The organism is Flindersiella endophytica (assembly GCF_054779015.1).
Window position 1 is genome coordinate 57,672 of the sequence record NZ_BAAGYY010000028.1, and the last position, 113,520, is coordinate 171,191.

107 protein-coding genes, 1 tRNA gene, 1 pseudogene and 1 riboswitch (1 of these 110 cut by a window edge) are annotated in these 113,520 nt (G+C 69.5%); of the genes and pseudogenes, 46 read left to right on the plus strand and 63 right to left on the minus strand.

Annotated elements, in window-relative coordinates; translation table 11 throughout:
* Positions 1–39 precede the first annotated feature (39 nt).
* Positions 40–543, plus strand: coding sequence for a pyridoxamine 5'-phosphate oxidase family protein (locus ACYVF6_RS34045; RefSeq protein ID WP_460527318.1), 504 nt, complete (start codon positions 40–42; stop codon positions 541–543).
* Between the two features lie 34 nt (positions 544–577).
* Positions 578–1,324, plus strand: coding sequence for a DUF554 domain-containing protein (locus ACYVF6_RS34050; protein WP_460527320.1), 747 nt, complete (start codon positions 578–580; stop codon positions 1,322–1,324).
* Here the strand turns inward: ACYVF6_RS34050 and ACYVF6_RS34055 are convergent.
* From ACYVF6_RS34055 to ACYVF6_RS34085, 7 genes are all read right to left on the minus strand, one after another.
* Entirely contained in the window at positions 1,205–1,717 is a 513-nt protein-coding gene (locus ACYVF6_RS34055; RefSeq protein ID WP_460527322.1) for a hypothetical protein, read from the minus strand. The genes ACYVF6_RS34050 and ACYVF6_RS34055 overlap by 120 nt on opposite strands.
* Before the next feature lie 81 nt (positions 1,718–1,798).
* Complete coding sequence (locus ACYVF6_RS34060; RefSeq protein ID WP_460527324.1) at positions 1,799–2,512, minus strand: ABC transporter ATP-binding protein; 714 nt, start codon at positions 2,510–2,512, stop codon at positions 1,799–1,801.
* A 3-nt stretch (positions 2,513–2,515) separates the two neighbouring features.
* On the minus strand, positions 2,516–3,460 hold the full coding sequence (locus tag ACYVF6_RS34065) for an ABC transporter ATP-binding protein (protein WP_460527326.1): 945 nt from the start codon (positions 3,458–3,460) through the stop codon (positions 2,516–2,518).
* A complete protein-coding gene (locus ACYVF6_RS34070; RefSeq protein ID WP_460527328.1) occupies positions 3,457–4,602 on the minus strand; it encodes a branched-chain amino acid ABC transporter permease in 1,146 nt (381 codons plus the stop codon). The genes ACYVF6_RS34065 and ACYVF6_RS34070 overlap by 4 nt, the downstream gene beginning before the upstream one ends.
* Complete coding sequence (locus tag ACYVF6_RS34075) at positions 4,599–5,606, minus strand: branched-chain amino acid ABC transporter permease (RefSeq protein ID WP_460527330.1); 1,008 nt, start codon at positions 5,604–5,606, stop codon at positions 4,599–4,601. The genes ACYVF6_RS34070 and ACYVF6_RS34075 overlap by 4 nt, the downstream gene beginning before the upstream one ends.
* Positions 5,607–5,716: 110 nt before the next feature.
* A complete protein-coding gene (locus ACYVF6_RS34080; RefSeq protein ID WP_460527332.1) occupies positions 5,717–6,967 on the minus strand; it encodes a branched-chain amino acid ABC transporter substrate-binding protein in 1,251 nt (416 codons plus the stop codon).
* A gap of 293 nt (positions 6,968–7,260) precedes the next feature.
* Positions 7,261–7,911, minus strand: coding sequence for an ANTAR domain-containing response regulator (locus ACYVF6_RS34085; protein WP_460527334.1), 651 nt, complete (start codon positions 7,909–7,911; stop codon positions 7,261–7,263).
* A 136-nt stretch (positions 7,912–8,047) separates the two neighbouring features.
* On the opposite strand from ACYVF6_RS34085, the gene ACYVF6_RS34090 reads away from it, so the two are divergent.
* A tRNA-Leu gene (locus ACYVF6_RS34090) sits at positions 8,048–8,130 on the plus strand.
* Between the two features lie 76 nt (positions 8,131–8,206).
* On the opposite strand, the gene pyk is transcribed toward ACYVF6_RS34090, so the two are convergent.
* The 3 genes from pyk to ACYVF6_RS34105 are packed head-to-tail and all read right to left on the minus strand — an operon-like array spanning position 8,207 to position 11,039.
* Positions 8,207–9,649, minus strand: a complete 1,443-nt coding sequence (gene pyk / locus ACYVF6_RS34095) for a pyruvate kinase (RefSeq protein ID WP_460527336.1) — start codon at positions 9,647–9,649, stop codon at positions 8,207–8,209.
* A 23-nt stretch (positions 9,650–9,672) separates the two neighbouring features.
* A complete protein-coding gene (locus tag ACYVF6_RS34100) occupies positions 9,673–10,350 on the minus strand; it encodes a hypothetical protein (RefSeq protein ID WP_460527338.1) in 678 nt (225 codons plus the stop codon).
* Positions 10,347–11,039: an ABC transporter ATP-binding protein gene (locus tag ACYVF6_RS34105; protein ID WP_460527340.1), complete on the minus strand. Its 693-nt coding sequence runs from the start codon at positions 11,037–11,039 to the stop codon at positions 10,347–10,349. Before ACYVF6_RS34105 ends, ACYVF6_RS34100 begins: the two co-directional genes overlap by 4 nt.
* A 163-nt stretch (positions 11,040–11,202) precedes the next feature.
* Here ACYVF6_RS34105 and ACYVF6_RS34110 point away from each other — a divergent pair, with 163 nt between their 5' ends.
* Both ACYVF6_RS34110 and ACYVF6_RS34115 read left to right on the plus strand, forming a co-directional pair.
* Positions 11,203–12,567, plus strand: coding sequence for a type I glutamate--ammonia ligase (locus ACYVF6_RS34110; protein ID WP_460527342.1), 1,365 nt, complete (start codon positions 11,203–11,205; stop codon positions 12,565–12,567).
* A gap of 389 nt (positions 12,568–12,956) precedes the next feature.
* Positions 12,957–14,084: an amidohydrolase family protein gene (locus tag ACYVF6_RS34115; protein ID WP_460527344.1), complete on the plus strand. Its 1,128-nt coding sequence runs from the start codon at positions 12,957–12,959 to the stop codon at positions 14,082–14,084.
* 14 nt (positions 14,085–14,098) lie between these two features.
* Here the strand turns inward: ACYVF6_RS34115 and ACYVF6_RS34120 are convergent, their stop codons facing one another.
* Complete coding sequence (locus tag ACYVF6_RS34120) at positions 14,099–15,172, minus strand: DUF2330 domain-containing protein (protein WP_460527346.1); 1,074 nt, start codon at positions 15,170–15,172, stop codon at positions 14,099–14,101.
* Positions 15,173–15,249: 77 nt separating this feature from the next.
* Between ACYVF6_RS34120 and ACYVF6_RS34125 the strand changes: the two genes are divergently transcribed.
* Positions 15,250–16,230 (plus strand): hypothetical protein, encoded by a 981-nt coding sequence (locus tag ACYVF6_RS34125; protein WP_460527348.1) that lies wholly within the window; start codon positions 15,250–15,252, stop codon positions 16,228–16,230.
* A 76-nt stretch (positions 16,231–16,306) separates the two neighbouring features.
* The gene (locus ACYVF6_RS34130; RefSeq protein ID WP_460527350.1) at positions 16,307–17,317 is read left to right on the plus strand and encodes a type 2 periplasmic-binding domain-containing protein; all 1,011 of its coding nucleotides are present in this window, start codon (positions 16,307–16,309) and stop codon (positions 17,315–17,317) included.
* Positions 17,318–17,350: 33 nt separating this feature from the next.
* Here ACYVF6_RS34130 and ACYVF6_RS34135 read toward each other — a convergent pair whose 3' ends face one another.
* Positions 17,351–17,800 (minus strand): cupin domain-containing protein, encoded by a 450-nt coding sequence (locus tag ACYVF6_RS34135; protein WP_460527352.1) that lies wholly within the window; start codon positions 17,798–17,800, stop codon positions 17,351–17,353.
* A gap of 35 nt (positions 17,801–17,835) precedes the next feature.
* Between ACYVF6_RS34135 and ACYVF6_RS34140 the strand changes: the two genes are divergently transcribed.
* Together ACYVF6_RS34140 and ACYVF6_RS34145 are read left to right on the plus strand one after the other, a co-directional pair.
* Entirely contained in the window at positions 17,836–18,372 is a 537-nt protein-coding gene (locus tag ACYVF6_RS34140; RefSeq protein WP_460527354.1) for a YbaK/EbsC family protein, read from the plus strand.
* 100 nt (positions 18,373–18,472) lie between these two features.
* The gene (locus ACYVF6_RS34145) at positions 18,473–19,111 is read left to right on the plus strand and encodes a DUF899 domain-containing protein (RefSeq protein ID WP_460527356.1); all 639 of its coding nucleotides are present in this window, start codon (positions 18,473–18,475) and stop codon (positions 19,109–19,111) included.
* A 62-nt stretch (positions 19,112–19,173) separates the two neighbouring features.
* Here ACYVF6_RS34145 and ACYVF6_RS34150 read toward each other — a convergent pair whose 3' ends face one another.
* From ACYVF6_RS34150 to ACYVF6_RS34170, 5 genes are all read right to left on the minus strand, one after another.
* Positions 19,174–20,220, minus strand: coding sequence for a M48 family metallopeptidase (locus ACYVF6_RS34150; protein ID WP_460527358.1), 1,047 nt, complete (start codon positions 20,218–20,220; stop codon positions 19,174–19,176).
* Positions 20,221–20,357: 137 nt separating this feature from the next.
* On the minus strand, positions 20,358–21,107 hold the full coding sequence (locus ACYVF6_RS34155; protein WP_460527360.1) for a sulfite exporter TauE/SafE family protein: 750 nt from the start codon (positions 21,105–21,107) through the stop codon (positions 20,358–20,360).
* Complete coding sequence (locus ACYVF6_RS34160) at positions 21,104–22,297, minus strand: SPFH domain-containing protein (protein WP_460527362.1); 1,194 nt, start codon at positions 22,295–22,297, stop codon at positions 21,104–21,106. Before ACYVF6_RS34160 ends, ACYVF6_RS34155 begins: the two co-directional genes overlap by 4 nt.
* A gap of 74 nt (positions 22,298–22,371) precedes the next feature.
* Complete coding sequence (locus ACYVF6_RS34165) at positions 22,372–22,845, minus strand: NfeD family protein (RefSeq protein ID WP_460527364.1); 474 nt, start codon at positions 22,843–22,845, stop codon at positions 22,372–22,374.
* A gap of 128 nt (positions 22,846–22,973) precedes the next feature.
* Positions 22,974–23,759 carry an ABC transporter ATP-binding protein gene (locus tag ACYVF6_RS34170; protein WP_460527366.1) on the minus strand — a complete coding sequence of 262 codons (786 nt, stop codon included), beginning with the start codon at positions 23,757–23,759 and terminating at the stop codon, positions 22,974–22,976.
* A gap of 76 nt (positions 23,760–23,835) precedes the next feature.
* Here ACYVF6_RS34170 and ACYVF6_RS34175 point away from each other — a divergent pair, with 76 nt between their 5' ends.
* The 3 genes from ACYVF6_RS34175 (at position 23,836) to serB (ending at position 27,261) form a co-directional block, all read left to right on the plus strand.
* Positions 23,836–24,564 (plus strand): hypothetical protein, encoded by a 729-nt coding sequence (locus ACYVF6_RS34175; protein ID WP_460527368.1) that lies wholly within the window; start codon positions 23,836–23,838, stop codon positions 24,562–24,564.
* Positions 24,565–24,719: 155 nt separating this feature from the next.
* Complete coding sequence (locus tag ACYVF6_RS34180; protein ID WP_460527371.1) at positions 24,720–26,036, plus strand: 6-phospho-beta-glucosidase; 1,317 nt, start codon at positions 24,720–24,722, stop codon at positions 26,034–26,036.
* Positions 26,037–26,070: 34 nt separating this feature from the next.
* Positions 26,071–27,261, plus strand: a complete 1,191-nt coding sequence (gene serB / locus ACYVF6_RS34185; RefSeq protein ID WP_460527373.1) for a phosphoserine phosphatase SerB — start codon at positions 26,071–26,073, stop codon at positions 27,259–27,261.
* 197 nt (positions 27,262–27,458) lie between these two features.
* Here serB and ACYVF6_RS34190 read toward each other — a convergent pair whose 3' ends face one another.
* Genes ACYVF6_RS34190 through ACYVF6_RS34215 form a run of 6 tightly spaced genes read right to left on the minus strand, consistent with a single transcriptional unit; the run spans position 27,459 to position 32,338 of the window.
* Complete coding sequence (locus ACYVF6_RS34190; RefSeq protein WP_460527375.1) at positions 27,459–27,977, minus strand: SixA phosphatase family protein; 519 nt, start codon at positions 27,975–27,977, stop codon at positions 27,459–27,461.
* A gap of 4 nt (positions 27,978–27,981) precedes the next feature.
* Positions 27,982–29,214 (minus strand): hypothetical protein, encoded by a 1,233-nt coding sequence (locus ACYVF6_RS34195; protein ID WP_460527377.1) that lies wholly within the window; start codon positions 29,212–29,214, stop codon positions 27,982–27,984.
* A gap of 7 nt (positions 29,215–29,221) precedes the next feature.
* Entirely contained in the window at positions 29,222–29,722 is a 501-nt protein-coding gene (ribH, locus tag ACYVF6_RS34200; protein WP_460527379.1) for a 6,7-dimethyl-8-ribityllumazine synthase, read from the minus strand.
* The gene (locus tag ACYVF6_RS34205; protein WP_460527381.1) at positions 29,719–30,951 is read right to left on the minus strand and encodes a bifunctional 3,4-dihydroxy-2-butanone-4-phosphate synthase/GTP cyclohydrolase II; all 1,233 of its coding nucleotides are present in this window, start codon (positions 30,949–30,951) and stop codon (positions 29,719–29,721) included. The genes ribH and ACYVF6_RS34205 overlap by 4 nt, the downstream gene beginning before the upstream one ends.
* Entirely contained in the window at positions 30,948–31,658 is a 711-nt protein-coding gene (gene pnuC, locus ACYVF6_RS34210) for a nicotinamide mononucleotide transporter family protein (RefSeq protein ID WP_460527383.1), read from the minus strand. The genes ACYVF6_RS34205 and pnuC overlap by 4 nt, the downstream gene beginning before the upstream one ends.
* Complete coding sequence (locus tag ACYVF6_RS34215; protein WP_460527385.1) at positions 31,655–32,338, minus strand: riboflavin synthase; 684 nt, start codon at positions 32,336–32,338, stop codon at positions 31,655–31,657. The genes pnuC and ACYVF6_RS34215 overlap by 4 nt, the downstream gene beginning before the upstream one ends.
* A 138-nt stretch (positions 32,339–32,476) precedes the next feature.
* Positions 32,477–32,640: riboswitch (FMN riboswitch) on the minus strand.
* A gap of 125 nt (positions 32,641–32,765) precedes the next feature.
* Between ACYVF6_RS34215 and ACYVF6_RS34220 the strand changes: the two genes are divergently transcribed.
* Positions 32,766–33,440 (plus strand): VOC family protein, encoded by a 675-nt coding sequence (locus tag ACYVF6_RS34220; RefSeq protein WP_460527387.1) that lies wholly within the window; start codon positions 32,766–32,768, stop codon positions 33,438–33,440.
* 27 nt (positions 33,441–33,467) lie between these two features.
* Here ACYVF6_RS34220 and ACYVF6_RS34225 read toward each other — a convergent pair whose 3' ends face one another.
* Positions 33,468–34,919 (minus strand): RICIN domain-containing protein, encoded by a 1,452-nt coding sequence (locus tag ACYVF6_RS34225; protein WP_460527389.1) that lies wholly within the window; start codon positions 34,917–34,919, stop codon positions 33,468–33,470.
* A 237-nt stretch (positions 34,920–35,156) separates the two neighbouring features.
* Here ACYVF6_RS34225 and ACYVF6_RS34230 point away from each other — a divergent pair, with 237 nt between their 5' ends.
* The 3 genes from ACYVF6_RS34230 to ACYVF6_RS34240 all read left to right on the plus strand — a co-directional run bounded on the left by ACYVF6_RS34230 (position 35,157) and on the right by ACYVF6_RS34240 (position 38,092).
* On the plus strand, positions 35,157–36,371 hold the full coding sequence (locus tag ACYVF6_RS34230) for a cellulose-binding domain-containing protein (protein ID WP_460527391.1): 1,215 nt from the start codon (positions 35,157–35,159) through the stop codon (positions 36,369–36,371).
* A gap of 396 nt (positions 36,372–36,767) precedes the next feature.
* A complete protein-coding gene (locus tag ACYVF6_RS34235) occupies positions 36,768–37,124 on the plus strand; it encodes an ASCH domain-containing protein (protein ID WP_460527393.1) in 357 nt (118 codons plus the stop codon).
* Between the two features lie 251 nt (positions 37,125–37,375).
* Positions 37,376–38,092 carry a GNAT family N-acetyltransferase gene (locus tag ACYVF6_RS34240; protein WP_460527395.1) on the plus strand — a complete coding sequence of 239 codons (717 nt, stop codon included), beginning with the start codon at positions 37,376–37,378 and terminating at the stop codon, positions 38,090–38,092.
* A gap of 39 nt (positions 38,093–38,131) precedes the next feature.
* Here the strand turns inward: ACYVF6_RS34240 and ACYVF6_RS34245 are convergent, their stop codons facing one another.
* From ACYVF6_RS34245 to def, 5 genes are all read right to left on the minus strand, one after another.
* The gene (locus ACYVF6_RS34245) at positions 38,132–38,872 is read right to left on the minus strand and encodes an SDR family NAD(P)-dependent oxidoreductase (protein WP_460527397.1); all 741 of its coding nucleotides are present in this window, start codon (positions 38,870–38,872) and stop codon (positions 38,132–38,134) included.
* A gap of 65 nt (positions 38,873–38,937) precedes the next feature.
* A complete protein-coding gene (gene rpe / locus ACYVF6_RS34250; protein WP_460527399.1) occupies positions 38,938–39,603 on the minus strand; it encodes a ribulose-phosphate 3-epimerase in 666 nt (221 codons plus the stop codon).
* A gap of 17 nt (positions 39,604–39,620) precedes the next feature.
* A complete protein-coding gene (locus ACYVF6_RS34255) occupies positions 39,621–40,979 on the minus strand; it encodes an RsmB/NOP family class I SAM-dependent RNA methyltransferase (protein WP_460527401.1) in 1,359 nt (452 codons plus the stop codon).
* On the minus strand, positions 40,966–41,952 hold the full coding sequence (fmt, locus tag ACYVF6_RS34260) for a methionyl-tRNA formyltransferase (protein ID WP_460527403.1): 987 nt from the start codon (positions 41,950–41,952) through the stop codon (positions 40,966–40,968). Before fmt ends, ACYVF6_RS34255 begins: the two co-directional genes overlap by 14 nt.
* Before the next feature lie 3 nt (positions 41,953–41,955).
* A complete protein-coding gene (gene def / locus ACYVF6_RS34265) occupies positions 41,956–42,501 on the minus strand; it encodes a peptide deformylase (protein WP_460527405.1) in 546 nt (181 codons plus the stop codon).
* Between the two features lie 215 nt (positions 42,502–42,716).
* On the opposite strand from def, the gene ACYVF6_RS34270 reads away from it, so the two are divergent.
* From ACYVF6_RS34270 to ACYVF6_RS34290, 5 genes are read left to right on the plus strand one after another with little or no spacing between them, the layout of a single operon-like run.
* Positions 42,717–43,928 (plus strand): hypothetical protein, encoded by a 1,212-nt coding sequence (locus ACYVF6_RS34270; RefSeq protein WP_460527408.1) that lies wholly within the window; start codon positions 42,717–42,719, stop codon positions 43,926–43,928.
* On the plus strand, positions 43,918–44,544 hold the full coding sequence (locus tag ACYVF6_RS34275) for a hypothetical protein (protein WP_460527410.1): 627 nt from the start codon (positions 43,918–43,920) through the stop codon (positions 44,542–44,544). Before ACYVF6_RS34270 ends, ACYVF6_RS34275 begins: the two co-directional genes overlap by 11 nt.
* Positions 44,541–45,209 carry a hypothetical protein gene (locus ACYVF6_RS34280; RefSeq protein WP_460527412.1) on the plus strand — a complete coding sequence of 223 codons (669 nt, stop codon included), beginning with the start codon at positions 44,541–44,543 and terminating at the stop codon, positions 45,207–45,209. Before ACYVF6_RS34275 ends, ACYVF6_RS34280 begins: the two co-directional genes overlap by 4 nt.
* Positions 45,206–48,247 carry a coiled-coil domain-containing protein gene (locus tag ACYVF6_RS34285; protein WP_460527414.1) on the plus strand — a complete coding sequence of 1,014 codons (3,042 nt, stop codon included), beginning with the start codon at positions 45,206–45,208 and terminating at the stop codon, positions 48,245–48,247. The genes ACYVF6_RS34280 and ACYVF6_RS34285 overlap by 4 nt, the downstream gene beginning before the upstream one ends.
* Entirely contained in the window at positions 48,247–48,831 is a 585-nt protein-coding gene (locus ACYVF6_RS34290; RefSeq protein ID WP_460527416.1) for a 3'-5' exoribonuclease domain-containing protein, read from the plus strand. The genes ACYVF6_RS34285 and ACYVF6_RS34290 overlap by 1 nt, the downstream gene beginning before the upstream one ends.
* Here ACYVF6_RS34290 and ACYVF6_RS34295 read toward each other — a convergent pair.
* Complete coding sequence (locus tag ACYVF6_RS34295) at positions 48,828–49,577, minus strand: SDR family oxidoreductase (protein ID WP_460527418.1); 750 nt, start codon at positions 49,575–49,577, stop codon at positions 48,828–48,830. The two genes, ACYVF6_RS34290 and ACYVF6_RS34295, sit on opposite strands and share 4 nt — an antisense overlap.
* Before the next feature lie 27 nt (positions 49,578–49,604).
* Here ACYVF6_RS34295 and ACYVF6_RS34300 point away from each other — a divergent pair, with 27 nt between their 5' ends.
* Positions 49,605–51,119 carry an AMP-binding protein gene (locus ACYVF6_RS34300; protein WP_460527420.1) on the plus strand — a complete coding sequence of 505 codons (1,515 nt, stop codon included), beginning with the start codon at positions 49,605–49,607 and terminating at the stop codon, positions 51,117–51,119.
* Here ACYVF6_RS34300 and ACYVF6_RS34305 read toward each other — a convergent pair.
* The 4 genes from ACYVF6_RS34305 to ACYVF6_RS34320 form a co-directional block, all read right to left on the minus strand.
* Positions 51,110–52,447 (minus strand): MFS transporter, encoded by a 1,338-nt coding sequence (locus ACYVF6_RS34305; protein WP_460527422.1) that lies wholly within the window; start codon positions 52,445–52,447, stop codon positions 51,110–51,112. The two genes, ACYVF6_RS34300 and ACYVF6_RS34305, sit on opposite strands and share 10 nt — an antisense overlap.
* A gap of 101 nt (positions 52,448–52,548) precedes the next feature.
* Positions 52,549–52,758 (minus strand): hypothetical protein, encoded by a 210-nt coding sequence (locus ACYVF6_RS34310; protein WP_460527424.1) that lies wholly within the window; start codon positions 52,756–52,758, stop codon positions 52,549–52,551.
* Positions 52,759–52,795: 37 nt separating this feature from the next.
* Positions 52,796–53,494 carry a sulfotransferase family protein gene (locus ACYVF6_RS34315; protein WP_460527426.1) on the minus strand — a complete coding sequence of 233 codons (699 nt, stop codon included), beginning with the start codon at positions 53,492–53,494 and terminating at the stop codon, positions 52,796–52,798.
* Between the two features lie 72 nt (positions 53,495–53,566).
* Positions 53,567–54,475, minus strand: coding sequence for a Rossmann-fold NAD(P)-binding domain-containing protein (locus tag ACYVF6_RS34320; protein WP_460527428.1), 909 nt, complete (start codon positions 54,473–54,475; stop codon positions 53,567–53,569).
* Positions 54,476–54,573: 98 nt separating this feature from the next.
* Between ACYVF6_RS34320 and ACYVF6_RS34325 the strand changes: the two genes are divergently transcribed.
* On the plus strand, positions 54,574–55,209 hold the full coding sequence (locus ACYVF6_RS34325; protein WP_460527430.1) for a TetR/AcrR family transcriptional regulator: 636 nt from the start codon (positions 54,574–54,576) through the stop codon (positions 55,207–55,209).
* 17 nt (positions 55,210–55,226) lie between these two features.
* On the opposite strand, the gene ACYVF6_RS34330 is transcribed toward ACYVF6_RS34325, so the two are convergent.
* From ACYVF6_RS34330 to ACYVF6_RS34345, 4 genes are all read right to left on the minus strand, one after another.
* Positions 55,227–55,847, minus strand: coding sequence for a hypothetical protein (locus ACYVF6_RS34330; RefSeq protein WP_460527432.1), 621 nt, complete (start codon positions 55,845–55,847; stop codon positions 55,227–55,229).
* A 33-nt stretch (positions 55,848–55,880) separates the two neighbouring features.
* Complete coding sequence (locus ACYVF6_RS34335; protein WP_460527434.1) at positions 55,881–56,504, minus strand: HAD family hydrolase; 624 nt, start codon at positions 56,502–56,504, stop codon at positions 55,881–55,883.
* Positions 56,505–56,535: 31 nt separating this feature from the next.
* Complete coding sequence (locus ACYVF6_RS34340) at positions 56,536–58,854, minus strand: primosomal protein N' (protein WP_460527436.1); 2,319 nt, start codon at positions 58,852–58,854, stop codon at positions 56,536–56,538.
* Positions 58,855–59,225: 371 nt separating this feature from the next.
* On the minus strand, positions 59,226–59,426 hold the full coding sequence (locus ACYVF6_RS34345; protein ID WP_460527438.1) for a hypothetical protein: 201 nt from the start codon (positions 59,424–59,426) through the stop codon (positions 59,226–59,228).
* A gap of 696 nt (positions 59,427–60,122) precedes the next feature.
* On the opposite strand from ACYVF6_RS34345, the gene ACYVF6_RS34350 reads away from it, so the two are divergent.
* Positions 60,123–60,860, plus strand: a complete 738-nt coding sequence (locus ACYVF6_RS34350) for a Clp protease N-terminal domain-containing protein (RefSeq protein WP_460527440.1) — start codon at positions 60,123–60,125, stop codon at positions 60,858–60,860.
* Between the two features lie 368 nt (positions 60,861–61,228).
* A complete protein-coding gene (locus ACYVF6_RS34355; RefSeq protein WP_460527442.1) occupies positions 61,229–63,613 on the plus strand; it encodes an ATP-binding protein in 2,385 nt (794 codons plus the stop codon).
* Here the strand turns inward: ACYVF6_RS34355 and ACYVF6_RS34360 are convergent.
* The 5 genes from ACYVF6_RS34360 to ACYVF6_RS34380 all read right to left on the minus strand — a co-directional run bounded on the left by ACYVF6_RS34360 (position 63,598) and on the right by ACYVF6_RS34380 (position 68,197).
* Positions 63,598–64,182, minus strand: coding sequence for a hypothetical protein (locus ACYVF6_RS34360; RefSeq protein ID WP_460527444.1), 585 nt, complete (start codon positions 64,180–64,182; stop codon positions 63,598–63,600). The two genes, ACYVF6_RS34355 and ACYVF6_RS34360, sit on opposite strands and share 16 nt — an antisense overlap.
* The gene (locus ACYVF6_RS34365) at positions 64,179–64,916 is read right to left on the minus strand and encodes a hypothetical protein (protein ID WP_460527446.1); all 738 of its coding nucleotides are present in this window, start codon (positions 64,914–64,916) and stop codon (positions 64,179–64,181) included. Before ACYVF6_RS34365 ends, ACYVF6_RS34360 begins: the two co-directional genes overlap by 4 nt.
* Position 64,917: 1 nt before the next feature.
* On the minus strand, positions 64,918–66,351 hold the full coding sequence (locus tag ACYVF6_RS34370) for a hypothetical protein (RefSeq protein WP_460527448.1): 1,434 nt from the start codon (positions 66,349–66,351) through the stop codon (positions 64,918–64,920).
* Positions 66,352–66,791: 440 nt separating this feature from the next.
* Positions 66,792–67,169, minus strand: a complete 378-nt coding sequence (locus ACYVF6_RS34375; protein WP_460527450.1) for a TFIIB-type zinc ribbon-containing protein — start codon at positions 67,167–67,169, stop codon at positions 66,792–66,794.
* A gap of 41 nt (positions 67,170–67,210) precedes the next feature.
* A complete protein-coding gene (locus ACYVF6_RS34380; RefSeq protein WP_460527452.1) occupies positions 67,211–68,197 on the minus strand; it encodes a DUF6528 family protein in 987 nt (328 codons plus the stop codon).
* A 525-nt stretch (positions 68,198–68,722) separates the two neighbouring features.
* Between ACYVF6_RS34380 and ACYVF6_RS34385 the strand changes: the two genes are divergently transcribed.
* The 6 genes from ACYVF6_RS34385 (at position 68,723) to ACYVF6_RS34410 (ending at position 76,752) form a co-directional block, all read left to right on the plus strand.
* Positions 68,723–70,429, plus strand: a complete 1,707-nt coding sequence (locus tag ACYVF6_RS34385; RefSeq protein WP_460527454.1) for a nitrite/sulfite reductase — start codon at positions 68,723–68,725, stop codon at positions 70,427–70,429.
* Positions 70,430–70,568: 139 nt separating this feature from the next.
* Entirely contained in the window at positions 70,569–71,294 is a 726-nt protein-coding gene (locus ACYVF6_RS34390; RefSeq protein WP_460527957.1) for an adenylyl/phosphoadenylyl-sulfate reductase, read from the plus strand.
* Between the two features lie 76 nt (positions 71,295–71,370).
* The gene (cobA, locus tag ACYVF6_RS34395) at positions 71,371–72,579 is read left to right on the plus strand and encodes a siroheme synthase family protein (RefSeq protein WP_460527456.1); all 1,209 of its coding nucleotides are present in this window, start codon (positions 71,371–71,373) and stop codon (positions 72,577–72,579) included.
* A 295-nt stretch (positions 72,580–72,874) separates the two neighbouring features.
* On the plus strand, positions 72,875–73,573 hold the full coding sequence (locus tag ACYVF6_RS34400; protein ID WP_460527458.1) for a sirohydrochlorin chelatase: 699 nt from the start codon (positions 72,875–72,877) through the stop codon (positions 73,571–73,573).
* Positions 73,574–73,688: 115 nt separating this feature from the next.
* Entirely contained in the window at positions 73,689–75,827 is a 2,139-nt protein-coding gene (gene glgX / locus ACYVF6_RS34405; RefSeq protein WP_460527460.1) for a glycogen debranching protein, read from the plus strand.
* Between the two features lie 46 nt (positions 75,828–75,873).
* Positions 75,874–76,752, plus strand: a complete 879-nt coding sequence (locus ACYVF6_RS34410) for a hypothetical protein (protein WP_460527462.1) — start codon at positions 75,874–75,876, stop codon at positions 76,750–76,752.
* Between the two features lie 263 nt (positions 76,753–77,015).
* On the opposite strand, the gene ACYVF6_RS34415 is transcribed toward ACYVF6_RS34410, so the two are convergent.
* Positions 77,016–77,855, minus strand: coding sequence for a polyphosphate kinase 2 family protein (locus ACYVF6_RS34415; protein WP_460527464.1), 840 nt, complete (start codon positions 77,853–77,855; stop codon positions 77,016–77,018).
* Positions 77,856–77,963: 108 nt separating this feature from the next.
* Between ACYVF6_RS34415 and ACYVF6_RS34420 the strand changes: the two genes are divergently transcribed.
* The gene (locus ACYVF6_RS34420) at positions 77,964–78,686 is read left to right on the plus strand and encodes a pyrimidine reductase family protein (protein ID WP_460527465.1); all 723 of its coding nucleotides are present in this window, start codon (positions 77,964–77,966) and stop codon (positions 78,684–78,686) included.
* Between the two features lie 13 nt (positions 78,687–78,699).
* Here ACYVF6_RS34420 and ACYVF6_RS34425 read toward each other — a convergent pair whose 3' ends face one another.
* A complete protein-coding gene (locus tag ACYVF6_RS34425; protein WP_460527467.1) occupies positions 78,700–79,722 on the minus strand; it encodes a helix-turn-helix transcriptional regulator in 1,023 nt (340 codons plus the stop codon).
* 91 nt (positions 79,723–79,813) lie between these two features.
* On the opposite strand from ACYVF6_RS34425, the gene ACYVF6_RS34430 reads away from it, so the two are divergent.
* Positions 79,814–80,221, plus strand: a complete 408-nt coding sequence (locus tag ACYVF6_RS34430) for a DUF1304 domain-containing protein (protein WP_460527469.1) — start codon at positions 79,814–79,816, stop codon at positions 80,219–80,221.
* A 108-nt stretch (positions 80,222–80,329) separates the two neighbouring features.
* The gene (locus ACYVF6_RS34435; RefSeq protein WP_460527471.1) at positions 80,330–83,527 is read left to right on the plus strand and encodes a glycoside hydrolase; all 3,198 of its coding nucleotides are present in this window, start codon (positions 80,330–80,332) and stop codon (positions 83,525–83,527) included.
* Here the strand turns inward: ACYVF6_RS34435 and ACYVF6_RS34440 are convergent.
* Complete coding sequence (locus ACYVF6_RS34440; RefSeq protein WP_460527473.1) at positions 83,524–85,167, minus strand: TPR end-of-group domain-containing protein; 1,644 nt, start codon at positions 85,165–85,167, stop codon at positions 83,524–83,526. The genes ACYVF6_RS34435 and ACYVF6_RS34440 overlap by 4 nt on opposite strands.
* Positions 85,168–85,264: 97 nt before the next feature.
* On the opposite strand from ACYVF6_RS34440, the gene ACYVF6_RS34445 reads away from it, so the two are divergent.
* Entirely contained in the window at positions 85,265–87,685 is a 2,421-nt protein-coding gene (locus tag ACYVF6_RS34445) for a M14 family metallopeptidase (RefSeq protein ID WP_460527475.1), read from the plus strand.
* A 4-nt stretch (positions 87,686–87,689) separates the two neighbouring features.
* Here the strand turns inward: ACYVF6_RS34445 and ACYVF6_RS34450 are convergent, their stop codons facing one another.
* Together ACYVF6_RS34450 and ACYVF6_RS34455 are read right to left on the minus strand one after the other, a co-directional pair.
* A complete protein-coding gene (locus ACYVF6_RS34450; RefSeq protein WP_460527477.1) occupies positions 87,690–88,565 on the minus strand; it encodes an aminoglycoside phosphotransferase/kinase family protein in 876 nt (291 codons plus the stop codon).
* A 115-nt stretch (positions 88,566–88,680) separates the two neighbouring features.
* On the minus strand, positions 88,681–89,754 hold the full coding sequence (locus tag ACYVF6_RS34455) for an ATP-dependent DNA ligase (protein ID WP_460527479.1): 1,074 nt from the start codon (positions 89,752–89,754) through the stop codon (positions 88,681–88,683).
* Positions 89,755–89,997: 243 nt separating this feature from the next.
* On the opposite strand from ACYVF6_RS34455, the gene ACYVF6_RS34460 reads away from it, so the two are divergent.
* Positions 89,998–90,516 (plus strand): hypothetical protein, encoded by a 519-nt coding sequence (locus tag ACYVF6_RS34460; RefSeq protein WP_460527481.1) that lies wholly within the window; start codon positions 89,998–90,000, stop codon positions 90,514–90,516.
* 22 nt (positions 90,517–90,538) lie between these two features.
* On the opposite strand, the gene ACYVF6_RS34465 is transcribed toward ACYVF6_RS34460, so the two are convergent.
* The 5 genes and pseudogenes from ACYVF6_RS34465 to ACYVF6_RS34485 form a co-directional block, all read right to left on the minus strand.
* Complete coding sequence (locus ACYVF6_RS34465; RefSeq protein WP_460527483.1) at positions 90,539–91,789, minus strand: RNA polymerase sigma factor; 1,251 nt, start codon at positions 91,787–91,789, stop codon at positions 90,539–90,541.
* 17 nt (positions 91,790–91,806) lie between these two features.
* Positions 91,807–92,613 carry an ABC transporter permease gene (locus tag ACYVF6_RS34470; protein WP_460527485.1) on the minus strand — a complete coding sequence of 269 codons (807 nt, stop codon included), beginning with the start codon at positions 92,611–92,613 and terminating at the stop codon, positions 91,807–91,809.
* Positions 92,610–93,422: an ABC transporter permease gene (locus ACYVF6_RS34475; RefSeq protein WP_460527959.1), complete on the minus strand. Its 813-nt coding sequence runs from the start codon at positions 93,420–93,422 to the stop codon at positions 92,610–92,612. The genes ACYVF6_RS34470 and ACYVF6_RS34475 overlap by 4 nt, the downstream gene beginning before the upstream one ends.
* Positions 93,419–93,790 (minus strand): AAA family ATPase, encoded by a 372-nt coding sequence (locus ACYVF6_RS34480; protein ID WP_460527961.1) that lies wholly within the window; start codon positions 93,788–93,790, stop codon positions 93,419–93,421. Before ACYVF6_RS34480 ends, ACYVF6_RS34475 begins: the two co-directional genes overlap by 4 nt.
* Before the next feature lie 154 nt (positions 93,791–93,944).
* Positions 93,945–94,235: pseudogene (locus tag ACYVF6_RS34485) on the minus strand (ATP-binding cassette domain-containing protein); the annotation flags it as partial.
* 185 nt (positions 94,236–94,420) lie between these two features.
* Between ACYVF6_RS34485 and ACYVF6_RS34490 the strand changes: the two are divergent.
* Positions 94,421–95,185 (plus strand): hypothetical protein, encoded by a 765-nt coding sequence (locus tag ACYVF6_RS34490; protein ID WP_460527487.1) that lies wholly within the window; start codon positions 94,421–94,423, stop codon positions 95,183–95,185.
* On the opposite strand, the gene ligD is transcribed toward ACYVF6_RS34490, so the two are convergent.
* The 3 genes from ligD to ACYVF6_RS34505 all read right to left on the minus strand — a co-directional run bounded on the left by ligD (position 95,182) and on the right by ACYVF6_RS34505 (position 98,318).
* Positions 95,182–96,246, minus strand: a complete 1,065-nt coding sequence (gene ligD / locus ACYVF6_RS34495) for a DNA polymerase domain-containing protein (RefSeq protein ID WP_460527489.1) — start codon at positions 96,244–96,246, stop codon at positions 95,182–95,184. The two genes, ACYVF6_RS34490 and ligD, sit on opposite strands and share 4 nt — an antisense overlap.
* Positions 96,247–96,363: 117 nt before the next feature.
* Positions 96,364–97,902 carry a WXG100 family type VII secretion target gene (locus ACYVF6_RS34500; RefSeq protein WP_460527493.1) on the minus strand — a complete coding sequence of 513 codons (1,539 nt, stop codon included), beginning with the start codon at positions 97,900–97,902 and terminating at the stop codon, positions 96,364–96,366.
* 20 nt (positions 97,903–97,922) lie between these two features.
* On the minus strand, positions 97,923–98,318 hold the full coding sequence (locus ACYVF6_RS34505) for a WXG100 family type VII secretion target (RefSeq protein ID WP_460527496.1): 396 nt from the start codon (positions 98,316–98,318) through the stop codon (positions 97,923–97,925).
* 401 nt (positions 98,319–98,719) lie between these two features.
* On the opposite strand from ACYVF6_RS34505, the gene ACYVF6_RS34510 reads away from it, so the two are divergent.
* The 7 genes from ACYVF6_RS34510 to msrB all read left to right on the plus strand — a co-directional run bounded on the left by ACYVF6_RS34510 (position 98,720) and on the right by msrB (position 105,224).
* Positions 98,720–100,051, plus strand: a complete 1,332-nt coding sequence (locus tag ACYVF6_RS34510; RefSeq protein ID WP_460527498.1) for a hypothetical protein — start codon at positions 98,720–98,722, stop codon at positions 100,049–100,051.
* A 198-nt stretch (positions 100,052–100,249) separates the two neighbouring features.
* Positions 100,250–102,124, plus strand: coding sequence for an endonuclease/exonuclease/phosphatase family protein (locus ACYVF6_RS34515; RefSeq protein WP_460527500.1), 1,875 nt, complete (start codon positions 100,250–100,252; stop codon positions 102,122–102,124).
* A gap of 65 nt (positions 102,125–102,189) precedes the next feature.
* Entirely contained in the window at positions 102,190–103,011 is an 822-nt protein-coding gene (locus ACYVF6_RS34520; RefSeq protein ID WP_460527502.1) for a YbaB/EbfC family nucleoid-associated protein, read from the plus strand.
* A gap of 6 nt (positions 103,012–103,017) precedes the next feature.
* Positions 103,018–103,362, plus strand: coding sequence for a hypothetical protein (locus tag ACYVF6_RS34525; RefSeq protein WP_460527504.1), 345 nt, complete (start codon positions 103,018–103,020; stop codon positions 103,360–103,362).
* Positions 103,363–103,426: 64 nt separating this feature from the next.
* Positions 103,427–104,479, plus strand: a complete 1,053-nt coding sequence (locus tag ACYVF6_RS34530; protein WP_460527506.1) for a hypothetical protein — start codon at positions 103,427–103,429, stop codon at positions 104,477–104,479.
* A gap of 3 nt (positions 104,480–104,482) precedes the next feature.
* A complete protein-coding gene (locus ACYVF6_RS34535; protein WP_460527508.1) occupies positions 104,483–104,740 on the plus strand; it encodes a hypothetical protein in 258 nt (85 codons plus the stop codon).
* A gap of 34 nt (positions 104,741–104,774) precedes the next feature.
* Complete coding sequence (msrB, locus tag ACYVF6_RS34540; protein WP_460527510.1) at positions 104,775–105,224, plus strand: peptide-methionine (R)-S-oxide reductase; 450 nt, start codon at positions 104,775–104,777, stop codon at positions 105,222–105,224.
* 6 nt (positions 105,225–105,230) lie between these two features.
* On the opposite strand, the gene ACYVF6_RS34545 is transcribed toward msrB, so the two are convergent.
* Genes ACYVF6_RS34545 through hemG form a run of 3 tightly spaced genes read right to left on the minus strand, consistent with a single transcriptional unit; the run spans position 105,231 to position 107,735 of the window.
* Complete coding sequence (locus ACYVF6_RS34545; protein ID WP_460527512.1) at positions 105,231–105,632, minus strand: hypothetical protein; 402 nt, start codon at positions 105,630–105,632, stop codon at positions 105,231–105,233.
* On the minus strand, positions 105,629–106,333 hold the full coding sequence (gene hemQ, locus ACYVF6_RS34550) for a hydrogen peroxide-dependent heme synthase (RefSeq protein WP_460527514.1): 705 nt from the start codon (positions 106,331–106,333) through the stop codon (positions 105,629–105,631). The genes ACYVF6_RS34545 and hemQ overlap by 4 nt, the downstream gene beginning before the upstream one ends.
* Complete coding sequence (gene hemG, locus ACYVF6_RS34555; protein WP_460527516.1) at positions 106,299–107,735, minus strand: protoporphyrinogen oxidase; 1,437 nt, start codon at positions 107,733–107,735, stop codon at positions 106,299–106,301. Before hemG ends, hemQ begins: the two co-directional genes overlap by 35 nt.
* Before the next feature lie 122 nt (positions 107,736–107,857).
* Here hemG and ACYVF6_RS34560 point away from each other — a divergent pair, with 122 nt between their 5' ends.
* Positions 107,858–108,799, plus strand: coding sequence for a DUF4349 domain-containing protein (locus ACYVF6_RS34560; RefSeq protein WP_460527518.1), 942 nt, complete (start codon positions 107,858–107,860; stop codon positions 108,797–108,799).
* 92 nt (positions 108,800–108,891) lie between these two features.
* On the opposite strand, the gene ACYVF6_RS34565 is transcribed toward ACYVF6_RS34560, so the two are convergent.
* A complete protein-coding gene (locus ACYVF6_RS34565; RefSeq protein WP_460527520.1) occupies positions 108,892–110,163 on the minus strand; it encodes a ribonuclease D in 1,272 nt (423 codons plus the stop codon).
* On the minus strand, positions 110,160–110,756 hold the full coding sequence (locus tag ACYVF6_RS34570; RefSeq protein ID WP_460527522.1) for a DUF3000 domain-containing protein: 597 nt from the start codon (positions 110,754–110,756) through the stop codon (positions 110,160–110,162). Before ACYVF6_RS34570 ends, ACYVF6_RS34565 begins: the two co-directional genes overlap by 4 nt.
* Positions 110,757–111,056: 300 nt before the next feature.
* Here ACYVF6_RS34570 and hemE point away from each other — a divergent pair, with 300 nt between their 5' ends.
* A complete protein-coding gene (hemE, locus tag ACYVF6_RS34575; RefSeq protein ID WP_460527963.1) occupies positions 111,057–112,127 on the plus strand; it encodes a uroporphyrinogen decarboxylase in 1,071 nt (356 codons plus the stop codon).
* A gap of 84 nt (positions 112,128–112,211) precedes the next feature.
* Here hemE and ACYVF6_RS34580 read toward each other — a convergent pair whose 3' ends face one another.
* A complete protein-coding gene (locus ACYVF6_RS34580) occupies positions 112,212–113,189 on the minus strand; it encodes a GGDEF domain-containing protein (RefSeq protein WP_460527524.1) in 978 nt (325 codons plus the stop codon).
* A 33-nt stretch (positions 113,190–113,222) separates the two neighbouring features.
* Positions 113,223–113,520, minus strand: the 3' portion of a protein-coding gene (locus ACYVF6_RS34585; protein ID WP_460527526.1) for a TrmH family RNA methyltransferase. 578 nt of this gene lie beyond the right edge of the window; only the last 298 of its 876 coding nucleotides appear in the window; its start codon lies off the right edge, out of view; its stop codon occupies positions 113,223–113,225.

Genomic DNA, 113,520 nt, shown 5'->3' on the forward strand with positions numbered 1-113,520 from the left:
CTCTCCGTCATAGCTTTCATGACCGAGAGAGGGACACCCATGAGCACACCGACCACCTCACTCGACTCCCGGTTCAGCCAACCGGGCGCCACACCGACCTCCTGGGACGACACCCTGCGGGTAATCGAGACCGCTGAGCTGTTCTGGATCACCACCGTCCGGGCGGACGGACGACCGCACGTCACCCCGCTCCCAGCCGTCTGGCTCGACGGCGCCCTTCACTTCGGCACCGGCGCCGCCGAACAGAAGGCGGTCAACCTGCGTGCGAACCCGCACGTCGCCCTCACCACCGGGCGCGACGACTGGGACCGCGGCGTGGACGTCGTCGTCGAGGGCGAGGCCGTTCAGGTCACCGACGACGCCACACTGCACCGGCTCGCCGCCGCGTGGCGCGCGAAGTGGGACGGATCCTGGCAGTTCGAGGTCCGCGACGGCGCCTTCCACCACGACGGCGGTGGCCAGGCGCTGGTGTTCGCCGTCGCCCCGGTCAAAGTCCTCGCCTTCGGCAAGGGCACGTTCTCCCACACCCGGCACCGCTTCTGACTCCGGGCGCGGTCCCGCCCGTTAGTCTCGGCTGGTGTTTCGCGGAATCGGGACGGTCGTCAACGTCGTTACGGTGCTCGCCGGGTCGAGCCTCGGGGTGCTGCTGGGCAATCGGCTGCCCCAACGTACGCGGGAGGTGGTCACTGACGCGCTCGGGCTGGTGACGCTGCTGATCGCCGCCACGTCGGCGTTCGCGGTCGGTGAGAGGGTGCTGGCCGCGGCTGTGGGAGACAGTGCGCCGGTGCTGATCGTGCTCGCGTCGCTCGTGATCGGTGGGGTGGTGGGCTCGCTGCTCCGGCTGGAGAACCGGCTGGAGGACGTCGGGCAGGTGCTGCAGAAGCGGCTCACCCGCGGCGCCGCCAGCGAGGAACGCCGGCGGTTCGTCGAGGGCTTCGTCACCGCGTCCCTGGTGTTCTGTGTCGGCCCGCTGACCATTCTCGGCTCGGTGTCGGACGGCCTGGGCCGGGGCGCGGACCAGCTGTTCCTGAAGGCGACGCTGGACGGCTTCGCGGCGATCGCGTTCGCGGCCTCGTTCGGCTGGGGCGTCGCCGCGTCGGCGCTCGCGGTCCTGGTGATCCAGGGCGTACTCACCCTCGTCGGCGCGCTCGCCGGCGACTTCATGTCGGAGGCCCAGATCGTCGCCCTCACCGCGACCGGTGGCCTACTGCTGGTCGGTGTCGCGCTGCGGCTGTTGCGGATGAAGCAGTTGCCGGTCGGCGACCTGCTGCCCGCGCTCCTGGTCGCCCCACTGATCACCGCGCTGGTCGCGGCGTTCCGCTAGCCCGCTCCCGGCACCTCGGCCGACGAACTCCGCGACCGCCAGCGCGGACACGCCGGCGAGCAGCGCGACCACCGAGAACGCCGACGGCGCGAACAGCCCATCACCGGTGAAGACGAGGTACGCGAGGACCGAGCGGGCCAGCGACGCCAGCACGTACGCCGTGAGCGAGCCGAGCACCAGCACCCACCCGACCCGCCGCAGGCCGGCGGCGAGGACCGTGGACTCCACCCGCCCACCGACGATCCGCAGCAGCCACCACAACGTCAGCAGGCCGGTGAGCACCCCCGGCAGCCACGTCATCAGGTAGATGGCGGCGCCGGCCATCGCGAACAACGCGACGGCCAGCAAGCCCTCGAACAGATCCAGCCGATGAGCCCGCGAATTGTCCCGCATCCTGCCGATTCTCACCGGCGATGACATACCGCGGGTTTGACGCAGGCGAAGCCTGGAGGACCGGAACGTGGCCAGCCGGCGTCAGGCCACGCCGAGGTAGGCGTCCTTCACCGCGGGATCGTTCAACAGCTCCGAGCACGGCGCCGTCTTCGTCACCCGCCCGGTCTCGAGCACGTAGCCCCGATGCCCCACCGTCAACGCCTGCTGGGCGTTCTGCTCCACCAGCAGAACGGTCGTCCCCTGCTCGTTGATCTCCTTGATGATCGAGAAGATCTGCCGGATGAACTGCGGCGCCAACCCCATCGACGGCTCGTCGAGCAGCAGCAACCGCGGCCGCGCCATCAGCGCCCGCCCGATGGCAAGCATCTGTTGCTCCCCACCCGACAACGTGCCACCGCTCTGGCCGCTGCGCTCCTGCAACCGCGGGAACAGCCCGAACATCCGTTGCAGATCCGACGCGATCTCCTTGCGGTCCTTGCGGGTGTAGCACCCCATCTCGAGGTTCTCCCGCACGGTCATGCCGGGAAAGATCCCCCGCCCTTCCGGCGCCAGCGAGATCCCCCGGACGACCCGCAGGTCGGCCCGCAACTTGCTGATGTCAGCTCCGTCGAACGTGATCCGCCCTCTGCTCAACGGCAGCAGGCCGGAGATCGCCTTCATCGTGGTGGTCTTGCCGGCACCGTTCGCACCGATCAGCGTGACGATCTCGCCCTGCTCGACGCTGATGCTGATGTCGCTCAGCGCCTCGATGCGGCCGTAGTGCACCGACACGTTCTCAAGCTCGAGCAGACTCATGGCTCAAGAACCCCCAAGGTAGGCCGAGATGACGGCCGGATCGTCGCGTACGTCGGCGGGTGTGCCCTCGGCGATCTTCTTGCCGAAGTCGAGCACCACGATCCGGTCGGTGACACCCATCACCACGCGCATGTCGTGCTCGATGAGCAGGACGGTGTAGCCGTCCTCGCGGATCCGGTTGATCAGCTTCATCAGATCGTCCTTCTCAGACGGTGTGAAGCCGGCGGCCGGCTCGTCGAGGCACAGCAGCTTCGGCTCGGTCGCGAGCGCACGGGCGATCTCGAGCCGGCGTTGATAGCCGTACGGCAGGTTCTTCGCGCGGTCGGCCGCGCGGTCGGCGATGCCGACGAACTCCAGCAGCGCCATCGCGCGCTCGACGCCGGCCTTCTCCTCTGCCAGGTGCCGCGGCCAGCGGACCAGCGCGCCCGGCACGCTGGTCTTGTGTCGCGCGTCGGTGCCGACGACGACGTTCTCGAGCGCGGTCATCTCGGCGAACAGCCGGATGTTCTGGAACGTACGGGCGATCCCGGCCCGCGTGATCTGGAAGCGCTTGCGCCGGTTGATCGCCTTGTTCTCCAGCAGGATCGTGCCGGACGCCGGCCGGTAGACACCGGTCATGGCGTTGAAGCAGGTGGTCTTGCCGGCACCGTTCGGCCCGATCAGGCCGAGGATCTCGCCACGCTTGATGTCGAACGAGACCGAGTCGACCGCCGTCAGGCCGCCGAACCGTACGGTCACGTCGCGCATCTCCAGCAGCGTCTCGCCGACTTCGACGACGACCTCGCGATCGGCGGCGACGGCCTCGGCCACCTCCGCCTCGTGCGCCGCACGTTCCTCGGCGCTCATCTGCTCGACTTCGGCGACGATGCCCCCGACGACGGGCGCCGGCTCCTCCTGCGCGTCGCCGGTCTGCTCGTCGCGGGGCTGCTCGGGTGTCGGGTCCGTCATCGCGTCTCCGCCCCCTCACGGTGCTCGGCCAGCGCACTCTCGGTGGCCAGTTGCTCGGGCTTGCCGATCAGCCGCTGGTAGGCCTGCCGGCCGTAGGAGAGCAGGCGTTGCCGCGCCCCCAGCAGCCCTTGTGGCCGGAAAATCATCAGAATGATCAGGGCGAGACCGAAGACCAGGAACCGCACGCGCGGGTTCATCTGGAACCAGTCGGGGACGTAGGAGATCACGAACGCGCCGAGCAGCACGCCGACCTTGTTGCCGGACCCGCCGAGCACGACCGCGGCCAGGAACAGGATCGAGGTGACCACGTCGAACTTCTGGTTGTTGATGAACCCGATCTGACCCGCGTACAGCGCGCCGGACAGGCCGCCGATCGCCGCGCCCATCACGAACGCCCAGATCTTGAACCGGACCGTCGGGACGCCCATCAACTCGGCCGCGTCCTCGTCCTCCCGGATCGCCACCCACGCCCGTCCGACCCGGCTGCGCTCGAGGTTGCCCACGAAGACGAGCACGACGATGATCACGGTGACCATCAGCCAGTACCACGGTCGGCCGTCGGTCTGGGTGAAGATCGGGGTGCCGTTGGAGTGGGTTCCCGGCGGGCCCGCGACCTCCCGGAATCCCAGGTTGCCGCGCAGCGGTGTGAGGTTGTCGGCCAGCAGCCGGACGATCTCGCCGAAGCCGAGCGTCACGATCGCCAGATAGTCGCCGCGCAATCGTAGGGTCGGCGTGCCGATGATGACGCCGGCGACCATCGTGACGAGCATCGCGACCGGGATCACCACCAGCCACGGATAGCGCGACTCCAGGAACGAGTCGACGCTGGTCATCACGGCGGCGACGTAGGCACCGATCGCGAAGAACGCGACGTAGCCGAGGTCGAGCAGGCCCGCCTGGCCCACCACGATGTTCAGGCCGATCGCGATCAGTGCGATCCGGGCCGCGTTGTACAGCGCGAGGTCGTAGTCGGTGCCGGCGGGCGGCGCGAGGAAGCCCAGGAACGGCAGCGCGTAGACCAGCGCGATGAGCGGGATCAGCAGCGCCCACTGCTCGAACCGGCTGCGGGAGTTCCACCAGTCGCGGGACGCCTGGCCGAACGGACGCCTGCCCTGGCTCGCGGTGGTCGTCGCGTCGCTCATGCTCGTGACCTTCCTAGCGACTCACCCAGGATGCCGGTCGGCCGGATCATCAGGATGAGAATGAGCAGAACGAACGCCACGACGTCACGCCACTCACCGCCGAACAGCGACTGGCCGTAGTTCTCGGCAACGCCGAGGATCAGCCCGCCGAGCAGGGCGCCGCGCAGGTTGCCGATGCCGCCCAGCACGGCCGCCGTGAACGCCTTGATGCCGAGCAGGAACCCGCCGTTGAACAACACACCCTGCGGGATCTGCATGATGTAGAAGAGCGCGGCGGCACCGGCCAGCAACCCGCCGACGGCGAACGTCAGCATGATGATCCGGTCCTTGTTGACACCCATCAACGTCGCGGTGTCGGGATCCTCGGCGACCGCGCGGATGCCGCGGCCCATCCGGGTCCGGTTCACGAACATGTCGGTGATGAACCACATCAGGATGGCCGCGATGAAGACCGTGAGCTGGATGTTGGTGACCCGGGCGTCGAACAGCTCGAAGATCTTCTCCGGCTTGACCAGGCGAATCGCGGGTTCGGGGTTCGCGCCGCGCCAGAGGTAGATGCCGTACTGAATGGCGAAGGAAGCGCCGATCGCGGTGATCAGGAACACCAGGCGAGGTGCGTTCTTGCGACGCAACGGCCGGTACGCGACGCGCTCCAGGATCAGGGCCGTTGCCGCCGAACAGATCATCGCGACCAGACAGGCGGCGAGCAGGTTGATGACGAGTGCCGCGATCCCTGTCTGCAGGGTAGGACCGGGTTGGTAGCCCAGGAACGTGAACGTGAAGTACGCGCCGAAGGCTCCGACGATGAAGACCTCGGAGTGCGCGAAGTTGATGAGGCGTAGCACGCCATAGACCAGCGTGTAGCCGATCGCCACCAGTGCGTAGATCGCACCGTAGGCCAAGCCGTCCACGGTGTTGAGCCAGAACAGATCCTTCAGCAGACCGACGTTGAAGTCGATCCACCCATCACCACTCTGGGCAAGGTAAATCAGCTGAGAACTCAATCCGATCGCCCATTCTCGTCAAGGAGAAGACTCAAGGAGCACCACTCCGGTTACGGCGGCGGTGGGGTGCGGTTGTGATGACCGCACCCCACCGCGCGACTTGCCGTCGTTTACTTGGTGATGTCCTTGAAGTGGACGATCTGGCCGTTCTGGACCTTGTAGATCCAGACCGGCGTGTTCTTGCCCTCACCGGTCGGCTCGAACTGGAAGAACTTCGTCAGGCCCTGGCCCTTGTAGCTCTTGACGTAGTCGAGCAGCTTCGGGCGAGTGTTGAGGCCCTTGTCGATACCCGACAGCAGGATCGTCGCGGCGTCGTAGGCCTCCGGCGAGTACGTGCTCGGCTCCTTGCCGTTGGAGACCTCTTTGTAGGCCGCCGTGAAGTCGGGGAAACCGGCCGACGGCAGGCACGGGCAGCTGAGGTAGACACCCTCGGCCGCGTCGCCGGCGTTCTTCACGAAGTCGGCGTCACGCACGCCGTCCGGGGCCACGATGTTGCCTTCGAAGCCCTGGTCCTTCAGCTGCTGGATGAACGGTGCGGCCTCCGGGTAGTAGCCGGAGTAGAACACCGTCTCGGGCGCGTCGTTGACGATCTGGCCGACGACCGCGGAGAACTCCTTCTGACCGGTCTTGACGTCGCCGGTGCCGGTGAGCTTGTCACCGAGCGCTCCGGAGATCGTCTTCGCCAGGCCCTTGCCGTAGGCACTGTCGTCCTGGACGACGTAGACCTTCGACGACTTCAGGTCGTTCTCGATGAACCGGGCGACCGCCGGACCCTGCACCGCGTCGTTGCCCAGCCCGCGGAAGAAGTGCTTCCAGCCGTGGGTCGTGAGGTCAGGGTTGGTCGCGGAAGCCGTGACCGACACCAGACCGGCGGTCGACAGGGACGCGCCGACGGCCTCGGACTCACCGGAGAACGCCAGGCCGACGTTGCCGAGGATCGTCTTGTCGTTGATCATCTGCGTGACCGGGCCGGGCGCGGTGTCGGGCGTGCCACCGGTGTCGAACTTCTTCAGGCTCACCTGGCAACCGGGGTTGGCCTTGTTGTGCTCGTTGACGGCGACCTGGACGCCGTTCAGGATCGCGATGCCGAGCTGTGGCGCCTGACCGGCGATCGTGCCGGAGTAGGCGATCGACGTGCCCTTGGCGCACTTGCCCTTGCCGTCACCGGCGGCCTTGACCACGTTCGCCGGAACCTCCGGCGCCGGGTCTGCCTTCAGGTTGGCCGCGCCGGTGTCGCCGGGCGATGCCGACGACGTGTCTTCCGGCTGCGTTCCATTGTCAGCGTTCTGTGCGCACGCGGCGATGCTGAGCGACAGTGCCGCCGTCAACGCCAGAACCGGCACGATTCGTGCCTTATACACGCGAACCTCCCTTTGCCAACGCACGTGTCATTGGAGTTGCGGCAGTTTTTTCAGCTTCGTACCGCACGTCGCGCGAAAAAATATCGTGCGCGAGATGCTCACGACAAGTCACCGTGACCACTCCGTAGCCGGAGTCAGGGCACACGGTTCCTCCTTCGGCCGCCCATAATCCGGCTGGTCGCCGGACCTGCCCACGGATCTCGTGGGTGTGCCGAGACTAGCCCTACGTGGATACCGAAGTGAACGAAGCACACGCGGCTCTTACAGTGTTGTAACCGAACATCGCGGAACGGTCACGACTCGGCTACGGCCTGGCCACCCTCGTCGCTCGCGGCGTCACCGTCAGTGGTGGCGTTGTCCGTTTCGTCGATTACGTGCTGGGCGACGCGGGCCATCGAAAGCCGCTTGTCCATCGCGGTCTTCTGGATCCAGCGGAACGCCTCGGGCTCGGAGAGGTCGAACTTCGCCTGCAGCAGCCCCTTGGCGCGGTCCACGAGCTTGCGGGTGGCCAGCTGCTCGGTGAGGCTGTCGACCTCCTTGGCGAGTTCGCGGACCTCCTCGAATCGCGAGACCGCGATCTCGATGGCCGGAACGAGCTGCTCCTTCTTGAACGGCTTCACGACGTAGTGCATCGCACCGGCGTCGCGGGCCCGCTCGACCAGCTCGCGGTCGCTGAAGGCGGTGAGGATGATGACCGGGCAGATCCGCTCGGTCGCCACCTGCTCGGCGACCGTGATGCCGTCGACCTTGGGCATCCGGACGTCGAGGATGACGAGATCGGGCTTGAGCTCCTGAACCTGGGTCAGGGCTTCCTCGCCGTTGCTCGCCTGGCCGATCACGTCATAGCCTTCCTCGCGTAACATCTCGGCGAGGTCCAGGCGGATGATTGCCTCATCTTCGGCAATGACGACGCGTCGGGGCGTGCGCTCGCTCAGGTCCGGCACGGCGGGCTCCCTCAAACTGGAAACAGGGGTGATTCGGTCGGCCGGGCGAATCCGGCCGCCGCCAGCCTACCTGCCATGCAGGTCGGACCTGTCAGCATGCCGCCCGGTGTGCCCGGTACTATTTAGCAGCTATCTGGCCGGGTTGGCGGAACGGCATACGCGGTGGTCTCAAACACCACTGCCCGAAAGGGCTTGTGGGTTCGAATCCCACACCCGGCACAGACAGTTCTTCACTCTCACGAACGCAACAGGGCCGGCGCACGAAGCGCCGGCCCTGTTCGGTTTCTGGACGTCCTCAGGTCTGGTAGCCCGGCACGTCGGCGGCCACAGCGTCGCCGATCCGGTGGACGCGGAGGGCGTTGGTGCCGCCCGGGATGCCAGGCGGGCTACCGGCGACGATGACCACGGAGTCGCCGCGGCGGCAGGAGCCCACGGCCAGCAGCGCCCGGTCGACCTGCTTCACCATGTCGTCGGTGTGCGCGACCATCGGCACGAGGAAGGTCTCCACACCCCACGTCAGCGCCAGCTGAGCCCGGGTGTCCTCCACCGGCGTGAACGCCAGCAGCGGCACGTTCGAGCGATAGCGCGCCAGTCGCCGCGCGGTGTCGCCGGAGTGGGTGAACGCCACGAGATAGCGCGCTCCCAGCCGCTCGGCCACCTCCCACGCCGCCTTGGCGATCACGCCTCCCTTCGTACGCGGCTCCCAGTCGATCCGGGCGATCCGTTCCAGGCCGTGCTCTTCGGTGGTCTCGACGATCCGGGCCATCGTGCGGACCGACTCGATCGGGTAGATGCCGACGCTGGTCTCGCCGGACAGCATCACCGCGTCGGCACCGTCGAGGACGGCGTTGGCGACGTCGGACGCCTCCGCGCGGGTCGGGCGGGCGGCGTTGATCATCGAGTCGAGCATCTGGGTGGCGACGATCACCGGCTTGGCGTTGGTACGGGCCAGCTCGACGATCCGCTTCTGGACCAGCGGCACCTCCTCGAGTGGCATCTCCACACCGAGGTCACCGCGCGCGACCATGAAGCCGTCGAACGCGTCGATGATCTCCTCGAGGTTGCGCACCGCCTGCGGCTTCTCGATCTTGGCGATGACCGGCAGCCGGACCTTCTCCTCCGCCATGACACGCCGCACGTCCTCCACGTCCCGGGCGGAACGCACGAACGACAGCGCGATCATGTCGGCGCGCAGATGCAGCGCCCAGCGCAGGTCGTCGGTGTCCTTCTCCGACAGAGCTGGAACGGACAACGCGGCACCAGGCAGGTTGAGGCCCTTGTTGTTGGACACCTTGCCGCCGACGACCACTCGCGTGACCACATCGGTTTCGGTGACGTCCTCGACCTCCAACGCGAGCCGGCCATCGTCGACGAGGATCGGGTCACCGGGCTTCACGTCGCCCGGAAGCCCGTCGTAGGTCGTGGAACAGACGTCCTTGTCGCCGGGCACCTCCCGGGTGGTGATCGTGAACCGGTCGCCGTAGACGAGGTTCGCCGAGCCCTCCGCGAAGCGGCCGAGGCGGATCTTGGGTCCCTGCAGGTCGACGAGGATGCCGACACCGCGGCCTGCCTCCTCGGCGGCCTCCCGGACCAGGTTGTAGATCCGCTCATGCTCAGCGTGCGAACCGTGGCTCAGGTTCAGCCGGGCGACATCCAACCCGGCGTCGACGAGCTCGCGAATCCGCTCGGGAGTGGAGGTTGCGGGACCGAACGTACAAACAATTTTCGCGCGACGCACGTCCCCGAGCTTAGAGGTGCACGCTACGGACGGGTGCGGCGGAGTGCGGCATAGGCCAGAAACAGGGCAGCGGCCCAGGCCAGCATGCCCAGCGAGACGAGCGTCAACCCGCCCATTCCATCGACCTGAGCGGCCGCGAGCACCGGCGGCACCAGCCACTGGACTGCCGAGCCCGTACGCGTTCCGAGTATGAGCACTAACGCAGAGACACCAACCAGGATCACCACTCCCCAGCCGCTCGAACGCACGACCGCCCGGCTCGCCAGGACACCGAACCCAGCACCGCAGGCAGCGGTCAGCGCGTGCAGCAGGAAGCCGAACGCCAGCGCGCCGCCGAGTCCCATCGACGGCAGCAGCGCGCCGAGCAGCGCGGGAATCACAGTGGCCAGCACGACCAGTGGAACGGAAGCACCCAGAGCCGCCAGCACGCCGCCGACGATCTCGCGGCGGGCCCGACCGACCGCGGCCCGCGCAATCGAGCGTTGCTCGTCCGGCTCGACGTCGAGCAGCAGCTTGGCCTGCCAGGCGTACGCGGCGAGCAGCAGAGCCGCGGAGAAGCCGTACGCCTGGGCCGGTTCGGACGGCCCGCCCGCGTAAGCCGTCATCAGCAACGCCAGCGCGAGCAGCAGCGGCCCGAGCGCGCGCTGGCTGCGCCAGTACGCCAGCACCCGCATCCGGGCCAGTGCGACCACGCGGTTCACGGCGCCTCCCCCTCCTTCAGCGCGCGGGAACCCCGCACCTCGTACCCGTCGGCCGTGAGCCGGGAGACCGTGTCCTGCACCTCGTCAGCGCCCGACAACACTTCGATCACGTGGAGGTCACCGCGTTCCCAGCCCACCTGGGTCTGCGTCAGCCCGCCACCGCCGACCTGCCAGCGGTAGGTCAGGTCGATGTCGGTGATCCGGTTGCGGTGGTCGGTCACGGCGACCGATCCGCCGGCCCTGACGACCTCGGAGATGATCGCCGGGATCTCGGCCTGCGCCTGTACGTCCAGGCCTTCCCACGGCTCGTCCATCACCAGCAGCCCGGGCGGCTCGAGCAGCGCCTGCACGAGGTTGACCTTCTGCGCCGAACCCTTCGACAGGTTGCGCAGTGGCGTGTCGAGGTAGTCGCCGAGCGCCAGCCGCTCCGCCCAGTGCCCGATCCGCCGTTCGGCCGCGTGCTTCGACAGCCCACGTACCGCCGCCATCGCACGCAGGTATCCCCGCGACGTGAACGGCTGTGCCACCGGGAACCGCTCCGGCAGGAAGCCCACGACCGGAGGCCGCTGGCGCACACTCCCCCGGCCGATCGGCAGCTGCCCGGCCAGGACGCGAAGCAGCGTGGACTTGCCGGACCCGTTGCGTCCGGTCACCACGACCGTCTCACCCGGCTCCAGGGAGCAGCTCACATCGCTGAGGACCCAGGGCGCCCCCCGCGCGTACCGGACGTGTACTCGACTAAGCCGCACGCCTGGATTTCTATCAGGAGGACCTGAGAGCCGCTTCCATACGCCAAGATCGGAACGTCGAAAACGGGCCGGCAGGCCAGGCAGGCAGACAGGAGAGGCCACGATGAGCAGTCCCAGCGCGGAACCGTCCCGACCGCAGGCCGAGCAGCTGGCCGACCGGCTGGAGGCGAAAGGCGTACGCGCGGTCGCGCTGACGTTCGTCGACAACGCCGGGATCACCCGCGTCAAGACCGTGCCGGTGCGCCGCCTGCCGCATGCCGTGCGCTGGGGCGTGGGCATGTCGCCGGTGTTCGACGTCTTCCTGCCCGACGACTCGATCACGACCAGCACCCACATCGGCGGGCCGGTCGGCGACCTGCGGCTGTATCCCGACCTCATCCAGCTCGCCACGCTCGCCGCCCAGCCCGGCTGGGCGTGGGCGCCGGCCGACCGGCGGCAGCAGGACGGCTCTCCGTACGCCGGCTGCCAGCGCACGTTCGCCAAGCAGCAGGCAGAGGCCGCGGTCGACCGCAAGCTGACGTTTCGGATGGCGTACGAGATCGAGTGGATCGTCGGCCAGGACGGGCCGGACGGTTCGTTCGTACCGGCCGCGACCGGTCCGGCGTACGGCATGACCCGGATCGTCGAGCTCTCGAACTACTGCCGTGACCTGATGGACGCGCTGGCCCGGCAGGACGTGCCGGTCGAGCAGTTCCACCCGGAGTACGTCCTGAGCCAGTTCGAGCTGTCGGTGGGCGCCTCCGACCCGGTGACCGCCGCCGACCGTGTCGTGCTCGTGCGGCAGACCATCCAGGCGGTCAGCCAGGCACACGGGCTGAAGGCCTCGTTCGCGCCTGTGTTGTCGCCCGACCTGGCAGGCAGCGGCATGCACCTGCACGTGTCGATGTGGTCGGGCGGGCGCAACCTGCTGGCCGGCGGGCCGGGCCCGTACGGCATGACCGAGCGCGGTGAGAGCCTGCTCGCCGCGCTGCTGCGCCGGCTGCCCGCGTTGTCGGCGCTGGGTGCGCCGAGCGTGCCGGGCCGGATGCGCCTGCTGCCGGGTCGCTGGGCCGGGCCGTACCAGTGCTGGGGCCGGGAGAACCGCGAGGCCGGGCTGCGGTTCGTCACCGGAACGTCGGGCAACGAGTCGCAGGCCGCCAACGTCGAGCTGAAGTGCGTCGACGGCAGCGCCAACCCGTACCTCGTCGCAGGCGCGGTGATGGCGGTGTCGGCCGCCGTGACCGAGGGCAGCCGGTTGCCGGACGAGTACCGCGTCGACCCTGCCTCGCTCCCCGCCGCCGGCCAGCCACCGCGGCTGCCGGAGACCGTCGAGGCGGCGTGCTCAGCGCTCGAGCAGGACGACGTGTTGTGCTCCGCACTCGGCGAACCGCTGCTGCAGGCGTTCCTGGCCGTCCGGCGCGCCGAGGTCCAGCTTTACGCCGAGAAGGAGCCCGCGGAGATCGCCGCCGCTACCCGCTGGATCTACTGACACAGCCTGTCGACAAGATTGTCGCCAATCCTGCCCGACAATCTTGTCTGCGACACTGGCGACAACATCGCCAACAATCTCATCGCCAATCCTGTCGCCAATCCTGACCACAATCCTGTCGCCAATCCTGACCACAATCCTGTCGCCAATCCTGACCACAATCCTGTCGCCAATCCTGACCACAATCCTGTCGCCAATCCTGACCACAATCCTGTCGCCAATCCTGACCACAACCCTGTCGCCAATCCTGACCACAACCCTGTCGCCAATCCTGACCACAACCCTGTCGCCAATCCTGACCACAACCCTGTCGCCAATCTTGTCGACGGGCTTGACGGCCGGCTTGGCTTGCGGGGTTTACTGGCCGGGCGGAGTGAAAGGAGCCCTGCATGCTCGGTTTCACGATGGTCGACTTCGCCCTGGTCGACGGCCACTGTCACGGTGTCTTCGGCGGCACCCCCGATCCGGCGACGTTCGCGCGCTGGAGCACCGAAGCCGACCGGCCGACCGACGGTCTCGCGTACGCCAACAGCCCGGTCGGGCACGCGATCCTGCGCTGGTGCGCCGAGCCGATGGGCCTGGAGCCAGGGCTGTCGCTGGAGAACTACCTCGACCGCCGCACCGAACTGGGTCCGCAGGAGTCGATCCGCCGGCTGATGACGGCGGCCTGGCTGTCGGACCTCCTGGTCGACACCGGCATCTCCGGCGAGGGGTTCGCCGAGCCGTCTGTGCTAGGCGCGGTCACCGAGGCCGGCGTGCACGAGGTCGTCCGGCTCGAGTCGGTCGCCGAGCAGGTCGTCGCCGACGGCGCCGACGCGGTCGGGTTCGCCGAGGCCTTCGTCGACGCGCTGGCCACCGCCACGGCGCACGCCGTCGGGGTGAAGTCGATCGTCGCGTACCGGCACGGTCTCGACATCGAACCCACGCGACCTTCGCCAGACGACGTACGCGAAGCCGCCAAGCAGTGGTTGACGGCGGGCGACCCGGCGCGGCTCACCCACCCCGTGCTGCTGAGGTTCCTGCTCTGGTGCGCGGTCGACCGCGGCCTGCCGATCCAGTTCCACACCGGCTTCGGCGATCGCGACCTCCGGTTCGCGCGCGCAAACCCCGCGCTGCTGCAGCCGTTCGTCGAGGCCGCCGAGCCGAGTGGCGTGCCGATCGTGTTGCTGCACTGCTATCCGTACCACCGCGAGGCAGGCTGGCTCGCTCACGTCTATCCGAACGTCTACCTCGACCTCGGCCTCACCATGTCGTACGTCGGTGCGCAGGCGTCGGCCGTGCTCGGCGAATACCTCGAGCTCGCGCCGTTCGGCAAGGTGCTGTTCTCGACCGACGCGTACGGCCTTCCGGAGCTCTACTGCGCGGGCGCGACGCAGTTCCGGCACGCGCTGGACGCCGTGCTGCGACGCTGGGCCAAGGACGGCCTGGTGAGCTCCGCCGACACCGAACGGATCGCCCACGCGATCGGCGCCGGAAACGCCCAGCGGCTCTACGGCCTCCGCGCTCGGACCAGGTAAGACCAGGTAACAGCTCAGCTCGCGGGAGACGCGGGTGTGGACGGTCGTCGACGGCGCCGGAGCACGACGATGACGACCGCCGCTATGCCGATCGCCAGTACGCCGAGGATGATCAGGCCGGTGATGTCGCCGCGGTTGCGTTCGATCACCTCGACCTGCTGGTAGGGCGTGTCGGCCTTGGCGCGGGCGAAGACGTAGTCACCGTCGATCTTCTCGGGCCGGCCGATGTAGTTGGTCCAGTGCGTCAGGAACGCGCCGTCTCCGACGAAGGCGCGCAGCGCCTCCCCGGTGCTGCCAACCTTCACCCGGCCGGCGTACGCCAGCTCTGGCCGCTCGTCGGTGGCCGGCACCGACCGTGGGTCCATCCGGTGGTCAGCGAGCACGTAGAGCTCGACCTTCTGCGGGTTGTCCGCCGCCTTCGACAGCCGCATCGGATAGACCAGCGTCGACGACGCGAACGAGAGCCGGAGCGGCTGCAGCTCGCCGGCCAGCGAGGCGTCCTTGCCAGCGGGCAGGAGCCGGATCGCGACGGTCTCCCAGCCGTCGGAGACGTACGGCGCGAGGTTGTCGTCCAGGCCCTCCGGGTGCGGGAAGCCGTTGTCGGCGAGCCAGGTCGCGAGCGCCGACGGATCGCCGGCGGACAGCCGGGTCACGTCGAACGGCCCCAGCTGCTGCCGCCCCAGCACCTGCACAGCGCTGTCCCGCGGCGCGCCGGCCATGCCGTCGCCCTCGTCGAACAGCCAGGTGAACGTCGGCCACCAGGAGTCGCGATACTCCACGCGCGGCTCGGTGAGCTCGTCGAGCTCCTCGAACACCTCGGGATCGCCGAGCGTGACCTTGGCGGCGGACGGAACCGGCATCACCCACGCCGCGGAGTGCGAGCTGCCGTCGACGTTGAACGACATCAGGATGTCCTGCTGAGAACCGTCCCAGGTCACCAGCGCGCGTTCGTCGACGACCGCGGCCTCCGCCCGGTCGGGAATGTACGCGCCACACCCGCACGCCCAGGCCGGTGCCGCGACGCCGAGTGCCGAGCAGGTGACCAGCAGCAGCACCAAGGCGCAGACCGATCGGAACATGCGTGCCATCAACGAATCCTCTTTCCCCTGTTCGCGCATCCCCGCCGGGGTGCGGAACGAACCTACCGGCACTACGCTGACTGCGCATGGCCGACGACGTGGATCTGCATCCGCCTGAGGCGGACCAGGCGCTGCTCACCGCCGTGGAGGCGGTCGAGGCAGGGCGCTGGCAGCCGATGCGCGATCTGCTGGCCGAGCAGGCGGACTGGGACGAAAAAGCCGCCCGGTTGAACGTGCTCGCGAGCGCGACCGATCCGAAGGTCGCGCAGGCCTGGACGACGGCCGAGCCCACCAACCCCGACGCGCTCAACCTGCTCGCTCGTGTCTGCGTGCAGTGGGCGTGGCCCACGTCCAGCTCGCCGCCCTGGCTGCGCGAGCCCGTACCCTCTGGCGGCGACCGGCTGCTCCACCAGGCCGAGGACTGCGCGTCGGCCGCCGCGGGCCTGGCGCCGGAGGATCCGACCGCTTCTGCACTCCTGATCCTGCTGGCCGTCGCGCGCGGCGAGCCGAAGGAGGAGTTCTGGCGCCGGCTCGGCAACACGCTCGACGCGCACCGGTGGAACGTCGAGGCGCATGAGTACGCCCTGATGTACCTCTGCCGGCGCTGGCACGGCTCGCACAAGCAGATGCTGGAGTTCGCCAACGACACCGCCGCCGCGGCACCGCTGGGATCGCGGCTCCACAACCTGCCGCTTGAGGCCCACTGCGAATGGGAGACCGCCGCCTTCGCGACCGAGGGCCGGGTAGCCTCGCGGATCGCCAACTGGCGGCTGGAGCGGCGCTGGAGGAGCAAGGCGCTGCGGACGGCCGTCGACCGCACGATGATCAAGTGGTTCCGGGTGGCCCGTCCGGCGGGCGCGCGGCACAGCCGTAGCCTGCACGTGCTGGCGTATGTCCTGGTCCAGGCGGACCGGTTCACCGAGGCGGCCGAGGTCTTCGGAGCGATCGGACGGCATTACCACCCCTATCCCTGGGATCGGATCCGGCCGACCGATCCGGAAACGGTGTTTCGCGCGGCTCGCGACCATGCTTGTGAACACGTGCGTGACAGGTCCGGAACCACGTGAAGGATTAGTACCCCGCTTCGTGGGATAGTTCCCCACCATGGCCAGGCACAGTTGTCGCACCCGGTATGCGCGCAGGTTGCTCCCCCTGCTCCTGCTGGCGTTGCTGGCCATCTCGACCACGGCGGCCTGCGGGCAGCGGCCCGCACAGTACGGCAAAGCCGGCGAGCCCTCGGTGACGATCGCGGTGGGGGGAAAGACGCTGCTCGCCTATCTTCCGCTGACGCTGGCCGGGCGGCTCGGCTATTTCGAGCGTGAGGGCGTCAACGTCGAGATCGACGACCGGACCAGCGGTGCCACGGCGCTGCGAGCGATGCTGGCCGGCGATGTCGACGTGGTGAGCGGCTACTACGACCACACGATCCAGATGCAGCCGCAGGACAAGGACCTCGTGGCGTTCGTGGAGATGATGCGCTATCCGGGGACCGTCCTGGCGGTCTCGCCGCGGGCGTCCGCGCGGATCCGGTCGATCGAGGACCTCGAGGGTCGCACGGTCGGTGTCACGGCCGTCGGGTCGTCGTCTTACTTCTTCCTCAAGCAGCAACTGCGGGCGCACGGCATGCGGCCGGACGCCGTCCGGGTGCGCGGCATCGGCGGTGACGCGACCGCGGTCATCGCGATGGAACGCGGCTACGTCGCGGCCGCGGTGATGGTGGATCCGGCGCTCTCGCAGCTGGAGGCCAAGGGCGGGGTCCGGGTGCTGGCCGACACGCGTACGGCATCGGGACTGCGGGCGGCGATGGGCGTCGACAGCTATCCGGCGGCCGTGCTCTACACCGACCGGCGATGGCTGGACGCCAACCCGGACACCGCCAACCGGATCGCGACGGCGATCGTCGACACCCTGCGGTGGATGCGCGGGCATTCGGCGGAGGAGATCGCCGCGAAGATGCCGTACGGCTACGACGGCGGGGATCCGGAGGTCTACGTGCGAGCGATCGACCGGCTCAAGCAGGCCTACTCCACCGACGGCACGGTCGACCCGGAAGGCGCCGAGGCCGTCCTGCGCGTCCTCGAAGGCGTGATCCCGTGCGTCGGCAACGGGTCGGTCGACCTGGGCCAGACCTATACCGACCGCCTGCTGCCCTAGGCCGCCGGACAGCGGCCGTCGTACTCCCGCCGCTCAGGCGCCGTCGGACAGCAGCCGGAAGTCGCTGAAGTCGAAGCCCGGCGCCACCACGCAGCTCACCAGCACCGGCTGGTCACCCAGCGGGCGGGCGGCCTGCCAGTAGCCGCCGGGTATGAGCAGCTGCGGGTGCTCGCCACCCTCGACGTCGGTGCCGAGGACGAACTCACCCGGCTCCGGGTCGGGCTCGTTGCCGACACCACCCAGCGACATCGCGAGCGGGCCGCCGTGGTGCCAGAACCACATCTCGTCCGACCGCACCTTGTGCCAGCGCGACTCCTCGCCCGGCTGCAGCAGGAAGTAGATGCCGGTGGCGGCGTTGCGCTCGCCGGAATACCCCTCGGGAACGAACGTCGGCGCCGCGCGCCAGGTCTCCCGGAACCAGCCGCCCTCGGGATGCGGCTCGAGGTCCAGCGCCTCGGCGAGGGGCGGGCGTTTGCTCGACATGCGACCTCCGGTAGTTGTTGGACGTGACGCAGACCATGGGAATCCTGCCAACCGTCCCCGCGCTCGAACGGCTCGACCTCCTCGCGGAGCCAGTCGCCAAGGCCGTACAAAACTGGCCCGCCGGCGATGTACCCGTCGCGGAGCTTCGTACTGCTGAGATCGACCCCGAACTCGCCGACACCGCGGCGTTCTGCGAGGCGTACCAGGTCGGAATGGAGATCTCGGCCAACTGCGTGGTCGTCGCCGGCAAGCGTGGCGGCGAGACGACGTACGCGGCCTGCATGGTGCTGGCCACGCAGCGTGCCGACGTCAACGGCGTCGTGCGCCGCCACCTGGGCGCGCGCAAGGTGTCGTTCGCGCCGATGGACACCGCGGTGAGCCTGACCGGGATGGAGTACGGCGGTATCACGCCAGTGGGCCTGCCCGCCGACTGGCCGATCCTTGTCGACCAGAGCGTCGCGGCCGCGCCGTACGTCGTGATCGGAAGCGGACTGCGCAGGTCGAAGCTGCTGCTGCCGGGCCGCGCGCTGGCCGGGTGGCCCGGGTCCGAGGTGCTCGAGCTCGCCGGCTGAGAAATTCCTCGAGATTTTGCGGATCGATGTCGAGGACGGCTCGACGCCTCCGTCCTGAGGTCGAGAAGCCCAACCCGGGCCAGCTGCGAAGGAGCCATAAGTGACCGAGTACAAAGCGCAACCGAACGTCGTCTCCGCCGAGGAATGGCAACGAGCCCGCGACGAGCTGCTGGTGGCCGAGAAGGAGGCCACCCGCGCGCTCGACGCACTGGCGGCCCGGCGGCGGCGCCTGCCGATGAAGCCGATCGCGAACGATTACGTGTTCGACGGCCCCGACGGCAAGGTGACGTTGCTCGACCTGTTCCAGGGCCTCAAGCAGCTGGTCGTCTACCAGTTCATGGACGCCGGTCCGGGCAACTACTGCCCCGGCTGCACCTGGTTCACCGACGCCATCCCGGCCGGTGCGCTCGACGCGCTGGCGGACCGCGACATCAGCTGGGCCACGGTGTCGGACATGCCGCTGGAGCAGATCGAGCCGTACAAGGAGCAGAAGGGCTGGAACATCCCGTTCGTGTCGTCGCACGGCACGACGTTCGCCGACGACTGCGGCGTGATCGGATTCCAGCTGAGCGTGTTCGTCCGGGACGGCGATGAGGTCTACCTGACCTACGCCACCATGTCGCGCGGCGTCGACCGGATGATCTTCGTGCACAACATCCAGGAGCTCACGCCCTACGGCCGCCAGCAGGACTGGGAAGACTCCCCCGCCGGCTGGCCGCAGCAGCCGACCTACGGCTGAGCAGGAATGCCGACGCCGAGTGCCCTGACCGGCTGCGAACCGGCCAGGGCCACGGCTCGGGATCAGTCGTCGGAGCGGTTGTTGTTGCGGTTGCCGCCACCGAAGAAGCCCGACACGCGGTCGCGTACACCGTCCATGGTGCCGCCGAGGTCGGAGATGATCTTGGCCAGCGGGTCCTGCGACCGGGAGAACGACTCCTTGTACGAGTCGGCCGCCTTCTTGGCCTCCTCGCTCATCCTGGCGTTGGCGTCGTCCTCACGGCGGGCGTAGTCGCCGCCGAGGATCGTGGCGTACTCGCCACTGTCGACCCAGTACTTCAGCTCGGCCGCGCGCACCGCCAGGAACGGGTGCGACTGCGCCTCGAGCAGGAGCAGCTTGAGAATGCTGTCGCGCAGGTCGCCGCCCACCGCGTCGTATTCGGCCGCCTGCTGCAGGAACGCCGTCGCGTCGATGTCCTCCAGGCGCCCGCCGCTGGCCAGCTTCATGTGGGTGCGCATCGCGGCCTGCGGGTCCTGCGCGGCCAGCAGACCGGCGCGGTCGCCGGACAGCTCGGCCTTGCGCGACCACTCCATCAGCGCCGCGATGATCGCGCGGATGCCGAGGGCCCCGAGCGGAACCCACCCGATCACGCCGGTCAGGCGGATCAGCCAGATGAGCAGCGACTGGTAGACCGCGTGCCCGCTCTGCACGTGGCCGAGCTCGTGCCCGAGCACGAACCGGAGCTCCTCGTCGTCGAGCATGTCGACCAGCGAGGAGTGCAGCACGACGAACGGGCGGTCCATGCCGATCGCCATCGCGTTGGGCATCGGACCGGTGACGACGTAGATCTCCGGCAGCTCGCGAACGTCGAGCGTCGCGGCGGCCTCGGCGAACAGCCGGTGCACCTTCGGGAACGATCGGTCGTCACAGCGGACGGCCGAGGCGAGGTAGATCAGCCGGAGCGCTCGCTCGTTGATCAGCCCGGAGAGCTTGCGGAGCACGGTGTCGAACCCTTTGAGCTGCCGCAACGCGACCAGCGCACCGCGGTCGGCCGGATGCTCCCAGGCCCGGGAGCTGATGCCGGTGAGGGTCACCCGCGCGCGGGCCGGACGATCTTCGGTGGCGGTCATGAGTGGTAAGTCCCCTTTTCCCTGTCAGCTCAGCTGCGAGGTCGTCGCTGAGTTAAGACCGTATCCCGTCAACGTGGTGGAACGGCGAGAAGTTGCCGCCGCCCGTGCCGATTTCAGGGTTGTTTCAGGGACGAGCGTCAGGTGAGCAGCTGGACCAGCGCGGCCACGCCCACCACGACGATGACGCCGCGAAGCACGGTCGGAGGCAGCTTACGCCCCACCTTCGAGCCGATCTGCCCGCCGATCATCGAGCCGATCGCGATCAGCCCGGCATGCGGCCACGACACGTCGGCCAGGACGATGTAGCCGATCGCGGCGACGGTGTTGACCATGCCGACCAGCACGTTCTTGGCGGCGTTGATCCGCTGCAGCGTCTCGTCGAGACCCACACCGAGGATCGCGGTGAGCATGACGCCCTGGGCGGCGGCGAAGTAGCCGCCGTAGATCCCGGTGAGGAACACCAGGAACCGCACCAGCCAGCCGCCGTGAGCGCTGTTGGAACGCCGGTGCGCCACCTTCTTGGCGATCCACGGCTGCAGGATCACCAGCACCACGGCCAGCGACACCAGCGCCGGCACGATCGCGTGGAATGCGTCTTCCGGGAGCTGCAAGAGCAGATTGACGCCGACGACGGCGCCGAGCACCGAGCCGATGCCGAGCTGGATCAGCCGGGACCGTTGTCCCGAAAGCTCCCTGCGGTACCCCCAGGCGCCCGAGAAGTTCCCCGGCACGAGGCCGACGGTGTTCGTCACGGTCGCCGTGATCGGCGGGACTCCGAACGCGAGAAGGGTCGGGAACGTCACCAACGTCCCCGACCCCACTACCGCGTTGATCGTTCCGGCCGCCATCCCTGCCAGGAAGACGGCCGCAATCTCCAGGTAACTCAAGCCTGCGCCGGCCCCTGGTCGTTGGGCCCAGCCGGTCCGGCAGGTCCGGGCGGCGGCGTGGAAGGCGTCGAGTCGTTCGACTTCCGGGGGCCACCGAAGCCACCCTTGGCGGCATCCTCGGCCGCGGCGATCGCCGCCGCCACCTCGCTCTCGGCGGTCTGCAGCGCGGCGTCGGCGCGCTCCTCGGTCTCGGCGACCTCCACCGGCTCCTTGCGTTCCGGACGCTTGCGGTTGGCCGGGTCGACCCGCGGCGGGATCGCGGCCTTGGGACCGTCGGCCCCGGCAGCACCGCTCAGCTGCTGGCCGAACTGGCCGAGACCCTCGAGCGCCTTGCCGAACTCGCTCGGGATCACCCAGACCTTGTTGGCGTCGCCCTTGGCGATCTCGGGCAGCATCTGGAGGTACTGGTACGACAGCAGGCCCTGGTCGACCTGGCCCTCGTGGATCGCGTCGAACACCGTCTCGATGGCCTGCGCCTGGCCCTGGGCCTGCAGGATCTGCGCCTCCCGCTGAGCCTGGGCCCGCAGGATCCGGGCTTCACGCTCACCCTGGGCGGTGAGGATCGCCGACTGCTTCTCACCTTCGGCGGTGAGGATCGCGGACTGGCGAACGCCTTCGGCGGTGAGAACCGCGGCGCGCTTGTCGCGGTCGGCACGCATCTGCTTCTCCATCGAGTCGCGGATGGAGGGCGGCGGCTCGATGCCCTTCAGCTCGACGCGGCTGACCCGGACACCCCACTTGCCGGTGGCCTCGTCGAGCACGCTGCGCAGCCCGCGGTTGATCTCCTCACGGCTGGTCAGCGTGCGCTCGAGGTCCATACCACCGACGATGTTTCGCAGGGTCGTCATCGTGAGCTGCTCGATGGCCTGGATGTAGTTGGCGATCTCGTACGTCGCCCGTACCGGGTCGGTGACCTGGAAGTAGATCACCGTGTCGATCGAGACCACGAGGTTGTCCTCGGTGATCACGGCCTGCGGTGCGAACGAGACCACCTGCTCACGCAGGTCGAGCTGGTAGCGCACCTTGTCGATGAACGGAGTGATCAGCGACAGGCCGGGTCCGAGCGTCCGGGTGTAGCGGCCGAGCCGCTCCACGACGCCGGCCCGCGCCTGCGGGATGATCTTGACCGACTTGGCGAGCACGATGATCACCACGAAGGCCACGATCACGGCTGCGATCAAGGCTCCCACGATTGCCTTCCTTCTTTACTTATCGAGTACCGATCCTTGCCCCGCAGACGGCTCTCTCTCACAGCCTGCGCACATCACAGTCCGAACGGCTTGTCGGCCTCGTGAACGTAGGCCGTCGCACCGTCGATCTGGAAAACGTCTACGGTCTTGCCCGGTTCGATGGTGGAGGTCTGGTCGTATGGACGCGCGGTCCACAGCTCCCCTTCGATCTTCACCTGTCCACCATGCGCGTCGATCCGCTCGACGACGATCCCCTGCCGGCCCTCCAGTGCCTTGGGGCCCGACCTCAGCTCCGGCCCTTGCTTGAGGTGGCGGAGGGCGATCGGGCGAACGGCGCCCAGCATGCCGACCGCGGTCACGAGCGCGACCACGATGGAGATCACCGACCCCGCTCCGATCGCCGCGGCGACCGCGCCCGCCAGCGCACCGGCCGCGAGCATCAGGAACAAGAGGTCCAGGGTGAGCACCTCGATGGCGGCCAGGGCGGCAGCCAGCACCGCCCACGCGACCCATGCGTGCTCGGCAAGCCACTCGAAGAGGTTCCCCATAGTCAGAATCTACTCATGTTCGCCACGCCGACACGCCTGACGTGGCGAGTTTGGGATCTTTAGTTGTCTCTTGTTACACAGCTCACTCCGGACGCGCTCCGGCCGCACTCCTGTGTTCACTCCAGCGTTCACTCCTGGGCGCGGGCCGACCAGCGCCCGGAGAACCACTCGAGCGCCAGCGACATGCCGAACGCGTCGGTCAGTGTCTGGGCCGTCAGCGCCTCGTCGATCGGCCCTTCCGCGACCACCGACCCGGCACGCAGCAGCAGCACGTGGGTGAACCCGCGCGGGATCTCCTCGACGTGGTGGGTGACCAGCACGGTCGCCGGGGCGTAGGGGTCCTGGGCCAGCTCGCCGAGCGTACGGACCAGGCCCTCGCGCCCAGCGAGGTCGAGGCCGGCCGCGGGCTCGTCGAGCAGCAGCAGCTCCGGGTCGGTCATCAGCGCACGGGCAATCTGGACCCGCTTGCGCTCGCCTTCCGACAGCGTGCCGAACGTCCGGTCGGCGTACTCCTCGACGTTGAGCCAGGCCAGCAGCTCGCGGGCCCGGTCGTGGTCGAGCTCGTCGTAGTGCTCGCGCCAGCGCCCGATCACGGCGTACGACGCGGAGACGACGACATCGTGCACTCGCTCGTGGCGGGGTATTCGTTCGGCCAGCGCCGCACTCGTCAGACCGATCCGGGGCCGGAGCTCGAACACGTCGACGTTGCCGAGGGTCTCGCCCAGCACGGTCGCGGTGCCACCGGTCGGGTGCATCCGCGCGGAGGCGACCTGCAGCAGAGTGGTCTTGCCGGCACCGTTCGGGCCGAGCACGACCCAGCGCTCATCCTCCTCGACGGTCCAGTTCACCCGGTCGAGCAGCTTGTTACCGCCGCGGGTGAGCGTGACATCGGAGAGCTCGACAACTGGGCTCATCCATCACTCTCTCGGCTGGGAGTGAACACTGTCATGGTCGCCAAACCTATCGGTCTCCACTCATAAGCTGGTGCTCATGGTCGCGCTGTCTCGTTCCGCTCGCCTGACCAGTTGGGGAAACGCCTGGCTTTCGCAGGCGACCAGCCTCGACGAGGCAGACGAGCGTATCCGTGCCGAGGATGCCGCACATCATGTGACCGGCCTCCCGGATGAGCCGGATTCGGTCACGTTGCTGCTCGCGCTGGGTTCGCTGCGTCGCTTGGGCACCACCGAATTCTCCCTCGCGCTCCCGGCACCGGGTGACCCGCTCGGGCTCGCCGGGCCGAGTGAGTTCACGCAGGCGGCGCTGGAGGCCGGCGAGGCGGTGATCTGCCAGGGATCCGGGCTCGGCCTGGTGCCGCTCGTGGTGGGAGCGGGCGTGCAGTGGTGCGTACGGCCCGCGGATCCGGCCGCGCCGATGTCGTTCTCGGAGGCGTCCTCGGAGCTGATGGAGGCCCTGCAGCACTCGATCGAGGTGCTGTCGGGTCTCGAGGTGGCGCAGTGGCGCGCGGACGTCGCCGAGGCACTGGCCGACCTCAGGAAGGTCGGCAAGCGCAAGGACGACGGGCTGCCACCGGGTTACGCGCCGAGGGCGGACCAGCTCGCGGCCCGGGCGCGGACCTGCCTGTTCATCTGCGACCTGGTGCTGGAGGACGACGGCGGAGCCCGCACGGTCTACGAGGCCGACGCTCGCAACTCCGTGCTCCGCCGCCTCGAACGCGCCGCCCGGCGCGGCCTGGTGGCAGCCTGCGCCGCCCCGCGCTGACGGCCTCCTCGCCGTGCGAATGACCACGTTAACCACGCATTTGGCTGGTTAACCACGCCCCGGGCCGTGGCGAACCACCTGCTGGCGTGGCGAAGCACCACCTGCTCCGGCGGGTGGCTGGCGCGGATGGCTCGAGCTGCTGAGAGCATTGCGGCGTGAAGTTGGCGATTCTTGGTGGCGGCGGGTTCCGGGTGCCGCTGGTCTACCGCGCGTTGCTGCACGACACCGGCTCCCCACGGGTCACCGACGTCGTGCTGTACGACACCGATCCCGGACGGCTCGCCGTGATCGCGGCCGTGCTGAAGCGCCTCGCCGGGCCGGCCGAGGTCGCGTTCACCACGACGACCGAGCTCGACGAAGCGGTCACCGGTGCCGACTTCGTGTTCTCCGCGATCCGGGTCGGCGGGCTCGAAGGCCGGACCAGCGACGAGCGGGTCGCGCTCGGGCTCGGCGTGCTCGGCCAGGAGACCACCGGTCCCGGCGGCCTCGCGTATGCCCTGCGCACGATCCCCGTCGTACGGCGGATCGCCGAGCGGGTCCGCGAGCTGGCCGGCCCGCGGGCGTACGTGATCAACTTCACCAACCCCGCCGGCCTGATCACCGAGACCATGCAGGCCACACTCGGCGAACGCGTGATCGGCATCTGCGACACGCCGGGGGCGATGGGCCGCCGGGTCGCGCAGGCCGCGGGCGCCGACCCCGACCGCGCCAGGCTCGACTACATCGGGCTCAACCACCTCGGCTGGCTGCGCCGGGTCGTGGTCGACGGTGAGGACCGGCTGCCTGCCCTGCTGGCCGACGACGAAGCGCTGGGCGGCCTGGAGGAGACCGGCCTGTTCGGCGCCGGCTGGCTGCGCTCGCTCGGCTCGATCCCCAACGAGTACCTGCATTACTACTACTTCAACCGGGACGCCGTTCAGAAGATCACCGCCCGCTCGGAGACCCGCGGGGAGTTCCTGCTGCGCCAGCAAGCCGCGTTCTACGCCGAGGCCGCCAAGGACCTCGACGCCGCGTACGACGTCTGGCAGCGCACGCTGGCCGAGCGCGAGGCGACCTACATGGCCGAGTCCCGCGAGCAGCCCCGCCACGTCGCGGACCGGACGGCGGCCGAGGCGATCGACCCTGGCGGGTACGAAGGTGTCGCGCTGGCGGTGATGGCCGCGATCGCGCGCAACGAGCGGGCGACGATGATCCTGAACGTACGCAACGGCGGTGCGGTCCCCGGGCTCGACGACGACGCCGTGGTCGAGATCCCCGCGCTACTCGACGCCACCGGCCCGCGCCCGCTGGCCACCACCCCGCCCAGCCTGCACCAGCTCGGCCTGATGGCTCAGCTCAAGGCCGTCGAGCGGCTCACCATCCGCGCGGCCGTCGAGCAGGACCGCGACCTGGCCGTGCAGGCGTTCGCGCTGCATCCGCTCGTCGACTCGGTCACCGTTGCCCGCGAGCTGGCGACGGGTTACGGGCTCTGACGGCAGCCTTCAGATGTCCAGCTAACGTTGTCGCGTGCCGGAAACCGACACTCCGTTACGAACCCTGCTGGTCACGTTCACCGGACGTGACCGGCCAGGTCTCACCTCCGCCATGTTCGACACCTTCGCCGGCTATCCGGTCGAGGTGCTGGACGTCGAGCAGGTCGTCCTCCGCGGCCGGCTGCTGCTCGGTGTGCTCCTCACCGCGCCGCGGGACGAGACCCGGTTCCGCCGCGAGCTCGAGGACATCGCCCGCAAGCTCGGCCTCGACATCGAGATCGACAGCGGCTCCGGCGACAACTCGCCCCGGCGCCGGGGCCGCAGCCACGTCACCGTGCTGGGCCAGCCGCTGCGCCCACGGGCGGTCTCCGCGATCGCCGGGCGGATCGCCGACTCCGGCGCCAACATCGACCGGATCGTACGGATCGCGCGTTACCCAGTGATCGCGATCGAGCTCGACGTCTCCGGCGTCGACCCCGACAAGCTGCGCGCCACGCTCGCGTCCGAGGCGGCGGCTCAGGAGGTCGACATCGCCGTCCAGCCGGCCGGCCTGTACCGCCGGGCCAAGCGGCTGGTCGTGCTCGACGTCGACTCCACGTTGATCCGCGGCGAGGTGATCGAGATGCTCGCCGAGCAGGCCGGCTGCCTCGACGAGGTGGCCCGCGTGACCGCGGAGGCGATGGCCGGCGAGATCGATTTCGGCGAGTCGCTGCGCCGCCGGGTCGCGCTGCTGGCCGGCCTGGACGCGAGCGCGCTCGAGGAGGTACGAGCGGCGATCCAGCTGACGCCGGGCGCGCGCACGTTGTTGCGTACGCTGAAGCGGCTCGGCTACCAGGTCGCGCTCGTCAGCGGCGGCTTCACCCAGCTGGTCGAGCCGATCGCCGCCGAGCTCGACGTCGACTACGTGGCCGCGAACGTGCTGGAGATCGTCGACGGCAAGCTCACCGGCTCGGTGGTCGGCGAAGTGGTGGACCGGGCGGCCAAGGCGCGGGCGCTGAACCGGTTCGCCGCACAGGCGGGTGTGCCGCGGGCCCAGACCGTGGCGATCGGCGACGGCGCCAACGACCTCGACATGCTCGCCGTGGCAGGGCTCGGCGTCGCGTTCAACGCCAAGCCGGTCGTCCAGGCCGCGGCCGACACCTCGGTGAACGTGCCCCACCTGGACGCCATCCTCTACCTGCTCGGCATCACCCGCGAAGAGGTCGAAGCCGCCGACAACGCCTGACCACTCATCGTTCCGCTCATCTTTCCGCCGCCAATGACCACGTTAACCACGGCTTTGGCTGGTTAACGTGGTCATTTGGCCCACGCGGCGGAGCCACAAAATCGGCACAGCGCCACGCTGGTAGGTGCTTCGCCACGCCCCAGGGCGTGGTTAACCCGCTAATTGCGTGGTTAACGTGGTCATTCGCGGGGGCCGCTTCAGGGCTGGCGGCGGATCAGGTCCTTCAGCGTCGCGCTGCCGGCTCGGACCTGCGCCCACGGGACGTCGAGCTCGAACACCGCCAGCGCGCCGGTCGGGAATCCCTCCGCCAGCTTGCGATGCGCTGGCCCGCTGCCGTCCTCGTCCAGCACCCCGGCCAGTCCGGCGACCGACGGGTTGTGCCCGACGACGAGCAGGATGTCGATGTCGTCGCCGGTTTCGTTCACCACGTCGAGCAGCTCGTCCAGCGTGTTGGCGTAGATCCGGTCGTCGACCTCGACGACCAGCTTCACGTCGTCCGCCGCGGCCAGGCCGATCGCGCAGGCGTCCCAGGTCTCGCGAGTGCGCAGCGAAGGCGAGATCACCACTCGCTGGGGGGTCAGATCCCTTTCGCGCAAGGCCTCTCCGGCCAGCAGCGACTGGCCGCGGCCGCGGTTGGAGAGCGGCCGGTCGATGTCGGCTGTGGCCACCGGCGATTCCGCCTTGCCGTGCCTGAGCAGCACAAGTGTCCGAGTCACGGTCCTACTGTGCCATCAGGAGCCAAGCTCTCCTCCAGCGGCTGATGATCGGCAGCCACAGCAGCCCGATCACCAGCAGGCCGAAGGCGTGCCAGGGCAGCCGCCACCACCAGCCGACGACGTTGCCGTACTCCGTGTACTCCCCCGGCTCGGACCCTGCCTCTCCCTGGGGCGCGGCCGCCGACCAGGCGAGGAACGCGTCGCCGATCGGCAGCACGCCGAACGCGTACCGTTTCTGGCCGCCGAGCCGGATCGGTGCACCCAGCGCCTCGCCGAAACCGGTCAGCGGTCCGGCCAGCTTCTGGTCTCCGTGCACCCGGGCCGCGCCGATCGTGACGACGGTCGCCGACGCCGAGACGCCGAGGATCAGCGGGCCCGAGTCGACGTCCCCCGAACCCGACTCACCGCGCGGATACTCAAGTACGACTGGCAATCCGAACCTCGTGTCGGCGAACCACTGCCGGTACTGCGCGTAGTCCTCCCCCGCCCAGCCGGCGTCGATCTCCGGCAGGAACCGCTGGATGATCGACTGCGACGTGGCGCGGGCACCGGTCAGCTGCGGCTCGACCTGGTGCGGCAACATGCGGGTCGTCGGATCGGCGCGCTGTCGTGCCTCGGCGACCCAGTCGTCCACCACCGAGCCATAGGTCTTGGAGCCGAACACCCGGTCGTGCAGCCGCAAACCCGAGACCGCGACCACGGTGTCGACCGGCCAGGCCTGGCCGGGATAGGCCTGCAGGAACGGCCCGTCGGCCGCGAGTGAGCTCGCCAGCGCCGCGCAGTCGGCGCGGAACCGCGCGGCCTCGGGCGCGTTCCGGCCGGCCAGCTGGACGATCCCGCCGCGCAGGCGGTTGGACCATCCGACGTAGAAGACGCCGTAGGCCGGGCGCAGGTCCGGGTCGAACGGCGCGCGGCCGGCGGTCGACTCCAGCGCACGCAGGGCCCAGCGCGCCTCCCGCAGGGCTTCCGCCTTCCGGCCGGGATCGCGGCGGGCGAGGTCGAGCCAGGTCAAGCCGTAGAGCGCGTGCGAGAAGAAGTAGCCCTCGGGGAAGTACGTCTGCATCTGCTCGCCGCTGCCCGACCGCAACCGCTCGCCGAGGAAGCGCTGCTGAGCGACCAGCGCACCCGTGCTCTGCTCCGAGGTGTAGAGCCGGACGTTCGGCACGACGACTGCGACGCTGACCAGGACGGCAACGACGACGTAGACGACCCAGGCAACCTTGGCGTACCAGCGCACCCGACGATCATGCCAGCGCCGGCACTCCCGCGAGACTCGCCACCGTCGCGAGCGCGGCCTGGGCGGCCTCGTAGCCCTTGTCCTCCTTGGCGCCGGGCAGCCCTGCCCGCTCGCGGGCCTGCTCGACCGTGTCGCAGGTGAGGACGCCGAAACCGACCGGCACGCAGGTCTCCACCGTCACCTTGGTCAGCCCGACGGTCGCGGCCTGGCAGACGTAGTCGAAGTGCGGAGTCGCGCCCCGGATCACCACACCGAGCGCCACGAGCGCGTCGTACTCGTTCGTCCTCGCCAGGTGAGCGGCGGCCACGGACAGCTCGAACGTACCCGGCACTCGGACCACGGTCACCTGCTGCTGCGCCAGTCCTGCTTCCATCAGCGCGCGCACCGCACCGGCCAGCAGCCCGTCCATGATCTCTTCGTGCCAGGACGCCGCGACGACGCCCACCCTGCGCAGGCCCAGTTGACCGGCGTCGATCGGCTGAACCACTGGTGCTCCCGCGCCGCTCATCCCGCGACCTCCTGCTCGGCTCGTGCCTGCTCGGGCAGCCGGTGCCCGAGTCGTTCCCGCTTGGTCCGCAGGTAGGCGGCGTTGTCGCTGGTGGCCGGAACGACCAGCGGGACGCAACCCGACACCTGCACGCCGTACTCCTCCAGGCCGGCCTGCTTGGCCGGGTTGTTGGTCAGCAGCTGTACGCGGTCGAGCTTCAGGTCAGCGAGGATCTGCGCGCCCGCCCAGTACTCCCTCGCGTCGACCGGCAGGCCGAGCGCGAGGTTGGCGTCCACGGTGTCGTGGCCGCCGTCCTGCAAGGAGTAGGCCCGCAGCTTCTGCAGCAGCCCGATCCCGCGGCCCTCGTGACCGCGGAGGTAGACCACGACACCGCTGCCGGCCTCGGCGACCGCCGCCAGCGCGGCGCTCAGCTGCTGGCCGCAGTCGCAGCGCAGCGAGCCGAACACGTCGCCGGTGAGGCACTCCGAGTGCAGCCGGACCAGCGCGTCCTTGCCGGGCTCCCCCAGGACGAGCGCGACCTGCTCGCTGCCGTCGATGACGTCGCGGTAGCCGTAGGCGGTGAACTCGCCGTGGGCCGTCGGCAGCCGCGTCGTACCCTCGCGGCGCAGCACCTGCTCGGTGCGGCGGCGGTAGCGGATCAGGCCCTCGACCGAGATCAGCGCGAGGTCGTGCTCGGCCGCGAACGCCCGGAGCCTCTCGCCGCGCAGCATGGTGCCGTCGTCGTCGACCAGCTCCGCCAGCACGCCGACCGGCGTGCGTCCGGCCAGCCTGGTCAGGTCGACTGCGGCCTCGGTGTGGCCGGGACGTTCGAGGACACCGCCCGGCCGCGCGCGCAGCGGGAAGATGTGGCCCGGCTGTACGAAGTCGGCCGCCTTCGCCTCGTCGTCGGCCAGCAGCCGAAGGGTGTGCGCCCGGTCGGCCGCCGAGATCCCGGTCGTCACACCGGCGGCCGCGTCGACGGTGACGGTGAACGCGGTGCGCATCGACTCGTTGTTGCGTGGCGTCATCAGCTGGATGCCGAGCTGGTCGAGGCGTTCGCCCCCCATCGGCGCGCAGACCACGCCGCTGGTGTGGCGGACCAGGAACGCCACCTGCCCGGCCGTGATGGCGTCGGCGGCCAGGATCAGGTCGCCTTCGTTCTCGCGGTCTTCGGCGTCGACGACCACGACCGGCTTGCCGGCTTCGAGGTCGGCGATCGCGCGCTCGATCGGGTCCAGTGTGGTGTTCATGCGCTGCCCTCCGCCGCGACGGCCTGGGCCGACGGCTCTGCCGCGGCCTTCTCCGCGCGCAGCCTGCGGTCGACCTGCACCCAGGTCACGAAACCCCAGACGACGAACGCGGCGTAGACGAGGTAGAGGATCGCCGACGGGTAGAGGTGTGCCTGCAGCAGCGTCGGGACGCCGACCGCGTCGACCGCGATCCAGATCAGCCAGAACTCCGTCCAGCCGCGGGCCATGCCGTAGGTCGCGAGGATGCTGCCGGTGAGGATCCACGACTCGGTGAGCGGGCCCCAGGAGCCGAGCTCCTTCAGTACGAAGTAGAACGCGACCCAGCCGACGGCCATCGCGACGATCAGCTGGATGCGTTCGCCCCAGGACGCCCAGCGGGGCGCGATCGCGCCGCCGTCGGAGGCTTCGTGGGCGTTGCGGGACTGGTTCCACCGCCACCAGCCGTAGACGCTGGCCGCGAGGAAGAAGATCTGGCGGCCGGCCTGGCCCCAGAGGTTGGTGTTTCCGGGCGTGTTGAACACCGCGCCGAGGAAGACCGTGAACAGCAGGACGTTGCCGACGATGCCGACCGGCCAGGCCAGCACCTTGCGGCGCATCCCGAAGATGGCGCTGGCCAGGCCGAAGCCGTTGCCTATGATCTCGCGCCAGAGAATGGTCGCGCCGCCGATGTGGAGCTCGGCGTTCAGCAACCAGGTGAGCCAGCTCATGCCTTGGTCTCCTGTCCCAAGTCGTGCCGCACGTCGTGTGCCAGGTCATGCCTCAGCAGGCGTTCGACGTACTTGGCGATCACGTCGACCTCGAGGTTGACGGCGTCGCCGGGCCTGATGTCGCCGAGCGTGGTGAGCTCGAGCGTGGTGGGGATGAGAGCGATCGTGAACGAGGGTTCGGGATGGTCCTGGACCTCGACGACGGTCAGCGACACACCTTCGACGGCGATCGACCCCTTGGCGGCGATGTAGCGGGCGAGGTCGGTGCTCACGCCGATCCGGATGACGACTTCCTCGCCGTCGGTCTGGCGTTCGAGGACCATGCCGGTGCCGTCGATGTGGCCCTGGACGAGGTGTCCGGAGAGCCTGGTCTCGACCTTGACGGAGCGCTCGAGGTTGACCGGAGCGCCGGGCTCGACCTTGCCGAGGGAGGTGCGCCTGAGCGTCTCCTGGATGACGTCGACGGTGAACTCGCCGGTGCCCGGGTCGACGTCGACGACGGTCAGGCAGCAACCGTTGACCGCGATCGAGTCGCCGTGACCCGCGTCGCTGGCGACGACCGGCCCGCGGACGGTCAACCGGGTGATCCGCTGCCCAGATTCCGGCGCAGACTCCTGCGATGGGTCGAGAACGCGCAGGTCGAGGACCTCACCACGTTCTTCGACAATGCCTGTGAACACGTCCCTGCCGATCCCTTCCTCGTCCGCCGGCTCGCCACGTCGTGCGGTTCCGGGGTCGAAAAGGATCGACAGGCCACGGCGTCAGGTCGGCGCCACCCGACAGCGTCGCTGCCGAGGGCGCACGGCCATAGCCGTCACCCGCGTGCTGCCTCCCATCCGGACTTTCACCGTCGGTCCAGGAGTTTCACCTGGTCAACCGTCCACCGCGATCGCTAGGCACGTGGGCCCTTGCTGCGACGCGAGCGGCCGGGTCGCGGACTGTCACCGCCGGTTCGGACTTTCACCGACCCCGGAGCACGCCACGAGCTCGCCATCAGCTCGTACGCCGACCAGTTTGACACGCCCCGCCAAATCGGCCACCTACCCTGGCCGAGAGATGCACCACACTGGGTGCGGGAATGAAATCGACACCTTGGAGTGCACGACGATGAGCACGGAAGCGCTGACCGGACAGCAGGTCGCCGAAGCGGGGCTGGACGGCTGGGCGTTCCTCCTCCACTACGGCCTCCACGGCCTGCAGACCCGCATCCACACCGAGGACTTCGCCGCGGGGCTCCGGATCGTCCAGGCGATCGGCAAGGCCGCCGAGGAGCTGGGGCACCACGCCGACCTCGACCTGCGGGCGACCCGGGTCGATGTACGGCTGGTTAGCGGGTACGACGCCGGCGGCGTCACCGAGGTGGACGTGCGGTTGGCCCGGCAGATCTCCGAGATCGCGGCGGCCGCGGGCGCTGAGCTCGAGTGCGCGAGCCTGTCCCGCATCGAGCTGGCCCTGGACACTCCGGTGCACGAGCGGATCGCGCCGTTCTGGGCCGCGGTGCTGGACCGCCAGTACGTCAACGTCGACGGCTGGGGTGACGTCGGCGACCGGGGTCAGGTGCACCCGCTGATCTGGTTCCAGCCTTCGGGCAGCGAGGAGCCCCGGCAGCGCTGGCACCTCGACGTCTGGATCGACCCCGACCAGATCCAGCCCAGGATCGACGCGGCGCTGGCAGCCGGTGGAACGCTGATCGGGCGGGGCACCGCGCCCGAGATCGGCGCACAGCTGTCCGACCCGGACGGCAACCGGGTCTGCCTGTGCTCGTGGCGAGGCCGCGCCTGACCAGAGCTCGGCTCGGCTCGGTTCGGCTCAGGTCACCGTACGGCGCTGGAACTGCTGGTTGGTACCGCCGTTGCAGGCCCACTGCGTCAGCCGGGTGCCGTCGGTCGTGGCCGAGCCGGCGACGTCCAGGCACTTGCCGCTGTGCCGGGCCACCACGCGGTAGTAGCCGCTGCCCGCGTCCTGGAGTTGCCACTGCTGGTTGGTGCCGGTGCCGCACGGCCACTGCAGCAGGTTCGCGCCGTCGGCCGTCGAGCTGCTCGACACGTCGAGGCAGAGCCCGCTGTGCCGCGTGACGATGCGGTAGTAGCCGCTGCCGGCGGACTCGAGCCACCACTGCTGGCTCTGCGTACCGGATCCCGAGCCACAGGCCGCCTGCACGACGCCGGCGCCGTTGGCGTACGAACCGCCGCTGACGTCCGCGCACTTCCCGCTGTGCCGGGCGATCAGGTTGAAGTAGCCGCCGCTGCCGACGCCGTTGACCGCGCCGGTCGAGGTGTCGATCGTGACCTGCGGGAACCAGCCCATCGACATGGACGTGCTGGTCTGGAACCGCAGCGGCAGCCAGACGTAGCTGGAGCTGTTCACCGGACCGCCGGTCGCACCGGCCCAGCGGTCGCCGAGGTAGAGGTACGACGTGCCCTGGCTGCCCTGCACCGGCAGCACGTACGTGGTCTGCGAGCCGTACGTCGTGGTGTTGCCGACGTTCGTCCAGGCGCTCCAGGTGCCGTCCAGCGCGGTCGCGGTGGCGTACTGCTGCTGGTTCGGGTTCCATCCGGTCGCGCCGGAGGTCAGCAGGAAGTAGACGCCGTTCCGCTTGAACAGGGCGGGAGCCTCGCGCTGGTTGCCGGAGAAGACCTTGACGAGGCTCGCGATACCGGTGAAGTCGCTGGTGAGGCGGTAGATGTGCAGGTCGAGGTTTTCGCGGGCCGCCGAGATCATGTAGCCGGCGCCGTTGTCGTCGACGTAGGCCGTGATGTCGCGCGACATGTGCTGGCCGAGCGGGCGGAAGCTGCCGCGGTAGGTGTAGGTGCCGTCGACGGTCGGCGAGGTGGCGACGGCCGCGCGGGCTTCGCTGTAGTCGCTGCCGTTCTCCTTGTGCATCCACATGACGTACTGCCCGGTGCTCGCGTTGTAGATCACCTTGGGGCGTTCGATGTTGGCGACGTTGAGCTCCGCACTCGACGACTGGGTGAGTACGTTGTTGCGGAACTCCCAGGTGCGCAGGTCGGTGGAGCGGTACGCCGAGACATAGCGGAACGTCCCGTTGGCGTTGCGGTTCTCGCCGAACCAGTAGTAGTACGAGCCGGCCTTCAGCACACCACCGCCGTGGGCGTGCACGACGTTGCCCGAGGTGTCGGTGAACTGCGTGCCGTTCGTGACCGTCACCGGCGCGGCGTCGGCCGGCGGCACCGGCGACAGCAGCGCACCGAGCGAGACACCGAGCAGAACAAGGAGAAACCAGGCTTTTCGCATGGACATGGCCTTTTCGTCGACGCATCGGTGCCCGGCCGTTCGACTCCTTTCGAAAGATAGGACCGTTCGACGCGTTCGACCAGCAGGCAATGCTTTTCCTCATTTGCCTTGTGTCCGCCGGCCGCCTGGCCTACCATCCTGGGCGTACTCCTCGCCGCGGCCGGAAGCGCCCGTTGTGGCGCTGTGTCGGTGAGTTTCCGCTGTTGACATCGCTCGTCACACGCGCTCGTAGAGGAGACAGCCATGTTCAGTCGGCTTCGCACCGCGGTCGCCGCCGTCACCGGCGCCGCCGTGATCGCCGGTGGCGGCCTGTTCGTCACGTCGGCGGCACAGGCGGCGCCCGGCTGCCGGGTGCAGTACTCCGTCAACCAATGGAGCAACGGGTTCACCGGAACCGTCAGCATCACCAACCTCGGCGACCCGCTGACCAGCTGGACGCTGGAATGGAACTTCGCCGGCAACCAGCAGATCACGCAGAGCTGGAACAGCACGTACCAGCAGACCGGGCAGCACGTGGCGCTCGGAAACGCGTCGTACAACGGGAGTCTCGGCACCAACGCCACCGTGAGCCCGGGCTTCAACGCGAACGTCTCCGGGACGAACGCGAGCCCCGCCTCGTTCACGCTGAACGGAACCACCTGCACCGGCTCGGTCACCCCGACGCCGACGACCCCCGGACCCACCACGCCCGGCCCGACCCCGTGGAACCCGCCGAGCAACCTCGTCCAGCCGCTTTCCGAGGTGTGGCAGCACGTGGAGAGCACGTACCCGAACCTCTATGGCTTCCGCAACTACGGCTGGGACCAGATCATGGCCAACGGCGGCTTCGTCAACTACTGCGTGCGCTGGGACTCCAGCCAGCCGGTGTCGGCCGCGCTGCGCGACCAGGTCCAGGCGACGCTGCAGCGGCAGTTCAAGAAGTGGATGGACGTCATGGTCGAGAGCAGTGGTTCAGCCCAGGGATGGAACAACTGGCCGTACACCAACGTGCCGGTCCGCGTCGTCGGCTGGGCTGGGCGCGACCGTGCGCAACTGCAGTGGACCGACAACTCGGTCGACATCTACGTGAACAACATCCGCGAGAACGCGCCGCAGTGTTCCGAGCCGTGTGGGCGGTTCTTCCACCAGGACGGCAACTACTCCGGCTGCCCGGGCGGTGCGTCCCACCACTACGACATGTCGCTGTGGCTGACGTCCGGCTTCGGCGGCGGCGCGGGAGGTGACTGGGGCCAGCGGATCGGCAGCGAGTACTACGTCGACAACCTCAACGCCGAGAACGTCCACATCCTCCTCCATGAGATGGGCCACACGTTCGGCCTCGACGACTTCTACGACTGGACGCCGACCGGCCAGTGCTGCTTCCTGATGAAGGCGGGTACGGCCGCTCAGATCACCCCGTTCGACGCATGGATGTTCAGGGACTGGTGGAGGCACCTCAAGTCGCGCTATGGCCGGTGAGGGGTGTGGGTGTGGGCTGGGCGCGGGGGTGGTGGGTGGAGATGGGCGCCCGACCCCCGGCGCCGGCTGTTGCTCTACCTGCCATCGGCAGCCCCGGATGGGTCGTGCAGCGCCTCCTCAGCGTCGGGCGCCCATCTCCACCCACCACCCCCGCGCTCCTCGACTCCGGCCGTAGTGCGGTTTCGGTCGGATAGGAACGAGGGCGCCGCTGCGCGGCGCCCTCGTTCTACCTCGGGCCTACCGCACCAGGCCGGACCAGGTGGTGCCGAGCGGGTCTGGCGGGCGTCGGTGCGTCAAATCGCTGGACGGGGGCGGGATGATGGGAGGGTGGGCGTGGATGTTGATGCGTTGCCGGTGGCGGAGTTTGCTTTTCCTGGGCCGTTGCGGGATCAGTTGGTGGCGGCGATTCTGGCCGGGGAGAAGACGACCACGACCGGGTTGCTGGAGGAGTACGAGCACGACGGGCTCCCGATTCCCGAGCCGGGGACGCTGCAGGCGCTGGTCGACTCCGACGGGCGGCGGATCGCCGTACTCCAGATCGTCGAGGCGCGGGTGATTCCGGTCCACGAGGTCACCGAGGAGTTCGCGCGGGCCGAGGGGGAAGGCTTCGAGACGGTCGCCGAGTGGCGGTCGGTGCACCAGAAGTTCTTCCAGGGTGAGCAGGTGAGCCAGTACCTCGGCAAGGTTCCGGACTTCGACGACGACACGCTGGTCGTGGCGGAGCGGTTCCGCGTGGTCGAACGGCTTCGGTAATTCACTTGACCGGCCGCCCTCCCGGGTGAGAGTCTCTGAGCGTTGCTCCACGCGTCCGGCGTGGGCGTTGACGTTTTCGTGCGAAGGAATGAAGCCTGTGATCCCGGCGAGCCACAGCGGCCGCTGATCCACGTCTTCCGTGGCGGCGCGCTGTCCCCCGGACGTCCACAGAACTCCTTCTCACACATTCGAGGTACACAACCTTGCTCCTGGATGCTCGCGTCCAACGTTCTGTCGTCGCCAACCTCCGGTTGCGACCGAAGCCCCTCGAGGTCGGTCCGTTCGTCCTCGGACACGACCCCAGCACCGACAGCCGCAACGTCAACTACGCCACGCCGCTGGCCGACGCCGCGGATATCACGCCCGGCGACGTGACCGCCCTGGTGGCGGCGTTCCGGGACATCGGCCGCGTGCCCCGGCTGGAGTACGTCACCAGCTGCGCACCGGCTCTCGAACAACTCCTGCTCGAAGCGGGCTTCACCGTCGAAGCTCGTCACGACTACCTGATCTGCTCCCCCAGTACGCTGACCGTTCCGCCGCTGCCCGAGGGGTACGAGATCGCCGAGCCGGCGACCGACGCCCGGCGGGCCGAGCAGTGGGCCGTGCAGAACGAAGCGTTCGGCGGCGAACCGGTCGCGACCCCCGCCGACGTCGCCCGGCTGCGACGCCAGCAGGACAGCGGCGGCGTGGTGCTGCAGGTACGCCACACCGCCGACGACACCTGCGTCGCCGGTGGAGGGGCGAGCCCGCCGCTCGCGGGCACCAGCGAGGTGGCCGGAATCGCGGTCGGCAAGGCGTTCCGCCGCCGCGGCCTGGCCGGTGTGCTCACCGCGGCGATCACCGGGCGGCTGTTCGCCGCCGGCGCGGACGTGGCCTGGCTGGAGGCTTCCGGTCAGGACGCCTGGCGCGTCTACGAACGCGTCGGGTACGCCCCGACCGGAAAACGCCTCTACATCGCGCTCGACTGAGCCCGGCGTAAGGCCGTAAGGCCGTAAATCCGAACTGAATCAGGCGGCGAACCCGCCGTCGACGGAGAGGGCGGCGCCCGTGACATAGCGGGCGTCGTCACTCACGAGGTACGCCACCGCGGCGGCGATCTCGGACGGCTCGGCGTAACGGGACAACGCCGTCGGGGCGAGGTTCGCCTCGGCGTACGGGCCGTCAGCCGAGTTCATGTCGGTGTCGGTCGAGCCCGGGTGGACGACGTTCGCCGTGATCCCCTTCGGACCGAACTCGCGCGACAACGCCTTGGTGAGCCCGACCATCGCGGTCTTGCTCATGGAGTACAACGTCATGCCGGGGAACAGCGTTCGTTCCGCGACACAGCTGCCCACGTTGACGATCCGGCCGCCTTCGCGCAGGTGCGGCGCCGCCGCCTGGGCGAGGAGGAACGGCGCTCGCACGTTCACCGCGATCACCCGGTCGACGTCCGCGAGCCCGATCTCACCGATCGGCGCGATCACGCCGGTGCCGGCGTTGTTGACCAGGATGTCGAGCCCGCCGAACTCTGCGACCACCCGCTCCATGGCGCCTGCCACGGCCGCCGGGTCGGCACAATCGGCCTGCAGGGCAAGGGCATCGCGGCCCAGCGCCCGGATCTTGCCCGCGACCGTCTCCGCTGCTTGCGCACTGCGCTCATACGTCAGCGCGACGTCGATGCCCTCCTCCGCCAGGCGAAGCGCGATCGCCGCGCCGATCCCGCGGCTGCCACCGGTGACAAGGGCGACTTTACGTATGCTCGTTGTCATGCCCCCACCTTCGCTCAACCAGCGCGCGAACTCCGGCGGGAAACGGACTCGGCGTTCGGCCGGCGTCAGAGGTTCAGCGCCTGATCGGCCTGCCGCCGCAACTCCTCCACCACGCGGTTCGGGTCGTCGGCCTTGAAGATGGCGGCTCCGGCGACGAAGACGTCGGCGCCGGCCTCGGCGCAGATCGAGATCGTGTCGGCCGAGACGCCGCCGTCGACCTGGACCCAGGTCTCCAGACCGTGCTTGGCGATCAGCTCCCGGGTCCGGCGGATCTTGGGTACGCACAGGTCGAGGAACTTCTGGCCGCCGAACCCCGGCTCGACCGTCATCACCAGCACCATGTCGAGCTCCGGCAGCAGATCCTCGTAGGGCTCGATCTGCGTCGCGGGCTTCAACGCCATGCCCGCGCGGGCGGAAAGCTTGCGCAGCTCCCGCGCCAGCCGGACCGGCGCCTGGGCGGCCTCGACGTGGAACGTCACGCTCCCCGCGCCGGCCTCGGCGTACGCGGGTGCCCAGCGGTCCGGATCTTCGATCATCAGGTGGCAGTCGAGCGGCGTCCGGGTCGCCCGCAGCAGCGACTCCACGACCGGCAGGCCGATCGTGAGGTTCGGGACGAAGTGGTAGTCCATCACGTCGACGTGGATCCAGTCGGCGCCGGAGACGGAGTCGGTGGCCTCGGCCAGCCGCGCGTAGTCGGCGGACAGGATACTGGGACAGATCTGAGCACCCATAGCGCCGCTGAGTCTACTCACGGCACGCGGAGCAGCGCGATGAACATGGCGTCGGTGCCCTGCCGGTGCGGCCACAGCTGTACGGCCGGGCCGTCGCCGAGGTCCGGCACATCGCAGAGGTAGTCCCGCGCGTCCAGCTGCTCCACGCCAGGATGCTCGGCCAGCACCTCGGCAACCACGTCGACGGTCTCGCGCAGGTGCGGCGAGCAGGTGGCGTACACCACCACCCCACCCGGGCGCACTGACAGCAACGCGGACTCCAGCAGTGCGTTCTGCAGCGTGTGCAGCTCCTCGACGTCCTGCGGCCGGCGCCGCCAGCGCGCCTCGGGCCGCCGGCGCAACGCGCCCAGCCCGGTGCACGGCGCGTCGACCAGCGCGCGGTCGAACGTCCCGGGCGCCCAGGCCGGCAGGGTGCCGTCGGCGACGACCGTGCCGAGTACGCCCGGCGAGCGCCGCAGCGCACGCGACACCAGCCTCGCGCGGTGCGCCTGCCGCTCGACCGCGAGCAGCCGCGCCGAACGTTCCCCGGCCAACCCCGCGAGCAACGAGGCCTTGCCGCCCGGCCCGGCACACAGGTCGAGCCACCGCCCGTCGGTGCCCTCGACAGGTGCACGCGCCAGGGCGAGCGCGACCAGTTGGCTGCCCTCGTCCTGCACGCCCGCCCGTCGCTGCCGGACCGCCTTCACGCCATGCGGGTCGCCGCCGTCGAGCACGGCGGCGTACGGCGAGTAGCGCCCGGGCGACGCGCCGGACTCCAGCAGCTCCGCGACCGACGCGCGACCCGGCCAGGCTGCGAGCGTCACGCGAGGCGCCTCGTTGTCGGCCGCGAGCAGCGCCTCGGCCTCTTCCAGGCTGCCGCCCAGCGCCTCGATGAACGCCTCCACCACCCACACCGGATGCGCGTGGACGGTCGCGAGGTGCCCGACCGGATCCTTGTCGACCGATGGCGCCAGCTCGTCGACCCAGCCGCCGGAGTCGTACCGCGAGACCTTGCGCAGCACGGCGTTGACCAACTTCGACGGCCCGACGCCCGCCACCACGCGGGCCAGGTCGACGCTCGTGGTCACCGCGGCGTGCGCGGGCACCCGCATGCCGAGCACCTGGTGAGCGCCCAGCCGTAACACGTCGAGCACAGCCGCGTCGAGCTTCTCCAGCCGGCAGTCGACGCAGGAGGCGAGCACGTCGTCGTAGAAGCCCCGCCGGCGTAACGTGCCGTGCACGAGCTCGGTGGTGAACGCCGCGTCCCGCCCGGTGAGCTTGTGCGACGAGAGCGCCTGCGGCAACGCGAGGTTGGCGTAGGCGTCGTTGACCGAGACCGCGTGCACGACGTCGTAGGCCGCCCGACGAGTCGGGTCCTGGCGGTTACGAGGACTCATGCGGGGAGTCGCCGCCCTCTGGCTCAACGCCGAGCTTCTCCCCCGGCTCGGGCCGTGCGCCCCGAGCCCAGTCCTCGGCCGACATCGGCCGTTTGCCATGTGGCTGCACCTGGGTGAGCCGGACCGGAACGCTGGCCGTGCCCACCACCACCTGGTGCTTCTCCGCGCGGATCGTGCCGCGTCCGAGCGGCGGATCCTCCAGCTCCTCCGGCCGCTGGCCCGGCATGATGCGCACCGGTCCGAGCTTCAGCCGCTCGCCGCGGAACGTCGTCCAGGCGCCGGGCTCCGGCGTGCACGACCGGATCAGCCGGTCGACGGCGAACGCGGGCACCTTCCAGTCGATCCTGGCGTCGTCGACGTTGACCTTGCTGGCGTAGGTGACGTCGCAGCTCGCCTGCGGCTGTGCCTCGAGCGTGCCCGCCTCGATGCCGTCGAGCGTGTCGACCAGCAGCTTCGCGCCCTTCTCCGCAAGGCGCTCCAGCAGGTCGCCCGCGGTGTCGGTGGGCTGGATCGGCTCGGTCAGCGTGCCGAACACCGGGCCCGCGTCGAGCTCTTTCACGATCCGGAACGTGGTGGCGCCGGTCAGGTCGTCGCCGGCCCGGATCGCGTGCTGGACAGGAGCCGCGCCGCGCCAGGCCGGGAGCACCGAGAAGTGCAGGTTGACCCATCCGTGCTTGGGGATGTCGAGCGCCTGCTGCGGCAGCAGCGCGCCGTAAGCGACCACCGGGCAGCAGTCGGGCTCGAGCTCCTTCAACCTGGCCAGGAACTCCGGGTCCTTCGCCTTGGCGGGCTTCAGCACCTCCACTCCGCGGGACTCGGCCAACTCGGCGACTGGGGACGGATGCACGCGCCGGCCCCTGCCGGACTGCGCGTCCGGCCGGGTGACGACGGCGAGCACCTCATGGCCGCTGTCGAGAATCGCTTCCAGCGCGGGCAGCGCCGGCTCTGGCGTACCCGCGAAAACCACTCTCACTGGTCAGGTTGCCCTTCCGAATGTGGCGTGTGGTGACTGGCGGATGTCCGGCGCTGTCTCGCCGGCCCACTCTGCCTCGCGGATCAGCCGCAAGGCCTCCTTGCGCAGGTCGCGGTCCAGCTTGTCGACGAACAGGATGCCGTCGAGGTGGTCGGTCTCGTGCTGGATCGCGCGGGCCAGCAACTCAGAGCCCTCGATCGTGACCGGCTCGCCGTACATGTCGAAGCCCTTGGCCACGACCCGCATCGCCCGGCGGCAGTCGAAGGAGAGTCCTGGAATCGACAGGCATCCTTCCGGTCCGAACTGCTCCTCTTCCGACAGCGTCAGGTCCGGGTTGATCAGATGACCCACGACCTCGTCGACGTTGTAGGTGAACACCCGCAGGCCGACGCCGATCTGCGGCGCGGCCAACCCGGAGCCGGGCGCGTCGAGCATGGTCTCGGTGAGGTCGCGAACGAGGTTGCGCAGCTCCTTGTCGTAGGTCGTCACGGGTTCCGCGCGGGTGCGCAGGACCGGATCGCCGAACAGACGGATCGGCTGAATTGCCACGCGGCGGCTCCCTGCTCCCTGGCTGGCCAACGAACTACGGATAGGTACGGACGAAAAGGTCGGGCAGCAAGTCTAGACGGTCGCCTCCGACAGCCCACAGGTCAAGCACACACGCCCAGGCACGGCGGCGGCACCAGGAGCAGTTGGACACCGGCCGGAGACCCGCCGGACAGGCGGCGGGTGCGGACCCTCCGTCATCCCCTACCGTAAGCCGGATGTCCGCCGTTCCGCTGGAGCCGAGCCTCGACGAGGCGCTGGCCGAGGACGCCGTGCTCGGCATCTACCGCCAGATGTTCGCGCCACTCGCCCGCGACAGCGGGGCCGTCGTGCCGGACGCCGCGATGGTCGACATCGCAGACACGCTGTTCAGCGCGTTCGCCCGGGCCGGCGAGGAGGGCCTGACCCGCGAGGAGATGCGGGAGGCCTGCCGCCGTTACCCGGCAGACGTCTTCGAGAGCCGGCTGTCGGTCCTGCGCGGGCTCGGCGCGATCCGTGAGGTGTTCGCCAAGCGGCACCAGCGCCATTACCGAGCGTCGTTCACCTCGGTGATCGGCCTGATGTTCATCCGCCGGATGATGGCCGACGGCGGGCAGTCGGAGATGCACCGCCTGCTGGCGCTCGAACAGGTTTCGCTGGCCGACGAGAACGCCACCGTCGACGACGCCCAGCGCAGCGCCGAGGGCATGATCCGGGCGTTCCGGCTGTGGACGATCGAGCTGGCCACGCTCACCGCCGGCAAGATCGAGGACCTGCGCGAGCACGCACCGAAGCTCTGGGGCAGCGAACGGGTACGGGTCGCCGCCGAGGAGCTGCACACGATCATCCTCGACCGCTGGCCCGACCTGGAGCACAGCTGCACCGAGCTGCGCGCCGCGATCTACGCGTACGGCGACGTGTCCTTGCGGGCGGCCGCCCGGCTGCGCGACTCCGCCGGCACCACCCGCAACCTGTCGCTGCTGCCGGCCGAGACCTGGCGGACGTTCGCCCAGACGGCGACGGCCGGCGAACTGGCGAGCGTGCTGGACGGCTTCGTGTTCGACGCGCCCGCGCCCTGGCACTCGCCGGCGTCGATCGTGGTGGCCGTCGACGAGAGCCCGCGCAGCGCGCCCGCGCGGCCGGCGCCTCCGCGTTCGGCGATGCCGGACGACGGCCTGTCCGACCAGGCGCCCGACCCGGACGCCGCCTTGATCGAACGGCTGACCGGCGTCGCCGAGCAGGCGCTGGCCGGCAAGCAGGCCAAGGCGGTACAGGCACTGCTGGCCGGCGCGGGCGACTGGCCGAGCGCCCGGCGGCTGCTGGCCGACCTGGTCTCGGCTCACCTGCATCCCGGCCTGCCGTACCGGATCACCTGGGCAGACGGCCTGCTGGTCGATCCGGAGACGGCGCCGAACTGGCTGTCCACGGGGAGGTTCGAACGTGCCCGATGAGACTGCGCCGGTCGCGGTCGCGGCCGGCGAGATCGACCCCGACGTGCTGGCCTGGGCCCGCTGGCGGATCCGCGGGCCGGTTCCGCTCACGCCCGACGAGCCGGGCGCTGCCGGGCTCACCTACGTCAGCGACGGCAGTGACGGCAGTGACGGCACCGGCTCGGGCTGGCTGCTCGGCACCTGGCCGGACGGCACGACGCCGTCGGTGATCGAGGAGTACGACATCGGGCCGGTGCCCGTCGAACGTTCCGGCGAGACCCGCCGGGCTCTGGCGGCCGCGCTGCGCTGCTGCTGGGCCGACCTGGACGGGCCGGCGTGGCCCGGAGTCGCCGCCTCGATCGACCAGGTGACCGCCTGCTACTCCGAACTTGGCCGCGGCGACGCCGACCTGCTGGCACGCTGGGCGCTCGGTGCGTTGCGGCGCCTGGCGGAGTCAGGCTGGCTGCGGCTCGACCAGGCGGCTGGTACCGTCCGGCTCGGGCCGCGCGTCGCGCTCTGGCCGGACGAGTCGCTCACGCCACTTCGCGAAACGCTCAAGCGCATGCCCCTGCCGAACGTCGAGCCGAAAGTCGAGTCGGAAACAGAGCCCGAAGCAGAGCCGGGGGTGGCCGGATGACCGCCAACCCGTTCGAGCCGGTGCTCGACGCGCTCGACGAGGCGCGCCGGGCCGAGGTCGTGGCGACGCTGATGGCGCTGGAGCACGGCGGCGAGCCGATCCTCGACGCCCGCTTCCCCGCGTTGCGCGAGCCCGCCCTCCGCCGGCGGATCAGCCAGCTGCTGCTCCGCACCGGCCGCACGCTGGTACGCACTCCGCGCGGCTGGACGTCCGGCTATCGCGACGACGTACGCGCCGTGCTCGCGGCCGAGGAAGGCTGCCGGCTCCCGGAGATCGACCGGGCCGTGCTCACGCTCGTCCTCATCTTCTCCGTCGCGATCCCGCGCGCGGGCAACAAGCTGCTCGACGACACCTGGCTGTCGCCGTTCCCGACCAGCGTCGAGGAACTGCAGCAACGCACCCAGCTCGGCGTCGGCGAGGTCGAGGAAGCGCTGCGAAGGCTGCGGCGCGCCGGCCTGGTCAGCCAGGTGAACGCCGTCGGCGAGCAGGCCGGCGGCTACGTGCCCGGCCCGCAGTTCCACCGCCTGACGCCGGCCGCCCGGCGCGAGCTGCAGGAACAACTGATCATGGCCGCCGGCCCGGACACGCCGCTCGCGGCATCCGTCCGGGCCCGGCGGCGGGCGCAGGAAGCCCAAGCAGCACAGGAAACGGGGGTACCGTCGTGACCGACGAAGCGGTGAACGTCGTTGGCGGCCGCACGCTGATCGCCTTCCAGGCCGTCAACATCTCGCGGCTGTCCACGCATCCGGTGCCGATCGTTCCCGGCACGTTGCTCGTCGTCGCGGGCCAGGGTCCGAAAGACTCCAACGGCGCCGGCAAGTCCTCGTTCATCGCGGCGATCACCGCGTTGCTGGGCGACGAGCAGTGGCGGTTCGCGTCCGGTGCGCAGGCGATCTCCGAGCTGCTGTTCAACGCCGAACTGGCCTCACAGGGCGACTCGCAGTGGGCCAGCGCCGACCACGGCTACATCGTCGGCGTGTTCGGCCACGCGTCCGGGGAGCCCGAGGCCCAGGCCAACAACGACATCGTGACGGTCTGGCTGCGGGTCAACGTCGACGCACCGCACCTGGAGATCCGCTGGACCGAGGGCCTGCACCTGGCCAGCGCCGCGTCGGAGGCCGACAGAGTACGACAGGCCGACGAACGCTGGGCCGAGCTCCCCCGTTCGGCCGGACGACGTGACTTCCTCGCCAAGGACCTCGGCCGCGTGCTGTACGGCGGCCAGGTCCGCTGCGTGTCGTTCCTGTCGACGTCGGTGCGCAGCCGGGTCGCGACCAACCTGCTCTCCCAGCCGCTGAACGAGATCAGCCCGGAGCGCATCTTCTCCGCGATCTCCGCGCTGACCGGCCTGGACCGTGAGCTGGAGGCCGAACGCAAGGCGCGGGCCGAGGAGTACACCGAGCGCGCCAAGGCCGCCGAGGCTCTCGACCGGCTGACGACCTGGGAGGCCGAGGCCGCCGGGTTGCTGAAGACGTTCGACCGGCGCGACCAGGCCCGCGCGGCGCTGCTGACCGCGTTCGAGGCCGCGAAGACCCGGACGGCCCGGCTGCTCGCCGACGGCTGCGAAGAGGACCGCGCGCTCGCGACCGCGCTGGCCGAGCAGCGGCGGATCGCCGAGGACGCCGACCAGGCCGCGCGCGGCATCTCGTCCGACATCGACCGGCTGGCCGACGACCAACTCGACTCCGACATCCGCGAAGCGCTGAAAGTCCATACGGAGTTGAGGGAACGAGGCACCTCGCTCGGCGAGGACCGGGCGGTGACGACCAGCCGGCTGGACGAACTGCGTCACCGCATCACCGAGCTCGAGGGCGCCGCGCGCGAGGCCGACGGCCGGGACGTCGAGACGGCCGAGGCCGAGCTGCTCGATGCCGAGGGCGCGCTGGGACACGCCCGCGAAGCGGTCGGCGCGGCCAAGGGCGCGCTGGTCGAGGCCAACAAGGCGTTGCGCTCCGCGACCGCCGGCGAGTCGGCGGCGCCGGAGCAGCTGGCCGCACTGTCAGCTGCCGGAATTCCGGCGGTCGGGCTGCTCGACGCGCTGGTCGTGTCGGAGACCGATCGGGCTTCCTACGAAGGCGCGTTGTGGCCCTACCGTGACGCGCTCGTGGTCGGCTCCGACCAGCTGGACGCGGCGGTCGAGGCGCTGGCCGGGCTGCCGGGTTCGGTTCTCGTACCGACCGAAGGCGAGCTGGACAAGAGCAAGGTCCCTGCCGTGAAAGGGTTCCTGGCCGCGGTCACCGACTCGGTCGAGGCGCTCGAGGATCCGGCCCGCGTCGTCGACGGTCGTACGTCGGCGGTCGTGGTGGGCGGCTTCCCCGACCCGCTGACCGGGCGGGAGGCTCGCGTACGTGCCGCGCAGGCGCGGGTCGACGCCGCGCAGGAACTGCTCGAGGAGAAAGAGGAGGCGGCCCGGGAAGCCGCCCTCGCGCTGGCCGGTGCGCGCCGCCGGCTGGCCGGTGCGGGCGCGGCCGAACAGGCCGAGCGACACGGAGAACGCGTCGCGGGGTTGCGGTTCCACCTCGAGGAGCTCGCCGAGCAGGTGTCCGCGCTGGAGCCGCAGCTGGCCCGGGCCGAGCAGTCGTTGCGAGCCCTACAGGCCAAGGCCGAGAACCGCGACCTGCAGATCAGCGTGCTGGAGAAGGAGCGCAACCGGTATACCGAGCAGCGGTTCGCCGCTCGTAAGCAGGCAGCCGAGGTCGCTGAGAAGCGCGCCGCGCTCGACCTCGACTCGTTGCGCGACGAGTGGGGCGGCTCCGAAGCCAGCGCCAACGAGTGGTTGCTCGGGCTGGACGCCAAGCAGCAGGCGTGGGACCCCGAGGCATGGCGGCAGCTCGCCGAGGGCGCGCTGGGTGAGGCGTTGCGCGGCGTTTTCCCCGACGGGCTGGCCGATCCGGACCTGCCCGAGCAGGTGCGAATGGAGCTGGCGTACCGGCGGGAAGGCGAGGGCACGCCGGCCGAGCGTGAGCGGCGGACGTTCTCACGACTGGCCGAAGGCCTGGGCTCGTTCCTGCGTGATCAGGAGGAGTACGAGAAGCACCAGCGCACGCAGCTGGAGTCGCAACGGTCCGCACGTCGTGCCGACTTCGAGGCGGCGCAGAAGGGCGTCGCCGAGGCGTCCAGCGCGTCCGAGGCCGGCCGATCCACGCTGACCAAGGCGATCCGGTCCAGGCTGACCCGCGTTTCGCAGCACTTCGACGAGCTCGACCGCGCGTACGGCGGCTACGGCGCGACGCTCGACTTCCCCACGCCCGAGCGGGCGGCCGACCCCGAGCAGGAGTGGCGCTGGCGCGTCACGCCGAAGTGGCGGCGGGCGGAGGGCGCGAGCTACGTGCCGTACAACCGCCGCGCCAACACCGCGTTGATGGACGAGAAGGCCGTCAAGCTGGTGTGTGCCGCGGCGCTGGCGTCGGCGGGTGGCGCCAACCTGTGCCTGGTGCTGGACGAACTGGGCCGCAACCTCGGCAAGGAGCACCGGCGGGAGGCGGTCGCGTTGTTCCGCCAGATCGGCGAGTCGCACGGCATCACCGTCCTCGGCGCCCTGCAGGACGACATGGAGCCGTACGCGATCGACGCCTGCGGGGAGTACATCAAGCTGCGCCGGAGCTCCGACGCGATGCCGTACAACGAACCCCCGATCGTCATCGGCCACGACTCCCACGCCGAACGCGTCAAGCTCCTCACCGAGGCGGTGTCGAGGCCGTAGTGGAACGTCCGAACGTCTACTTCAGCGTCGACGTCGAGGCGGACGGGCCGATTCCCGGGCCGTACTCGATGTCGAGCTTCGGTATGGCGGTGGCGGGTGTGTTCGCCGATGGCGGTTTCACGCCGGCCGACCCGGCGCGGGAGACGTTCTACGCCGAGCTGCGCCCGATCTCCGACACCTTCGACCCTCGTGCCGCATCGGTGAGCGGCCTCGACCGCGCCTCCCTGCTCCGCGACGGCCGCGACCCGCACGAGGCGATGAACGCCTGTGCCCGCTGGGTGGTCGAAGTGGCCGCCGGCCGGTATCCGGTGTTCGCGGCCTATCCCCTCGGCTTCGACTGGATGTGGATGTACTGGTACTTCCTCCGCTTCGCCGACGCCGGCTCCCCGTTCGACTACTCCCGTGCGTTCGACATGAAGACCATGTACGCGCTGAAGGCCGGCCTGCCGATCAGCCAGGCCGGCCTCACCAAACTGCCGGACTTCCTGCGCTCCACCCGCACCCACACCCACAACGCCCTCGACGACGCCATCGAGCAGGCCGACATCCTCGCCAACCTCTTCGTCTGGTCCGGTGGGTCCTAGCCGCGGCCGATGAAGGGCATCGCCGTCGCCATGACGGTGACGAACTGGATGTTGGCGTCCAGCGGCAGGGAGGCCATGTGCACCACCGTGCGCGCGACCTCGGCCACGTCCATCATCGGTTCGGGGCGGACGGAGCCGTCGGCCTGCAAAGCCCCGTCGGCGAGGTTGGCCGCCAGCGGGGTCACCGCGTTGCCGATGTCGATCTGGCCGCACGCGATGCCGTACTTCCGCCCGTCCAGCGAGATCTGCTTGGTCAGGCCCGTGATCGCGTGCTTGGTGGTGGTGTACGCCACCGCGTTCGGCCGGGGGACGTGGGCGGAGATCGAGCCGTTGTTGATGATCCGGCCGCCGCGCGGCGACTGCGCCAGCATCAGCCGGTACGCCGACTGCGCGCACAGGAACGCACCCGTCAGGTTGATGTCGACGACCGTGCGCCACTGGTCGTACGTCAGATCCTCGAACGCGGTCGACCGCGACGAGACGCCAGCGTTGTTGAACAGCAGGTCGACCCGCCCGTACCGCGAGCGGACCTCTTCGAACAGCGAGGCGACCGATTCCGGTCGCGCCACGTCGGTCGGTACGGCGAGCACGGGAGCGTTCGTCCCAGCCAGCGAGACGGTCTCCTCCAGCGCGGACTTCCGGCGGCCGGCCAGTACGACGGTCCAACCCGCCTCGACCAGCGCGAGCGCCGAAGCCTGACCGATACCTGAACCCGCTCCAGTGACCACAGCGATGTTTTCCTGCATGATCGGATTGTGGCAGTTAAGGCGGAGATGACGAGCTGGCCTCCACCCCGGTGGGGAGCTCACCTACCCGACGGCGTGCTCCCCGGCGACGTCGACCTCGCGCAGGGTCGCACGCTGGCCGGCGCATGGACCGCGGCGTGGGCGCGCGACCCGCGCCGCGAGGTGCTGCGGACGCTCGACGGCACCCGGATGTCGGCCGGCGAGCTGGCCGAACGCAGCGCTCTGGCCGCCGGCAGGTACGCCGCGGCGGGCCTGCGGCCGGGCGATCCCGTGCTGATGTCGGCGCCACCGAGCCTCGACCTGATCGTGTCGTACGTCGGCGCGATCCGGTACGGCCTCACCGTCGTGCCCGCCAACACCGCCTACACCACCGCCGAGCTCACGCACCTTGTCGAGGACGCCGGACCGCTGGTGGCCGTCGTCGACGATCCGCGCCGGCTGGACGGCACGTACCTCAGCTGCGCGACTCCCGACCTCGCCGGGCTGCCGCCGGCCCGCACCGGGATCCCGCTCGACGAGGCCACACCCGACGACATCGCGCTGATCGTCTACACGTCCGGCACCACCGGCAAGCCGAAGGGCGCGCTGCTCACGCACGCCAACCTGCTCGCGAGCGCGCACGCGGTCCGGCTGGCCTGGCGGTGGACGCCCGACGACCGGCTGGCACTGTGCCTGCCGCTGTTCCACGTGCATGGTCTCGGCGTCGGCCTGCACGGAAGCCTCGTCACGGGCGGGTCGGCCGTCGTGCTTCCGGGCTTCGACGCCGCCGCGATCGGCGCCGCGATCCGCGAGCACGAGGCCTCGATGTTCTTCGGCGTACCGACGATGTACCACCGGCTGGCCGGCTCGCCACAGCTGGCCGAGCTGGCCCGGCTGCGGCTCGCGGTCTGCGGGTCCGCACCGCTGGCCGCCGACCTGCACGCCGCGATCGGCGCCGGGAGCGGGCAGCAGGTGCTGGAGCGCTACGGCATGAGCGAGACGATGATGCTCGTCTCCAACCCCTACGACGGCGAACGGCGGCCCGGCACGGTGGGTTTCCCCTTGCCTGGTGTCGATCTGCGGCTCGCCGAGCGCGGCGGTGGCACGGCCGAGATCGAGGTACGCGGGCCGAACGTCTGCTCCGGCTACCTCGGCCGCCCGGATGCCAACGAGGCCGCCTACACCAACGATGGCTGGTTTCGTACCGGCGATCTCGGCGAGCTCGACGCCGACGGATACCTCCGGATCAGCGGACGGGCGAAGGAACTGATCATCACCGGCGGCTACAACGTCTACCCGCGCGAGGTCGAGGAGGTGCTGTCGCAGCATCCGGCGGTCGCCGACTGCGTGGTCGCGGGCGTGCCGTCAAGCGAGTGGGGCGAGACCGTCGCCGCGTTCGTCGTACCCCGGCAGGCCGGTGGCGACCAGTCCGAGCTCGAGGCCCTGGAGAAATGGTGTGCCGAGCGGCTGGCACCGTTCAAGCGTCCGAGGCTGTGGCGGTTCATCGAGTCCGTGCCGCGCAACGCGATGGGCAAGGCGCTGCGGCACGAGCTTCATCCCTGATCGCCGGTGGTGCGCAACCAGCCGCGCGCGGCCGCGTAGCCGACGATCGGTACGGCGAGCAGGCCGCCGATGCCGAGTACGACCAGCCCGCCGTGCAGGCCGAGCGTCTCGCCCAGCAGCCCGCCGGCGATGCCACCGACCGGACCCGGCCCCCACTCCACCAGCCGGATCACCGCGCCGACGCGACCCAGCAGGTGCGGCTCGACCGACTGCTGCAGCATCGTGACGCGCACGATGATGAGGTAGACGACGCCGAGCCCACCCAGGAACTGCGCGAACGCCACCGTCGCGATCACCAGCCAGTCCGGCCCGGAGGCGAACGGAATCAGGAGGTTCGCGCCACCGAAGAGCACGGTCGCGAGCACGGTCGTCGAGGGCACGCCGAACCGGCGGCTGACCGGCGTCGCGATCGCGCCCGCCAGGAGCGGACCGAGTGAGCCGGCCATCGCGATCAGCCCGATCGTGGCCGGCGAGAGGTGGAGCTCGCGTACGGCGTAGAGCACGAAGAGGGCCAGGACGCCCCAGTGGAAGAAGTCCGGGATCGCCTTCGCCAGCGTCAACGTGACCACGCCACGATGTCCGCCGAACGCCCGGAAGCCTTCGCGCAGCGACCGTCCGAGTCCCTTGCCGGGAGGCGCGGGCGCGTCCAGACCAGCCGGGCCGACTGGGTCCGCCGGGTTCGCAGGAGTCACAGCCGCGGGCCGCGGGTCGTCGCGCAGGCCGGCCCGCTGGAGTACGGCGGCGATCAGGAACGACGCCGCGTCGACGGCGACGGCGATCGGCGCGGTCAGCGCCTGGACGAGCACGCCGCCGAGGCCCGGACCACCGACCGCCGTGACCGAGTCGCTGACCGCCATGCCGCTGTTGGCCGCCGTGAGCTGCCGGCTGTTCCCGACCAGGACGGGCACGTACGCGGTGTGCGCCAGGCCGTACGCGAGTCCGAGCCCGCTCACCGCGAACATGACGACGTACAGCTGAGGCAGCGTCAGCCAGCCGAGCAACGCGGCGACAGGGATCGTTCCGATCAGCACGCCCTGGCCGACGTTGCACCAGAACAACAGCCGGCCGCGGCGGACACGGTCGACCAGCACGCCCAGGAACAGGCCGAGCACCAGGCTCGGCAGCGCTTCCATCGCCGTCAGCACGCCCATCTCGACAGGCGTCGCGGACAGCAGGAGCACGGCGGTGAGCGGGACTGCCAGCTCACTGACCTGGGTTCCGGTGTTCGACAGCAGCTGCGCCACCCAGAACAGCGCGAACGGCCGGTTCCGCCACAGCGGCACCGGCACGGAGACCGCCTGGTCGCTGGTGGTCGTCGGCTCGGCCATCGCTGTTCCCGCCCCTTTTAGTGGTACGGGCGGCACGGTATCCCAGCCAGGCGGCCCGGCACCTCCGATTTTCCGGCCGCCAGGGCTGGTGGCTAGACGATCTATGCCGGGTCGTCGTCGCTGCTGGAGCGGTCGCCGAGAAAGGCGAGCAATGCCGGGTCGGAGGAGGTGAACCGCTCGACCTCCTCGCCGTCGTCGCACCGGCACAGGGAGACGGTCACGGCGGACGGGGAGCGGGCCAGCACGCGCCACACCGCGCCGAGCTGCTCCCACCGGCGTACGGCGTCGACCAGATCCCGCGGCTCGTTCACGACCTCCACCCTGCCACGGCGCTGCCTTCCGGAGTCGTCAGCGCCAGACCGCTTGTCCCGTCTGCTCCCTGGCCAGTCGCATCGCCGTACGGATGTTGTGCACAAGGTTGTCGCCGACGTTCACGCGTGGGAACGGTTCGTCCGGGACGTCTGCGCCGAGGAACCGGCACAGCGGCTCCCAGCCCTCCTGCACGCGGTAGACCAGCAGCCGCCCGGCCGGCACCGTGCGCTTGACCCGTGTGTAGTGCTCTTCGAACACCCGCAGGCAGTGCTCCTTGTCGAAGATCCGCTCGCCGAAGGTCGCCATGGAGATCGTGCCCAGGGCCGCCTGCAGCTGGCCGAAGCCCGACTCCGCCGCCCACTGCCGTTCCTCGTCGGTCTGCTCGCTGATGACCGCGTTGCCGAGCCGGAACATCTCGGCGTGGCTGTTCCACCAGCTCTCCGGGTCGCGTTCGGTGAGCAGGATCTTGGCGTCCGGATAGGCGGCGGCCAGCTGTTCCCAGAAATAGATGGTCGGCCAGTCCATGGTGGCCCGATAGCCGTCGAAGATCAGCGGCCAGTCGTAGTCACCGCCTGCTTCGTACGCCGCCAGCCAGTGTCCGCCGTCCCGGCACCGGCGCAGTGCCTCCAGGCCGTGATAGCACGGGCCGAACCCCAGACGTTCGAGCGCTGCCTTCACCGACATCGATCCGGTCCGATGCAACCCGACACCGATGACCTGCAGTCCTTCACCCATGCGCTACTCCTCCCCGTAGCACGGCGAACACCCATGCTTACGCGACCGCGCCGCGACCTGCAACCGCCGGGCTCACCCGGCCGTGAAGCTCGCCTTCTCCTCGTCCACGAACTGGGCGAACGTCTTCGGGCGACCACCGCCGAGCCGCTCGATGGTGTCCGGCAGCTCGTAGGCCCTCTGCCCAGGAGTCTCCTGCTGTGTGCGGAGGCTGGCCCAGAGCTTCGACAGGTGCGCGACCGCGTGCGCGTTGACCCGGCCGAGCGCCGCTTCGGCCCAGAGCTCGTCCGGAACGTCCTGGAACGTGATCTCCCGGCCGAGTCCGCGCCCCATCGTCGCGACGATGTCGCCGACCGAGAGGACCTCGCCGATCACGGGGTACGAACTGCCTGCCGGCACATCGTCGGCGGTGAGCAGGCCGGCCGCGACCCGCGCCACGTCCTCCCCCGCGACCAGCGGCAGCACCGTACGAACGCTGCCGAAGGGAGCCGTGAACACACCCGAGGCGATCGTCGAGGCGGCCAGCGCGCGAATGTTCTCGTAGAAGACCGTCGCCCTGAGGTGGGCGGCACCGATACCGGCCCACTCGAAGACCTGCTCGGACAGGTAGTTCTCCCGCATCCGCGGTGTCGGCGCGTCAGGCGCCGAGACCAGCATCACCATGTTGACGAGCCGGCTGACACCGGCATCGCGGGCCGCCACCGCCACGTTGGTCGTCGCTTCGAGCAGTCCGCTCTGCACCGGATAGGCGAAGTACACGGTCGAGACGCCCTGCACCGCTTGTCGAATCGACTGGTAGTCGAGGAAGTCGCCCACGACCACCTCCGCACCGAGGTCGCGTAGCTCCTCCGCCCGCTCGTCCAGCGTGCGGACCATCGCGCGCACCGGTACTCCACGCTGCCGCAACAGCGTGGTGACCCATCGCCCGGTTCGTCCCTGCCGGCCACCGGCCGCACCGGTGACCAGCACTGTTCCATTCGTCATGGCCAGGTTCTCCTTCGTTTGGCCCGCTTGGTGGTACCGACCGGTACCACGCCTCCGACCGTATGGTACCGTTGGGTACCACGTCAAGAGGAGAAGCGATGCCGACTCAGAGCACCGACGACGCGCCGGCTCGCGAGCGCATACTCAACGCCGCGTTCTCCGCGTTCGTCGAGGCCGGCTTCGCGCAGACCAGCACGCTCGAGATCGCCAGGCGGGCGCGGGTCTCCAAGCGAGAGATCTATGCCCTGGTCGGCAACAAGCAGGAGATGCTCGTGGCCTGCATCGAGGCCCGCGCCGAACGCCTGCGCGTGCCCGCGGACCTCCCGGAACCCGACGACCGCGAGTCGCTCGAGCGCACGCTGATCGCGTTCGGAACCCAGCTGCTGCGTGAGACGACCGACGCCACGGTCGTCGCGGTCTTCCGGTTGGCGATCGCCGAGGCCGTACACGCACCCGAGGTCGCCGAGACACTGGAAAGGTTGGGGATGCGTACCAGCCGCGCCGCGCTCACGACGCTCCTCACCGGAGCAGGTTCGCGAGGACTGCTGGAGGGGCGGCCGCAGGAGCTGGCCGAGCAGTTCGCCGGCCTGCTGTGGGGGAACGTGATGATCGGTTTGCTGCTCGGCACCATCGAGCCGCCAAGCCCTCGAGAGATCGGCCGCCGAACGCGCGACGCGGTGACCGCGTTCCTGCGGCTCCACCCGGCTCCGGCTTCGGACCGAGTCGACGGCTGAGGTTCTGGCCGAGCGCGCTATCCGCGCTCGCGAAGCTTTCCGTCGGCCACGACGATGCCGGTCTGGAACCGGCCGGCACCACCGCCACAACTCGAGTCGTCGGGCTTCGGCTCCTTCGGCCGTACCGTGAGCTGCTTGTCGAGCACGACCTCACCCGCGGCCGAACGCAGCACCACCGTCACCTGTACCGGCTTGCCGGGAAGCTCCGGGATCTCCGCGAAGCCGTACTGTCCACCGTCCGGCGGTCCGGCCGTCGCGCCACATGCGGCGTCGGGGTCTGAACCCTCGCAGGGCGTCGAGATCGTGTCGCGGGTCTCGTTCAGCGGAACGTCGACGTTCTGGCAGGCGCCGTCCCAGCAGACCTTCAGCGCGGCCGTGCTGACGCCGGACGCGAACGACGGCTCGATCTTCAGGCTGACGCCCTGAAGGTATCCGATGGCAGGGCACTCCTTGCCCCCACCGAACCAGCCGAAGCCGCCGCATCCCGCCAGCAGGCCCAGCGCGGCGAGCAGGACCGCGTTCACAGCGAATCGGCGCACGTCCATATCGACGCGCTGCTCCCCGCGACGGTTGCCGTCGTCGTCGGCATCGCCGCGTTCGGCATACACAAGTCGTTGCGCGACATGATGCGTGGGCATCTACTGACGCGGACTAGATTTATGGAGCACGGCCTAGGTCAGCAGGCCGCGCAGGTGGCCTCGCAGCGTGGCACCGTCGAGGAAGACCTCGGCCTGCAAGCCCACGTTGCGCGCGCCGACGACGTTCTCCTCGCGGTCGTCGGTGAAGAACGTCGTCTCCGGCGACAGGCCGAACCGCTCCAGCAGGATGCGGTAGATCTCAGGCTCCGGCTTCATCACCTTCTCCACACCCGAGACCACCGCGGCACCCTCGAACTCCCGCAGGAAGTCGTAGGCGGCCACCGCGACCGGCCACTTCTCGGCGGAGAAGTTGGTCAGGGCGTACGTCGGCACGCCACGCCTTCGCAACTCACGCAGCACTTCCACCGTGTCACCGAGCGGCCCGCCGATCATCTCGACCCAACGCTCGTCGAACGCGCGGATCAACTCGGCGCGGTGGGGGAACCGGCCGGTGAGTTCGGCTACCGCGTCGGCCCAGCTGCGGCCGGCGTCCTGCAGCATGTTCCATTCGAGGATCGCGACCTCGGTGAAGAACTGCTCCATCTCGGCGCTGTCGGGGATCAGCGACCGGTAGAGATAGCGGGGGTTCCAGTCGAGCAGGACTCCCCCGATGTCGAACACGACGGCCTTGATCGGGCCAGCGGAAATTGACGTCACGTACTCCGACCCTACCGAAGTGACTCTAGGGTCAACCGAGCTCATGCGGGTCGACCTGGATCCGGACGGCGCCGGCGGCCTTGTGCGCACTGCGTACACCCGCGGCCGACTTCAGGGCCGCCGCCAGCGCGGCGCCCTCGCGCCTGGGCGCGCGCACGATCAGCCGCGACTGCTCCTCCAGGTCGTCCTCCTCACCGCCCTCGTCGAGCGGCACCGGGCCGAGCACCTCGGCGCCCGGCGGCGGCTTCAGCAGGTCGGCGATCTCGAGGACGCTGATCCGCGGTCCTTCGATCGCGGCCAGCCGGACGGCAGGCGGGAAGCCGGCGCTCCGGCGTTCGGCCAGCTCGCGTTCGGCGAACCAACCCGGACTCCAGCGCACGAGCGCCTGCACGACGGGTACGCCCGGATCGCCGACGACCACGACCGACCCGGACGAGCGCACCAGCGCGGCGGCGTTCAGCCAGCGCCGCAGGGTTTCCTCGGTCGCTCGCAGGTCGGCGCGCGTCTGCAGCAGCCAGCCGTCGAGCAGCAGGGCCGCGCCGTAACCGCCTTCGGCGACCGGTTCCGCGCCCGGGGTGGCGATCACCAGTGCGGGCCGGGGCCCGACCGTCGACAGCACGCGGTCGCCGCCGGACACGCGGACCGGGACCTTCGGGAACGCCTTGCCCATCTCGTCGGCCGTACGCCGGGAGCCGATGATCGGCGCGCGGAAGGAGTTGCCGCCGCAGTACGGACACCGCCACGCCGTCGCCGGGCGGCCGCACCAGCCGCAGGCCGCGGGGCGGTCGGCCGAGGCCAACTGCAGCGGGCCGGCGCAGGCCTCGCAGCGCGCGCGTTCGCGGCAGTCCTGACAGGCCAGCGCCGGAACGTAGCCGGAGCGCGGCACCTGAACCAGCACGGGGGCGTCGCTCAGCGCGGCGCGCGCGGCCTCGAAAGCCTTGTGGGGCAGCCGGACAGCTCGCGCGGCGGTGTCGCGGGACAGCTCGGCCATCGTGTCGCCGGTGGTCTGCATGTTGGGCGCGCGGGTGCGAACGGCCTCGCGGCCGGCGGCCAGGGGACGCGCCCAGCCGGACTCGAGCAGCTGGGCGGCCTCGGCGGTGCAGGCGAAGCCACCGATCAGCGCGGCGGCTCCGGTCTGGTGGGCGCGCAGCGACAACACCTCGCGAACGTGGGGATAGGGCGCGCGCGGCTCGGAGTGGAGGTCGTCGCCGTCGTCCCAGCAGACGACCAGCCCGAGGTCGTCGACCGGCGCGAACGCGGCGGCGCGGGTGCCGATCACGCACTTCACATGGCCGCGCCGGACGGCGAGGAAGCGGCGGTAGCGCTCGGCCGGCGGCAGATCCGCGACCAGCGCGACATGCTGATCCGGGCCGAGAACCTCGGCGCAGGCGTCGTCCAGCCGCGCGATGTCACGATGATCTGGTACGACGATCAGCACCCCACGCCCGGACGCGAGCGTCGCCGCCGCAGCGACCGCGAGGCACCGCGGCCAGTCCTCGGCGGGCAGCGCCGTCCATACGGCTCGCGGCCCATCACCTCGTCGCAACGCCGCGAGGTAAGCAGGCCCGGCGTCGTAGCCGGCCCACGGGCCGGCAAGGTGGCTGGACTCGTGGCCAGGCGTGCCGGCGCTGTCAGGTGAACGGGGGCCCGAGCCCGGCGTCGATCCAATGGCATGGCTGCCGCCACCCGCGCTCGAATCCGACGCCGAATCCAGAGCCGAGTCCGGAGCCGGTTCCGCCGTCGATCCGGCGGGGTCGAAGCCATCCGGCTTCGAACCTTCCGACGCAGGCACACCCTGCGCCGAACCCGCAGCCGGGTCCGTCGGTTCCGTGGCTTGGTTGCCATCCGCACGCGAACCATCGGCCGCAGGCGTGCCGGCATCCGCCGTGGCATCGTCGGTGTTCGGGCCCGGCTTCCAGTCGGAGGCCTCGGCCTTGGCATGCCGTGGTGGTACGGCCAGCCGCAGGACGTCGGCGAGGGTGCCGGCGTAGCGGTCGGCCACCAGCCGGGCCAACCGGGCGACCTCCGGACTGAGCACGGGCTCTGCCGAGACGACCTTGCGCAGCGGCATCAGCCGGCCCTGATGGTCGGACTCGGCGACGCGTTCGAGCACGAAGCCGTCGAGGTCCTGCCCGGCGAAGCGGACCCGGACCCGGCAGCCCGGCACGCACGTCTCGTGCATCGTCTCGGGCACGGTGTAGTCGAACGGGCGGTCGAGGTGTGCCAGCGAAACTTCGACCGCCACCCGTGCCACGGGCAGTTCGGGAGCAGGCTTGCGGGGAGGCTTCGGCTTGGAGGTCCGGCGTACCTCCTTCCGGATCAACTCCAACTGCTCCCCTTGCTCCTGCATGCCCCGAAGCGTAGACGACGGCTACCCCTCTGCCCTGGTCCTACCTGCTCAGCCGGTTGGCCGATTTCCACGATCGGTTCTGGGTTGGTGGGGGGCGACCGTGATGTCTGACGAATTCAGCCGGCCCATTCCGGGTGGGGTCAAATACGCACCGGCACAGACAACGTCATCGGACCCGGCCTGAATTGTGATGGCAGGTGCGGCCGATCTCATCAGCCTGGAAGCCTGGTAATACGTAAGCCCAGTTGCCAGGTTGTAACCATAAATGTGGTCGTCCGTATAGAACCTGAACGCAATCGAAAGCCCGGGGAAGTTCGAATCGCCGAAATCGGCGCACTCCCAGGACCCCGGACTCGCGTCCGGGCGCCAGTTCAACGGGCTCGGATCGTGCCTTTGCTTTGGTCGTCGCGAACAACGACGAACCACGCGAACTGAGCTCGTCGACACTGCCGGACTCGTTCGCCGGCCGGCAGCTCGATCGCCTCGACGCACTGTTCACCCGCGGTTGCCTGCCCGAAGTTCTCGGCCTGCTTGGTCTCCGAGGCGTACGAGATGAGCCGACCAGTGCTCAACTTCGCCAACGGCTCGACCTGATTCGCACCCGGCCGATAGCGATGCGGATCGACGGTGTTGTCAGTCGCGAAAATACACAGCGCCGTCGCGTTGGTTGTCGAGTCGCCTTCGACGAAAGAACAGGCTCCCGAGGTCGACGGCCGAATCGGTCGTTTGCCGTTGTGTCATGGACATTCTGGCGCTTCGGCTGCGTTCAAGGGTTGCATCGTGATCGCCGGAAGCACGACAATCACGGCAAGCGCGCCGACCAACACACGGGCCGTCGTCGTCTCACACCGTCCCAACCTGGCGCCCATCCTTGTGGCCAGGGCCGTAAGTTTCGCCGATCGAGAAGCCTGCACAGGGCTCTTGCACGGATCGTGCGAACTCGTCGCCGGGAGAGCGGATTCCCCGTACTGTAAGGGCAAACTGACGCTCCCCCGCGCGTGTAACGATGGAAACGGCCGAGAATACCGGCGCGCATATCACACTCCAGTGCGTGCGGTGCAGTGCCTAGAGGCCATTAGATGTCGTCAGACGGCCATCGTCCGATGCCGGTTCAAGGACCAGAGCCCCCTCAATGATTAGGCCGTAACCAACCGGCCGTAACGCAGTTGTATCGCTACCACCCTCGTACCTGCCGATAACCCCCAGAACCCCAAGAAAATCAGCAACAAACCCTTGACAAAGATCGCGAGTCAAAGAAACCTTGCTCCATGGCGAACACCAGCATCGATCTTGAGCAGATCCTCGGCGTCGTGGACGCACAGGATCCCGACGCCTCAGCACTGGAACGGGTGACCGCCGCCCGCGCGGTCGCCAGCCAGTTGGAGGCGCTTGGTCAACACGCTGTCGCTCACTTCGTCCAGGAAGCACGCAACGCTGGTGCGTCCTGGACCGACATCGGCGGCGCGCTGGGTGTCACACGTCAAGCCGCACAACAACGGTTTGTCCCTGCTGGTGGCCTGGACCTCGAATCCGCCAAGGCCAAATCAGCACTTCCCATGTCCGATCGAGCCACGGCAGCTGTCGCGTTCGCACGCGACCTGGCCGTCCAACAGCACCACCGCACCACCGAGGACGTTCACATCCTCATCGGCATTCTCGAGAACCGCTCCGGCCACGCCACCCAGGCCATCAAGGCCGCTGGACGCCGGGTCGCCGACGTACGCAAGGCGGCTCGCGCCCACCTCGGCGCGGAAGGTCCACGACGAGCACCAGCCGATCCGCCACTCGGCCGCTCGGCCGCGCGCGTGCTCGACGTCGCCACCCGCGAAGCGCTCCGCTTCGGAAAGAAGGAGCTCGGCACCGCGGACCTTCTCATCGCGCTGGCCTCAGACCCCGAAAGCCCGGCCGGCCTCGCGTTGTCCGAAAGCGGGATCAGCTACACCGATCTCCGCGAACAGGCCCCAGCCGGTGGCTGGGCCAGCATGACCAGCAAGAAGCGCAGCTAGTTGGGACGTGCGGGCGTCACGCACAACGCCCGCACGGACTGAAATTTCAGATCCCGCAAATACTGCCCCACCGGAACCCGCTCTGTTCGTTCGTTCGAGCTCGACGTTCCGCTCTGCCCACCCCTTGACTCAATTCTCGACGCATTCCAGATAACGTTCGCCATTGAAGCGTCGGAAAATCGATGAATCGGACATTTCGATGCGGTTTCGCCAGCCTTGAAACACCCGTGGTATTCAGCGCGACTGCGACCTGTAGCGGATTCGTCACAATAGTCCGGATCCGGCGGTGGCCCGACTCGCAGGCGAGACTGTACCAACCCGTACTCTCGGATCCGGTCCAGACGCGAGCTTCGAGAGGAGCAGCCGGGGTGCCTGACGCGGGCGCGGGAGATCGGCCGGCACCGGAACGTGCGACCACCGTCGCCGGCTACGTCCACGAGCTTCGCCTGCTCAAGGCCTGGGCCGGCAACCCGTCGCTCGACCGCCTCAGCAAGCTCACCGGCCAGCCGCGCAGCACGCTGTTCGACGCGCTCAACGCGAAGCGTTCCGGACTGCCGGCGCTCGACCTGGTGCGGCGATACGTCAGGGCGTGCGGGTGGCCGGACGAAACGGCCTCCGAGTGGGTCGCGGCCTGGCGCCGGATCGCCGGTCAGGCGGCACGCGTTGCCCCGACCGGCGACGACGTTGCCGAGGATCGATCCGGCACCACCGCGGTCGCGGGCGCGGAGCGAACCGCCGCTCTCGTTCCCCGCCAGCTGCCGGCCGTCGCCCGGCACTTCGTCGGACGTTCTGACGTACTCAAGGCCCTCGACGAGTTCGCGTACACCACGGGCGCAGGCGTGCCGATCGCAGCGATCACCGGGCCGGGCGGTGTCGGCAAGACCACGTTGGCTGTGCACTGGGCGCACCAGGTCGCAGGCCGGTTCCCCGACGGCCAGCTGTATGTCGATCTGCGCGGCTTCGATCCGGCTGGAGCGCCGATGTCGCCCGAGTCGGCGATCCGCGGCTTCCTCGACGCACTCGGCGTCGCGGCGGAGTCGGTTCCCGTCGGCCTGGATGCGCAAGCCGCGATGTACCGAAGCCTGCTGGCCGGCCGCGCCCTCGTCGTCGTGCTCGACAACGCCATCGACTCCGACCAGGTACGTCCGCTGCTGCCGGGCTCGCCGGAGTGCATGGTGCTCGTCACCAGCCGGGACCGCCTGCTCGGCATGGCGGCGACGCAGGCGGCCCGGCTGTTTCCGCTCGATCCGCTGAGCGACGGCGAGGCACACGACCTGCTCGACCGGCATCTCGGCAGCCAACGTACGGCGGCCGAGCCGATGGCAGCCGCCGAACTGGTCGAGAGCTGCGACCGGCTGCCCCTCGCGCTCGCCGTCGCGGCAGCCCGGGCGGCCGGCGCACCGGACCGGCCGCTCGCGGCGCTCGCCGCCGAGTTCAGCGACGCCCGGCAACGACTCGCCGCGCTTGAGACCGGCGACCCGGCCTCCAGCCTGCGGACGGTCCTCGACTGCTCCTACCGCGCGCTGAGCTCGCCGGCCCGCGAGCTGTTCCGCCTGCTGGGCGCGCAGGCCGGCCCAGAGATCGGCGACCGGGCCGTTGCGAGCCTGGCAGCCTTGCCGTTGAGTGCGGTACGAACCGTGCTCGCCGAGCTGAACCGGGCCAGCCTGGTCAGCGAACTGGCGGCCGGCCGGTTCACGATGCACGACCTGCTTCGCGTGTACGCCACGGACCTCGCCGGTGAGCACGACTCGGCCGCCGAACGCCGGTCCGCGACGCATCGCCTGCTCGACCACTACCTGCACACGGCACTGCCGGCCACCCGGCTGCTGGTTCCGATCCGCGAACGGCTGGACCCGGCGCGGCCGCAGCCCGGCGTGAGGCCCGAGCAGCTTGCCGACCGTACGGCCGCGATGGCCTGGTTCACGACCGAGCATCATGCGCTGGTCGCGGCCGTCGCACACGCGGCCGGCGCCGGCTTCGACACCCATGCCTGGCAGCTGGCCCGTGCGCTGGTCAGCTTCCTGGACCAGCGCGGGCACTGGACCGACTGGCTGAACACCCAGGAAGTCGCACTCGCGGCGGCGGAACGACAGGCGGACGTGGTCGCACAGGCGATGAGCCGTTGCCTGCTCGCCAGCGCCCACTCCCGGCTCGGCGACACCGGCCATGCACTCGTCGAGCTGACCGAGGCACTCGCGCTGTTCACCGCTGCCGGAAGCACCCTCGAGGTGGCGGGCACCCACCTGAACCTGTCGAGCACGTACGACCGGATCGGCGACCACCACGCCGCGCTCGACCATGCCCGGCGGGCACTCGAGCTGTACCGGGAGACCGGCGATCGTCCCGGCCTGGCCGGCGCGCTCAACAACGCCGGCTGGCACCGGATCCAGCTCGGCGAGCCGAGGGCCGCGATCGCCGACTGCGAGCAGGCACTGGAGCTGTTCCGCGAGCTGAACCGTCCGCAAGGCATGGCGATCACGCTCGACAGCCTCGCCCTGGCGTACGAGAAGCTGGGCGAGCACCAGGCGGCGATCGACTCCTACGTCTCGTCGCTGGAGCTGTTCCGCGAGATCGGGAACCGGCTCCAGGAGGCTGAGGTCCTCACCCGGCTGGGCGACGCGCAGCTCGCCGCGGGACAGGTCGGTGCTGCCCGCGTCGCGTGGCGCCGAGCGCTGTCCGTACTGGAGGACCTGGGGCACGAGGGTGCCGGGCCGGTGCGCGACCGCTTGCTCCGGTCTCAGCCCTCCGGATAGAGCTGGAGCCTGTGCTCCTGCAGCTCCATGCTCAGCTCCATCCCGCCGATCAGCGCGACGGCGTCGTTGTCGAGGTTCTTGCCGGTCCACGCGACCGCCTGCTTGCGGAACGTCGGCTGCCGCGCGTACGTCGTCTCGACCAGGAACCGGAACAGGCGCCGGCAGTAGTCCGCCGGAGACCGGGGTCCGAGCTCGCACTTCGCGAACGCCGAGCGCACCTGGTCGTCGCCGTCGTAGGCCATCGTCACGTACGCCGTCGCCGACGCGTCGTCGGGCGCCCAGCAGGTCTCCTGGTGCTCGGCGTCTTCCGGCTTCTTGTCGGCCTCGCACTCGTAGGCGTTGCCCTTCATCCAGTCGCGGATCGAGCTCGCCGTCACCTTCGGCAGGAAGCTTCGCGCGCCGTCCGGAAAGTCCGCGCCGGGCTTGGGTGGCGCGGATTTCACCAGCGCTGGATTGTCCGGCGTACCGGCGGATGCGCCGATAACGCCCCCCGCGACCAGTCCGACGGCGACGAGCAGGACGACAACGCCCCACGAAACTTTCGCTTTCGGCTGGGGTGGCATGCTCACGACCGGTACTCACCTTCCACCGACAACGAGACGTGGCCGGCCCGGTTGCGGCTGAGCTCGTACTCGTAGCCGCGAATCTTGACCTTTGTGCTCGTCCCGCCGCTGAGCTGCTCGGCGAGCCATTTCCGCGCGACGTCGTGTGCCGCCTTGTCCTGCTCGAACGGGAGGACGGCGAGCCACACCAGGTAACCGAGGTTGCGCGTCGACAGGTCGAGGTCCGGATGGTAGGAGACGTCGAACTCGATCCGCTGGATCAGGTCGTCGCGGGCCTCCATCGACACCTCGTATCGGTTGTTGCCGATGGCCAGCTTGCAGTGGTTGGACGTGTAGTAGGCCTCGTCGCTCTTCTCACAGCTGAACCCGCGCTGCTCGAAGTCGGCCAGGACCGCGTTCGCGTCGACACCACGCAGGCACGTGATCGAACCTTCGCAGGCGACCGGACCGTAACCGCTGTCACCGAAGTAGCGGGCGAGCGAGAACCCCGCGGCGCCGGCACCGGCTGCCACCAGAACGCAAGCCAGCAGGCCGATCAGCCAGGTACGTCCCCAGTTGCGCGGGACCTTGACGGGCGGGCGAGGCCCGCCCCACTGCGGTTGCGGCTGCCAGCCATGCGGCGGTGGTGGCTGTTGCGGGTACTGCTGCCGCGGCCCGGGTTGCCAGCCTTGCGTCGGCGGTGGTTGCTGCGGTTGTTGGTGGGGATATCCGTTCCCTGGTGGGAAGTTCGGCTGGTTCACCTCAGCCTCCAGCCAGTACGTAGGACCGCCACTGCCGTAGCAGCGTGGCCGAGCTCATGCCGAGGATGCGGTCGCAGATGCCGTCGAACGCCGGTGTCTCCACAAGTTGCTGGCCGAAAGGCTCGGTGAACTTGACGATCTCGGCATAGAACGCGACGGCCTTCTCGTGGCCCTTGGCCTGGGCGACGTAGGCGAAGACCGTGTAGCCGATCGCGTAGTTGAACGACACGTTGTCGGCGCTGCCGCTGTAGAACTTGTCGCTGCGGGGCAGCTTGTCCTTCAACCGGCCGGTGCGCAGGCCGTTCGCGGCGGCGAAGCGTTCGTTCCGCTGGCGTTCGGCGTTCCCGCGTACCTCGATGTACCGCGCGAACCCCTCGACCGCCCAGCGAGGCGGCGGATAGATGCCGTCGCCCGGATCGGCCGCGCGCGACGTCACCGCGTGCGTGAGCTCGTGCCGCATGACGAGCGCCGGGTCGTCGCTGTACTGCTCGATCGCCGACAGGAAGATGACCATGCGGGAGGCGTAGGTCTGCGAGGTGTACTGGTCGCCGTCCTTGGTGACGCCGAACAGCGGCTTCTGCACACCTTCGAAGTGGTCGGAGGCGTCGCCGAGGTCGTACCACTTGGTGAGGTTCTCCTTGTTGCGGGAGAAGAACAGCACGTGGCCGGGGAAGTGTGCCCGCTTGCCCCACATCGCCTCGACCGTGCGAGCTTCGGACTTGGCGGCCTTGGCGTACCGCTCCAGGTCGTCCACCGAGTCGTCGGCGGCGAGCCAGATGTTGCCGGCGGTGAGGACGGTGAGCGGGGTGAGGTTCCACGGCGAGCTGGCCGTACCCACCCGGGCGTTGGCGGCGGCGTCGCCGGTGATCGGCACGATGTCGGCGATCTGCCAGCCGTCGCCTTGCTTGGTGAGGACGTAGTCGTACGCCTCGCCGGGACCGAGCACCGCCTTGGGGCCGGCGTCGGCGGTGAGCTTCACGACCTTGATGACCGGACCGAACCGGAACCGGTTGGGGTCCTTCTCGTCGGCCTGGCCGCCGGCCAGGATCCGGCCGGTGAGGAAGCGCACGTCGGCGAGCGCGAACTGCTCGAGGTTCGCGAACACCAGCTTCTCGCGGTCGAGCATCGCCTGGTTCTGGGTGTCGAGGTTCGCGAGGTAGGCGTTCTCGTCCTTGGCCAGCTGCGCCTTCGCCCGCCGATCCAGCAGCGCCTGCAGATCGTCGACATCCGGTACCCCGTCGTCGGCATCGGCGGCCCCCTCAATCAACGGCGGCGGCTGCGGCGCACACCCGGCTGTTCCGGCCATCCCAGCCAGGCCGGCGGCGGGCAGCAACAGCCCGAGCTGTACCGCTCGCCTTCGCGTGAACGATCGCGGACCCTCGTCCCGGCGGTGGATTCCCAAGGCGCTCTTCGCTCCCCCGTTCTCGGACAGCACGAGCGCCGAGTCTGTTCCGCAGCCAACCCGGCCCACAAGCCAACCAGACGGATCCGGACGAATCCGGATACCGGACGGGACACGGTGGGACTACGACCGACCGCGCCGCTACCCGCCCGAAGCCGCAGGGCCGGCAGACACCTGATGCGAGGCTGCTTACCAGTAAGGGACCGATGGAGAGCAGGAGATGCGCTGGGCCAGGCCGCGCTTGGGTGGGACCCCGCTTGGTCAGAGCATTGCGATTGGCAACGCCATCGAGCTCAGCTGATGCGTCGTGGCATGTCGCCGGCACCGCGGTTGCGGGCGTGGGCGAGGCAGCGATGGTCGGGGTGGCTGGCTGGTTGGGTGCCCGACGTCGCCGTCTGGGTCGGGCACCCGCTGATCATCTGCCGCTGATCGTCCGCTCTGTCGACGGCCAGCGGTCGACGCGACCTGCGAGATCAGTCGAACAAGTCGTCCAGGAACGAGCGCTTGCGGCGGTGGCCGTGACCCTGCCGGTAGCCGCCGCCGGAGCCGTAGCCCTGGCGGTAGCCGCCGCCCGAGCCGTAGCCCTGCCGATACCCACCGCCCGAGCCGTAGCCGCGGTCGTGGCCGTACCCCGGAGGCGGCGGTGGCTGGTGGCTGCCAGTCCCCGGCGGCGGTGGCGGCGGCGGAGCGGACTGACCGCCGTGCCACCGGTTCTCGGCGTCGACCAGGCGCTCGAGCTCGCCGCGGTCGAGGAAGATGCCCCGGCAGTCGGCGCACTGGTCGACGGTGATGCCGCTTCGTTCGTACCCTCGCATGGCCCCATGGCACTTCGGGCAGATGAGATCGCTCATCTGCCCGAACTTAGCAAAGTTTTCCTAAAATCCAGAGGACCTCAGTCGCGGTTCGGATCGACCCACCAGCGCGTCTTGTAGATCTGCGCGCCGTGCAGCTGGAACGCCTGCTCGCCCTCGTACAGTGACACCGTATCGGTGCACCACGTGCAGATGTTCCCCGTCTGCACGAACGTCCCCAGCACCTGACCCGACTGCCGCTCGTCGCCGATGCTCTTGACGCCGGCCTGGTTGATCGCCGAGACGCTCAGGAAGTCCTGCAGGAACGCGTTCTGCCTGATCGAGTACTGATAGACCTGCGATCCCGTCGTCAGCCACAGCCGGTCCGGGTCGACCGCCACCGGTTGCAGGTCGTGGCCCCAGTTCGTCGGCAACGCAGCGCCGCGCACCTTCGTCACCACCGGCGCCGACGCCGGACCGCTCAGCCGCAGCCCCACCAGCTCGTGCGCCCCGATCGCCCACAGCAGGCTCCGGTCGGCATCCCAGTAGACGCCGTGCGCGTCCTCGAGCTTGAACTCCGTGTACGTCGTCGACGCCGAGCCCTGTGACGCCGTGAAGACCCGCACCCAGCCGCCCGCGCTCGCGGCCACGGCGACGTTGCCGTCCGGCAGCAGCTCGATCGAGTGCGGGTTGTTCGCCCGCCCCACGTCCGCGGCCCAGTAGGCGCCCGTCCCCTGCGGATACGGCACCACCGCGGCCAGCCCGTACGAGTCGGCCGTGAGGAGGTACGCCTGGTCGCCCCGGTGCCGCAGCTTCGCCTCGTCCGGCAGTCCCCAGTTGTCGACCAGGTCGGCGAAGCCGTTGGTCGCGGTCGGCTTCCAGCGCCACGAGATCGTGGCCTTCTCCCAGGCGCCCGGCTCGGACGCCAGTACGAGGATCTGGTCCGACGCCTGCTCGGTGATCGCGATCGCCTCCGTACTGTCACCGGAGAGCCGATCCCCGGCCAGCGCGGGCGCGGCCGAGCCTGTCAATGCCACACTTGCGGCCACGAAGGCCCCAGCCACCTTGATCCGTCTGCTGCGAGTCATGCTTTCCTCCCAGAAAGGTTCGATCGCAGTTTGCTGACGGCAAAGGACGACGTCCTGAACTCTGACCGAATCCGGAACGGCGAAAAGCTGACACCAGCAGCCGGAAATCCGCCCACTGAGCGGCGAAATGGACATCCTCCTCGCGCGGAGGTAAATTCCTACTCAACCAATCGGGATTACCGAGATGCGAGACAGCATCTCGGATGCTGGGCGTGTCGTTTGGCGTAGCCCGACGTCGTGCCGCACTCTATTTCTATGCGTGCGCCCGTGTTCCCCATGTTGGTGGGACGTCGACACCTCGACTTCGGTCGGATGCGCAGCATGCTCTGTCGCCCGGCGCGCTGATGCGCCCACTCCCCTGAGCTGATTCTTCCCTGTCCAGGAGATCCGGGTGCGCGGTCGCGCCGGTCACTGTCTGCCCGCCCCGCGGTCAGCTTCACCGTGCCTTTCGCGTGCCTGAGCCAGCCAAGCAAGCCCAGTCCGCACAGCCAGCACAGCCTCGCGAAGGAACGGATACCGCCAGCCATGGCCGAAGCGAAAGCCAGCACGAGCCGGACCCTGCGCCGTAAGCGGGGCGAGGGACAGTGGGCCCTTGGCTACCGCGAGCCATTGAACAAGAACGAGCAGACGAAGAAGGACGACGACGCGCTCAACGTGCGCGCCCGGATCGAGAACATCTACGCTCACACCGGCTTCGACGCCATCGACCCCGCTGACCTGCGCAGCCGGTTCCGCTGGTGGGGTCTCTACACCCAGCGCAAGCCCGGCATGGGCGGCCAGCACACCTCGATCCTCGACACCGAGGAGCTCGAGGACTCCCACTTCATGCTGCGCGTACGCATCGACGGCGGCATGCTCAGCACCGAGCAGCTGCGTACGGTCGCCGACATCTCGAAGGAGTTCGCCCGCGACAGCGCCGACGTCACCGACCGGCAGAACATCCAGCTGCACTGGATCCGCATCGAGGACGTCCCGGAGATCTGGCGCCGGCTCGAGGCCGTCGGCCTGCAGACCCAGGAGGCCTGCGGCGACTGCCCGCGCGTCGTGATCGGCAGCCCGGTGGCGGGCATCGCCGCCGACGAGATCATCGACCCGACGCCGGCGATCGACGACATTGTGAACAACTACATCGGCAGCAAGGAGTTCTCGAACCTGCCGAGGAAGTACAAGACCGCCGTCACCGGGCACCCGAGCTTCGACGTCGCGCCGGAGGTCAACGACATCGCGTTCGTCGGCGTCGTGCACCCCGAGCACGGCCCGGGCTTCGACGTCTGGGTCGGCGGCGGCCTGTCGACCAACCCGATGCTGGCCCAGCGCCTCGGCGCCTGGGTGCCGATCGAGGAGGTCCACGAGCTCTGGTGGGGCATCACCAGCATCTTCCGCGACTACGGCTACCGGCGGCTGCGGCACCGCGCGCGGCTGAAGTTCCTCGTCAACGACTGGGGCGCGGAGAAGTTCCGCCAGGTGCTGGAGGACGAATACCTCAAGCGCAAGCTGGTCGACGGCCCCGCTCCCCCGCCGCCGGCCGTGCCCGGCGACCACATCGGCGTGCACAAGCAGAAGGACGGCAAGTACTACGTCGGCGTCGCGCCGACGGTGGGCCGCGTGTCCGGCAGCCTGCTGAGCAAGCTCGCCGACATCGTCGAGGCGCACGGCTCCAGCCGGGTCCGTACGACACCGATGCAGAAGCTGCTCGTCCTGGACGTCGAGGAGCACCAGGTCGAGCCGCTGGTCGCCGAGCTGGCCGCGATCGGCCTGCACGCCCGGCCGTCGGTGTGGCGGCGCAACACGATGGCCTGCACCGGCATCGAATACTGCAAGCTCGCGATCGTCGAGACCAAGGGCCGCGGCGCCTGGCTGATCGACGAGCTGGAGGCTCGCGTACCCGAGCTCGACGTCCCGGTCACCGTCAACCTCAACGGCTGCCCCAACTCCTGCGCGCGCATCCAGACCGCCGACATCGGCCTCAAGGGACAGCTCGTACTCGACCGCGAGGGCAACCAGGTCGAGGGCTACCAGGTGCACCTCGGCGGCGGCATCGGGATGGACGCGGGCTTCGGCCGCAAGGTACGCGGCCTGAAGGTGACCGCCGACGACCTGCCGGACTACGTCGAGCAGGTCGTACGCCACTACCTCGACCAGCGCGAGCCCGGTGAGCGGTTCGCGCAGTGGGTCGTACGTGCCGACGAGAAATACCTCGCCAACACGCCGAAAGAGGCGGTGCCGGTATGAGCGAGCGAGCTGCGCCCTTTTACTGCCCGTATTGCGGCGATGAGGATTTGCGTCCGAACGAAACCAGCCATGGAGCCTGGGAATGCCGGGCATGTGCGCGCGCGTTTACGGTGAAGTTCATCGGATTGGTGGTGCGTCAATGACGGCGACAGCAGCATTTCCCACACAAGTAGGCGCCGACCCAGCAGAGCTGGAGGCCCTTGCACGTAAGGCCGGACGCGACCTGGAGGACGCTTCCGCCGAGGAGATCGTGCAATGGGCCGTCGAGACATTTGGTCCACGTTTCTGCGTCACTTCGTCGATGCAGGACACTGTTCTTTCGCATTTGGCTTCGCAGGTAGCACCCGGCGTCGACGTGGTTTTTCTCGACACGGGATATCACTTTGCTGAAACGATCGGAACGGCCGACGCCGCGTCGGTCATGATTCCGATCAATTTGGTCACCGTACGCCCGCGGCAGACCGTCCCCGAGCAGGACGCGACGCTCGGCAAGGACCTGTTCGCGCGTAACCCGGACCTGTGCTGCCAGCTGCGCAAGGTCGCACCGCTCGAGCGCGCGCTGGCGTCGTACGACGCATGGGCGACCGGGGTGCGCCGTGACGAAGGCGGCGTGCGGGCCCTGACGCCCGTCGTGGGCTGGGACAACCGCCGGCGCAAGGTCAAGGTCTCGCCGTTGGCCAAGTGGACGCAGGACGACGTGGAGACCTACATCGAGCGCAACGGGATCCTCACCAACCCGCTGCTCTTCGACGGCTACCCCTCGATCGGCTGCGAGCCGTGCACGCGCCGCGTCGCCGACGGGGAGGACGCGCGGGCCGGGCGCTGGGCCGGGCGGACCAAGACCGAGTGCGGCCTGCACCTCTGACCTTTGACAAGACGCCGGAAACACCTGTGAAAACGGCGAAAAGCTGCGGTAACGAAACCGGATCAGACTGAATCTCATGACGAACAGCTCAGCTCGTACGCCCTTCTTCCTCGACCTCGCCGGCCGGCGTACGGTCGTGGTCGGCGGCGGCCCGGTCGCCGCCAGGCGCACGCTGAGCCTGCTCGAGGGTGGGGCCTCGGTCGTGGTCGTGGCGCCGGCGTTGTGCGAGGACCTCGCGCAGCTGACCGATCGGGTGACGTGGCTGGCCCGCGAATACTCCACGGGCGACCTGGACGGCGCGTGGCTCGCACACACGGCCACCGGCGATCGTACGGTCGACGACCAGGTGACGGCCGACGCCGAGGCCGCGCGGGTGTGGTGCGTACGCGCGGACGACGCTGCCGCATCCCCCGCCTGGGTGCCGGCGGTCACGAAGGTCGACGACATCACGATCGCGGTGAGCTCGGGCGGCGACCCGCGACGTTCACAGGCGATCCGTTCCGCGATCGCGGTCGGGCTGGAAACGGGTGACCTGCCGGTCCGGCGGCAGCGGCGGTCTGGTGGTGGGAGCGTCGCGCTGGTCGGTGGCGGTCCGGGCGATCCCGGTCTGATCACCACGCGCGGCCGCCGCCTGCTGGCCGACGCCGACGTCGTGGTGGTCGATCGCCTGGCGCCGCGCGAGCTGCTCGCCGCGCTCGATCCGGCGGCCGAGGTGATCGAGGCCGGGAAGGGCCCGAAGGCACACACGCTTACGCAGGACCAGATCAACGAGGTGCTGGTGGAGCGGGCGCTGGCCGGACAACGGGTGGTGCGCCTCAAGGGCGGCGACCCGTTCGTCTTCGGCCGCGGCGGCGAGGAGGCGGAGGCCTGCGCCTCGGCCGGCGTGCCATGCGAGGTCGTACCCGGCGTGACCAGCGCGATCGCGGTTCCGGCGGCGGCCGGGATCCCGGTGACGCACCGCGGCGTGTCGCGGTCGTTCACCGTGGTGTCCGCGCACGGTGCCACCGAGACCGACAACCCCGACTGGGCCGCGCTGGCTCGGGCCGGCGGCACGCTGGTGATCCTGATGGGCGTGGCGCCGCTGGCAGAGGTGGCGGAGTCGCTGGTGGTCAACGGCCGCCCGCCCACCACCCCGGTGGCCGTCGTCGAGCGCGGCACCCTGCCGACCCAGCGCACCACCCGCGGCACCCTCGCGACGATCGCCGAACTGGCCGCGGAGCGCGAAGTCCGCGCCCCCGCCGTCATCGTCGTCGGCCCAGTCGTCGCCGCAGGTGACCACACATGACCGCCGCCGACCACCCCACCCACCGCGACGCCGCCCAAGCCGGCGACGCCATCGCTGGGTGCGGTGCAGGTGGCGCGGCCACGCTCGCAGCAGCGACCGCAACCCCCCTAGCCGCCGCCAGCCACCGCAGCCCGAGTGGTGCGCTCGCCGCAGCAGCCACCGCCGGCTCGGCCCCTGCCACGGGCTGCGACCGGCGCCCAACCAGCGTCTTCGCTGCTGGCTTGCTGGCCCGGCACGACGCCGGTTCGAGCACCACCGCCACCGCTCGCTCCGACTTCCTTTACGGAGGCACACGATGACGATCGCGCAAGGTGTTCTGCTTGTCGCGCATGGGAGCAGGGATCCGGAGGCGGCGCCGATCGCGGTCGATGTGGCGGCTGGGTTGGAGAAGGCGTTGCCCGGCCTGGTCGCCAAGGCGGCCTTCCTCGAGCTGTCCGAGCCCGGCCCGGCCGCCGCGCTCGACGAGTTGGTGGCCGCCGGCGTCACCGATGTCGTCATCCAGCCGTTCCTGCTCGGCAACGCCTACCACTCCAAGGTCGACCTGCCCGAGGTCGTCGCGGCGGCTGCCGAGCGTGGGCTCGCGACAGAACTCGGCAAGGTGCTGGCACCCCACCCCGCTCTCCTGCCGGCGCTGGTCGAGCGGCTCCCCGCCGTCGAGTACGACGCGCTGGTGCTCGCCGCCGCCGGCTCCAGCGACCCCGAGGGCAACGCCCACGTCGACGACCTGGCCAGGGCGCTCACGATTCAGCTCGGGATCCCCACCACGACGGCCTACGCCTCGGCCGCCGAGCCCACCGTCGACGCGGCCGTCGCGGCGCACCAGGCGGCCGGCGCCAACCGCGTCGCCGTCTCCACCTATCTCCTCGCCCCCGGCCGGTTCGCCAGCAAGATCCGCGACCTCGCCGAGGCCGCCGGCGCCGTGGCCGTCTCCGCGCCACTCGGTGCCTCTCAGCAGATCATCGATCTGGTCGTCCAGCGTTCCGGACTCGCCTGAGCGCCTCACGACGCGACTGCACCCCTTCCTGAATGGGCAGGGGTGGGGCGTTGTGCGATCTTTGCAATCCGGGCCTGCGATGATGCTCGCCTAGACAGGTGTGAGAGGAACGTGGATGGTCGAAGGAGTGGGGTGGGCCCAGGCGGGCGAAGCCCGCGAGGGCCGGGTAAGCACAGTATGGCCGGGTACGCCCTACCCACTCGGCGCCAGCTACGACGGAGCCGGCACCAACTTCGCGCTGTTCAGCGAGGTCGCCGAGTCGGTCGAGCTGTGCTTGTTCGACGATGACAACGCCGAGACGCGCATCCCGCTGACCGAGCGCGAAGCGCACGTCTGGCATGGTTACCTGCCACGCGTCGGCCCTGGTCAGCGCTATGGCTACCGAGTGCACGGCCCGTACGACCCGGCCACCGGGCATCGGTGCAACCCCGCCAAGCTGCTCCTCGACCCGTACGCCAAGGCGATCGAGGACGAGGTCGAATGGGACGAGTCGCTCTACTCGTACCGATTCGATGATCAGAAGGCGTTCAACGACCTGGATTCCGCCCCCCACGCCATGAAATCGGTCGTGGTCAATCCGTATTTCGACTGGCAGGACGACCGCCGCCCCCGCCATCCCTACCACGAGTCGGTGATCTACGAGGCCCACGTCAAGGGCCTCACGATCCAGCACCCCGACATCCCGTCCGACAGCAGAGGTACGTACGCCGGCCTCGCCTCTCCCCCGATGATCGAGCACCTGCAGTCGCTCGGCGTCACCACGGTCGAACTGCTCCCCGTCCACCAGTTCGTCCACGACAACGCCCTGGTGGAACGAGGCCTGCGCAACTACTGGGGCTACAACACCATCGGCTTCTTCGCACCGCACAACGCCTACTCCGCCGCCGGCCAGCGCGGCCAGCAGGTGCAGGAGTTCAAGGCGATGGTGCGCGCACTGCACCGGGCCGACATCGAGGTCATCCTCGACGTGGTCTACAACCACACCGCCGAGGGCAACCACCTCGGCCCGACGCTGGCGTTCCGCGGCATCGACAACGCGGCCTACTACCGCCTGGTCGACAACGACCCCAGCTTCTACATGGACACCACGGGCACCGGCAACAGCCTGCTGATGCGCCACCCGCAGGTCCTGCAGCTCATCATGGACTCCCTGCGTTACTGGGTCACCGAGATGCACGTCGACGGCTTCCGCTTCGACCTCGCGGCGACCCTGGCCCGCCAGTTCCACGAGGTCGACCGGTTGTCGGCGTTCTTCGACCTGGTGCACCAGGACCCGATCGTGTCGCAGGTCAAGCTGATCGCCGAGCCCTGGGACGTCGGGCCCGGTGGCTACCAGGTCGGCAACTTCCCGCCGGTGTGGACGGAGTGGAACGGCAAGTACCGCGACTGCGCCCGCGACTTCTGGCGCGGCCAGCCGGCGACGCTCGGCGAGTTCGCGATGCGGATCACCGGCTCGTCCGACCTCTTCCAGGACGACGGACGCAAGCCGTACGCCTCGATCAACTTCGTCACCGCCCATGACGGCTTCACGCTGCGCGACCTCGTGTCGTACAACGAGAAGCACAACTCCGCCAACGGTGAGAACAACAACGACGGCTCCACCGACAACCGCTCGTGGAACTGCGGTGTCGAGGGCCCCACCGACGACCCGGCGGTCAACGCACTGCGCGCCCGGCAGCAACGCAACTTCCTCGCCACGCTGTTCCTGTCGCAAGGTGTGCCCATGCTGCTGCACGGCGACGAGATCGGGCGCAGCCAGAGCGGGAACAACAACGGTTATGCGCAGGACAACGAGATCTCCTGGGTCGACTGGCACAAGGCCGACACCGACCTCGTGGCGTTCACCCGCGGGCTCTCGCGGCTGCGCGCCGAGCACCCGGTGTTCCGGCGCAGGCGGTTCTTCGACGGCCTCGGCGAGCTCGGCGATGTGGTCTGGCTCAAACCCGACGGCCAGCCGATGTCGGGACGCGACTGGACCACGGGCTACGCCCGCTCGCTCGCGGTGTTCCTCAACGGCGAGGCCATCGGTGAGCCCGGCCGCCACGGCGAGCGGATCATCGACGACTCGTTCCTCCTGCTGTTCAACGCCTCCGAGCAGGACGTGTCGTTCACGGTTCCGGGCGAGGAGTACGGCGAGGCGTGGGAGCCGGTGCTCGACACCGCCGACGACGACCTGCGCGACCGTACGGCCGTCCAGCCGGGCAACCAGGTCGGGCTGACCGCCCGGTCCATGCTCGTGTTGCAGCGCGTGTAATGTCCCGTTCCGGGCCGTGGACATAACAGACTGTTTGGAGGTTCGCATGACGACACCGACGTGGGGATCGGGGCCGCAGGGACCCCCTCCTCCATCCGGTTCGGGCCAGCCGCCGTACGGCGGCCCGCAGCAGCCCTACGGCGGACCTCAGCAGCCCGCTCCGTACGGCCCGCCAGGCGGTGGGCAGCCTCCTGGTCCCTACGGTCCGCCCGGGCCGTACGGACCCGGGCCAGGCGGTCCAAATGGTCCTGGGCCGCAGCAGCCCGGACCTCCGCCGGGCTATCCACCGCAGCCGCCGTATCCGCAGCAGGGCCCGCCGCCGCAGCAGTACCCGCCGCAGCAGCCGCCACCTCCCCAGCACCAGCCTCCACAGCCCGGCCCGCCGCCCGGCCCTTCCGGCCGGCAGCAGGGACCTGGCGGTGGACCGCCGCCGGTCAGCCCTGCCGTCCAGGCCTACATCGGTGCGGTCGCGCAGCGCATGATGGCGCAGCGGATGCGCCTGCAGGAGATGTGGGTCGGCCCGGCGTGGACGCTGATCGGCCAGCCGGTCCCCGACGCGGCCGCCGCGCTGGTCACCGGTGACTTCGTTCTCGGTATCGCCGGCGTCGACGAGATCTCGCCGGAGGCCGTGCACGGCTTCCCGCGCCAGGTCGACGAGTACGCGCGGTCGCAGCGCCAGCTGGGCGCGATGGGCGGCGCGATGTCGGTCGCCTGCCTCGTGTCGGAGCGAGTGAACCCCGCGTCGATGCAGAACCTCAAGAACTTCTCGCAGTTCGGGTCCGGCGTCTGCCCGTGCATCGTGGACCTCAGCATGCGGCAGCTGCACATCGCGTCGAACACACCGTTCATCGGGTTCGCGGTGTTCGGATCGCTGCGTAAGAAGGCGGCGTCCTTCCTGCCCGACCCGCGGCAGGTCCTCGGCTAGATGATCTATTCCAAGGGGTCGCCGGTCAAGCGCGCGGCGGATGGCGCCGCGCTGGCAAGGCGGAGGAGGAGCCAGGAGGGGCCTCCGGCGATCGACGACAACGCAGCCAGCGTGGATGCCAGGCGTCGCGCGTCAGGCGACCCCTTGGAATAGATCGTCTAGGCACCCGCCTTGTTGGAGGTTTCTCGGCCTTCACATCGGGGGCACGGGGGGTCGTCCCCCCGATGTGGGAGAGACCGAGAAACCTCCGACAAGTGGTGAGATCAGGTCGCCGCGAGGCGCGCCTTCTCGGCATCGACGTCGAAGTCGCCGGGCGGCCACGTGGGGTCGATGTCCTGCAGGTGCTCGATCAGCAGCTTGGTCACCGCCCAGTTGCGGTACCACTTGCGATCGCTCGGAACGACGAACCACGGCGCGTAGTCCGTGTTGCACTTCTCGAGGACGACTTCGTAGGCCTGCTGGTAGTCGGCCCAGTAGCCGCGCTCCTCGACGTCTTTCGGGTTGTACTTCCAGTGCTTGTCCGGGTTGTCCAGCCGCGCCTGCAACCGGCTGCGCTGCTCTTCGTACGACACGTGCAGGAAGCACTTGATGACCGTCACGCCGCTGTCGACGAGCTTCTTCTCGAACCGGTTGATCGTGGAGTAGCGCCTGCTCCACACCGAACGCGGAACGAGGTCGTGCACCCGCACGGCCAGCACGTCCTCGTAGTGCGAACGGTCGAAGATTCCGATCGCACCGGCCGGCGGCAGGTCGCGGCGGATCCGCCAGAGGAAGTCGTGCCCGAGCTCCTCCGCCGACGGAGCCTTGAACGCCTTGATGTGTACGCCCTGTGGGTCGACCAGGCCGACCGAGTGCCGGAGCACCCCGCCCTTGCCGGCGGTGTCCATGCCCTGCAGGACGAGCAACAAGCTGCGGTTGCCACCGCTGCGGCCTTCGGCGTAGAGGCGTTCCTGCAGGTTGGAGAGGACCGAACCGAGCCCCGGCAACGCGGCCTTGCCCTGCTTCTTGTCGCCCTTGAAACCGGGCGTCGAGTTGGTCTTCAGGCCCGCGATGTCGACCTGTCCCTCGGGCAGGCGCAGCCGGTTGCTGATCCGCTGACACATGGGCGTTGCTTCCTCCAGGTTCTCCCGAAGTTCATCCGATCAGCAGGCTATGCCCGGACCGCCCCCGCCGTAAGCCTTGCCACGCGGGTTCTGGGAGGCTGTCGTCTCGTGCACGCGCTGACACCGAACGACAGGCAGCTCGACGACGCGGAGCTGGCCGAGTTCTACCGCTGCCCGGACGACCGGCGCTGGGTCCGGGCCAACTTCGTCTCGACGCTTGACGGCGCCGCACAGGGTCCGGATCACCGGTCCGGCTCGATCTCCGGATCGGCCGACAAGCGCGCGTTCGCGCTGCTCCGGGCGCTCGCCGACGTCATCCTGGTCGGGGCCGGGACGGCGCGGGCGGAGAAGTACGGCCCGGCCGAGATCAGCCCGGAGTTCACGGCGATCCGCCAGGCGCACGGGCACACCGAGCAGACGCCGCCGATCGCTGTCATCACCGGCTCGCTCGACCTGCCGTCGCAGCTCCTGGACGACCCGCGGACGCTGGTCTTCGCGCCGGGCCGCCGGGCCGAGGAGTGTGCCGCGCTGGCCGAACGCGTCCAGGTCGTGCTCAGCGCCGACGACCGGGTGGACATCGGGCACGTGCTCGCCACACTCGAGGAGCGCGGCTACCGCCGGATCTCGTGTGAGGGCGGTCCGCATCTGTTCGGCGAGCTGGTGGCGCACGACGCACTCGACGAGCTGTGCCTCACGCTCGCGCCCATGCTGTTGCCGGGCGACGCGCTGCGCGTCACCCAGGGCGCGGCGATCAAGGAGCCGCTGCAGCTGCGGCTGGCGGGCCTGCTCGAGGACGACGGTTTCCTGTTCTCCAGATGGTTGCGGCGCTGACCACTCCGTCGCCCTACTCTGGCCGCAGCCTCGCCACCAGCTCCCGGCGGCTGCGGATGCCGACCTTCGCGAACACCGACTTCAGGTGGTCCTGCACGGTGTTGGCCGAGATGTACAGCGCGCCCGCGATGTCGGCGGTCGACCGTCCGGCGAGCACCTCGCGGCAGACGTCCCGCTCGCGGGCGGTCAGCCCGTAGGCGGCCAGCAGCAGGCCGACGAGCTGGTCACCGGTGGCCGGCTCGATGAGTACGGCGATCTGGTCGTCGTCGCCTCCGAGCAACGGGCTGGAGCGCAGGATTGCCCACTGCCCGTACGCGTCGCGGACCCGCGCCCGGGTCCCGCCCGAGCCGGAGCCGATCGCCAGCATGCGCATCACGAGCCGGAAGCGGCCAGGCGCGATCTCGTCCAGGCGCTCCTGCCACTCTCGCGCCGCCGGAGTGAGCGCGCGTAGCTCACCGTCCGCGTCCACCAGCACAATCGCCAGAGGTGCGGTGGACCGCCGGGCGCTCGCCTCCGTGCGTACGGCGAGCCGGGTGGCTGCCGCGATCGCGGGCGCGACGCCGGCCAGGAACTCCGTCTCGCGGTCGGTGAAGTCGCTGCCGGATCGGACCAGGCCGGCCGCTCCCCAGCAGGCGCTGTCGACCAGGAACGGGACCCGCACCTCCCGTTCCAGCCCGAGCGGCCGCCAGACGTGGTTGAGCCGTGCGCTCCGCCCGCGCTCGCCGGCAGGCAGGTCGGACAGTCGCGCCACCCGGACCTTCCGGCGCGCCAGTTTGGCGAACGTGTGCGGCTCCCGGACGTCGAACTCCGCGTCGGCGAGTCGTGGCTCGTACTCCTGCGGGATCCGGGTCTCGCCGCTGACCATCGCGCTGATCGCGAGCGTCTCCGGGTCGAGCGTCGCCCAGCAGGTCAGGTCGGTGGGTACGGTCGCATCGACGAGGCGGATCGCGGCCGCGTGCAGTTCGCCGACGCCCAGCCCGGTCGCCGCCAGCGCGGCGATCTCACGGCGAGCCCGAGAGGCACGCTGTTCCCACATGGCAGCATCATCGCACCGCACAGGCCGGGTGAAGACAATTCCCAGATTTCTGGGATCGCCTGCCCGGCGCATCCCGGCCTAGCGTCGCGCCATGACCGTCGTTGCCTGGGTGCTCGCGCTCCTGACCGCCGTCGTCCATCTCGTCGTGTTCGTGTTCGAGGCGTTCCTGATCGAACGCCCAGCCGTGCACAAGCAGGTCTTCCACGTACCCGCCGAGGACGTGCCCGCCGTCCGGCTCTGGGCGTTCGGCGTCGGTTTCTACAACTGCTTCCTGGCAGCAGGTCTGGTCGCCGGCGTGATCGCGTGGGCGGCCGGCCACGAGACGGTCGGCCGCACGCTGCTGATCTACCTCTGCGTGTTCATCGCGCTGTCCGGCGGCGTGCTGTTCGCCGCGGACCGGCTCGGGCTCGGCCGCGAACGAGGCAAAGGCATCGGCGGCGCGCTCGGCCAGGGCATCCCACCGCTCCTCGCGCTGCTGGCGATCGCGCTGGCCGGCTGACCAGTGCCGTACGAAAGCCTGGACGACCGGCCTCCGTGGAATTAGCATCACGGCCGAAGTGACGGCGGAAAGCGCCTTCCTCCGTCACCAGGGGAAGGGAACCCGGTCATGTCCAGACGCCTCGGCTTTCGCCTGCTCGCAGCACCCGCCGCGCTCGCGCTCTGTGCGGGGGTGCTCGCCTCGTTCGCTCCGGCCGGCCAGGCCGAACCGGCGCCAACCGAGGAGGAAGCCGTCGAACAGCTCACCATCGCGATCGACCCGTCGTACCAGCAGCCGACGTTCGAGGGCTGGGGCACCAGCCTGGTCTGGTTCGCCAACATCACCGGCGGCTATCCCGACGAGATCCGCGACCGCCTCGCCGACATGCTGTTCGGTGACGACGGCCTGCGCCTCAACATCGCCCGTTACAACATCGGAGGCGGCAACGCACCCGACGTACGCACGGACTACATGAAGGTCGGCGCGACGATGGAGGGCTTCTGGCAGGCGTCGCCCGGCACGACTCACGAGGACAAGGAATGGTGGAACCCGGACAACCCTGACCACTGGAATTGGGACGCCGACGCCAACCAGCGCTGGTGGATCGACCAGATCAAGGACAAGGTCACCCACTGGGAGGCTTTCAGCAACTCGCCGCCGTACTTCCAGACCGTCAGCGGCTACGTCTCCGGCGGATTCGACTCCAGCCAGGACCAGATCCGCGCGGACCGTGTCGACGCGTTCGCGACCTACCTCGTCAAGGTCGCAGAGCACCTAGAACAGGCCCACGGCACCCAGTTCGACACGATCGACCCGCTCAACGAGCCGAACACGCCGTACTGGGGCACCCAGCTCGGCGCGGACGGCCAGCCCACCGGCGGCCGGCAGGAGGGCGCCCACGCCGGCCCGCAACTGCAGGACGCGACCGTCCAGGCGCTGCGCCGGGCACTCGACAGCGCGGCCCAGACGCAGGCCGTCGTCTCGGCACCGGACGAGACCAACCCCGGCACGTTCGTCACCGACTGGAACGGCTACACCGCGCCGGCCCGCGCCGCCGTCGACCAGCTGAACGTCCACACGTACGGCACCGGCCAGCGCACCAGCGCGCGCGACATCGCCAAGGGCGCGGACAAGAAGCTCTGGATGAGCGAGGTCGAGGGCAGCTGGGGCACCGGCACCGACTACGTGGGCATGGAGCCGGGCCTCGGCATCGCGACTCGAATGGTCGACGACATCCGTGAGCTGGAGCCGTCGGCCTGGGTGTTCTGGCAGCCGATCGAGGACGCGATCCCGATGCAGGCCTCCGGCGGCAACTGGGGCAGCATCCACATTCCGTTCAACTGCACCGCCGGCGACACGCTCGAGACCTGCCCGATCCGTACGAACACGAAGTTCGACACGATCCGCAACTTCACCCACTACATCCGTCCCGGTGACCACTTCGTCCGGGTCGACCAGCCGGGCACCGTCGCCGCGCTGCGCGCCAACGGCCGCGCGGCCAGCGTCGTCCACGTCAACAACAGCGGCGCTCCGCGCGACGTCACGCTCGACCTCTCGCGGTTCGGACAGGTCTCGCCGCGCGCCACGGTGACGCCGATCGTGTCCAGCGCTGCGGGGAAGCTGGTACGCGGCGACCGCGTCCGCGTGTCGGGCCGAAGCGCGACGCTGCGGGTGCCGGCGAAGTCGGTGACGACGTTCCTCGTGGACGGCGTGTCCGGCGTCGCGAACGACGCCGCTCTGGTGCAGCCGTCGCACGTCTACCGCTTGCAGGGCGTGCAGAGCGGGCGCTCGCTGGCGCCCTCGGCGGATGGCACGAGCGCCGTGATCCGTACGACCGATCCGGCAAGCACGCAGCAGCTGTGGAACGTCACCAAGCTGACCGCGGGCACGAGCAACCGGGCGCGCTACGGCGTCGTGAACGTCGCGACCGGCAAGCGGCTCGGCGTCGGTGAGCTGGACGGCGCGCTCGTCCTCGACGAGGCAGCCGCCGACGACCCCGCCGCGCAGTGGATCTGGTCGACGACCGGCGACGGCACGTACACACTCGTCAACGCCGCCACCGCGCGCCTGATCGACGTGTCCGGCCAGGCCACGGCCGACGGCAGTCCGGTCGGCACCTGGACGCCAACCTCGGGCGCCAACCAGCGCTGGCGGATCGTCGACGAGACCGTGCAGTCGACCGAGGCGTACGAGACCTACACGCTGCCGGGGCGGGCGCCAGACCTGCCGGCAACCGTCCGTCCGGTCTATCGCGACGGCGCCCGCGGCGAGCTGCCGGTGAGCTGGACACTGCCGCCCGCCTCAGCGTGGCGCGGGCCCGGAATCGTCAACGTGAACGGCCAGGCGACCGACCCGCTGGGCCGGCGGATCGCCGCGAAGGCGATCGTCACCGTCGACACGTTCGGCGCGAGCGAGCCCGGCCGGGCCAAGACCTACGTCGGAGGCGTTCCCGTCCTGCCTGCGACGGTCGCCGGGATCGGCGACCACGGCGGCCGCGCCGTGCTGCCGGCGACCTGGAACGAGCTTCCGGCGTTCGACGAGCCGGGCGTCGTCGAGGTGAACGGCACCGCGCGGCTGGTCGACGGTGGTACGGTGCCCGCGGTCGCGCGCGTCCAGGTCACCGAGCCGGTGCCGCTCAACGTCGCCCGCGCCGACGGAGTGACGGTGGACGCGACGTTCACCGAGGACGGCTACTCCCCCGCCGGCCTGCGCAACGGTGACCTGGCCGACAAGGCCTGGTCGAACTGGAAGGCCAGCAACAAGAATCCCGCCGACACGATCACCTACACGCTTCCGGCCGCGCAAGATGTGACCCACGTTGTCACGTACTTCTTCCGCGACGGCACGAACCCGAGCGTCGCGCAGAGCCTGCGCGTGCAGGTGCGAGCAGCCGACGGCACCTGGACCGACGCGTCCGGTGAGGTCGCGATCCCTTGGAACGCAGGCGATCCGGCTCCGGTGGTCGACGCGCCGCTGTCAGGCCCGGCGACCGATGGCGTCCGGGTCGTGATGACGGTCCGGCCGGGTGGATATCTGACGGTGAGCGAGATCGAGCTGTCCGGCAAGGGCCCCGGCGAGTCGTCGGACGCCGCCGCGCGCTCGCTGGAGGTCGACGGCAGACCGGTCGCCGGCTTCGACCCGGACGTCACGGACTACCGCGTCGCCGTCCGGGACCCGCGGCGCGCCGACGTCACCGCGAGCCCGTCCGATCCGTACGCCAGCGTGGAGATCGGAGGCGACGGCAGCCGTCAGCGCTCGGTCACCGTCACCTCCGAGGACGGCAGCCAGACCCGCACGTACCGGATCGAGCTGGTCCGAAGGAGCTAACCGGGCAGCTGTTCGGTGGCGGCCAGGATCGCCTCCATCGCCGGGTCGCGGTTGGCCTGGAACGCTTCGAAGGTCGGCGGTGTGTAGAGCTCCGGCGCGAGCCAGGTCCGCTGGTCCATGGGGATCGAGCTCTTCCAGTAGAGGTCGGAGACGTTCACCCGTACCTTGCTGTAGGGCAGCGTGAACGGGATCGTCTCGCCGATGAAGACCGGACGCGAGCCCGTCGGTTCACCGACCAGCGTCGCCTCGGTGTGCCACTCGATCCACGTCGAGGTGTTCTGTGCCGCGGAGAACGTCCCGCGCCCGATGATCAGGAACAACGAGCCCTTGCGGTTGACCTTCTCGCACGCGATCAGCCGGTGCAGCAGCGGCCTGACCAGGAAGGTGTTCCCACCACCGTTCCACCGCATGTCGACGACCAGGCGCTCGACGTCGTGGCCGTCGATGAACGCCACCAGCCTCCTGCTGAACTCCTCCAGCGACTCCTCCGGATCGTCCATCACGGCGTTGAACTGGAAGTAGACCAGGCGTTCCGCCTCGAGATACTCGAACCAGTAAGGCGCGCTCGCGTTGCGCAGGTAGAGCGGCACCGGTACGTCGAGCGTCTCCGGCAGGAACAGCCAGCCGGGAGGCGCCGGCTCGCCTTCGAGGGTTGACGTTCGCCGCGGCTCGGCGACCACGACAAGCTCTCCGCTGTCCAGCGTCAAGGTCACCTTGCCAGGATCCTCGGTCAGCCCGAGCGCGTGCAGCGTCGGCGACTTCCGCAGCCACCAGGTCTGGCGTTCCTTCGGCGTCCACTCGTTGTCCCGGCAGATCACGGTGTCGAGCGCGGCCACCACCTCGCCGATCGGCTTGCCGTCGAACGCGAGCACCTTCGCACCCAGCGCGGAGCCGTACGCGGGGTCGGTGGCCGTGACGAACACCCCTTCCTCGAACAGGTAGAACTGCACCGGCAGCAGGAGGTTGAGGTCGTCCCGTTCCTTCGGCGGCTCGGCGAACGCGTGACCGTCGCGCAGCTTGCGCAGCAGTTGCTGCAGCCGGACGACCACCTGCGCGTCGGTGAGCCCAGGGACCTCCTCCCGCAGCCGGGCGAACCCGGCGTCGAGCTCCTGCTCGACCGCATCGTCGAACCGCAAGGGCTTGCGACGCTTGGCCTCCCGGGCCGCGAACGCCAGATCCGCCTGCCAGCCCTCGTCGCGACTGAGACCTTCGACGTCCGGGACGCCCAGCAGCTCGGCGAAGCGCGGATCGTCGCGTACGGACGCGAGGCGCTCGTCCTGACGTAGCAGCTCCAGCTGGCGGAAGCGGTCCCGCAACGCGTCGGCGATCGCTTCCAGCGCCTGATCGGTGTCGCCGAGCTCGGCATGGCAGCAAGCGATCCGGAACGCCGGCACACCGTGGAAGACCGAATCGCGCTCGGACCAGACGCCGAGCTCGCGGACCTTCTCATACGCCCGCAGCGCCTCAGCGTAGTCGCCGAGCTCGAACCTCGCCTCCGCGAGCCAGTCCCAGTAGTCGCCCTTGACCGGGTTGGTCGCGACCACCTGGTCCCACAGCGCGGCGGCCTCCCGCCACTGCCCGCGCTTCGACCTGGCCTTGGCGCGCGACACCGTTCGGCGGTATTCGGTGACAGTGAGCATGTGACCCCCTTCATAGGTTGACGTCATTGTAGCGTCATCTTGACGGCACTTGACACGCCTCGCCGCCCGAGTATGTCTCAGGGCAGGGAGGGACCAGATGAGATCCTCGAGATCGCTGAAATCGTATGCACTGTCCGCCGTTGCCGCTTTCGTGCTGGTCACCGGGCTCGCCTGCCAGATCCCGAACGCCCCGGCCGGCGTCGCCGCGTCGGCCGGGCGGCCCGGCGCCGCGGCCGCGACGGTGGAGCCGGCCCGCACCGTGGAAGTCCTGCTCGGCGGCCGGGCCGAGCTGGATCGCCTGGTCGGTCTCGGCGCCGACCTCGACTCCGTACACGCGGCCGGGCAGGGCCTGATCGCGCACGCCGTCGTCACGCCGGACCAGCAGGCCGAGCTCGAACGCGCCGGCTTCCGGTTCGGCAAGGTGCTCTACACCGAGTCCGACTGGGCCGGCCGGATCGCCGAACGGAACGCGACGATCCAGGCGCATCGCCGGCAGAACAAGGCGTTGCGGGCCAAGGCGAACCTGCAGCCGACCGCGACCGACGTGCTGAAGATCCTGCGCGCCGACTACTTCCAGAGCAGGGAAGGGACGTTCCTCTCCGTCGAGGTGAAGACCAGCGACGGACAGGCCCAGGACTTCGACCTGACGGTCTACCGCGACTCCGGTCCGGGCACCGAGATCGGATCGGGCGGCACCCAGACGCTGAGCCGGTTCGTCGACGCCGACGTCTACCTCTACCACCGCGGCCTGGCCGCGGTCACCGCCCGGCCCGCGTACATCGAGGTCCGCAGTCCGAACGGCGGTGTGGCTACCGCCAGGGTCAGCGAGTGGCTGCCACCGGGCCGAGGTGACAGGGACCCGCCGCTGACCGGCTTCGTCGACAGCTACCTGACGCCGGTCGAGTTGTACGCGCGGATCAAGCAGCTGGCCGCCGACTATCCACGGCTGGCCGAGATCGTCGAGCTGCCCTACCAGACCAACGGCTACCGCAGGCTCGCGCAAGCCGTCTTCGGTGACGCGGCCGCCAACCGGGTCGCGGTCGACTCGCTGGCCTGGGGCCACGAAGGTGGCAACGACATCTCCGTCGAGCTCGCCGACCCGGGCGCCGCCGGCTCGCCGCTGACCGTCACGGTTTCCGGCAAGGCCATCCGGGTCGGGCTGGCCACCGACGCGAGCGGTGCGCTGACCAGTACGGCGGCCGAGGTCGTCACGGCGCTGAACGCGCAGGCCGGTGGGCTGGTCCACGCGTACACCTATCGCGGCAACGCCGGAACGGGCGTGGTCGCTGCGGCGGCACCGACCCTGCTGAGCGACTTCCTGCACGCGCCGGAGAGCTTCCCGCGCGCACCGCAGACGGTGTACATGCTGCGGATCGGCAAGCACCGCGACGGATCCAAGCTCGGCGTACTGGCGTACGCGCAGGAGCACGCCCGGGAATGGGTGCCGCCGCTGGTGTCGGTCGAGACGGCCGAACGCCTGCTGCGCAACTACTCGACCCACCGCGAGACCCGCAGGCTGCTGGACAACCTGGACATCTTCATCGCGCCGTCGATCAACCCGGACGGCGGGATGTACTCCTTCTACGACTCCAACGGGCAGCGCAAGAACATGACGAACCTCTGCCCGCTGACCGGTGCCGCCGACGCGCTCGGCCGCAACCAGTGGGGCGTCGACAACAACCGCAACTATGGCGCGTACACCTTGTGGGACGGGTACTTCGGCGCGTCGACGAGTTGCACCAGCGGCACGTTCGCCGGGCCGGCATCGCTGTCGGAACCCGAAGGCAGGAACCTGGTCTGGATCGCCGACACGCATCCGAACATCAGGTTCTCGATGAACCTGCACTCCTCCGGTGACCTGTTCATGTGGTCGCCCGGTGCGTACCAGGTACCCGGACGGATCTCGGCGCCGCGACCGGACCTCGACGACGAGGCGTTCTTCTGGGGCGCGTCGCAGAGCATCCTGACGGCGATCAGACGCCATCGCGGCACCGTGGTCGTGCCCGGGCAGACCGGACCGATCATCGACGTGCTGTACTCCGCGGCCGGCAACTCCGGCGACCACCTGTGGTACCGAAACCACATCTACGCCTGGAACTTCGAGGTCGGCACGGCCGGGTTCCAGCCGGAGTGGGCGGAGGCACGCGAGCAGGCGATGGAGTACGCCAACGGACTGTATGAGCTGATGCGGGTGGCGTACGCGTTCTCGCGGGACCGTACCGACCCGCGCTCGTCAACCTCGCCGCACGGCGGGAGGTATCTCGCGCCCGTGTCGGTGGGCTTCTCGACGTCCGAGCCGGCCGCCGTCTTCTACACGCTGGACGGCAGCCGGCCGACCTTCGCCTCGCCGCAGCTGCGGTCGACGGGCGTCCGGGAGGGCGCCGAGACGCTGCTGCTCGAACGGACGACGACGATCCGGTGGTTCTCGGTCGACCAGGCCGGCAACGTCGAGAACAACTACCGTCCGGACGGCCATCGCGGCGGCTACAACCAGGCGACGTACGTGATCCGGCGCTGACTGCTCAGCTCGCCAGGTCGTCGGCGAGGCGGTGCAGGCCTTCGAGCGTCCAGGGCACGCTGCGGGGATCGTGGTGGTGCTGGAACAGCGTGATGTCGAAGGCCGTGGCCGCCGCGCAGACGGCCAGAACTCCCGGGCCGGCGACCGCCTCGCCGGCCCGGCGAATCATCGCGATCGCCTCGGGCTCGGCGCCGCGGACGTGGGCCTCGCGCAGCAGCCAGGCGTAGTCGACGGCGCGGGTCCCGCTTCCGAACGCCTCCAGGTCGATGACACCAGTGATCTCGCCGTCGTGCGCCAGAACGTTGCAGGTGTTGAAGTCGCCGTGCACCAGGTCGCCGGCGGGCAGGGCGATGTCGCCGTACCCAGTCAGCACGGCGTCGAAATGGTCGAGGAGCTCCGCACCTGGCGTACCGAGTCCGCGCACGACCCGCCGGGGATCGTCCGGTCCTTCCTCCCGCGCGCATCGCGTGACGTACGGCGACCAGTTGTGGCCCGGGTCGGGATCCAACCCTGCCTGGCGTTCGACCACCTCGACGAGCTGCGCGGCGGTACGGCCGGTCATCGTCGTCATCGGCTCGCCGGGCACGTACTCCTGCACGTGGTAGACCACGCCGGCCGAAGTGATACCGGCGGCGAGCCAGGCCGGCGTCGGATAGCCGGCGGCCCGGATCCGCTCCACGAGTCGTGGCTGGCCCGCGATTCGGTTCGTCCCGCCGTGCGTACGCCACTTCAGAATCGCTTGTTCGCCGGCCGGATCGGCCAGCAGCCAGGCGCCACCGTTCAGGCCACCTTGGCAGCGTTCGCGCAGGCTGAAGCGCAGGTCATGGGTCTGGTTGAGCTCGTGCACCACGTCCAGGGCACGGTCAAGCTGAGTGTCCATCGGGGTTGCCTCTCCACACAGTCGGATAGCCGTCACGTCCGGACGGCTGAGCGGTATGGAGAGAAGTCACGCCACGCCGGCACCCTAGCCAGGCAGGGCCGGCCAACGCACGGGGTTATTCGACGCCGCTCAGGACCTCGTTGAGGTCGAAGCGCACCGGCTCCTCCAGCTGGCCGTACGTGCACGACTTCGGGTCGCGGTCGGGACGCCAGCGGGAGAACTGCGCGGTGTGGCGGATCCGCGCGCCTTCCATCTGGCTGTAGCGCACCTCGACGACCCGCTCCGGGCGCAGCGGGGTGAACGAGAGGTCCTTGCCGACCGCCCAGCGGGAGTATTCGGCGTTACGCGGTGTCCGCGCGCCCTCCTCCTGGCGTGCCCATGCCCACGGGTGGTCGTCGAACGTGGTGACCAGCGGCTGCAGCTCGGCGAACAGCTCCTTGCGCATCGCCATCGGGAACGCCCCGATCACGCCGATCGAGGCCAGCTCGCCCTCGTCGTTGTAGAGGCCGAGCAACAGCGAGCCGATCCGGTCGGGTCCGCTCTTGTGCAGGCGGTAGCCGGCCACTACGCAGTCGGCCGTGCGCTCGTGCTTGACCTTGAACATCACCCGCTGGTTGGGCTCGTAGAGGCAGTCGAGCGGCTTGGCGATCAGCCCGTCGAGCCCGGCTCCCTCGAACTCCCGGAACCACCGCTCCGCCAGCGCGCGGTCGGTGGTCGCCCGCGTCACGTGGATCGGTGCCTTGGCCGACGACAGCGCCTCCACCAGCACCGCCCGTCGCTCGGAGAAGGGTCGTTCCATGAACGACTCGTCGCCGAGCGCCAGCAGGTCGAAGCCGACGAACTTGGCCGGCGTGGTCTCCGACAGCAACGTCACCCGGCTGGCGGCGGGGTGGATCCGCTGCTGCAGCGCGTCGAAGTTGAGCCGGTCACCGGAGCCGCCGACGACCACCAGCTCACCGTCGATCACGCAGCGTTCCGGAAAGTTTTCGAGCACGGCCTGGACGACCTCGGGAAAGTAGCGCGTCATCGGCTTCTCGTTCCGGCTGCCGATCTCCACCTCGTCGCCGTCGCGGAAGATGATCGAGCGGAAGCCGTCCCACTTCGGCTCGAAGGAGTGGTCACCGAGCGGGATCTGCTTGACCGCCTTCGCCAGCATCGGCTGGACGTGCGGCATCACCGGAAGCTGCATGTCCATATCCTGCCCCAATCCACCCCCATCAGGCGCCCGGCTTCGCGGCGTACACGGATCACCACAGATCGGGAGAACAACGTCGAGACCTTCACACCTGTCCGTAAGTAAACGAAGAGCGACCTAAAAATCCGGCCGAGATGGGGGAAACTGTGTGTGTCATGTCTTCACAAGGCAGGGCCGCGCACGGCAATATGTGCGCACCCCATAGCAGCGGCTATAAGAGAAGAAGAGGTGGCAGCGATGTACGAAGTCGTGCTCCTCATCGAAAAACCACTCTCCCGTTACGACGCGCACGAGATCGCGGAGTTGTACTCCGTGCAGAACGAACCCACGCACGTGCACGTCCTGCTTCCCGTGGAGGACGCTTCTGCACGAGTGGAGTCCGCGCTCGGCTCGATAGCGGCGAGTGAGGTCCTGGCGACATCGTCGCTGAACTTCCCGGACGTCGACCTCGCCCAGATCCAGCACGAGATTCTCGAACGCAGCAAGGCCGCACTCAAACGCAGCGTCGAGGCGCTGCGCAACGAAGGCCTCGAGTCCAGCGGCGAGGTCACCTCCGCCGAACCGGTCGAGGCCCTCATCGACGCGCTGCGCGCCCGGGAGGCCCGTGAGGTGGTCATCGTGACCAGACCGCATCTGGTCGCCGAGTTCTTCCACATCGACTGGACCTCCAAGGCAAGACGAAAACTCGGTGTCCCGTGCCTTCACCTCATCGAGCACAGGGATCCCGAGACCTCACCCAACGGCGCGCCCACCTGAGCGCGGCCGGCCGGCTGAGCCGTCATCGCCCCAGCTCGTCCAGTTCTTCCAAGCGCCGGACGAGGAACTCGCGCTCGGCGTCGTTACGCACCATCGCCAACGCCTGCTCATAGGCCACCCGCGCGCCCGCCGGCTCGCCCAACCGCCGCAGGAAGTCCGCACGAGTGGCCGGCAGCAGGTGATAGTCGGGCAGCGCCTGCTCCAGCCCTTCCAGCAACTCCATCGCCGCGGCCGGGCCGTCGGCCTCCGCCACTGCGACCGCACGGTTCAGCCGTACGATCGGCGAGCCGGTCAACTCCTCCAGCTGCTCGTACCAGTCCGCGATCGCCGCCCAGTCGGTCTCGGCCGCTGTCGGCGCCGTCGCATGCTGGGAGGCGATCGCGGCCTGGAGGAGGTACGGCGTGCCCTGCCCGTACGACAACGCCTGCCGCAACCGCACCAGTCCCTCGGTGATCTCCTCGCGGTCCCAGCGGTCGCGGTCCTGCTCGGCGAGCAGCACCATCCGGCCGGAGGCGTCCGTACGCGCGTCCCGCCGGGAGTGCTGGAACAGCAGCAGCGCGAGCAGCGCCGGCGGGTCCGGCTCGCCGGGCAGCAGCCCGGCCACCGTCCGGCACAGCCGGATCGCCTCCGCGCAGAGCCCGCGGCGTACGAGCTCCGCGCCGGAGGTCGCCGAGTGCCCCTCGGTGAAGATCAGGTAGAGCACGGCGAGGACACCCGCCAGCCGTTCGGGCAGCTCCGCCTTGCCCGGCACGCGATACGGAACTCCCGCGGCGGCGATCTTCTTCTTGGCCCGCGTCAGACGGGCGGCCATCGTCGGCTCGGAGACGAGGAACGCCCGGGCGATCTCCGGCGTGGTGAGCCCGCCGACCATCCGCAACGTCAACGCGATCCTGGCCTCCATCGCGAGCGCCGGGTGGCAGCAGGTGAAGATCAGCCGCAGCCGTTCGTCCGGAATCGGCTCCTCGTCCAGCAGCTCGTCGTGGTCGTCGACCACATCCGATCCGTCGACGATCAGCAACGGCAGCTTGCGCGCCAGCGTCGCCTCCCGGCGCAGCCGGTCCAGCCCACGCCGCCGGGCCGTGGTCAGCAGCCACGCCTCCGGCCGATCCGGTACGCCGCCTGCGTCCCAGTGCTTCAGCGCCAGCTCGAACGCGTCGGCCAGCGACTCCTCCGCCACGTCCAGGCTGCGCAACTGCTTCACGAGCAGGGCCAGCAGGCGTCCCCAGTGTTCGGAGAACGCCTGCTGGACGGCACTGATGCCAGTTGTCAGCACGGCACCTTTCTACCGTGTCAGCTGCTCGCGCTGGAGTAGAACCTCAGCCCGAACCCCCAGTACGCCCGGATCAACGCCACAGCGACCGCGGCCAGCCCGAGTCCGCCGAGCACGACCTCCCAGCCCAGCTCGCCGGCCAGCGCCTGCGCCGGGAACGTCGTCGCGAACCCCATCGGCACCGCGAAGGTGAAGAACGCACGCACCACCGGCGGGAAGATCGGCAGGGGGTACTGCCCGGCCCGGGTCACCTCCAGGAACACCTCGCTGACCGGGCCCACCGACTGCACCCAGAACGCGAGGTACACCAGAGCCGACCACGCGCAGGTGATCAGCACCAGCCCGGCCAGCACCAGCAGCGCGGCCTGCAGCACCTCCAGCGGCCCGGGCACCGTCCCGGCTCGCACCAAGCCCACTACCAGGACGGCCAGGCCGGTCAGCACCTTGCCGAGCTCCGCGGGCTGGAACCAGCGAAACGTCAGGTAGAACTGCCCGTTCACCGGCCGGATCAGTACGGTGTCGAGCTCACCCTTGCTGATGTAGTCGGTCATCCGGGTGAGGTTCGGCCCGACGACGGCGGCGAGCACACCCATCGTGAGCTGGAACAGCCCGACCAGTGCGATCACCTTGGCCTGCGACCAGCCGTTGAGGTCGTCGGTGTAGCCGAAGAGCAGCCAGATCGGCAGCAACGCCAGGAACAGCTCGACCATGCCGACGCCGATCGTGGTCAGGAAGTGCACCCGGTAATGGGTCTCGCGCACCATCGCCTGCACGACGAAGCGGCGAGCCACCCGCAGGTGCACGCGGATCCGGTCCCATGCGGTCACGCGCCCACCGCCGAGTACGACCGGACGCCGGCCCGCCACACGAGTGCCACGACGAGCACGGCGAGGCCGACATAGCCTGCCTGCAAGGCGATTCCGGCGGTCAGCTCCTTTGACGTCAGCTCTCCGATCACGACCTCGAGCGGAAACGACAGCATGAACCGGAACGGCTGGACGTCCATCACCGCCCGGGACCAGTCCGGCATCAACGCCAGCGGAACGATCGCACCGGACAACACGTCGTGCAGCAACTGATACCCCCGGTACACACCGCGTACGTCGTCGAACCAGAACCCCAGCGACCCGATCAGCAGGCTGACCGTGTAGACCAGCACGGCGGCGAGCACGACGCTGAGTCCGAACAGCAGCCAGCGAACCGGATCGCCCGGCACGCGGACTTCGCCGCGGAAGATCCACCACAGCACGACGATCGCGGGCGTGTGCCAGATCAGCTTGAGCAGCTTCTCCGTCAGGTTGTTGGAGATCCCGTCGAGCTGGCTCGGCGCCGGGCGGATCAGCCATTTCGACAGCTCGCCCTTGCGAATCTCGTCGGCGAGGAACGGCGCGAGCCACGACGAGGTGAGCATGGACACCACGCCGAGCAGCACGAAGTACGTCGTCAGGTACTCCTTCTCGACCGGCAGGCTCGCACCGTTGGCGAGCGCGGCCCGCCAGATCAGCAACGAGATCACCGGCATCGTGACCGCGGCGAGCATGAACAGCAACCACGAACCGCGGTACGCCATCGCGACGCCGAGGTTGAGCACCGTCAGCCGACGCAGGACCCGGAACGTCCGCCTGAGCCGGTTCACCGGGCACCCCCGAACAGCTCGGCGATCACGGCCTCGAGCTTGTGATGTCCGGTCCGCGCGATCAGCTCCGGCACTCCCCCGTCGTACTCGATGTGGCCGTGGTCGATGATCATCACGCGCTGGCAGAGCGCCTCGATGTCGCCCATGTCGTGGCTGGTCAGCAGGATCGTCGTGCCGCGCTGCCGGTTCACCTCGGCCAGGAACGTACGGACGCGGGCCTTGGCCACCACGTCCAGGCCGATCGTCGGCTCGTCCAGGAACAGGATGTCGGGCCGGTGCAGGAGCGCGGCCATCAGCTCGAGCTTCATCCGCTGGCCCAGCGAGGTCTTGCGGACCTGGACGTCGAGGATGTCCTTGACGTCCAGCATGGTGGCCAGCTCCTCGACGGACTGGTCGAAGTCGCTGCGACAGGTCGTACATGTCCTTGTGCAGCAGGAAGGTGTCCATCGCGGGCACGTCCCACCAGAGCATGGTCTTCTGGCCCATCACCAGCGAGATGCGCCGCAGGAACTCCGGCTTGCGCTTCGACGGGGTGTGGCCGAGTACGTCGAGCTCGCCGCTCGTGGGATAGAGCAGGCCGGAGAGCATCTTCAGCGTCGTGGTCTTGCCGGCGCCGTTCGGGCCGAGCAGCCCGACGAACTCGCCCGGCTCGATGCCGATGTCGATCCGGTCCACGGCCAGCCGCGTCTGGTAGCGGCGGCGGACCAGGCTCTTCAGCGAGCCGAGCAGGCCGGAGGACTGCTGGTGGAAGGTGTAGGTCTTGGTGAGGTGATGTGCGGAGATGACCGCGGGCATGGGCGTGCGCCTTCGCATTGAGGAAGAAAGGGACAGCGAAGTAGTCGGCACGCCCGGCGGGGCAGCAAGTCGGTTTCGCGCGCCTCTAGGTAGGCCGGGTCGTACCTAGAGGCAGTTGGTTCGACGATTCACGGTCGTGAGCCTGCCTGCCAGGCGATGCGGCTGTCAATCGACTTTCGGCGGCCAGGCGCTAGCGTGGGCGCATGCTTCGACCGGCCAGGCTGGCCGTGACCACGACGGCCCGGGTGAGCTTCGAGCGAGCGGCCCGGGCCCGTGAGCAGGCTGCCCGCTGGAAGGCGACGTTCGTCGCACGCGAGGGGCGCGGGCTGGGCCAGCTGCTCGAGGCGTACGACGCCGTACTGGTGTACGAACCGAAGCGCGTCCGGCTGGCCGACCGGCTGGGCGACGTCGTGTGCCACCCGGGCATGGCGCACTGGCGGATCCTCCGGATGGGTCAGGGCGAGCCCGATCCGCTGGTCACGCTCGGCGGGCTCCGGCCCGGTCAGCGCGTGCTCGACTGCACGCTCGGCTACGGCCAGGACGCGCTGGTCGCGGCCGCCGCGGTCGGGCCGGCCGGCCTGGTGGTGGGACTGGAGTCGAGCCTGCCGCTGTTCGCGCTCGCGCATGAGGGTCTGCCCAGCCTCATCGATCCGGGTACGTCGGCACCGATCCAGGTCGAGTGGGCCGACTCGGCGAGCTGGCTGGCCAGGAACACCCAGCCGTTCGACCTCGCCATGCTCGACCCGATGTTCGTCCGGGCCCGGCAGGCGCAGCCGGGCTTCGAACTGCTGCGCCGGCACGCGGTCGAGGAGCCGCTGGACGAGCTGCTCGTCAAGGCCGCCTTGCAGGTGGCGACCGCCGTCGTGGTGAAGCTCGGCCACCCGACAGTGCTCGACGCGCTGTCGCTCCGCCCCACGGCGATCCGCCAGACCCAGTCGCTGACCTGGGCCCGCTTCACCCGCGACTAGTCCTGGTTCTCCCAGTTGGCGAGGTTGATCTTGCTGGGCTGCACCCGCGGCGGCTCCCCCGGCATCTTGGGGTAGTCCGGAGGATAGGGCAGGTCACCCAGGCCGTGGTCGCGCTCGTCGCGGGCAGACCATTCGAGCAGGGTGTCGAGGGAGTAGGCGTGGTCGTTGATGCCGGCGTGGAGGTCGCCGAGCTTGGCGAAGCGCTCGGGCATCGTCACCACGTCGAAGTCGTTGGGCTCGACGGACGACAGCTCGTCCCAGGTGACCGGGGCCGAGACCGGCGCGTTCGGCTTCGGGCGGATGGAGTAGGCCGAGGCGATCGTACGGTCGCGGCACATCTGGTTGTAGTCCATGAAGATGCGCTCGCCGCGCTCTTCCTTCCACCACGCGAGCGTCGCCTGCTTCGGCATCCGACGTTCCATCTCGCGGCCGAGGGCGATCACGGCGCGCCGAGCCTCGACGAACGTCCAGCGCGGCTCGATCGGAACGTAGAGGTGGACGCCGCGGCCGCCGGACGTCTTCGGGAACGCCCGCATGCCGAGCTCCTCGAGCAGCGCACGCACCTCGTGGGCGACGGCGACCGCATCGGCGAAGTCGGTGCCGGGCTGGGGGTCGAGGTCGATCCGCAGCTGGTCGGGGTGGTCGACCTGGCCGCGCCGCACCGGCCACGGGTGGAACGTCAGCGTGCCGAGATTTGCCGCCCACGCGACGACGGCGACCTCGGTCGGGCAGACCTCGAAGGCCTTCCGCCCGCTCGGAAACGCGATCTCGACCGACTCGACGTAGTCGGGCGCGCCCTTGGGGATCCGCTTCTGGTAGAACGCGTCGCCTCGGTTGTCGCCGCGAGTCGAGAGCTTGGCACCCTCGAACACGCCGCCCGGCCAGCGCTCCAGTGTCGTGGGCCGCTCGGCCACCGCACGCAGCAAGCCGTCGCCCACGGCGACGACGTAGGACACGACGTCCTTCTTGGTGAATCCCCGCTCGGGAAAGTAGACCTTGTCGGGGTTCGAGATCCGGACCGTGCGGCCGGCCACCTCGATTTCCTCATAGGGCGTTGCCATACCGCCAACGGTAGAGGCATCCACCCCCGGAGAAGCCAAATGGCCGGTGTTTCACGGTTGGAATACCGCGAAACACCGGCCAGTCGAGCTGTCAGGCTGGGCAGCCCTGGGCCCTGCTCAGCCGCCGATCACGGGCGGCGGAGCGTCGTCGTCGGCGCCCCAGACGTCCTCGTCCTCTTCCAGCCAGGTGTTGCGCTGCGCCTCCTGGCCGTCTTCGCCCATGCCTCCACCGGCGCCGCCCATGCCGCCGCCCATCATGCCGCCCATCATGCCGCCGCCACCGGCACCACCAGCGCCGGCTCCAGCGCCACCACCGGCGCCCATGCCGCCACCAGCGCCGAACGCGCCACCTGGGCCGACACCGCCGCCACCGGCGCCCGCGCCGAGGCCACCAGCACCAGTGCCAGTGCCTCCAGGCCCGGTGCCGAAGCCGCCGACACCTCCACCGGAGCCGCCGAACGTGCCGGAACCGCCGATGCCACCGCCGCCAGAGCGCGCGGTCTCACCACCGATGTCGACACCACCGCTGCCGCCGGTGCCGCTCCCGTCGTAGCCGCCGCCGGGCGCCTTCGGGTCGTAGCTGCCGCCGTCGGGGCCGCCCGGGATCGTGTCGGTGGGCGGGTTGCCCGGAGGGTCGTAGGTGCCGCCGCCCGGGCCGTCGGTGCCACCAGGCGGGTCGTAGGTGCTGCCACCAGGCGGGTCGTAGCTGCCACCACCGGGGACCTTGCCGCCGCCGGGGACGCTGCCACCACCGGGCATGCCACCGCCACCACCAACACCCGCACCGCCGCCACCGGCACCACCGCCGGCTCCGGCTCCGGCATCAGGTGCCGTGGCGAACTGCGGAGTCTGCGGCGGCTGCACCCAAGCGGCGCCCGTGAGCTTGCCGCCGAGCTCGTTCGCCGTGCCGATGCACTTCTGGCGGAGCTCCTGGTTGACGCCCCAGTCTTCGTAGATCTTGTCCCACATCTCGGGGTCGTTGGTCGCCGGCATCACGGTCTCGTTGCCGTCGTCCATCCCCTTCGCGCCACCGCGGGCGTTGAGGTAGGCCTCCCACTGGCCCTGGTCCATCTCGCTGGCGACACCGTCGATGTCCTTGCTGACCTTGCCGCCGCGGGCCTCGTCCTCGCCGTCGTCGTAGCCGCGGTCGCCGCCCCGGCCGGTGTCGTAGGCGAAGTACTTGTGGTCGGTCTCGTTGATGCCGAGCGAGACCACCGAGTTGTCCCACGCGTGGTAGATCTTGATCCGGCCGTCCTTCCACCACTGCGGTGGCGGGAGCTTCTTCCGGCTCTCCGAGAGGTCGCGCGTATTGCCGTTGGCGTCGAAGTCCCAGGCCTCGAAGATGTCCTCCGACAGCTTGAGCATCACATTGTGCTGCGAGGTGTCTTCGGAGCCGGAGAGCGCCTTGCCGATGTCTTCGGCGAACTTGACGATCTTGTCGACCTCTTCGCCGAAGGCGTCGGCGGCCTTGCCGGTCCAGCCGCCCTGGTTCTTGTCGAGCAGCTTTTCCTTGGCGCTCTTCAGCCGAGTGGCGATGTCGGTCGCCTTGTCACCGGTCGTCTTCCACAGACCGTCGGCCGTGGACTTGAACGACGACGGCCCCACCGAGGTGACCAGATCGATGATTTTCCTGTGAGTCTCTTGGTCCAAGCTCATGATGTGTCAGCCCTTTTCCCCTACGCCTTCGGCTGTTCCTTCTGGCCGGCTATGTCGTCCAGGTTGTCGTTGAGGAGGCCCTGGATCTTGCCGACGTCGGCGCTGTTGCGTTCCTCGGCCGTGTCGTACTGGTCGGCGACCTTGTTGCACGCGTCCTTGAGACCGTTCAGCGCGTCGAGCAGGGCCTGGGTGGTAGTGGTCCAGGCGTCGAGGTTCTGCTGGTACTTCTGCTTGCCCTGATCGGAATGGTCAGGAAGCTTGCCGAACGTCGGGAACGTCGCGGAGGTGTATTGGTCGCCGCCACCGTCGGTCTTGCTGCTCTTGACGGCCTCTGCCCTGGGCTTCCATTCCTCGGCAAGCTCACCGACGAACTTCGCGAACTCTCGCACGTTCCCCGGGTTGACTGTCGTTGCCATCGAGTTCCTCTCCCCATACGTCCCTGCTGGTTCGGCAACCCCCGGTGGGTGAGTCTCGGTAACCAGCGCTCACGGTCGCAAAGACACCAAAAAGGTGCCCGGGCACAAGACTACGGCTTCTGAATTGGGCCCGCACGCACAGCATGCCGGGTTGTGGATAACTCACTCGAGCCGGTGCTGGAGAACAGGGCTCCAGCCGGATCGTACCGGTCTTCGACGGCTCGGAGGCGCCCGGTGGCCGCCTCCGAGCAGGCCCGCTCCACCTCACCCGCGGCGAAACACCGAGGCGAACGGCCGCACGCCCCGGCCGATCCGCTGTGACACGGTGCAGGGCTGCCAGTACTGGCAGGCATACTGGGCGCACCAAGATCGTGGCCAAATCGTGGCAATGAGGGGATTCCATGACTGGGACACCGCCCGAGCAGCAGCCGCCGCAAGGTCCGCCGCCGGGAGGGCCGCTGGGAGGGCCGCCGGCAGGGCCACCCGCTGGTCCCCCACCGCAGCAGCCTCCGTCCCGGCAGCCGCAGCAGGGATCGCCTCCGCCACACCAGGGACCGCAGGGACAACCGTGGCCTCAGCAAGGGCCACAGCCCGGCGGACCGGGCGGGTTCGGGCCGGCTGGTCCTGGCGGTCCGGGCTGGCAGGCACCCCAGCCGTCGCCACGTAAGGGCTCGGCGGGCAAGGCCATCGCCATCGTCGCGATCGTGTTCGTGCTCGTCGCCGGTGGTCTCGCCGGCGTCTACTTCGGCTTCCTGCGGGAGGACGGTCCGACCAGCGGGCGCGAAGGCACCTCGCTCGACGCCGGCCCGACGACGTTCGGCGTCGACCAGGTACGCAAGCCGCCACAGGAGCCCAACGACGCGGGCGACGGCGGCTCGTACGGCAAGCAGCTCAAGAACGCCCTCGTCAGCGCCGGCTTCGCCTGCAAGCGCCTGAACGGCCTCGGGCAGTCGGCCCAGGACGTCTGCTACCGCCGCGACGACAGCCCGGTTCCCACCGTGCAGACGGTCGGCGTCTCGATCGTCGGTGGCCAGGTCGCACGCGTCGTCGGGCGGGTCACGTACGACCCGAGCTGGGCCAAGCTGGCCTCGAACGCCGACGCCCGAGTCGTCGAGCGCGAGGCGTTCCAGCTGCTGATCGAGTCGGCCATCCCCGACGGCGAGCGCCCGACGGCGGCCAAGGCCCTCTCCACCGCCGGCCAGGACGACGAGCCGACCTCCCAGGTGACGCTCTCGTCCGGCAAGGTCGTCTTCAACGTCGGAAAGGCCGAAGGCAGCTTCAGCTACACCCGCAAGGCCTCCGGGAAGATGTCGGTCTCCAACGGCATGCAGTACGTCACACCCAAGGAGCTGCAGTCCGTCGCCGAGTCCAACGGCTTCACCTGTTCGCGGGCGGCCCAGGATCTCAACTGCACCAAGGGCAAGGCGACCATGCGCGTGGCCTTCCCGGCCAAGCCCTATCAGCCCGCGTACGTCCAGTCGGTCGGCATCGCGTCCAACGGCGACGCGCCGGGCAGCATCAGCGGAGTCGCCCAGGCGGTCGCGAAGCTGGTCGGCGACAAGTACGACGAGGGTGGTGACGCGTCCGGTTGGGTGGCCGGCTGCTTCGGCAAGTACAGCAACCAGGCGACCTACGGCCACACCCAGCTCACCTGCAGCCCGGACCTGTCCGGCTCCCCCAAGAACCCGGCGATCAGCGGCCAGAAGCTGGCGATCGTGGCCATCGACGCGTAGGGCGTCTCGCCGCAATCACGTCGAGCACGCCCTGCCCCTTGACCGTTCGTCATCGCTCCGCGTTGTCCGGGCCTGGCGCTGGCAGGTAGTTGCCGCGTTCGTTCTGAGGACGACCGCTGGTCACGTCGAGGTGTTAGGAAAGCCGGAGAGCTCAAAACTGGCAATCTGGCAATACAGGGCATTCAGAGGGGCACTCTCATGGCGTTGCGCCGTCGCTACCTGCTGCTCTCCCTCGGAGCGGCCTGCACGATCGGAATCGGCGGGGTGTCGATGACCGCCTACGCCGGCAGCACGTACTGGGGAGCAGAGGCCGCCGAGCTCACGATCCCGGAGATACAGGGGCCCACGCACCTGTCGCCGCACGACGCGGACGAAGTGAGCACGAGCGGCGTGGTCACCGCCCGCAAGTTCGACGGCTACTGGCTGCAGGACGCCAAGGGCGACGGCGACGACAGAACGTCCGACGGCATCTTCGTCTATACCGGCAGCAGCGGCGCCAAGCCGGAGGTCGGGCAGAGCGTCAAGGTCAGCGGGACAGTCGACGAGTTCCGGCCGAGCAGCGCGAGCGGCCCGAACCTCAACGTCACCGAGATCGTTCGCTCGTCGTTCACCGTGCAGGCCGGCGACACGCCGTTGCCCGCGGCCGTACGCATCGGGCCCGGCGGGCGGCAGACTCCCGCGCAGCAGGTCGACAGTGTGAAGAGCCGTACCGACATCGAGACGGCGACGTTCGATCCGGCCCACGACGCGCTCGACTTCTACGAGACGCTCGAAGGCATGCTCGTCGACGTCAAGGATGCCGAGGTGGTCGGGCCGACCAACAGCTTCGGCGAGCTGACCGTGCTGCCCGGCGGCACCAAGGGCCTGCCGCGCACCATCCGCGGCGGCGTCCGTTATGCCTCCTACACCAAGCCGAACGCCCAGCGCCTGACCGTCGACGACGAGATCGTCTACCGGCTGATGCCGGCCGCCAACGTCGGCGACACACTGGCCGGCGAGGTGACCGGGCCGCTGGCGTACGACTTCAACACGTTCCGGATCTATCCCAAGGCCGTACCGACCGTGAGAAGTGGCGGGCTGAAGCCAGAGGTGACCGGCAAGCCGGGTGCGGGCGAGCTCGCCGTGGCGTCGTACAACGTCGAGAACCTCGACCCGACCGACCCGCAGAGCAGCTTCGACCGGCACGCCCGGACGATCGTCGACAACCTCGGCTCGCCCGATGTCGTGGCGCTGGAGGAGATCCAGGACAACACCGGCGCCGAGTGCCCGGACGGCCCGTCCGACACCTGCACGCCCGACGGTGTCGTCGACGCCGACAAGACGCTGAACCAGCTGACCGCGGCGATCGAGGCGGCCGGCGGACCGGCGTACGAGTGGCGGCAGGTGTCGCCGGAGAACCTCACCGACGGTGGCGAGCCGACCGGGAACATCCGGCAGGCGTTCCTCTTCCGTACCGACCGGGGCGTGAAGTTCGCCGACCGGGGCCAGGCCGACGCCACGACCCCGACCGAGGTGCGAAGAACAGCCGGCAAAGCGCAGTTGACGCTCTCCCCCGGCCGGGTCGACCCCGCCAACGAGGCGTTCCAGGACTCCCGGAAGCCGCTGGCCGGCGAGTTCGACTTCCGCGGCCGGCCGTACTTCGTGGTGGCCAACCACCTGAACTCCAAGGGCGGCGACGAGCCGCTGACCGGCCGCTGGCAGCCGCCGAACCGCTCGTCGGAGACGCAGCGGCACGCGCAGGCGACGGTGCTGAACGACTTCGTGAAGAGCGTCCAGGCGGCGCAGCCCACGGCGAACGTGGTCGTGCTCGGCGACATCAACGACTTCGAGTTCTCCGAGACGTCGCAGATCCTCACCGGCGGCGACGCGCTGGTCGACCTCCCGCGCACGCTGCCGGCGGCCGAGCGCTACTCCTACGTCTTCCAGGGCAACTCCCAGGTACTCGACCACATCCTGGTAAGTCCGTCCACTTATGCACAGGTGACGAGCTACGACAGCGTGCACGTGAACGCCGAGTTCGCGGATCAGGCCAGTGACCACGACCCGCAGGTCGTCCGGATCCGGGTGGGCTGACGTTGTCCACAGGGCAGTGGCCCGCGTCCCGCATCTGTGGCGCTTCGTGGAATACGCTACGAATTGTGAACGGGACCGCCAACCCTGAACGCTCAGCCGCCGACGCACACCGGCTCAGTGAGCTGCTGTCCGACGCGAAGGCGACCGTGACCTCGGACGACCACACAGTGACGGTCACCGCGGCGCCCGGCAATGTCGTGGCTTCGATCGAGCTTGCCCAGCAGGCCCGCAACCATGGCGCTGCCGAGCTGGGCGAGCTGATTCTCGCCACGATCAGGGAGGCGACAGCCCAGCTCAACCGCGACCTGATGGAGTCGGCACGCGAGCTCGGACCGGCGGCTGTCGACGCGGTGGCCGCGGTGCTCGGCGACCCGTCGTCTTCCGGGCCGGCGAGTGCGATCGCCGAGCCACCCGGTCTCGACGAGCTCGCCGAGGGCTACGAAGACCTCGATCCCTGGGCCGATCTCAGCGCTGAAGAGCGTGACTACATCCAGAACGCCGGAATCGCCGACGAGGCCCTGGCCGCGCACCAGCATCTTGCGCAGCTCCAGCAGGATGCCGACCGGCAGCTCGCGGAGTTCACCGAGATCCAGCAACGGATGGCCGGCCAGTCGGCGACGGCGACCTCGCCGGACGGCGCGATCGAGGTGACCGTCCGCGCCGGCACCGGTGTGACCGGGATCGAGATCGACGACAAGATGCTGCGGCATGGCCCGACCAAGGTCGGCCCCATGGTGCTGGCCACGATCCAGCAAGCCACCGCCCAGCTGGCGATGGCCATGGCCGGCCCGGCGCAGGACTACGCCGGCTCCCGGTTCAACGTCCGCGAGCTGGTCGAGCGTTACCAGCCGGCGGACGACGAAGACGACGACACGCGGAAGTGGTGAGCAAGCATGGGCGGTGAGGGCGCGAAGTTCAGCAAGGAGGAGCTCGACAAGCTCAAGGGCAAGCTGGACAAGCTCAACGGCGACGCCGCCGGGATCATGCAGCTGGCCAGCACGACCGCCCCGGACATGAAGGTCTGGGGCCTGGTGGGCATGATCCCCGCGGCCATCTACTGGAAGGTGGCCGGTGAGGAGGCCCTCGAGCACCTCAAGATGATGGGCCAGGCACTCGAGGACAACGTGCAACGGGTCGACTCCGCCGGGAAGGCCTACAAGGCGACCGAGGACGGCCTGGCCGCCGCGATGCAGAAGATCCAGGACAAACTGAACGACACCGGTATGCCGGGCTACTGAAGCTCTATCCCAGAGTTGTGTCTCGGCCGGTTGACGATACGAGCGTGGAGTCGGAGAGCAGACGATGACCACACCTGAGACCGAGAAGGACACCTCGGTCACCAACGACAAGGACGCCGGCAAGGACACCAGCACAGGACGGCTGGACGGCAGCCAGATCGACAAGGTGCCGTTCGTCGGGCAGGGCGTCTCGGCGTACAAGTCCGGCGAGAAGCTCGTCGAGGACCCCGCCGCCAACTGGTCCGAGGCGGTCAACATCGGCACGCAGGTCTACGGCATGGCCAACAACGTCATGTCCATCGCGGCCGACCCGCTGAACTGGCTGATCAGCCAGGGGCTCGGCTTCCTGATCGACTGGATCCAGCCGCTGCAGGACGCGATCGGGTACGTCACCGGCAACCCCGAGCGTATGGACGAGGAGATAGCCAAGTGGACCCGCGTGCAGAACGCGCTCACGCCACTGGCCCAGGAGGTCCGGGACGCCTCCAACAACGGGCTGCTGGTCTGGGAGGGCAAGGCGAGTGACGCGGCCAAGACCAGGCTCAACGACTTCGCCGACGGCGTGGACGGCATCGCCAACGATGTCAAGCTGATCCAGATGATCATGAACATCTCCAAGATGCTCATGGAACTCGCCTACAACTTCGTGCTGGGGCTCATCGCGGAGTTCGTCGAGTGGATGATCATGATCTGGATCCCGGCGCTGGCCTCGGCGCCGGTCACGTTCGGCGGCTCGACCGCCGCGGCCGGGACGGCGACCGCCTACCGCGCGACCGCGACGACCAGCAGGGTCACCAAGTTCATCCAGAAGGTCAACATGATCCTCACCCGGCTCAAGATGCTGCTCCGCAAGGTCAGCGCGAGCGGGATGAACAAGGCCGGCACGAAGTTCCGCAACCGCGACGGCGGCCGATTCGCGGCGGGTTACAAGGGCCCCGGGCAGGTCATCAAGGACTTCGCCACCGACAGGTCGGCCTACTTCAGCCCGTCCAATCCCAACACCTGGATCAGCCGGGCGCCGGGCGCCGTCCAGGCCGGCAAGCAAGGCGTCGACTGGGCGACCGACGAGCACCACTACTCCGATGAGGAACTCGACAAGAAACTCAGTGGTGACTGAGCCATGCCGCGCAAAGGACTGCTGGACGGAGTGAACGACCGGCTCGACCCGTTCATGGCCTGGGGGGCGCTGGTGTTCAGCGTCGCCTGCCTGCTCGGAACGCTGGTCATCGTGGCCGTGATGCTGGTCAACGGCGAGGTGGCGGTGGCGCTGCTCGTCCTGGTGGTCGGCGGCCTGGTGGCGGCGTTGGCGTACTGGAACTGGGTCTCGCTCCGGCGCCGGATGCGCCGCAAGGGCCGCCAGGGCCGTGGGAAGGCCTGAGCCGCCCGGCGCGTTGTTCGTGGTGGAGGTAAACGTGGTTGAACAAGTCCGCAAGAGCGAGGCGGAGTGGCGCGAGCAACTCTCCCCGGCCGAGTATCAAGTCCTGCGGGAGGCCGGCACCGAGCGTCCGTGGTCGGGTGAGTACGTCGACACCAAGACCACCGGCGTCTACCGTTGCCGGGCCTGTGGAGCCGAACTGTTCCGCAGCGACACGAAGTTCGACAGCCACTGCGGCTGGCCGAGCTTCTTCTCACCGTTGGCCGGCGACCGGATCCGCGAGATCAAGGACAGCTCGCTGGGCATGGTCCGCACCGAAGTCCGCTGCGCGGCCTGCGACTCCCACCTCGGCCACGTGTTCGCGGGCGAGGGGTACGGAACCCCCACCGACCTGCGCTACTGCATCAACTCCGTCTCGCTCACCCTCGAGCCCGAGGGGAACGCGACGGAGAGCGACACGGGGAACGACACGGGAAACGAGAGCTGAGCCGAGTTAGCTCTGGGCGGCCGGGGCCTGTTCACCAGGAAGCACTTCCTGCAGGGCCTTGGCCGCTCGCATCGCTTCTTCCTGCAACGGCTCCACCGGCTTCACGTCGTCTGGCAGGTCGCCGGTGAAGACCGGGCGGATCTCGAACGCCAGGTCCAGCAACAGCTCACGATCGAACGTGCCACGACGCAACGTGTAGGCCTCGCCCGAGATCCGGCGGTACTCCGCCATCCGCTCGCGCCAGCCCGGGTTGGCCATTCGTTCCTCGTTGGCCTTCATCAGCTCGACCAGCTTGTCGAGCACGTCCTCCAGCGCCTGCAACTGCTCGCGCCGCGCGTCCATGTCGAGCGTGATCGGCGGCGCGGCCAGGTCGTCCTTGCCGCCGAAGACTCTGCGCAGCCAGCTCACGGCAGCATCCCGACGATCTCGGAGACCGGACGGCGGCGACCGGTGAAGAACGGGACCTCTTCGCGGACGTGCCGGCGGGTCTCCGAGCCACGCAGGTGCCGCATCAGGTCGACGATGCGGTAGAGCTCGTCGGCCTCGAAGGCCAGGATCCACTCGTAGTCGCCGAGCGCGAACGACGACACCGTGTTGGCGCGTACGTCGGGGTACTCGCGCGCCATCTTGCCGTGCTCCGCCAGCAGTGCGCGCCGTTCGGCGTCGGCCAGGAGGTACCACTCGTACGACCGTACGAACGGGTAGACGCAGACGTAGGGCCGCGCCTCCTCCTCGGCCAGGAACGCCGGAACGTGGCTCTTGTTGAACTCCGCCGGCCGGTGCAGTGCCGCCTGCGACCACACCGGCTCCAGCACCTCGCCGAACTCCGTGCGCCGGAACTGGTTGTAGGCCTCCTGGAGGTCGTCGGAGTTCTCGGCGTGCCACCAGATCATCACGTCGGCGTCGGCGCGCAGGCCGGAGACGTCGTAGGTGCCGCGGACGACCACGTCCTTGGCGGCGAGCTGGCCGAACAACTGCTCCACCTGGGCCGCCACGGGTGCCCGGTCGATGTCGCCGAGGGGTTCTCGTAGCTGGAACACCGACCACATCGTGTAGCGGATCACCTGGTTGAGATCACGTGCCTTCGGCTTCTCGCTCATGTCCGTCATTGTTCCAGGGCCGGCTGGACACCAGCGCGGTGGCGGCCGCCTTGGCGGTCGCGATACAGGCCGGTATACCGAGCCCGTCGTACGCGGCACCGGCCAGCGCGAGGCCCGGCCGGCGGGCGACCTCGGCGCGTACGCGTTCGACCAGGTCACGGTGTCCGACGGCGTACTGCGGCAGCCCGCCGCCCCAGCGCTGGACGTACGAGGCCACCGGCATCGCCTTCACACCGATCGCGAGGTTGAGGTCGGCCACCGCGAACGAGAGCAGCTCGTCGTCGTCGCGCTGCAGGTCGGCCTCCTCGCGGTGCCGGCCGATCGAGGTCCGGATCACCACCCGGCCGCCACCGGCCTGCTCCCCCAGCCAGCCCCACTTCGCGGAGGAGTACGTCGCCGCCTTGATCAGCCGGTTCTCGGTCGGCGGCACGAGGAATCCCGAGCCCTGCAAGGGCTCCGCCAGCGCGGAGGCCTCGAAGACCAGCGCGATCGTCGCCATGCTGGCGTACTCGATCCGGTCCAGCTCGGCCGCCGCCACCGGAGCGACACCGGCCAGCAGCCGGGCCGCGGGCCGGGCCGGGCAGGCCAGCACCACCGCGTCGGCGTCGATCACCTCGGGCTCGCGAGTGGGGCCCACGACCAGCCGCCAGCCGCCAGGGGTACGCGAGAGCTCGCGCACCATCGCGTTCCGGCGGATCTTCGCGCCGCAGGCTGCCTCGAGCGCCGGAATCAGCGAGCCGACGCCGCCGTCGAGGCCGGCGAACACCGGTGCGTCCGAGGCCGGCGTCGCGGCCTTCGCCTGCTCGGCGGCGCGCAGCAGGGAGGGCTCCGTGTGTACGCGGGCGGCGAGCTGCGGCACGGTCGCCTGGAACGAGAGCTCAGTGGCGTGACCTGCGTAGACGCCGCCGAGCAGCGGCTCCACCAGCTGGTCGACGACTTCCTGGCCGAGCCGTTCGGCGACGTAGGTGCCGATCGCGATGTCGCCGTCAAACGGCGTGGCTGGTGCCGTGCGGTCCTCGGCGGCCCGGGCCAGCCCGGCGTCGGAGACCACGCCGGTCTCGGCCACGGCATCGAGGTCGCCGGGGATGCCCATCAGCGTGCCACCCGGGATCGGGCGTACCCGGCCGCGAGTCCACAGGCCGGCGGTCGTGGTCACGGGAAAGCGCAGCCGATCCGCCAGACCGAGGTCGCGGGCCAGCTGGACCGCCTCCGGCCGGCGGTTGAGCATCGCCTCGGCGCCGGTGTCGACGTCGAGGCCGTCCAGCTCGACCGTGCGCAGCTTGCCGCCGAGCCGATCGGAGCCTTCCAGGACCGTGACGTCGAGCTCGGGCGCCTGCTGCCGCAGGAACCAGGCGGTCGCGAGGCCGCTCACTCCACCACCGACGACAACGACGTTTGCGCCTTCACCCATGTTCGTACCTTGTCACGATCGGATCTGGATTCGGCAACGGGATCGGGCGGACAGCAACCCTGTGCGCAAGGCAAGCGTCGAGGCTGTATCCGCTCGCGACAACACGACCCTGAGGTGACGTCATGCGTACGTCCAGATCCCGTTTGGCCGCAGCCCTGCTGGGCGTCGCGCTGGCAGCCGCGCTGGGCACCGGCTGCTCCGCCGCTGAACGGTCCAGTGCCGGCCTCGACTCGAACGAGGCCGCCGCCCCGAAACAGGCGCAGCCGCAGCAGCAGGACTCCGACGCCGGGGCGGAGAAGCAGCAGGGCCCGGACGCGTCGAAGAACCGGGCCCGCGTCACGATCACCGAACGTTCGATCATCCGTACCGGCACGATGACGATCCGCGCCAAGGACGTGCAGCTCGCGGCCGACAAGGCCTCCGCGCTGGTCGGCGGCGGAGACGGCTACGTCGGCGACATCCAGACGACGTCCAACGACAAGGGCCAGACCGTGGGCATCCAGGTCGTGCTGCGAGTGCCGGTCGGCGACTACAACCACATCGTGGCCGAGGTGAAGAAGCTCGGCACGGTCACCAGCAACTCCCACAAGGCGACCGACGTCACCAAGGACCTGACCGACGTCGAGAGCCGGATCGCCAGCCAGAAGAAGAGCATCGAACGCCTTCGTACGTTGATGTCCCAGGCCAACACCGTCGGCGACGTGATCCAGGTGGAGTCGGAGCTGACGACCAGGGAAGCGGACCTGGAGTCGCTGCAGAGCCAGCAGGCGACGCTGTCGGCGCAGGCTGCGTTGTCGACGCTGACGCTCAACTTCGAGAAGCCTCCGGCCAAGCCCGCGCCGGCCGCGGCCGCCGAGGACAAGACCGGCTTCCTGCCGGGACTGAAGTCGGGATGGCACGCCCTCGTGGCAACGGTTGACGTGACGCTGACCGTGCTCGGCGCCCTCCTGCCGTTCCTCGTCGGCATCGCGATCATCGGCGTGCTGCCGGCCTGGCTGCTGATTCGCCACCGCCGCCGAGGCACCAGCACCCCGCCGGCAGCCTCACCCGCCGAGACCGGCTAGCCGGAACGACCACGGACCAGGCGGGCCGGGCTTGTGCAAGCGCCCGGCCTGCCTGGTGCTCGGGTGGTTCAGCGGTCGGTCGGCCGCGGAGCCTAGTGGTCGGGTTGGGCCGCGAGGGCTTCGGTGAGTGGCCCGGCCACCAGTGTGATCTGCCATTCCCGGGCGCCGCGGCCGCGCAGCTCCGATGCGATGCGTTCCGGCGTCAGCTCATCGGGCAGTTCCCAGATCACCCGCCGCAGGGTGTCGGGCGCCAGCAGGTTCTCCACCGGCAGCAGGTGTTCTTCGGCGATGTCGTTGAGCGCGTTCCGGCACACCGTCAACCGTGCCGCTGCCTGCGGATCCTTGTCGGCCCAGGAGCGGGCCGGCGGCGGACCGTCGTACGGCACCGACGGCTCGGGCAACGCTGAGTCGGTCAGGCCGGCGGCGCGCTGCACCGCACCCCACCACACCGACAGGTTGCGCTGGGAGCCTCTGGTCGCGAACTGTGGAAGCGATTCCAGCCGGCGCCGCGTCGGCGGCCGATCGAGCGCGGCCGCGATGATCGCCTGGTCGGGCAGGACGCGGCCGGGTGCGATGTCGCGGCGGCGGGCCAGCTTGTCGCGGGCGTTCCAGAGCTCGCGAACGAAGGCCAGCTCACGTCGTGAACGTACGCGGTGGATGCCGGACGTACGCCGCCACGGGTCGGGCCGGGGTGGCCTGGCCGGCTGGTCGATCAGCGCCGCGAACTCCTCCAGCGCCCAGTCGAGCTTGCCGGCCTCGACCAGCTTCTGATGCAGCACGTCACGCAGCTCGACCAACAGTTCGACGTCGAGTGCGGCGTAGATCAGCCACGGCTCGGGCAGGGGCCGGGTCGACCAGTCGGCGGCCGCGTGCCCCTTCTCCAGGCGGTAGCCGAGGACGTCCTCGACCATCGCGCCGAGGCCGACTTTTGGCAACGAGAGCAGCCGCCCGGCGAGCTCGGTGTCGAACAGCGCGCGCGGTCGCAGGCCGAGCTCGGCCAGGCACGGCAGGTCCTGCGTGGCTGCGTGCAGCACCCACTCGGTGGACGCCAGCACTTCGTCGAGCTTGCTCAGGTCGGGGCAGGCGATCGGGTCGACCAGCGCGCTGCCGGAGCCGGCCCGGCGCAGCTGAACGAGGTAGGCGCGGCCGCTGTAGCGGTAGCCGGAGGCGCGCTCGGCATCGACCGCGACCGGTCCGGTGCCGCCGGCGAACGCGTCGATCATCCGGCCGAGCGCCTCCGCCGACTCCACGACCGGCGGCAGCCCGTCCTGCGGCGTCAGCAGCGGCGTGACGTTGGAAGCCGAAGCTGAAGGAGACTCTGGCTGTTCGCGGACGGATTCGGGCTGTTCGACTCTCTCGGTCACCGCGCCGACCCCCGCCGGCTCGGGATCGCGACCACGCCGGCTGGCGTCGGTGGCAGTCCGGCGGCGGTGCACAGCAGTCGCCCCCAGGCGGCGGCGTGCGTGGCGATGGAGGGTCCGGCGGCGGTGCCGACCGGCGTCCAGGAGGCGCGCAACTCGATCTCCGCCCGCGGCGGTTCGTCGGCCATGCCTCCGAAGCTCTCGTTGGCGACCCGGGTGACCGTGCCGCTGGGCGCGAGGTAATCAGCGCCGTTGCTCTCGAGCGACTCGATCAGCCAGGACCAGGCAACTGTGGCCAGCAGCGGGTCGGCCGCCATTTCGGGGTCCATGTCGGCTCGAACGTACGCGACACAGCGGTACGTTCCCTGCCAGGCCTCGTGCCCGTCGGGGTCGTGCAGGAGGACCAGGCGCCCGGTCGCGAGCTCCATGTCGTCGACCACGACCTCGGCGGACAGGGCGGCGGAGTAGGGCGCGACACGTTGCGGCGCCGGCACCTGCTCGACCTGAACCTCTGGGCGCATCGAGGCCGAGCCCAGGTCCTGCACAGCCTGACGGAACTCGTCTGGCAACGTGTCGGATTCCCTGCGTGCGGCCACGCTGGTGAGCCTACGTCGGAGTACCCCCCACCGCAGAAGTGCGACGCGCCGACAAGTTCCCGAAATAGCCAAAGAAATCTCACATGCAAACCGCACATAGATGGATGAAACGGACATCCAGTCAGGAGTACATGGGAAACCCGCACGGAGTGCTGTCCGAGGAGGAGACTAGGCTGCCATGCGGTGTCTACCGTGAACGATGAACGCGAGATCGACTTAGCGACCGACGAGCCCGAGACTTCCGGCGAACAGCCGGCCGGTGCCGACGCCGAGGCCCGTGTGTCCCCGGAGCCGGTCGCAGTGTCCCACGAACCCCTCAGCACCTCCGACGACGAGCCTTCGCGCGTCAGCGAGTCGGCGTTCCTGGCGGCCTGTCTCGGCAAGCCCGTGCCGCACATCCCCGTGTGGTTCATGCGGCAGGCCGGTCGGTCGCTGCCCGAATACCGCAAGCTCCGCGACGGCGTGCCGATGCTCGACTCCTGTACGCGCCCGGAGCTCGTCGTCGAGATCACGCTGCAGCCCGTCCGGCGTTACGGCGTCGACGCGGCGATCTTCTACTCCGACATCATGGTTCCGCTGAAGGCCATCGGAGTGAACCTCGACATCGTGCCGGGCGTCGGCCCGGTCGTCGCCGAGCCGGTGAGCGAGGAGTCCGATCTGGCCCAGCTGCGGCCGCTCGAACCCAGCGACGTGCCGTACGTCTCGGAGTCGGTTGACCAGCTGGTCAAGATGCTCGAGGGCACGCCGCTGATCGGCTTCGCCGGCGGTCCGTTCACGATGGCGTCCTACCTCGTCGAAGGTGGGCCGAGCCGTGACCACGTGAAGACCAAGGCTCTGATGTTCAACCAGCCGAAGCTCTGGCACGCGCTGGCCGGCCGGCTGGCCGACATCGCATCGGCGTTCCTGCGCGTGCAGGTCGAGGCCGGCGCGTCGGCGGTCCAGCTGTTCGACTCGTGGGCGGGCGCGCTCTCGCCGGCCGACTACGAGACGTTCGTCGCGCCGCACAGCCGCGCGATCCTGTCGAGCATCGGCGAGCTCAACGTGCCGCGCATCCACTTCGGCGTCGGTACGGGCGAACTGCTCCGGCCAATGGCCGACGTAGGCGCCGACGTCGTGGGCGTCGACTGGCGGGTGCCGCTGTCGGAGGCCGTCCGGCGTACCGGTGGCCGCCCGGTGCAAGGCAACCTCGACCCGTCGCTGGTGCTCGCCCCGTGGAAGGTACTGGCGGAGAAGGCCCGCGCGGTGATCGCGGAGGGCCGTTCGGCGCCGGGCCACATCTTCAACCTCGGCCACGGCGTCATGCCCCAAACCGACCCCGACGTGCTGGCCCGCCTCGTCGACCTGGTCCACACCGAGTCGCCGACCCTCTAGGCCCGGGTTTCGGATCGGCGGTCACTCCGCCGTGCCGGTCTCGGGCCGAAGGGCACTGAGGCTAGGTCGCTCGATCCACACGAGCTAGCTGGGTTCGGACAGGGGCTGGACGACGTAGCGGTCTCCCCCGTCGCTGCGTTTGGCGAGGTACATCGCTTTGTCGGCGCGGTCGAGGACCTCGCGGGCAGAAGCTTGGGCGTCGACCACGACGACGCCCAAGCTCGCGCCGACGCTCAGGGACTCGCCCTTGATCACGATCGGTTCGTGGACGGCGTTCATGACGCGGGCGGCTGTGTCGTCCGCCTGGCGATGGCCGAGGTCGGGCAGGACGAGGACGAACTCGTCGCCTCCATAGCGGCCCACCGAGTCGGAGTCGCGGACGCTTTCGGCGATGCGGCCGCCGACCAGCGCCAGCACGTCGTCGCCTACGAGGTGGCCGAAGCGGTCGTTGAACTTCTTGTAGCCCGTGAGGTCGCAGAACATCACCACGCCCGGCCGGGCCGGATCGCGGGGTTCGGCGACCAGTTCCTCGAGTCGACGGTGGACGCCGGTCCAGTTCAGTAAGCCGGTCAGCGGATCGTGGGTGACCTCGTGCGCCGACGCCAGCGCGTAGCCCACCTGCCGCGTGAGTGTCTCCAGCAGCTCCAGCCGAAGCGCGCCGGCACCGGAAACCGCGCCCTCACCGGCGCCCGTCGCGGCGGCCAGGTCGTCGTCGGCGACTTCGACCACGAAGACGCCGACCAGGCGCTGCGGGCCGGCCGAGCGCATCGGGGCCAGCAGCTGGACGGGATCGCTGGCCAGTCGCAGCGTGCTCGGTGCTCCGTCGGCCCGGCTGACGGGCACCGCCGCCGACAGCAGGCGCTCCCAGACCTGCTCGGCCTCCTCGTCGGTCGCCAGATGGCAACGCGCCGACTTGAAACCCAGCAGATCGACGAGCGCGCTGACCACCTCCTCGACCGCGGGCTCCGGCTTCCCGCCGACCGCGACAGAGGAGAGAATCTCGTCCAGACGGCGTAGGGCGGCCAAACTCAGCTCCGCCCCGCCTGGATCGCTTGCGTACACGTGTCCTCCCGGCCCGGACCCTCCACGTGGACTCTACGGGTGACTCAGTCGACGATCATCGAGTGCCCTAGGTTCCAGCGGCGTCGCAGTCGGTGAAGATCGACTTCCCGCGAGAACGTAGCACGCGACCGCGGCCGCGGCCGCGACATTCAGCGAGTCGATGGCCGCGTCGATCGGAATCCGTACCTTCACGTCGGCCTGGTCCAGCCAGCGGCTCGACAGGCCGTCACCCTCCGTGCCGAAGACCAGCGCCCGCCGCTCGCCGTCGTGAGGCGCCAGTGCCGCCTCCAGCGAGACGGCGTCCGGCGCGGGCGTGAGCGCCAGCACCCGC

Bases quoted from the DNA above. Each gene is read 5' to 3' on its own strand.
- ACYVF6_RS34400 (WP_460527458.1), top strand. From the start codon at position 72,875: ATGACGATCGCGCAAGGTGTTCTGCTTGTCGCGCATGGGAGCAGGGAT.
- hemG (WP_460527516.1), bottom strand. From the start codon at position 107,735: ATGGGTGAAGGCGCAAACGTCGTTGTCGTCGGTGGTGGAGTGAGCGGC.
- ACYVF6_RS34220 (WP_460527387.1), top strand. From the start codon at position 32,766: ATGAGCACGGAAGCGCTGACCGGACAGCAGGTCGCCGAAGCGGGGCTG.
- hemQ (WP_460527514.1), bottom strand. From the start codon at position 106,333: ATGACGGACATGAGCGAGAAGCCGAAGGCACGTGATCTCAACCAGGTG.
- ACYVF6_RS34505 (WP_460527496.1), bottom strand. From the start codon at position 98,318: ATGGCAACGACAGTCAACCCGGGGAACGTGCGAGAGTTCGCGAAGTTC.
- ACYVF6_RS34270 (WP_460527408.1), top strand. From the start codon at position 42,717: ATGTCCGCCGTTCCGCTGGAGCCGAGCCTCGACGAGGCGCTGGCCGAG.
- ACYVF6_RS34325 (WP_460527430.1), top strand. From the start codon at position 54,574: ATGCCGACTCAGAGCACCGACGACGCGCCGGCTCGCGAGCGCATACTC.
- ACYVF6_RS34440 (WP_460527473.1), bottom strand. From the start codon at position 85,167: ATGCTCACTGTCACCGAATACCGCCGAACGGTGTCGCGCGCCAAGGCC.
- ACYVF6_RS34315 (WP_460527426.1), bottom strand. From the start codon at position 53,494: ATGGGTGAAGGACTGCAGGTCATCGGTGTCGGGTTGCATCGGACCGGA.
- ACYVF6_RS34515 (WP_460527500.1), top strand. From the start codon at position 100,250: ATGGCGTTGCGCCGTCGCTACCTGCTGCTCTCCCTCGGAGCGGCCTGC.
- ACYVF6_RS34460 (WP_460527481.1), top strand. From the start codon at position 89,998: ATGTACGAAGTCGTGCTCCTCATCGAAAAACCACTCTCCCGTTACGAC.
- ACYVF6_RS34340 (WP_460527436.1), bottom strand. From the start codon at position 58,854: ATGCAGGAGCAAGGGGAGCAGTTGGAGTTGATCCGGAAGGAGGTACGC.
- ACYVF6_RS34140 (WP_460527354.1), top strand. From the start codon at position 17,836: ATGGGAATCCTGCCAACCGTCCCCGCGCTCGAACGGCTCGACCTCCTC.
- ACYVF6_RS34115 (WP_460527344.1), top strand. From the start codon at position 12,957: ATGCTCGGTTTCACGATGGTCGACTTCGCCCTGGTCGACGGCCACTGT.
- ACYVF6_RS34070 (WP_460527328.1), bottom strand. From the start codon at position 4,602: ATGAGCGACGCGACGACCACCGCGAGCCAGGGCAGGCGTCCGTTCGGC.
- ACYVF6_RS34415 (WP_460527464.1), bottom strand. From the start codon at position 77,855: ATGTGTCAGCGGATCAGCAACCGGCTGCGCCTGCCCGAGGGACAGGTC.
- glgX (WP_460527460.1), top strand. From the start codon at position 73,689: ATGGTCGAAGGAGTGGGGTGGGCCCAGGCGGGCGAAGCCCGCGAGGGC.
- ACYVF6_RS34390 (WP_460527957.1), top strand. From the start codon at position 70,569: ATGACGGCGACAGCAGCATTTCCCACACAAGTAGGCGCCGACCCAGCA.
- ACYVF6_RS34120 (WP_460527346.1), bottom strand. From the start codon at position 15,172: ATGGCACGCATGTTCCGATCGGTCTGCGCCTTGGTGCTGCTGCTGGTC.
- rpe (WP_460527399.1), bottom strand. From the start codon at position 39,603: ATGGGTGCTCAGATCTGTCCCAGTATCCTGTCCGCCGACTACGCGCGG.
- ACYVF6_RS34450 (WP_460527477.1), bottom strand. From the start codon at position 88,565: ATGGACACTCAGCTTGACCGTGCCCTGGACGTGGTGCACGAGCTCAAC.
- ACYVF6_RS34330 (WP_460527432.1), bottom strand. From the start codon at position 55,847: ATGCCCACGCATCATGTCGCGCAACGACTTGTGTATGCCGAACGCGGC.
- ACYVF6_RS34385 (WP_460527454.1), top strand. From the start codon at position 68,723: ATGGCCGAAGCGAAAGCCAGCACGAGCCGGACCCTGCGCCGTAAGCGG.
- ribH (WP_460527379.1), bottom strand. From the start codon at position 29,722: ATGAGCGGCGCGGGAGCACCAGTGGTTCAGCCGATCGACGCCGGTCAA.
- ACYVF6_RS34525 (WP_460527504.1), top strand. From the start codon at position 103,018: ATGGGCGGTGAGGGCGCGAAGTTCAGCAAGGAGGAGCTCGACAAGCTC.
- ACYVF6_RS34065 (WP_460527326.1), bottom strand. From the start codon at position 3,460: ATGACGGACCCGACACCCGAGCAGCCCCGCGACGAGCAGACCGGCGAC.
- ACYVF6_RS34560 (WP_460527518.1), top strand. From the start codon at position 107,858: ATGCGTACGTCCAGATCCCGTTTGGCCGCAGCCCTGCTGGGCGTCGCG.
- pnuC (WP_460527383.1), bottom strand. From the start codon at position 31,658: ATGAGCTGGCTCACCTGGTTGCTGAACGCCGAGCTCCACATCGGCGGC.
- ACYVF6_RS34380 (WP_460527452.1), bottom strand. From the start codon at position 68,197: ATGACTCGCAGCAGACGGATCAAGGTGGCTGGGGCCTTCGTGGCCGCA.
- ACYVF6_RS34535 (WP_460527508.1), top strand. From the start codon at position 104,483: ATGCCGCGCAAAGGACTGCTGGACGGAGTGAACGACCGGCTCGACCCG.
- ACYVF6_RS34410 (WP_460527462.1), top strand. From the start codon at position 75,874: ATGACGACACCGACGTGGGGATCGGGGCCGCAGGGACCCCCTCCTCCA.
- ACYVF6_RS34110 (WP_460527342.1), top strand. From the start codon at position 11,203: ATGAGCAGTCCCAGCGCGGAACCGTCCCGACCGCAGGCCGAGCAGCTG.
- ACYVF6_RS34175 (WP_460527368.1), top strand. From the start codon at position 23,836: ATGGTCGCGCTGTCTCGTTCCGCTCGCCTGACCAGTTGGGGAAACGCC.
- ACYVF6_RS34425 (WP_460527467.1), bottom strand. From the start codon at position 79,722: ATGTGGGAACAGCGTGCCTCTCGGGCTCGCCGTGAGATCGCCGCGCTG.
- ACYVF6_RS34435 (WP_460527471.1), top strand. From the start codon at position 80,330: ATGTCCAGACGCCTCGGCTTTCGCCTGCTCGCAGCACCCGCCGCGCTC.
- ACYVF6_RS34430 (WP_460527469.1), top strand. From the start codon at position 79,814: ATGACCGTCGTTGCCTGGGTGCTCGCGCTCCTGACCGCCGTCGTCCAT.
- ACYVF6_RS34280 (WP_460527412.1), top strand. From the start codon at position 44,541: ATGACCGCCAACCCGTTCGAGCCGGTGCTCGACGCGCTCGACGAGGCG.
- ACYVF6_RS34225 (WP_460527389.1), bottom strand. From the start codon at position 34,919: ATGTCCATGCGAAAAGCCTGGTTTCTCCTTGTTCTGCTCGGTGTCTCG.
- ACYVF6_RS34150 (WP_460527358.1), bottom strand. From the start codon at position 20,220: ATGACCGCCACCGAAGATCGTCCGGCCCGCGCGCGGGTGACCCTCACC.
- ACYVF6_RS34530 (WP_460527506.1), top strand. From the start codon at position 103,427: ATGACCACACCTGAGACCGAGAAGGACACCTCGGTCACCAACGACAAG.
- ACYVF6_RS34500 (WP_460527493.1), bottom strand. From the start codon at position 97,902: ATGAGCTTGGACCAAGAGACTCACAGGAAAATCATCGATCTGGTCACC.
- ACYVF6_RS34490 (WP_460527487.1), top strand. From the start codon at position 94,421: ATGCTTCGACCGGCCAGGCTGGCCGTGACCACGACGGCCCGGGTGAGC.
- ACYVF6_RS34510 (WP_460527498.1), top strand. From the start codon at position 98,720: ATGACTGGGACACCGCCCGAGCAGCAGCCGCCGCAAGGTCCGCCGCCG.
- ACYVF6_RS34230 (WP_460527391.1), top strand. From the start codon at position 35,157: ATGTTCAGTCGGCTTCGCACCGCGGTCGCCGCCGTCACCGGCGCCGCC.
- ACYVF6_RS34445 (WP_460527475.1), top strand. From the start codon at position 85,265: ATGAGATCCTCGAGATCGCTGAAATCGTATGCACTGTCCGCCGTTGCC.
- ACYVF6_RS34375 (WP_460527450.1), bottom strand. From the start codon at position 67,169: ATGAGCGATCTCATCTGCCCGAAGTGCCATGGGGCCATGCGAGGGTAC.
- cobA (WP_460527456.1), top strand. From the start codon at position 71,371: ATGACGAACAGCTCAGCTCGTACGCCCTTCTTCCTCGACCTCGCCGGC.
- ligD (WP_460527489.1), bottom strand. From the start codon at position 96,246: ATGGCAACGCCCTATGAGGAAATCGAGGTGGCCGGCCGCACGGTCCGG.
- ACYVF6_RS34350 (WP_460527440.1), top strand. From the start codon at position 60,123: ATGGCGAACACCAGCATCGATCTTGAGCAGATCCTCGGCGTCGTGGAC.
- ACYVF6_RS34135 (WP_460527352.1), bottom strand. From the start codon at position 17,800: ATGTCGAGCAAACGCCCGCCCCTCGCCGAGGCGCTGGACCTCGAGCCG.
- ACYVF6_RS34125 (WP_460527348.1), top strand. From the start codon at position 15,250: ATGGCCGACGACGTGGATCTGCATCCGCCTGAGGCGGACCAGGCGCTG.
- ACYVF6_RS34480 (WP_460527961.1), bottom strand. From the start codon at position 93,790: ATGCTGGACGTCAAGGACATCCTCGACGTCCAGGTCCGCAAGACCTCG.
- ACYVF6_RS34055 (WP_460527322.1), bottom strand. From the start codon at position 1,717: ATGCGGGACAATTCGCGGGCTCATCGGCTGGATCTGTTCGAGGGCTTG.
- ACYVF6_RS34305 (WP_460527422.1), bottom strand. From the start codon at position 52,447: ATGGCCGAGCCGACGACCACCAGCGACCAGGCGGTCTCCGTGCCGGTG.
- ACYVF6_RS34320 (WP_460527428.1), bottom strand. From the start codon at position 54,475: ATGACGAATGGAACAGTGCTGGTCACCGGTGCGGCCGGTGGCCGGCAG.
- ACYVF6_RS34165 (WP_460527364.1), bottom strand. From the start codon at position 22,845: ATGGGGAACCTCTTCGAGTGGCTTGCCGAGCACGCATGGGTCGCGTGG.
- ACYVF6_RS34245 (WP_460527397.1), bottom strand. From the start codon at position 38,872: ATGACAACGAGCATACGTAAAGTCGCCCTTGTCACCGGTGGCAGCCGC.
- ACYVF6_RS34255 (WP_460527401.1), bottom strand. From the start codon at position 40,979: ATGAGTCCTCGTAACCGCCAGGACCCGACTCGTCGGGCGGCCTACGAC.
- ACYVF6_RS34295 (WP_460527418.1), bottom strand. From the start codon at position 49,577: ATGCAGGAAAACATCGCTGTGGTCACTGGAGCGGGTTCAGGTATCGGT.
- ACYVF6_RS34455 (WP_460527479.1), bottom strand. From the start codon at position 89,754: ATGCAGCTTCCGGTGATGCCGCACGTCCAGCCGATGCTGGCGAAGGCG.
- ACYVF6_RS34205 (WP_460527381.1), bottom strand. From the start codon at position 30,951: ATGAACACCACACTGGACCCGATCGAGCGCGCGATCGCCGACCTCGAA.
- ACYVF6_RS34170 (WP_460527366.1), bottom strand. From the start codon at position 23,759: ATGAGCCCAGTTGTCGAGCTCTCCGATGTCACGCTCACCCGCGGCGGT.
- ACYVF6_RS34060 (WP_460527324.1), bottom strand. From the start codon at position 2,512: ATGAGTCTGCTCGAGCTTGAGAACGTGTCGGTGCACTACGGCCGCATC.
- ACYVF6_RS34045 (WP_460527318.1), top strand. From the start codon at position 40: ATGAGCACACCGACCACCTCACTCGACTCCCGGTTCAGCCAACCGGGC.
- ACYVF6_RS34300 (WP_460527420.1), top strand. From the start codon at position 49,605: ATGACGAGCTGGCCTCCACCCCGGTGGGGAGCTCACCTACCCGACGGC.